At 73.2% G+C, this 115,343-nt stretch carries 82 protein-coding genes and 1 pseudogene (2 of these 83 cut by a window edge); 38 read left to right on the top strand and 45 right to left on the bottom strand.

Annotation, left to right across the window (positions count from 1 at the left end; all coding sequences use genetic code 11):
* Both BLS56_RS20580 and BLS56_RS20575 read right to left on the bottom strand, forming a co-directional pair.
* Window positions 1–151 carry the beginning of a hypothetical protein gene (locus tag BLS56_RS20580; RefSeq protein WP_091453457.1) on the bottom strand. 740 nt of this gene lie to the left of the window's left edge, so 151 of the gene's 891 nt are visible here — the first part of the coding sequence; the start codon lies at window positions 149–151; its stop codon lies beyond the left edge, outside the window.
* Window positions 141–1,196 carry an NBR1-Ig-like domain-containing protein gene (locus BLS56_RS20575; RefSeq protein ID WP_091453455.1) on the bottom strand — a complete coding sequence of 352 codons (1,056 nt, stop codon included), beginning with the start codon at window positions 1,194–1,196 and terminating at the stop codon, window positions 141–143. Before BLS56_RS20575 ends, BLS56_RS20580 begins: the two co-directional genes overlap by 11 nt.
* Window positions 1,197–1,222: 26 nt before the next feature.
* On the opposite strand from BLS56_RS20575, the gene BLS56_RS20570 reads away from it, so the two are divergent.
* From BLS56_RS20570 to BLS56_RS20560, 4 genes are all read left to right on the top strand, one after another.
* Window positions 1,223–1,738, top strand: coding sequence for a TIR domain-containing protein (locus tag BLS56_RS20570; RefSeq protein WP_139190856.1), 516 nt, complete (start codon window positions 1,223–1,225; stop codon window positions 1,736–1,738).
* Window positions 1,739–1,958: 220 nt separating this feature from the next.
* On the top strand, window positions 1,959–2,123 hold the full coding sequence (locus tag BLS56_RS31625; RefSeq protein WP_175482950.1) for a hypothetical protein: 165 nt from the start codon (window positions 1,959–1,961) through the stop codon (window positions 2,121–2,123).
* A 480-nt stretch (window positions 2,124–2,603) separates the two neighbouring features.
* Window positions 2,604–5,003 (top strand): ABC transporter substrate-binding protein, encoded by a 2,400-nt coding sequence (locus BLS56_RS20565; protein WP_091453450.1) that lies wholly within the window; start codon window positions 2,604–2,606, stop codon window positions 5,001–5,003.
* A 299-nt stretch (window positions 5,004–5,302) separates the two neighbouring features.
* A complete protein-coding gene (locus tag BLS56_RS20560) occupies window positions 5,303–6,775 on the top strand; it encodes a nitrilase-related carbon-nitrogen hydrolase (protein ID WP_139190854.1) in 1,473 nt (490 codons plus the stop codon).
* A gap of 75 nt (window positions 6,776–6,850) precedes the next feature.
* On the opposite strand, the gene BLS56_RS20555 is transcribed toward BLS56_RS20560, so the two are convergent.
* The 7 genes from BLS56_RS20555 to BLS56_RS20525 all read right to left on the bottom strand — a co-directional run bounded on the left by BLS56_RS20555 (window position 6,851) and on the right by BLS56_RS20525 (window position 40,578).
* On the bottom strand, window positions 6,851–7,672 hold the full coding sequence (locus tag BLS56_RS20555) for an alpha/beta fold hydrolase (RefSeq protein WP_091453445.1): 822 nt from the start codon (window positions 7,670–7,672) through the stop codon (window positions 6,851–6,853).
* 1 nt (window position 7,673) lies between these two features.
* Entirely contained in the window at window positions 7,674–7,886 is a 213-nt protein-coding gene (locus tag BLS56_RS20550; protein ID WP_091453440.1) for an MbtH family protein, read from the bottom strand.
* 15 nt (window positions 7,887–7,901) lie between these two features.
* Window positions 7,902–14,999: an amino acid adenylation domain-containing protein gene (locus tag BLS56_RS20545; protein WP_091453437.1), complete on the bottom strand. Its 7,098-nt coding sequence runs from the start codon at window positions 14,997–14,999 to the stop codon at window positions 7,902–7,904.
* Window positions 14,996–28,855, bottom strand: coding sequence for a non-ribosomal peptide synthetase (locus BLS56_RS20540; protein ID WP_175482949.1), 13,860 nt, complete (start codon window positions 28,853–28,855; stop codon window positions 14,996–14,998). Before BLS56_RS20540 ends, BLS56_RS20545 begins: the two co-directional genes overlap by 4 nt.
* Window positions 28,852–38,439: a non-ribosomal peptide synthetase gene (locus BLS56_RS20535; RefSeq protein WP_091453432.1), complete on the bottom strand. Its 9,588-nt coding sequence runs from the start codon at window positions 38,437–38,439 to the stop codon at window positions 28,852–28,854. Before BLS56_RS20535 ends, BLS56_RS20540 begins: the two co-directional genes overlap by 4 nt.
* A 37-nt stretch (window positions 38,440–38,476) precedes the next feature.
* Window positions 38,477–38,737: an acyl carrier protein gene (locus BLS56_RS20530; protein WP_091453430.1), complete on the bottom strand. Its 261-nt coding sequence runs from the start codon at window positions 38,735–38,737 to the stop codon at window positions 38,477–38,479.
* A 107-nt stretch (window positions 38,738–38,844) separates the two neighbouring features.
* Entirely contained in the window at window positions 38,845–40,578 is a 1,734-nt protein-coding gene (locus BLS56_RS20525; RefSeq protein ID WP_175482948.1) for a fatty acyl-AMP ligase, read from the bottom strand.
* 305 nt (window positions 40,579–40,883) lie between these two features.
* Here BLS56_RS20525 and BLS56_RS20520 point away from each other — a divergent pair, with 305 nt between their 5' ends.
* From BLS56_RS20520 to BLS56_RS20510, 3 genes are all read left to right on the top strand, one after another.
* Window positions 40,884–41,315, top strand: a complete 432-nt coding sequence (locus BLS56_RS20520; RefSeq protein WP_175482947.1) for a cobalamin-dependent protein — start codon at window positions 40,884–40,886, stop codon at window positions 41,313–41,315.
* Entirely contained in the window at window positions 41,308–42,681 is a 1,374-nt protein-coding gene (locus tag BLS56_RS20515; RefSeq protein WP_091453427.1) for a methylaspartate mutase, read from the top strand. The genes BLS56_RS20520 and BLS56_RS20515 overlap by 8 nt, the downstream gene beginning before the upstream one ends.
* Before the next feature lie 82 nt (window positions 42,682–42,763).
* Window positions 42,764–43,558: an ABC transporter permease gene (locus BLS56_RS20510; protein ID WP_091453425.1), complete on the top strand. Its 795-nt coding sequence runs from the start codon at window positions 42,764–42,766 to the stop codon at window positions 43,556–43,558.
* A gap of 6 nt (window positions 43,559–43,564) precedes the next feature.
* On the opposite strand, the gene BLS56_RS20505 is transcribed toward BLS56_RS20510, so the two are convergent.
* Complete coding sequence (locus BLS56_RS20505; RefSeq protein ID WP_091453422.1) at window positions 43,565–44,581, bottom strand: MupA/Atu3671 family FMN-dependent luciferase-like monooxygenase; 1,017 nt, start codon at window positions 44,579–44,581, stop codon at window positions 43,565–43,567.
* Between the two features lie 3 nt (window positions 44,582–44,584).
* Window positions 44,585–45,637, bottom strand: a complete 1,053-nt coding sequence (locus BLS56_RS20500) for an ornithine cyclodeaminase family protein (RefSeq protein WP_091453420.1) — start codon at window positions 45,635–45,637, stop codon at window positions 44,585–44,587.
* Between the two features lie 182 nt (window positions 45,638–45,819).
* On the opposite strand from BLS56_RS20500, the gene BLS56_RS20495 reads away from it, so the two are divergent.
* On the top strand, window positions 45,820–46,782 hold the full coding sequence (locus tag BLS56_RS20495; RefSeq protein ID WP_228771800.1) for a TauD/TfdA family dioxygenase: 963 nt from the start codon (window positions 45,820–45,822) through the stop codon (window positions 46,780–46,782).
* Here the strand turns inward: BLS56_RS20495 and BLS56_RS20490 are convergent.
* The 5 genes from BLS56_RS20490 to BLS56_RS20470 form a co-directional block, all read right to left on the bottom strand.
* Window positions 46,769–49,042 carry a pyridoxal-phosphate dependent enzyme gene (locus BLS56_RS20490; RefSeq protein ID WP_091453414.1) on the bottom strand — a complete coding sequence of 758 codons (2,274 nt, stop codon included), beginning with the start codon at window positions 49,040–49,042 and terminating at the stop codon, window positions 46,769–46,771. The genes BLS56_RS20495 and BLS56_RS20490 overlap by 14 nt on opposite strands.
* On the bottom strand, window positions 49,032–49,973 hold the full coding sequence (locus BLS56_RS20485; protein ID WP_228771799.1) for a GHMP family kinase ATP-binding protein: 942 nt from the start codon (window positions 49,971–49,973) through the stop codon (window positions 49,032–49,034). Before BLS56_RS20485 ends, BLS56_RS20490 begins: the two co-directional genes overlap by 11 nt.
* Before the next feature lie 128 nt (window positions 49,974–50,101).
* Window positions 50,102–51,619: an argininosuccinate lyase gene (locus tag BLS56_RS20480; protein WP_091453411.1), complete on the bottom strand. Its 1,518-nt coding sequence runs from the start codon at window positions 51,617–51,619 to the stop codon at window positions 50,102–50,104.
* Window positions 51,616–54,732, bottom strand: coding sequence for a non-ribosomal peptide synthetase family protein (locus BLS56_RS20475; protein ID WP_139190852.1), 3,117 nt, complete (start codon window positions 54,730–54,732; stop codon window positions 51,616–51,618). The genes BLS56_RS20480 and BLS56_RS20475 overlap by 4 nt, the downstream gene beginning before the upstream one ends.
* 543 nt (window positions 54,733–55,275) lie before the next feature.
* Window positions 55,276–55,971, bottom strand: a complete 696-nt coding sequence (locus tag BLS56_RS20470; protein WP_091453407.1) for a DedA family protein — start codon at window positions 55,969–55,971, stop codon at window positions 55,276–55,278.
* 174 nt (window positions 55,972–56,145) lie between these two features.
* On the opposite strand from BLS56_RS20470, the gene BLS56_RS20465 reads away from it, so the two are divergent.
* The 3 genes from BLS56_RS20465 (at window position 56,146) to BLS56_RS32395 (ending at window position 58,892) form a co-directional block, all read left to right on the top strand.
* Entirely contained in the window at window positions 56,146–57,381 is a 1,236-nt protein-coding gene (locus BLS56_RS20465) for a sensor histidine kinase (protein WP_228771798.1), read from the top strand.
* Window positions 57,372–58,016, top strand: coding sequence for a response regulator (locus BLS56_RS20460; protein ID WP_091453405.1), 645 nt, complete (start codon window positions 57,372–57,374; stop codon window positions 58,014–58,016). The genes BLS56_RS20465 and BLS56_RS20460 overlap by 10 nt, the downstream gene beginning before the upstream one ends.
* 162 nt (window positions 58,017–58,178) lie before the next feature.
* Window positions 58,179–58,892, top strand: coding sequence for a helix-turn-helix transcriptional regulator (locus BLS56_RS32395; RefSeq protein ID WP_228771797.1), 714 nt, complete (start codon window positions 58,179–58,181; stop codon window positions 58,890–58,892).
* A 67-nt stretch (window positions 58,893–58,959) separates the two neighbouring features.
* On the opposite strand, the gene BLS56_RS20450 is transcribed toward BLS56_RS32395, so the two are convergent.
* From BLS56_RS20450 to BLS56_RS30765, 4 genes are all read right to left on the bottom strand, one after another.
* Window positions 58,960–59,367, bottom strand: coding sequence for a lasso peptide biosynthesis B2 protein (locus tag BLS56_RS20450; protein ID WP_091453402.1), 408 nt, complete (start codon window positions 59,365–59,367; stop codon window positions 58,960–58,962).
* A 276-nt stretch (window positions 59,368–59,643) separates the two neighbouring features.
* Window positions 59,644–59,901: a lasso peptide biosynthesis PqqD family chaperone gene (locus tag BLS56_RS20445; protein ID WP_091453399.1), complete on the bottom strand. Its 258-nt coding sequence runs from the start codon at window positions 59,899–59,901 to the stop codon at window positions 59,644–59,646.
* A 25-nt stretch (window positions 59,902–59,926) separates the two neighbouring features.
* Window positions 59,927–61,747 (bottom strand): asparagine synthase-related protein, encoded by a 1,821-nt coding sequence (locus BLS56_RS20440; RefSeq protein WP_091453397.1) that lies wholly within the window; start codon window positions 61,745–61,747, stop codon window positions 59,927–59,929.
* 9 nt (window positions 61,748–61,756) lie between these two features.
* Window positions 61,757–61,870, bottom strand: coding sequence for a lasso RiPP family leader peptide-containing protein (locus tag BLS56_RS30765; RefSeq protein ID WP_139190848.1), 114 nt, complete (start codon window positions 61,868–61,870; stop codon window positions 61,757–61,759).
* A 304-nt stretch (window positions 61,871–62,174) separates the two neighbouring features.
* Between BLS56_RS30765 and BLS56_RS20435 the strand changes: the two genes are divergently transcribed.
* Window positions 62,175–63,134 (top strand): (2Fe-2S)-binding protein, encoded by a 960-nt coding sequence (locus tag BLS56_RS20435; protein ID WP_091453395.1) that lies wholly within the window; start codon window positions 62,175–62,177, stop codon window positions 63,132–63,134.
* 195 nt (window positions 63,135–63,329) lie between these two features.
* Here the strand turns inward: BLS56_RS20435 and BLS56_RS20430 are convergent, their stop codons facing one another.
* Both BLS56_RS20430 and BLS56_RS20425 read right to left on the bottom strand, forming a co-directional pair.
* Window positions 63,330–63,836: a DinB family protein gene (locus BLS56_RS20430; RefSeq protein WP_091453393.1), complete on the bottom strand. Its 507-nt coding sequence runs from the start codon at window positions 63,834–63,836 to the stop codon at window positions 63,330–63,332.
* A 33-nt stretch (window positions 63,837–63,869) separates the two neighbouring features.
* Window positions 63,870–64,739 carry a class I SAM-dependent methyltransferase gene (locus tag BLS56_RS20425; protein ID WP_228771796.1) on the bottom strand — a complete coding sequence of 290 codons (870 nt, stop codon included), beginning with the start codon at window positions 64,737–64,739 and terminating at the stop codon, window positions 63,870–63,872.
* Window positions 64,740–64,825: 86 nt separating this feature from the next.
* On the opposite strand from BLS56_RS20425, the gene BLS56_RS20420 reads away from it, so the two are divergent.
* Both BLS56_RS20420 and BLS56_RS20415 read left to right on the top strand, forming a co-directional pair.
* Window positions 64,826–65,539, top strand: coding sequence for a methyltransferase domain-containing protein (locus tag BLS56_RS20420; RefSeq protein ID WP_091453392.1), 714 nt, complete (start codon window positions 64,826–64,828; stop codon window positions 65,537–65,539).
* Between the two features lie 275 nt (window positions 65,540–65,814).
* Complete coding sequence (locus tag BLS56_RS20415) at window positions 65,815–66,576, top strand: multinuclear nonheme iron-dependent oxidase (RefSeq protein WP_091453390.1); 762 nt, start codon at window positions 65,815–65,817, stop codon at window positions 66,574–66,576.
* Window positions 66,577–66,750: 174 nt separating this feature from the next.
* On the opposite strand, the gene BLS56_RS20410 is transcribed toward BLS56_RS20415, so the two are convergent.
* From BLS56_RS20410 to BLS56_RS20385, 6 genes are all read right to left on the bottom strand, one after another.
* Window positions 66,751–67,434, bottom strand: coding sequence for a hypothetical protein (locus BLS56_RS20410; RefSeq protein ID WP_091453389.1), 684 nt, complete (start codon window positions 67,432–67,434; stop codon window positions 66,751–66,753).
* Window positions 67,435–67,512: 78 nt separating this feature from the next.
* Window positions 67,513–68,247, bottom strand: a complete 735-nt coding sequence (locus BLS56_RS20405) for a DJ-1/PfpI family protein (RefSeq protein WP_091453386.1) — start codon at window positions 68,245–68,247, stop codon at window positions 67,513–67,515.
* Between the two features lie 11 nt (window positions 68,248–68,258).
* Window positions 68,259–69,218: a GlxA family transcriptional regulator gene (locus BLS56_RS20400; protein ID WP_091453383.1), complete on the bottom strand. Its 960-nt coding sequence runs from the start codon at window positions 69,216–69,218 to the stop codon at window positions 68,259–68,261.
* Window positions 69,219–69,348: 130 nt separating this feature from the next.
* The gene (locus tag BLS56_RS20395; RefSeq protein WP_091453699.1) at window positions 69,349–70,548 is read right to left on the bottom strand and encodes a lipase family protein; all 1,200 of its coding nucleotides are present in this window, start codon (window positions 70,546–70,548) and stop codon (window positions 69,349–69,351) included.
* Window positions 70,549–71,225: 677 nt separating this feature from the next.
* The gene (locus BLS56_RS20390; RefSeq protein ID WP_091453380.1) at window positions 71,226–71,813 is read right to left on the bottom strand and encodes a TetR/AcrR family transcriptional regulator; all 588 of its coding nucleotides are present in this window, start codon (window positions 71,811–71,813) and stop codon (window positions 71,226–71,228) included.
* Between the two features lie 6 nt (window positions 71,814–71,819).
* Window positions 71,820–72,683, bottom strand: a complete 864-nt coding sequence (locus BLS56_RS20385; RefSeq protein ID WP_091453378.1) for an alpha/beta fold hydrolase — start codon at window positions 72,681–72,683, stop codon at window positions 71,820–71,822.
* Window positions 72,684–72,787: 104 nt separating this feature from the next.
* Here BLS56_RS20385 and BLS56_RS20380 point away from each other — a divergent pair, with 104 nt between their 5' ends.
* A complete protein-coding gene (locus BLS56_RS20380) occupies window positions 72,788–73,504 on the top strand; it encodes a Clp protease N-terminal domain-containing protein (protein ID WP_091453376.1) in 717 nt (238 codons plus the stop codon).
* 542 nt (window positions 73,505–74,046) lie between these two features.
* On the opposite strand, the gene BLS56_RS20375 is transcribed toward BLS56_RS20380, so the two are convergent.
* From BLS56_RS20375 to BLS56_RS20365, 3 genes are all read right to left on the bottom strand, one after another.
* Window positions 74,047–74,646 carry a DUF4232 domain-containing protein gene (locus tag BLS56_RS20375; protein WP_091453374.1) on the bottom strand — a complete coding sequence of 200 codons (600 nt, stop codon included), beginning with the start codon at window positions 74,644–74,646 and terminating at the stop codon, window positions 74,047–74,049.
* 38 nt (window positions 74,647–74,684) lie between these two features.
* Entirely contained in the window at window positions 74,685–75,269 is a 585-nt protein-coding gene (locus BLS56_RS20370) for a copper chaperone PCu(A)C (protein ID WP_091453372.1), read from the bottom strand.
* Between the two features lie 95 nt (window positions 75,270–75,364).
* Window positions 75,365–75,886 (bottom strand): SPW repeat protein, encoded by a 522-nt coding sequence (locus BLS56_RS20365; protein ID WP_175482946.1) that lies wholly within the window; start codon window positions 75,884–75,886, stop codon window positions 75,365–75,367.
* Window positions 75,887–76,073: 187 nt separating this feature from the next.
* Here BLS56_RS20365 and BLS56_RS20360 point away from each other — a divergent pair, with 187 nt between their 5' ends.
* Window positions 76,074–76,589, top strand: a complete 516-nt coding sequence (locus tag BLS56_RS20360; protein WP_091453368.1) for a hypothetical protein — start codon at window positions 76,074–76,076, stop codon at window positions 76,587–76,589.
* 54 nt (window positions 76,590–76,643) lie between these two features.
* On the opposite strand, the gene BLS56_RS20355 is transcribed toward BLS56_RS20360, so the two are convergent.
* Entirely contained in the window at window positions 76,644–77,612 is a 969-nt protein-coding gene (locus BLS56_RS20355; protein WP_091453365.1) for a class I SAM-dependent methyltransferase, read from the bottom strand.
* An 80-nt stretch (window positions 77,613–77,692) separates the two neighbouring features.
* On the opposite strand from BLS56_RS20355, the gene BLS56_RS20350 reads away from it, so the two are divergent.
* Window positions 77,693–79,657, top strand: a complete 1,965-nt coding sequence (locus BLS56_RS20350) for an NACHT domain-containing protein (protein WP_091453362.1) — start codon at window positions 77,693–77,695, stop codon at window positions 79,655–79,657.
* Here the strand turns inward: BLS56_RS20350 and BLS56_RS20345 are convergent.
* Genes BLS56_RS20345 through BLS56_RS20335 form a run of 3 tightly spaced genes read right to left on the bottom strand, consistent with a single transcriptional unit; the run spans window position 79,548 to window position 82,260 of the window.
* Window positions 79,548–80,285, bottom strand: coding sequence for a hypothetical protein (locus tag BLS56_RS20345; protein WP_139190846.1), 738 nt, complete (start codon window positions 80,283–80,285; stop codon window positions 79,548–79,550). The two genes, BLS56_RS20350 and BLS56_RS20345, sit on opposite strands and share 110 nt — an antisense overlap.
* Window positions 80,286–80,331: 46 nt before the next feature.
* A complete protein-coding gene (locus BLS56_RS20340; RefSeq protein ID WP_091453358.1) occupies window positions 80,332–81,300 on the bottom strand; it encodes a hypothetical protein in 969 nt (322 codons plus the stop codon).
* A gap of 6 nt (window positions 81,301–81,306) precedes the next feature.
* Window positions 81,307–82,260, bottom strand: coding sequence for a GlxA family transcriptional regulator (locus tag BLS56_RS20335; RefSeq protein WP_091453355.1), 954 nt, complete (start codon window positions 82,258–82,260; stop codon window positions 81,307–81,309).
* A gap of 124 nt (window positions 82,261–82,384) precedes the next feature.
* On the opposite strand from BLS56_RS20335, the gene BLS56_RS20330 reads away from it, so the two are divergent.
* Together BLS56_RS20330 and BLS56_RS20325 are read left to right on the top strand one after the other, a co-directional pair.
* Window positions 82,385–83,029, top strand: a complete 645-nt coding sequence (locus tag BLS56_RS20330) for a DJ-1/PfpI family protein (RefSeq protein ID WP_091453353.1) — start codon at window positions 82,385–82,387, stop codon at window positions 83,027–83,029.
* Window positions 83,026–83,457 (top strand): hypothetical protein, encoded by a 432-nt coding sequence (locus BLS56_RS20325; RefSeq protein ID WP_091453350.1) that lies wholly within the window; start codon window positions 83,026–83,028, stop codon window positions 83,455–83,457. Before BLS56_RS20330 ends, BLS56_RS20325 begins: the two co-directional genes overlap by 4 nt.
* 225 nt (window positions 83,458–83,682) lie before the next feature.
* Here the strand turns inward: BLS56_RS20325 and BLS56_RS30760 are convergent, their stop codons facing one another.
* Complete coding sequence (locus BLS56_RS30760) at window positions 83,683–83,868, bottom strand: hypothetical protein (RefSeq protein ID WP_139190844.1); 186 nt, start codon at window positions 83,866–83,868, stop codon at window positions 83,683–83,685.
* A gap of 425 nt (window positions 83,869–84,293) precedes the next feature.
* On the opposite strand from BLS56_RS30760, the gene BLS56_RS20320 reads away from it, so the two are divergent.
* Window positions 84,294–85,856, top strand: a complete 1,563-nt coding sequence (locus tag BLS56_RS20320; protein WP_175482945.1) for an extracellular solute-binding protein — start codon at window positions 84,294–84,296, stop codon at window positions 85,854–85,856.
* A 237-nt stretch (window positions 85,857–86,093) separates the two neighbouring features.
* A complete protein-coding gene (locus tag BLS56_RS20315; RefSeq protein WP_139190842.1) occupies window positions 86,094–86,810 on the top strand; it encodes a hypothetical protein in 717 nt (238 codons plus the stop codon).
* Between the two features lie 24 nt (window positions 86,811–86,834).
* On the opposite strand, the gene BLS56_RS31615 is transcribed toward BLS56_RS20315, so the two are convergent.
* Together BLS56_RS31615 and BLS56_RS20305 are read right to left on the bottom strand one after the other, a co-directional pair.
* Window positions 86,835–88,226: a hypothetical protein gene (locus BLS56_RS31615; protein WP_175482944.1), complete on the bottom strand. Its 1,392-nt coding sequence runs from the start codon at window positions 88,224–88,226 to the stop codon at window positions 86,835–86,837.
* A 50-nt stretch (window positions 88,227–88,276) separates the two neighbouring features.
* The gene (locus BLS56_RS20305) at window positions 88,277–89,323 is read right to left on the bottom strand and encodes a lytic polysaccharide monooxygenase auxiliary activity family 9 protein (protein ID WP_175482943.1); all 1,047 of its coding nucleotides are present in this window, start codon (window positions 89,321–89,323) and stop codon (window positions 88,277–88,279) included.
* Between the two features lie 188 nt (window positions 89,324–89,511).
* Between BLS56_RS20305 and BLS56_RS20300 the strand changes: the two genes are divergently transcribed.
* The 5 genes from BLS56_RS20300 (at window position 89,512) to BLS56_RS20280 (ending at window position 94,406) form a co-directional block, all read left to right on the top strand.
* The gene (locus tag BLS56_RS20300; protein ID WP_091453340.1) at window positions 89,512–90,483 is read left to right on the top strand and encodes a transporter substrate-binding domain-containing protein; all 972 of its coding nucleotides are present in this window, start codon (window positions 89,512–89,514) and stop codon (window positions 90,481–90,483) included.
* Window positions 90,426–91,421: a hypothetical protein gene (locus BLS56_RS20295; RefSeq protein WP_091453338.1), complete on the top strand. Its 996-nt coding sequence runs from the start codon at window positions 90,426–90,428 to the stop codon at window positions 91,419–91,421. The genes BLS56_RS20300 and BLS56_RS20295 overlap by 58 nt, the downstream gene beginning before the upstream one ends.
* A gap of 147 nt (window positions 91,422–91,568) precedes the next feature.
* Window positions 91,569–92,516, top strand: a complete 948-nt coding sequence (locus BLS56_RS20290; RefSeq protein ID WP_091453334.1) for a quinone oxidoreductase family protein — start codon at window positions 91,569–91,571, stop codon at window positions 92,514–92,516.
* Window positions 92,517–92,568: 52 nt separating this feature from the next.
* Window positions 92,569–93,498, top strand: a complete 930-nt coding sequence (locus BLS56_RS20285; RefSeq protein WP_091453332.1) for a DUF5996 family protein — start codon at window positions 92,569–92,571, stop codon at window positions 93,496–93,498.
* A gap of 170 nt (window positions 93,499–93,668) precedes the next feature.
* Entirely contained in the window at window positions 93,669–94,406 is a 738-nt protein-coding gene (locus BLS56_RS20280; RefSeq protein ID WP_091453330.1) for a class I SAM-dependent DNA methyltransferase, read from the top strand.
* Between the two features lie 23 nt (window positions 94,407–94,429).
* Here BLS56_RS20280 and BLS56_RS20275 read toward each other — a convergent pair whose 3' ends face one another.
* Window positions 94,430–95,329 (bottom strand): LysR family transcriptional regulator, encoded by a 900-nt coding sequence (locus tag BLS56_RS20275; protein ID WP_228771795.1) that lies wholly within the window; start codon window positions 95,327–95,329, stop codon window positions 94,430–94,432.
* A gap of 105 nt (window positions 95,330–95,434) precedes the next feature.
* Between BLS56_RS20275 and BLS56_RS20270 the strand changes: the two genes are divergently transcribed.
* Complete coding sequence (locus tag BLS56_RS20270) at window positions 95,435–95,635, top strand: hypothetical protein (RefSeq protein WP_091453323.1); 201 nt, start codon at window positions 95,435–95,437, stop codon at window positions 95,633–95,635.
* A gap of 166 nt (window positions 95,636–95,801) precedes the next feature.
* On the opposite strand, the gene BLS56_RS20265 is transcribed toward BLS56_RS20270, so the two are convergent.
* On the bottom strand, window positions 95,802–96,734 hold the full coding sequence (locus BLS56_RS20265) for an MBL fold metallo-hydrolase (protein ID WP_091453321.1): 933 nt from the start codon (window positions 96,732–96,734) through the stop codon (window positions 95,802–95,804).
* Between the two features lie 112 nt (window positions 96,735–96,846).
* Between BLS56_RS20265 and BLS56_RS20260 the strand changes: the two genes are divergently transcribed.
* The 5 genes and pseudogenes from BLS56_RS20260 to BLS56_RS20240 all read left to right on the top strand — a co-directional run bounded on the left by BLS56_RS20260 (window position 96,847) and on the right by BLS56_RS20240 (window position 99,842).
* Window positions 96,847–97,374, top strand: a complete 528-nt coding sequence (locus BLS56_RS20260) for a hypothetical protein (RefSeq protein WP_139190840.1) — start codon at window positions 96,847–96,849, stop codon at window positions 97,372–97,374.
* Window positions 97,326–98,357: pseudogene (locus BLS56_RS20255) on the top strand (zinc-binding dehydrogenase). The gene BLS56_RS20260 and the pseudogene BLS56_RS20255 overlap by 49 nt, the downstream one beginning before the upstream one ends.
* 56 nt (window positions 98,358–98,413) lie before the next feature.
* On the top strand, window positions 98,414–98,686 hold the full coding sequence (locus tag BLS56_RS20250; RefSeq protein ID WP_091453316.1) for a hypothetical protein: 273 nt from the start codon (window positions 98,414–98,416) through the stop codon (window positions 98,684–98,686).
* 293 nt (window positions 98,687–98,979) lie between these two features.
* On the top strand, window positions 98,980–99,564 hold the full coding sequence (locus BLS56_RS20245) for a GNAT family N-acetyltransferase (protein WP_091453314.1): 585 nt from the start codon (window positions 98,980–98,982) through the stop codon (window positions 99,562–99,564).
* Window positions 99,510–99,842, top strand: a complete 333-nt coding sequence (locus BLS56_RS20240) for a Rossmann-fold NAD(P)-binding domain-containing protein (RefSeq protein WP_091453311.1) — start codon at window positions 99,510–99,512, stop codon at window positions 99,840–99,842. Before BLS56_RS20245 ends, BLS56_RS20240 begins: the two co-directional genes overlap by 55 nt.
* A 46-nt stretch (window positions 99,843–99,888) precedes the next feature.
* Here BLS56_RS20240 and BLS56_RS20235 read toward each other — a convergent pair whose 3' ends face one another.
* The gene (locus BLS56_RS20235; RefSeq protein ID WP_091453309.1) at window positions 99,889–100,776 is read right to left on the bottom strand and encodes an alpha/beta fold hydrolase; all 888 of its coding nucleotides are present in this window, start codon (window positions 100,774–100,776) and stop codon (window positions 99,889–99,891) included.
* A 259-nt stretch (window positions 100,777–101,035) separates the two neighbouring features.
* On the opposite strand from BLS56_RS20235, the gene BLS56_RS20230 reads away from it, so the two are divergent.
* Window positions 101,036–103,570, top strand: coding sequence for a PEP/pyruvate-binding domain-containing protein (locus tag BLS56_RS20230; RefSeq protein ID WP_091453306.1), 2,535 nt, complete (start codon window positions 101,036–101,038; stop codon window positions 103,568–103,570).
* 4 nt (window positions 103,571–103,574) lie between these two features.
* On the opposite strand, the gene BLS56_RS20225 is transcribed toward BLS56_RS20230, so the two are convergent.
* Window positions 103,575–103,766: a hypothetical protein gene (locus tag BLS56_RS20225; protein WP_091453304.1), complete on the bottom strand. Its 192-nt coding sequence runs from the start codon at window positions 103,764–103,766 to the stop codon at window positions 103,575–103,577.
* Window positions 103,767–103,976: 210 nt separating this feature from the next.
* Between BLS56_RS20225 and BLS56_RS20220 the strand changes: the two genes are divergently transcribed.
* Complete coding sequence (locus tag BLS56_RS20220) at window positions 103,977–108,617, top strand: cation-translocating P-type ATPase (RefSeq protein ID WP_228771794.1); 4,641 nt, start codon at window positions 103,977–103,979, stop codon at window positions 108,615–108,617.
* Window positions 108,618–108,843: 226 nt separating this feature from the next.
* On the top strand, window positions 108,844–109,065 hold the full coding sequence (locus tag BLS56_RS20215) for a hypothetical protein (RefSeq protein ID WP_456049126.1): 222 nt from the start codon (window positions 108,844–108,846) through the stop codon (window positions 109,063–109,065).
* Window positions 109,066–109,116: 51 nt separating this feature from the next.
* Here BLS56_RS20215 and BLS56_RS20210 read toward each other — a convergent pair whose 3' ends face one another.
* The 3 genes from BLS56_RS20210 to BLS56_RS20200 all read right to left on the bottom strand — a co-directional run bounded on the left by BLS56_RS20210 (window position 109,117) and on the right by BLS56_RS20200 (window position 112,518).
* On the bottom strand, window positions 109,117–110,319 hold the full coding sequence (locus tag BLS56_RS20210; protein WP_091453299.1) for a macrolide family glycosyltransferase: 1,203 nt from the start codon (window positions 110,317–110,319) through the stop codon (window positions 109,117–109,119).
* Window positions 110,320–110,416: 97 nt separating this feature from the next.
* Window positions 110,417–111,259, bottom strand: coding sequence for a GNAT family N-acetyltransferase (locus tag BLS56_RS20205; protein WP_228771793.1), 843 nt, complete (start codon window positions 111,257–111,259; stop codon window positions 110,417–110,419).
* A 74-nt stretch (window positions 111,260–111,333) separates the two neighbouring features.
* Window positions 111,334–112,518, bottom strand: a complete 1,185-nt coding sequence (locus BLS56_RS20200) for an MFS transporter (RefSeq protein WP_091453296.1) — start codon at window positions 112,516–112,518, stop codon at window positions 111,334–111,336.
* A 114-nt stretch (window positions 112,519–112,632) separates the two neighbouring features.
* Here BLS56_RS20200 and BLS56_RS20195 point away from each other — a divergent pair, with 114 nt between their 5' ends.
* From BLS56_RS20195 to BLS56_RS20185, 3 genes are all read left to right on the top strand, one after another.
* Entirely contained in the window at window positions 112,633–112,941 is a 309-nt protein-coding gene (locus BLS56_RS20195; protein WP_091453294.1) for an ArsR/SmtB family transcription factor, read from the top strand.
* 87 nt (window positions 112,942–113,028) lie between these two features.
* The gene (locus BLS56_RS20190; protein ID WP_091453292.1) at window positions 113,029–113,790 is read left to right on the top strand and encodes a L,D-transpeptidase family protein; all 762 of its coding nucleotides are present in this window, start codon (window positions 113,029–113,031) and stop codon (window positions 113,788–113,790) included.
* A gap of 164 nt (window positions 113,791–113,954) precedes the next feature.
* Window positions 113,955–115,343, top strand: the 5' portion of a protein-coding gene (locus BLS56_RS20185; RefSeq protein ID WP_091453289.1) for a pyridoxal phosphate-dependent decarboxylase family protein. The gene runs 870 nt beyond the window's last position; 1,389 of the gene's 2,259 nt are visible here — the first part of the coding sequence; it begins with the start codon at window positions 113,955–113,957; its stop codon lies off the right edge, out of view.

Below are 115,343 nucleotides of genomic sequence, written 5' to 3'. Positions count from 1 at the left end.
GGAGCTGGGTTTCGCCCTTCTCCAGCCTGCTCAGCCGCTGCCTGCTCACCCTGTTCGCGGGCAGCCCGTGCTCGACCAGGCGGTCCAGGAACGCGGCCAGGGACAGCTCGCCGCGCAGGGCGCGCAGCGCGGCGACCCGCTCATCCGACATGGTCCGGCCACTCCCGGTAGGGGTCGATGATGTCCGCTGGCGGCACGACCAGGGTCGTGACCAGGCCGAGCAGGGTCGTGGGGAAGCAGTAGGTGCCGTCGGGCCAGCCCATCTTCACGCACACCCGGTAAGTCCCCGGGGTTGTGGGCGCGCGCAGGACGTAGCCGATCTCGGCGGTGTCCGCGCCCGGCTCGGTGTCGGGGACCGGCACCAGGGGCGGGCTGGCTATCCCGGTGGCGGTGTCGCCCACGCGGTAGAGCAGGCGGTCGCGCCACGGGACCGTCCCGGCGTTGCGCAGGACGAAGTGGGTGGTCACCAGGCTGCCGGGCGCGACCAGCATCCCCTCCGGCTCCTCCGCCTCGCCCGCGTTGAGCGAGGCGTCCTTGGCGAACGGCAGCCAGGACGCGCCCCCGGGCTGCCGGTCCCGCAGCGCCGCCAGCTCCCCGGCCTGCGCGCGCAGCAGGTCCCGGGCCTGCTCGTCCAGTTCGCCGAGGTCACGAACCAGGAACTCGTACTCGCCGCCCGGCGGCACGTGGCCGGGCAGGTCGCGCAGCCTGCGCGGGAGGTCGCGGAGCTGGTCGGCCTGCAACGCGACGCTCCAGGTGTGCATGTCCACGAGGAACCCGTCCGCGCCGAAAGCGACGTCGTAGGCGCGCACGAGCCACGCCGGGACCCGGCTGGCGTTGAGCCGGTTCTTCTCGACCTCGCTGCGCCGCGCCCACGCGGGGAGGGTGCCCAGGTCGAAGCGGCCGTGGTCGCCGCGCTCGACGCGGCGGACGTAGTCCCCGGTGACCCGGTGCGGCGTCGACGGGACCCGCCCGCCGGGGGTCGGCGCGTCGCGGACGTCGGCGTAGAGGTCGTCGATGGTCTCGTTGAGGATCGCGACCGTCTCGCCCAGGTTGATCCCGACCGCCATGCGCAGCTGGCGCATCGCCACGGACAGCTCGCGGTTGGCCAGGACGTGGACCGGCGCGGGCGCGGGCGGCCTGCCGCGCAGCACGGCGCGGGCGGCCCGGCCGGCGGCGGTGGTTAGGTTAGTGCGCATTATTGGTCCTGTTCCACTCTGGGGCCATGACCGAGAAGCCTTCCACTTCCTTCTTCATCAACTACCGCTCCTCAGACGAGCTGCTGGCCGCAGCGCTGCTGGACACCGCATTGTGCCTGGGTTTCGGACCCGAGCGGGTGTTCCTCGACGGCCGGTCCATGGCCGTGGGCACCCGCTTCGACAAAGCTCTACTGACCGCGGCGCGCAACTGTGACGTCCTGCTGGTCGTGATCGGCGAGCGGTGGCTCATGGCGCTGGACGAGCACGGGCGCAGGCTCATCGACCGGCGCGGCGACTGGGTCCGCCGGGAGATCGCCGAGGCGGGCCGCGCGGGCGCGCACGTGGTGCCCGTGCTCGTCGACGGCGCGCCCCGGCTGGCCGAGGCCGCGCTGCCGCCCAGCATCCGCTGGCTGGCACGCACCCAGTACGCCCGGCTGCGCCACGACCACTGCAGGCAGGACCTCGCGCACCTGATCACCCGGCTGCGCGCGCTCGCCCCGCGGCTCGCCGAGCGCACCGACGACGATTCGAGCGCGGCGTGAGCCGCGCGCGCCGAGACCCAAATGGACTGTCGGGGCGCTCCGCTATTGTCGCTGGCACCACCGGCCCGGGGCGGGCCGAAGCCGAACACGGGGGTTTGGCGAATGGACTTCACCGTCGACATCGGCGGGCTGCGCCAGCCCGGTTCCCTGCCGGAGATGGGCTTCGCCGACTACCCGGGGGCCAAGATCGGCGAACTCGCACCTGGTCCGCCAGGCGCAGGTGATCTTCGCCTGCCCGGACCGCGCGCACATCGCGCTGTTCACGGTGGCCAGCGAACAGCTCGCCGACTGGGCCGAGTACGTCGCCATCCTCGACGGCATCGCCCGCAGCGTGTCCTTCCGCAACCCCGGCGAGCGCTCCATCGCCGACCGGCTCGCGGAGTAGCGCGGTGGGTGCTGTCATCGGCAGTTCGCTGCTCGCGCTGGTCGCGCTGTGGGTGCTCGCCGGTCGGGTGCGGGCCCGGTTCCAGAACCTGGAGCAGGGCTCACCGCCGTCGCCACCATGGTCTGGCCGACCGCAGGCTCCCGCCGCGCCCGCCAGGACCGGCACCGCGCCGAGCTCACCGCTCTCCTGGCCCGGTCCGAGGGCACGCGCCTGGAGTTGGACTGGCTGCGCTACGGGGAATCCCCAAACCCGACCTGCTGGCCTTGGCCGAGAAGCACCACTGGCGCCCGCACGCCGAGGACATCGGCCCGGACGCGTGGCGGCTGCGCTTCACCCGCGCCGATTCCCCACCCTGACACCGGACGAAAACCGACACATCACCACGAACGGTGTCACGTTCGCCGCCTGAACCGGGATAGGTCGTAACAACCCGTTTGCCGTCGGGACTTCCGGCAGCGGCAAGCGCCCCCGGAGGTGGCGATGATCAAGCCGATCAGCGGTGTGCAGTCGGTTCTCCCCTTGATCGACCACATCGCCGAGACCCGACCGTATCTGCCGCCGCTGGTCATCGGCGTGCTCTCGGCGGACCCCGACGAGGCCCGCGCGTTCGTCGCGGGCTACCGCGACCGGTTGTTCGATATCGGCAATCGGGCCTTGGTACCCAGCGCGCACGCCGGAAAAGTGACCGCGGGCATCGCCAAGACCACGACGTCGCCGGACGTCGGTTTCCTGGACGAGATCGCCAAGCAACTGCGGTCGAGCGTGCCCGCGGGCGCGGGCAGGCGCTGGCGGACCAAGCAGTTCCGCCTCTGCCTGGACGTGATCCAGGCCGCGGGCATCATCGACACGACGACGGCGGAGGGCACCCGCCAGCAACTGCTGGCCTGGCTCTATTCCCGGTGGGAGAAGCGGAACAGGCTGCTCTCCTGGGTCAGGACTATGAGCACCGAGGACCTTCCGATCCAATTTCTCGGCACGGTCCTGGTTGCCCTGTTGAGCGGGCCGAGCCGCTGGTGGTTCGGCAGACGACTCAACAGCCGCAAACTCCGCTGGTTCGGCGAGCACCTGACCAACGCCACGGGACTGCACGGGGACTTCCTCGACCAGGCCGTGTATCTGTTGCCCGACAGCGGGTTGGAGGACGTCACGGCGCTGCGCAGGCGCGTGCTGTTCGACGCGCTGCTGCACGACATCGCGCTGTTCACCCGGCGGCGGCGGTTCCTGCCGCACCGCAGGCGGCGGCGGTGGACACCGGTGCTGCTGCTTGACGCCACCGACTCCCCCGACGCCAAGCCCGCCGCCGACCTGGTCGACATGTACGTCGAGCTGACCAGGACCGCGTCGACCATGCCGCTGCTGGTCGTGGCCGCGCTGAGTGACAACGCGACCCCGACCACGGCGACCGCGCCCGTCCTCGACATCGACAAGGCCGCGCCCGCCTTGCGTGCCCTGGTGAACAAGACGGAGGCGGACCCGCCGCGCCGATTAGCGCTGCGACTGCCGCCGGACCCGCCGGTGGACCCGATCGCCGAGACCTACTTGCGCACGCACCGCCGGGTGACGCCGAGGATTCCCGGACGCCTGTCGGCCTGGGCGCCGCTCGCCCTCACCGTGCTGCTGATCACGGCAGGCGGTGGGTTCGGCACCTACCGGCACCTCGTCAGCGGCTGCGCCGGCACGCGCGTGGACGCGCTGGGACAGCGGGTGGGCATCATCGAGAAGGATTGCAGCTTCGACCAGCCGCCGTCCGCGCCCGGTGTGCCGAACCTGTCCGACCTGGAACAGGCGGTGTTCGCCAACAACGCCGCCGTGGACCTGCTGCGGGACGAGAACAACCAGAAGCGCTACCACCGGGAGATCGTGTTCTTCGCGCCGCTGACCCGCCCGAACACCGCCGAGCGCACCGCGCCGCCGAACTCGATCTGGCAGTTGCGCGGCGCCGTCGAGGCCCAGCGCGAGCACAACGACGACGCGGCAGGCGACGTCAACCGGGTGCCGATCAAGCTCGTCCTGGCCAACAGCGGCGACCGGTTCGCCGACGGCGACTGGGTGGCCGCCAAGATCGCCGAACGGCCGCGGTCGGACAACGGCGGCCTGGCCGCGGTCATCGGCATCTCGCAGAGCAGGCCGATCGTCAGCAAGGCCATCCGGGACCACCTCAAGGACATTCCGGTGATCGGCAGCAGCATGTACGGCAGCCGGATGGCCGAGAACGACAACATGTTCCTCTCCGCCCCGCTCAACGCCGCGTTCGCGGACCGCATGACGGCCTGGCTCGCCGAGCGCGGGTACGGCTCGCGGGCCGCGGTCGTCTACGACCCCGGCGACGACTACTTCAGCCGGGAGTTGCGCGACCTGCTGCGCGCCAGGGGCGTCGGCTCGCCGGAGACCGACATCGAGATCGAGGAGGGCGACAGCGCCGACATCGCCGACCGCGACATCGCGGCGATGTGCGCGAACGCCGACAACCGCATCCCGGTGCTCACCAACCGCGCCGACCAGGTGCTGAAGTTCCTCGACCGCGCCAAGAACATCGATAGCTGCGTCCGCCGCCCGACTCCGCTGCCGATCCTGTCCGGCCCCGGCCTGATCGTCGAAGCGGCGACCGACACGCTCGCCGAGCGCTACCCGTGGGCGCGCCTGACCATGACCAGCCTCGCGCCCAGCGCGGTGGAAAGCGAGGAGTCCACCGGCCGCGACGCGTTCCGGATCGCCGCAGCGGCGATCAAGGAGGCGCAGATCTCGGCCAAGGGGGTGTGGAAACCGGCCTTGGCGCAGAGCATGTTGCACAAGACCGAGGTCTTCGAGACGCTCGGGCTGCCCAGGCTCAACGACGCCAGCCAGCCGAACCGAATCTGGCTGGTCGACCTCACGCCATGAGGATGCACTTCGCCACCAGGGATTACCCCGGCCAGGACTCTGGCACACCCGCGCCGGATCGCCGATTTCCGATGACCAGCATGATCACTCGGATGGCGTAGGGGTGATCCGCATAGGACCGGTGGGGTGTGGCGGCGCGGATCACGCGGTCAGCCTCATGGTGATCGTCTCGCCGACGTCCTACGTTGGCCGACATGCGCACTCCAGCCGAAGATGTGGACACACCCGGAATCCGTCCGATCGCGACTGACCGGTCGCGGGTTTGGCTTGGCGTGGGCGGGTTACTCTCCCTTTTCGCCGTGCATGGCAAGTGGGACATCCCGATCGCCGCGTGGGTGGCGGCGATTTTCCTGGTGCGGTATTGCCGTCGGCGCGGGGTCGCGCGCGGTTTCGCCGCGATGGCCGGGGTTCAGGTCGTCGCCGGTGTTTTCTGGCTCTACCAGGCCGAAAGCCTGCTGAACCCGGTGGCTCTCGCGGGGATCGCGGCGCTGTCCGTCGCGTTGGGACTGCCGTTCCTGGCCGATCGGCTCACCGAGTCCATTAGGGACAGACGCCCGGTCCTGGGCACGCTGGTGTTTCCTTGCGCCCGGGTCGCGGTCGAGTTCGGGATCGCGGCGCTGAGCCCGTTCGGGGCGGTCTACGGGTCGCTGGGCACCACGCAGCACGAGTTCGACACGCTCATCCAGATCTCGTCGGTGTTCGGCGCGTACGGGGTCAGTTTCCTGGTGGCCTGGACGGCTCCGGTGGCCGTCCTGGTGTGGGAGCGGCGGCCTGCGGCCAGGGCGGCGGTCGCGCTGGCGCTCTGCGCGCTCGCGGCGGCGGGCGTGTTCGGCACGATCCGGCTCGTGACGACCAGGACCGACGGGCAGACCGTGCGGGTGGCCGGGGTCAGTCCCACCACCGCCGAGGTCAAGGCGTGGACCAAGAGCCTGGCGGACCTGCCCGAACTGCGGGACTTCGTTACCGCGCCGCCGCAGCGGATGCGGGACGCGTTCGCCGTGGCCAACGCCCGGATGCTGGACCGCACCGAACGGGAGGCGCGGGCGGGCGCGCGGATCATCACCTGGTCGGAAAGCGCGGGGCAGACCATGGCCCGGGACAAGCAGGCGCTCGTCGACGCCGCGGCGGGCATCGCCCGGCGCCACGGCGTGCACATCAACCTCGCCCTGTCGGTCTACACCGACGAGGCGCCGCACCTGCGCAACCAGGCGATCCTGGTGACCCCGGGCGGCGGTGTCGCCTGGACCTACGACAAGGGCCACCCGGTGCCCGGCCTGGAGCCCGACACCCCCGCCGACACTCCGGTGCCGGTGGCGCGCACCCCGGTCGGCGTGCTCGCCGCGATGATCTGCTTCGACGCCGACTTCCCCGGCCTCACCCGGGACGCGGGGGCGCGCGGGGCAGGCCTGCTGCTGGTGCCCGCGAACAACTGGGCGGGGATCGCGCGCCTGCACGCGGAGAAGGCCCGGTTCCGCGCGGTCGAGGGCGGCTACTCCCTGGTGCACCAGGCCAGCCGGGGCATCGCCGAGGTGACCGACCCGCTGGGCCGGGTCGTGGCCGCGTCGGACTTCTTCGCCACCGACCGGCAGGTCGTGCGGGCCGAGGTGACCACGCGCAACCTCAACACGGTCTACGCCCGCGTCGGCGACGTGTTCGCCTGGGCCTGCGTGCTGCTCACCCTGGCGACCCTGGCCGCGGCCGCACGGCCGTCGCTCGCCAAGACGACCAGGATCTCGTGGACCGACCCCGGGACCGCGAGGCAGCCGACGTGAGGCGATGACGCCGACCGCGAGCCGCCGGGCGGCCCAGCCCGGGTGCGCCGCTCACCGCGGGGAGGCAGTGCTGCCTCAAGCCGAGGGTCCACCACTCACCGCCGCGAAGAAGTCGATTAGCACTTTGTTGACCGATTCGGGGTCCTCCAGGTAGCCGTAGTGGCCGCAGTCCGGGATCACGGTGGACTCCGCGCCGGGGATGGCGGCGGCCAGTTCGGCGCCCAGGCCGGGTGGGGCGATCACGTCGTCGGAGAACGACACGACCCGGACCGGGACGCGGATCGCCGCGTAGGCCGCCAGGCGGTCCGGCATGGGTTCCAGGCCCTGCTGGGCCGCCACGCCGGGGCCCTCGCCCGCCGAGAGTTCCAACAGGTCCAGCCAGTCCCGGGCCGCCGTGTCGTCGGACAGAGTGGTCCGGGACAGGAACTGCACCGCCCGCATGGCCGCGCGGTAGCGGGCGGGCAGATCGATCCCGGACTCCCGCAGGTCCCGCTCGGCCGCGGCCAGCGCGGTCCGCAGCACGTCGCTGCGGCCGCGGGCGGCGAGCAGGGCCGCCTGGCGCACCAGGTCCGGCCGGGCCAGGGCGAGTTCGGCGGCGATGTAGGCGCCCATCGACGTGCCGACCATCCGGCACGAGCCCAGGCCAAGCGCCTCGATGAGGCCCGCGGTGTCGGCGACCATGTCGTGCACGGTGAAGCCGTCCGCGCACTCGTCGGACGGCGGGATGCCGCGGTTGTCCACGGCGATCGGCCGGTATCCCGCCGCGACGAGCGCGGGGACCTGGTGCAGGTCCCATACCGAGCCGCTGCCGCCGGTGCCCATGAGCAGCAGCACCGGGTCGCCGCTACCGGTGTCCCGGTAGTGCAGGCGGATGCCGTTGACCCGGATCAGCGGCACGTCACTCCCCCATCGCGCGCACCAGGCTGAGCGGGCGCATGTCGGTCCAGTTCTCCTCGACGAAGGCCAGCGCGGACGCGCGGTCGGTCTCGGCCAGCGCCACGGTCCAGCCCGCGGGGACCTCGGCGAACGACGGCCACAGCGAGTGCTGTCCCTCGTCGTTGACCAGGACCAGGTAGCGGCCGTCGGCGTCTTCGAACGGGTTGGTGCTCATTGTTCTCTCCCTTGGTTATCCCCTGACACGGGTGGCCAGCACCCGCGCGATCTCGGTGACCGCGGCGTCGTCGGTCACCATGTCGCCGTGCTCGACGTCCACCGGGTGCACGGCGATGTCCCCGGTGACGTGCGCCCGCCACGCCAGCGGGTCCAGCCCGGAGCGCTCCGGGTCGTGCCGGGCGGACACGAACAGCAGGTCGGTGTCGACCACGGGCGGGACGTGCCTGCGCATGATCCGCACGTTGTTGACGAAGACCCGCTTGATCGCGAGCATGTCGGCGGCCTCCAGGTGCCCCATCGCGACGTTCTCCGCCCGCAGGTAGTCGCGGAACCGCGCGAACAGGGCGGCCTCGTCGTCGGCGAGTTCCGCCGGGTCGTAGGCGAAGCCGAAGTGCCGGAGGTTGGCCTCGATCAACTCCCGCTCGTCCAGCTCGCCGCCGCGCAGGTCTTCCTCCGACGGGTAGGCGTCGAGCAGGGCCAACAGGTCGACCCGGTGCCCCAGCCCCCGCAGCCGCGCGGCGACGGCGTGCGCCACGTTGCCGCCGAACGACCAACCGAGCAGCCGGTAAGGACCTTCGGGGCGCACGCGCAGGATCTGCTCGGCGTAGTCGGCCGCCATCTCGGTGACGCTGCCGGGCAGCGGCTCGTCCCGGTCGAGGCCGCGGGCCTGCAAGCCGTAGACGGGCACGGTCGGGTCGATGTGGCGCAGCAGCCGGGCGTAGCACCAGCTGAACCCGGCACCCGGGTGCACACAGAACAGGGGCGTCCCGGAGCCGCCGGGCCGCAGCGGCAGCAGCACGTCCTGGGCGTGTCCGGCGTCGGCGCCGCGGACCGCCTCGGCCAGCGCCGCCGGGGTCCTGGCCTCGAAGACCCGGCGCACGGGCACCTCGGCGCCCAAGGTGGCCGCGACCCGGCGGACCAGGTCCGCGGCCAGGAACGAATGCCCGCCGAGCTCGAAGAAGTCGTCCTCGACGCCGACTTCGGGCAGCCCTAGAACCTCGGCGAACAGCTCCCGCAGCACGTCCTCCCAGGGATCGCGGGCCGCGCGGCCGGGCTCGGCCGCGCCCCATTCGGGGGCGGGCAGCGCGCGCCGGTCGAGCTTGCCGTTGGCGGTCAGCGGGAGCGCGGGCAACGGCACGAACGCGGCCGGAACCATGTGCTCGGGCAGGGACTGGGCCATGTGCTTGCGCAAGGTCGCCGCGTCCGGAACCCCGCCTGCCACGGTGGCGGGGGCGGCCGGGACCACGCCTGCCGGAGAGAACACCCCTGCGGCGGCCGGGGTGTAGTAGGCGACAAGCCTGCCGTCGCGCGCCAGGACGCGGGCGGAGCCGATGTCGGGGTGACGGGTGAGGACGGCGGCGACCTCGGCAGGCTCGATGCGGAAGCCGCGGATCTTGACCTGGTCGTCGGCCCGGCCCAGGAACTCCAGCTCGCCCGCGCGGGTCCAGCGGGCGCGGTCGCCGGTGCGGTACATCCGCTGCCCGGTCCCGTGCGGGTCGGCGACGAACCGCTCCGCGGTGAGGGCTGGTTTGCCCAGGTAGCCGCGGGCGAGTCCGGCCCCGGCGAGGTACAGCTCGCCCGGCACGCCCGCGGGGACCGCGCGGAGCGCGGCGTCGAGGACGTGGGCGCGCAGGTTGGGCAGCGGCCTGCCGATCGGCGGTGTCCCGGGCCAGTCTTCGACGGCGGCGGGCGCGGTCCATGCGGTGGCCACGTGGGTCTCGGCGGGGCCGTAGTGGTTGTGCAGCCGCCACGTGGCGCGGGCGTGCCAGCGGCGCACCGGGCCGCTCAGGGTGAGCGCTTCGCCAGCCTGGGCCACGGTGGTCAGGTCGGGCAGGTCGAGGTCCGCGGCAAGGGCCGCCGCCGCGACGGCCTCGACCACCAGGTTCGGCGCGTACAGCTCGGTGATCCGCCGCTCGGCCAGCCACCGGACCAGGGCGGCCGGGTCGCGGCGGACGTCCTGCGGGCAGGACACCAGCGTCTTGCCGTGCAGCAGCGCGGAAAGGATCTCCTGCACGGACACGTCGAAGCTGACCGCGGTGAACTGCGCGACCCGCGCGCCCGGCCCCGGCAGCGCCGCGCCGTGCCAGTCGAGCAGGTTGAGCAGCGCGCCCGAGGGCATCTCGATCCCCTTGGGCGCGCCGGTCGACCCGGACGTGTAGATCACATACGCCGGGTGCTCGGGGCGGATGTCCACGGCGGGCGGCTCGATGGGGCCGTCGGGCTCGGTGTCGGCGGGAAGCCACTCGCCCAGGCGCAGGCGTTCGGCGGTCTCCCCGGTGGACAGCACGACCACCGGCGCGGACTCGGCCAGCATGAGGTCGACCCGCTCGGCCGGGTACTCCGGGTCGACCGGCACGTAGGCCGCCCCCGCCTTGAGCACGGCGAGCATCGCCACGGCCAGGTGCGCCGAGCGCGGCAGCGCCACCGCGACCCGCCGCTCCGGCCCGGCGCCCCGGGCGATGAGCGCGTGGGCGAGGTGGTCGGCGCGGGCGTCGAGCGCGGCGTAGGTCAGCGCGGTGTCGCCGTCGACCACGGCGATCCGGTCGGGAGTCGCGGCGGCCTGGCGGGCGAACGCGGCGGGCAGGGTCTGGCCGGAGGCCGCCCGCTCGATTCCCTGGACCGCGGCGGTGGCTCCGGGCAGGGTGAGCTGCCGGACCGGCTTGTCGGGCAGCCGCACGGCCTGGTCGAGCAGGCCGAGGAACCAGGCCACCAGGTCGCGCGCGGTGGCCGCGTCGAACAGGTCGGCGTCGAACTCCAGGCCAGCGCCCAGGCCCGCGGGCGCGCCCGCCGCGTCGAACCGCTCGGCGAAGGAGAACAGCAGGTCGAACTTGGCGGTGCCGGAGTCGGCCGTGGCCGGGGCGGCGGTCAGGCCGGGCAGGTCCACCTCGCGCGGCTCGGCGCGGTCGGCGGTGTTGTTGAAGGTGAGCATGACCTGGAACAGCGGGTGCCGGGCCAGCGAGCGCTGCGGGTCGACCAGCTCGACCAGCCGCTCGAACGGCACGTCCTGGTGGGCGTAGGCGGCCAGGTCGGTCTCCCGCACCCGGGCGACAAGCTCGCGCGCGGTCGGGTCGCCGGACAGGTCGGCCCGCAGGACCAGGGTGTTGACGAAGAAGCCGACCAGGCCGTCGAGCCGGTCGTCGGTGCGGCCCGCGACCGGCGTGCCCAGCGGGATGTCGTCTCCCGCGCCGAGCCGGGACAGCAGCGTGGCGACCACGGCCTGCACGACCATGAACGGGCTCGCCTGCGCCTGGCGGGCCAGCTCGACGATCTTGCGGTGGGTGTCCGCGCCGACCTCGTAGCGCACCCGGCCGCCCCGGTGCGCGGCGACCGCGGGCCGGGGCCGGTCGAACGGCAGGTCCAGCTCGGCGGGCAGGTCGGCGAGCGCCGCGCGCCAGTAGGCGAGCTGGCGGGCGAGCGGGCTCGCCGGGTCGGACTCGTCGCCCAGATAGCTCCGCTGCCAGAGGGTGTAGTCCGCGTACTGGACCGGCAGCGGCGCCCAATCCGGCACGGTCCCCGCCGACCGCGCGGCGTAGGCGGTGGCCAGGTCGCGGGCGAGCACCGGCACCGACCAGCCGTCGCCCGCGATGTGGTGGACCAGCACCAGCAGGGCGTGCTCGTCGGGGGCGAGCCGGAACAGCCAGACCCGCAGCGGCACGTCGGCGGCGAGGTCGAACTCGTGGGCCGCCGCCTCCGCCAGGGCGTCCGGCAGCGCTGCCGCGGTGACCGCGCGCGTCTCGAAGGGCGGTTCGGCGTCGAGCACGATCTGATACGGGCCGTCGGCGTCCTGTCCGAAGACCGTGCGCAGGGTCTCGTGCCTGGCCGCGACGTCGCTGACCGCGGCGCGCAGCGCGGGCGCGTCCAGCGGGCCGGACAGGCGCAGCGCGAGCGGGATGTTGTAGGTCGCGCCCACCGGCTCGAAGCGGTGCAGGAACCACAGCCGCCGCTGCGCGAAGGACGCCGGGACCCGCGCAGGCCGGGGGCGAGCGGCGACCAGCGGGGGCCGGGTGTCCCGGTCGGCGTCGAGGGTGGGGGCCAGCGCCGCGACCGTGGGGTGCTCGAACAGGGCGCGGATGGCGAGCCCGGCGCCGAGGGTGGCGCGGATGCGGCTGACCAGGCGGGTGGCGAGCAGCGAGTGCCCGCCCAGGGCGAAGAAGTCGTCGTCGATGCTGACCCTGGCGCGGTTGAGCACTTCGGCGAAGAGGCCGCACAGGATCTCTTCGCGCGGGTCGCGCGGCGCTCTTCCTGCGGCCGTCGTCTTGTCGGGCGCGGGTAGGGCCGCCTTGTCGATCTTGCCGTTGTCGGTCAGGGGAAGCGCGTCCAGCGGGACGAACGCGGACGGCACCAGGTAGCCGGGCAGGACGGCCGCCAGGCTGGTTCTCATAGTCGCGGGATCGGCGTCGCCGACCACGTAGGCCACCAGGGTGTCCTCTCGCGGGACCACCACGGCGTGCGTGACTCCGGGGACGGCGACCAGGGCGGCCTCGACCTCGCCGGGCTCGACCCGGAAGCCGCGCACCTTGACCTGCTGGTCGGCGCGCCCGAGGTAGTGCAAGACCCCGTGCGCGTCCCAGCGGGCGAGGTCGCCCGTGCGGTACATCCGCTCGCCGGGCGCGCCGAACGGGTTCGCCGGGAAGCGCTCCGCGGTGGCCCCCGGGCGGCCGAGGTAGCCGCGGGCGACGCCAGCGCCCGCCAGGTACAGCTCACCGGCGGTCCCGGGTTCGACCGGCCGCAGGCCCCGGTCGAGGACCAGGGCGCGCATGGCGTCCAGCGGCTTGCCGATGGGCAGCGCGGCGGGCACGTCGTCGGCGGGCGTGAGCCGGTGGGTCGTGGCGAACGTGGTGGTCTCGGTGGGGCCGTACCCGTTGACCACGGTCAGGTCAGGACAGACCGCCCGCACTCGCCGCACGGCGTCGACGGAGACCACGTCACCGCCGGTCCACACCTCTTGGACACCGGTAAGACACTCGGGAACCTCTTCGGCGACAAGACGGAAGAGGCCAGCGGTGAGCCACAACCCGGTTACCGCGTGCCCGGTGATCACCTCGGCGAGCGCTTCGACGTCCAACTCCCCGGGCGGGGCGACGACAAGAGTGCCGCCGGTAAGCAGCGGAACCCACATCTCGTAGGTGGACGCGTCGAACGCGTGCGGGGCGTGGAGCAGGACCCGCCGCTGGGCGGGCGGGCGAAACGCGCTGTCCTCGGCCAGCGCCACGATGTCGCCGTGGGTCACCGCGACCCCCTTGGGCGCGCCGGTCGACCCGGACGTGTGGATCACGTATGCCAGGTGCCCCGGATCAGGGACCGTCCCGGCTGCCGGGGGCTCGCCGAACTGATCACAGGTGGCCGCGTCGCCTGCGTCTGAATCGGCCGCCTGCGGGTGCTCGCCGGGGTCGTCGGCGCGCACGACCGGAATGCCCAGCTTCGCCGCCCGATCGGCGTTCGCCGCGTCGGTGACCACCAGGCGGGCGGCCGTGTCCTCGGCCAGGGAGCGCATCCGGTCGAGCGGATAGGTGTGGTGCATCGGCACGTACGCGCCGCCTGCCTTGAGCACGGCGAGGGTGGCCGCCACGAGGTCGGGGGCGCGGTCCATCAGGATCACGACCGGGGTTTCCGCGCGGACGCCTTGGGCGGCAAGGGATCGCGCTATCCGGTCCGAGCGCTCGTCCAGGTCGCGGTAGGTCCAGCGGGTGTTCGCGGACACGATGGCCTCGGCGTCCGGGGTCGCGTGGGCGCGCTCGCGGAACGCCCGCGGCACCGAACGGGCGGACACCGGGGCGCTGGACCCGCTGAACGCCAGCGCCTGCCGGACCGCCGCCGGGTCGGTGAGGTCCAGCGCGCCGACCGGGGTGTCCGGGGCGGCCACGACTGCCCGCAGCACGCGGGTGAACCGGTCGATGAGGGTGGCCGCGGTGGTCTCGGCGATCACGTCGGGGCGGTAGTCGAGTCGCAAGTGGACGTTGTGGCGGGCCACCGCGACCAGGGCCAGGGGGTAGTGGGTGGCGTCGGCGTTGCGGCTGCCGACGACGCGCAGGCCGCCGTCGTCCTCGGCGGCCGGTGCGGTGTCGAGGGGGTAGTTCTCGAACACCATGGACGTGTCGAACAGCTCGCCAACGCCCGCCAGCCGCTGGATCTCGGCCAGGCTAAGGTGCTGGTGGGCCAGCAGCGCGGCCTGCTCGGCTTGCAGCCGGGCGAGCATCGCCGTCAGGGGCTCCCGCGGCCGCAGGCGGGCGCGCAGCGGGAGGGTGTTGATGAACAGGCCCACCATGGTCTCCACGCCCGCCAGTTCCGGCGGCCTGCCGGAGACCGTCACACCGAACACCACGTCGTCGCGGCCGACCAGCCCGCTCAGCACCACCGCCCAGGCGCCCTGGACCAGGGTGTTCAGGGTGAGCCCGCGTTCGCGGGCGCGGTCGGCCAGCGCCGCGCTCTCCCGCGCGTCCAGCTCACGGGTGACCCGGCCCGGAGCGACCGCCGCGGCCCGCCCGGGAGCGACGCGGGTCGGTTCGACACCGGCGAGGGCGGCCCGCCACGCCTGCCCGGCCTGGTCGCGGTCCTGCGCGGCGAGCCAGGCGAGGTAGTCCTTGAACGGGCGCACGGGCGGCAGATTCGCGTCGGCGCCGCGCAGGTAGAGCCGGAACAGCTCGCGGACCAGGACCGGGCGCGACCAGCCGTCGAGCAGGATGTGGTGGTTGGTCAGGGCGAACCGGTGGCGGCGGTTCCCCAGGCGCAGCAGGGTGAACCGGACCAGCGGCGGCCGCGCCAGGTCGAACCGGGTGGCCCGGTCCTCGGCCAGCACCCGGTCGGCCGCGGCGTCGGGGTCGGCCTCGCCCGCCAGGTCGGCCACCCGCCAGGGCGGCTCGACGCGGTGCGGGATGACCTGCACCGGCTTGCTGAGCCCCTGGTAGCGGAAGGCGGCGCGCAGGTTGTCGTGCCGGTCGAGCAGCATCCCGGCGGCGGCCCGCAGCCGGTCTTCGTCCAGCGCGCCTTCCAGGGTGAACACCTGCTGCACCAGGTAGACGTCGGGGGCGGTCTCGTCGTAGACGCCGTGGAAGAGCAGCCCTTCCTGCAAGGGCGACAGCGGCAGGATGTCCCGCAAACCGGATCGGGTCATGTCAGGTCCTCCCAGTCGGCTTCCAGGCGGGCGATCTCGGCTTGGTCCAGGTCCGCCAGTGCGACGTCGGAGGGGGTGAGGCCGCCCGCGTCGGGGTTCTCCGCGTGCGCGGCCAGCGCGCGCAGCGCCCGGAACCATGCCTCGGCCAGCGCCTCGGCTCGCTCGTCGGGGACGAGACGGGTCGCCCAGGTCCAGGTGGCGGTCAGCACCGGGCCGTCCGGGGTGTCGGTGGTGCGGGCGTTGACCTCGACCACGTGGGCGAGCGCCTGCGCCGGGTCGACGCCGCCCGCGCCCGCCGCCGCGCCCAGGACGGTCCAGGCGGGCACGCTGTCCAGGCTCGCGTCGGCGTCGGCTCCCGCGACCCGGCCGAGGTAGTTGAAGCCGAGTTCGGGCTCGGCCGCCCCGGCGAAGGCCGCCGCGCTGTCCGGGTCGAGGTAGCGCAGCATCCCGTAGCCCATGCCGCGCTCGGGGATGGCGCGCACCTGCTCCTTGACGCGCTTGAGCAGCGCGCCCACCGACGGCCCGCCCGCCCACGCCTCGGCCAGGTCCAGGCCGCCCGTCGTGAGCCGGACCGGGTAGACGCTGGTGAACCAGCCGACCGTGCGGGACAGGTCAGCTCCGCCGACCACGTCCTCCTCGCGGCCGTGGCCTTCGAGGTCGAGCAGGACATCTTCCGCGTGGCCGGGCCGCCAGTCGACCGCCGCCAGGAGGAACGCGGTGAGCAGGACGTCGTTGATCTCGGCGTGGAAGGCGGCCGGGACGGTGGTGAGCAGCGTCTTGGTCACGGCCACGGGCAGCCGCAGCGTCAGGTGCCGGGCGGTGGCCTGGGTGTCCAGGGCCGGGTCCAACGCGCCGTCGGCGATCGGGTGGCCCGCGGCCAGGGTCTCGGTCCAGTGCGGAATCTGCGGTCGGCGGGCGGGGGCGGCCTCGGCCAGGCGGTGCGCCCAGCGGCGCAGCGACGTGCCGGTGGGCTGGAGGGCCGCCCGCTCACCCCGGGCGCGGGCCTGGCAGGCCTCGGCCAGGTCGGCGGTGAGGATGCGCCAGGAGACACCGTCCACGACGAAGTGGTGGATCATCAGCAGGAGCAGGCCGGGAGCCGCGCCCCGGTCGAACCAGACGGCGCGGGTCATCGTGCCCTCGGCCGGGTCGAGGTCTTCCCGCGCGGTCACGGTCCACCGGGTCACCAGCTCGCGCAAGCCGTCCTCATCGAGACCGACTCCATCCACTGTGGACAGAGTGGCGGTGGCGGACGGGAGGATGGTGAGGCCCGCGTCGTCCAGGCGGGCGCGGAGCGCGTCGTGATGGTCGATGAGGTCCTGGATCGCGCCGAGCACGTGCTCCGGGCGCGTACCGGCGGGCACCGTGATCAGGCGGGACTGGTTGTAACCGCGCAGCGGGCCGCCGCGGGCCATGGCCCAGCGCGTGACCGGGGTGAGCGGCAGCGAACCGAGCGCGTCGCCGGGGTCCTCGGCGGCGGCGGGGGTCGTGATCGCCGCCGCGGCGGCGATGCGGGCCACGGTGCGGTGCTCGAACACGTCGCGGACGGAGAGCGCCAGTCCGGCGCGGCGGGCGCGGCTGACCAGTTGGATGGACATGATGCTGTCGCCGCCGAGGTCGAAGAACCCGCTGTCGACGCCCACTTCCGGCAGGCCCAGCACCTCGGCGAACAGTCCAGCCAGCACGCGTTCGGCCGCGGTGCCCGCGCCGGTCGTGGCTGTGTCCGGGGTGAAGTCGGGCGCGGGCAGCGCGCCGCGGTCCAGCTTTCCGTTGCGGGTCACCGGAAGCGCGTCGAGCCAGACGAACGCCGACGGCACCATGAACGCGGGCAGCCGCTCGGCGAGGTGCGCGCGGGGGTCCGCGCCCCCGTCGCCGACCAGGTAGGCGACGAGGCGTTTGTCCCCCGGCCGGTCCTCGCGCAGGATCACCGCGGCCTCGGCCACCGCGCCGTGCGCGACCAGGGCCGCCTCGACCTCGCCCGGTTCCACCCGGAAGCCGCGCAGCTTGACCTGGTCGTCGACCCGGCCTGCGAACTCCAGCAGCCCGTCCGGCCGCAGCCGGGCGAGGTCGCCGGTGCGGTACATCCGGGAGCCGGGTCCGCCGTGCGGGTCGGCGACGAACCGCTCGGCGCTGCGCCCCGGCCGGTTCAGGTAGCCCCGGGCCAATCCCGCGCCGCCGATGTAAAGCTCGCCCAGCACACCGGGAGCCACCGGCCGCAGCGTGGAATCGAGCACGTACAGCCGGGTGTTCCACAGTGGACGTCCAATAGGGACGATACTCGGCACTGCGTCACCGGAGCGCATCCGGTTGACCGAGGAGAACACCGTGGTCTCGGTCGGCCCGTACTCGTTGGCCACCACGGTGTCCGGGCACCCGTCGAGCACGCGCCGCACCGCGACCGGGGACACCACGTCGCCGCCCGCCCACACCTCGCGGACCCCGGCGAAGCAGTCGGGCCGTTCCTCGGCCAGCACCCGGAACAGGCCCGCGCTGACGAACAACCCGGTGACCGCGCCGTCCGCGATCACCTCGGCCACCTCGTGCGCCGACAGCGGACCGACCGGGGCGATCACCACCTGCCCGCCGTTCAGCAGCGGCGCCCACAGCTCGAAGGTGGACGCGTCGAACGCGTACGGCGAGTGCATCAGCACGCGCTCGTGGTTGCCCGCCCGCCAGCGCTGGTTGACCGCGAGGTGGGCGACGTTGCGGTGGGTGTTGGCCACGCCCTTGGGCCGCCCGGTCGAACCCGAGGTGTACATGACGTACACGACCTGCTCGGCGTGCGTGCGCACGTCCGGCGCGTGGTCGGGTCCCTGCGCGACCGGGGCGACCACCGGCACGCCGTAGTCGGCCGCGCGGTCGGTCACCAGGGCGACGGCGGCGGTGTCGGCGAGGATGAACCGGGTTCGCTCGTCGGGCTGGTCCGGGTCGATCGGCACGTACGCCCCGCCCGCCTTGAGGATGGCCAGGGTGGCGGTCACCAGCTCGAAGGAGCGGTCCAGCAGGACGGCGACCTTGCTTTCCGGCCGCACACCCCGCCGGATCAGCTCGTGCGCGAGCCGGTTCGCCCGTGCGTCCAGTTCCGCGTACGCCACGGTCTCGCCGCCGAGGCGCAGCGCGGGGGCGTCCGGGACGCGCGCGGCCTGCTCGGCGAACAGCTCGTGCACGGCGCGGTCGGCCGGGAACGGCTCGTCGGTGGCGTTCCAGTCGCGGATGATCCAGTCGCGCTCGGCCGGGTCGAGGACGTCGATCGCGCCCACCGGCACGTCCGGTGCCGCGACGACCGCTTCCAGCACGCGGACGAGCCGCCGCGCCAGGGTCCGCGCGGTCTCGGCGTCGAACAGGTCCTCGGCGTACTCCAGTTCGACCGTCAGCGCGCCGGGGCGTTCGGTGAACTCGAAGGACAGGTCGAACTTGGCGTGCTCGACGGGCAGCGCGCGGCCGGTGACCGCCAGGCCCGCTGGCTCGGGCGCGGCAGGGGCGGCGGTCGCGATGTTGTTGTAGGTGAGCGCGACCTGGAACAGCGGGTGCCGGGCCAGCGAGCGCTCCGGGTTGAGCCGGTCGACCAGGCGCTCGAACGGGACGTCCTGGTTGGCGTAGGCGGCCAGGTCGGTCGCCCGCACCCGGGCCACCAGCTCGCGGAACGTCGGGTCGCCCGTCACGTCGGCGCGCAGCACCAGTGTGTTCACGAAAACCCCGACCAGGTCGTCCAAGGCGTCGTCGGTGCGGCCCGCGACCGGCGCGCCGAGCGGGATGTCCGCGCCCGCGCCCAGCCGGTGCAGCAGGGCCGCGATGGCGGCCTGCACGACCATGAACGGGCTCGCCCCGGCGTCCCGGGCCAGCGCGGCGATCCCGTCGAGCAGCGCGGGCGGCACGGCGATCGGGGTGCGGCGGCCGCGATAGGACGCCTGTGGCGGGCGCGGGCGGTCGGTGGGCAGCGCCAGTTCCTCGGGCAGGTCGGCCAGTTCCTCGGTCCAGTACGCGAGTTGGGCGGCCAACGGGCTTTCCGGGTCGTCGTCCGCGCCGAGGGCGTCGCGCTGCCAGAGGGCGTAGTCCGCGTACCGCACCGGAAGCGGCGCCCACTGCGGGCCCTCCCCCGCGCGGCGGGCGGTGTAGGCGGTGGTCAGGTCGCGACCGAGCGGCCCACGCGACCAGGCGTCGCCGACGATGTGGTGCAGCAGCAGGAGCAGCACGTGCTCGGTCTCGCCGCGCCGGAACAGCCAGGCCCGCACCGGCGGCCCGGCGGCGAGGTCGAAGGCGTGCCGCGCGGCGCGGGCCAGGTCGGCGTCCGGGTCGGCGGTGTCGACGACGGTCAGCTCAGGGGTCTGGTCGAGCACAGCCTGGTACGGGCCGTCCTCGTCCTGCCGGATCACCGTGCGCAGCGCCTCGTGCCGGTGGGCGACGTCGGCCAAGGCCTGGCGCAGCGCGTCCACGTCGAGCCTGCCGGACAGGGCGAGCGTCATCGGCATGTTGTAGGTCGCGCTCGGGCCTTCCAGCTCGTGCAGGAACCACAGCCGCCGCTGGGCGAACGACAGCGGCGCCCGCTCGGGCCGGGGCCGCACCGCGACCACCGGCCTGCGCGGGCCAGCCGCGCTGTCCAGCGCGGCGGACAGGCCCGCGACGGTCGGGGACTCGAAAAGCCGCCGGATAGCCAGTTCCACGCCCAGCACCGACCGGACGCGGCTGACCAGCCGGGTCGCCAGCAGCGAGTGCCCGCCCAGGTCGAAGAAGCTGTCGTCCACGCTCACCCGGTCCACGCCGAGCACGTCGGCGAATAGTCCACAAAGGATCTCTTCGCGCGGCGTGCGCGGCGCCCGGCCCGCGACGGCGCCACGGACACTCGGGGCGGGCAGGGCATTGCGGGCGACTTTTCCGTTCGGAGTCAACGGAACCGCGTCGAGCGGCACGAACACCGACGGCACCATGGCGGGCGGCAGGGTCTCGGCGAGGTGCTTGGCCCAGCCCGCGGTGTCCACATCGCCGGCAGGCACGACATAGGCGACCAGCCGGTCTTCCCACACGGCCGCGACGACTTGGGCGACGTCCGGTCGAGCGCCGAGGACCGCCTCGACCTCGCCCAGTTCGATCCGGTGGCCGCGCACCTTGACCTGGTGGTCCACCCGGCCCAGGTATTCCAGCTCACCCGCCGCGCTCCAGCGCGCCAGGTCGCCGGTCCGGTACATCCGCCCGCCGCCGAACGGGTCGGCGACGAACCGTTCCGCGGTCAGCGCCGGTTGGCCGTGGTAGCCGCGGGCAACGCCCGCGCCCCCGATATACAACTCGCCCACCACACCCGGCGGCACCAGTCGCAAACCGGCGTCGAGCACGCGCAGGCGGGTGTTCGCGATCGGCGAACCGATGCGGATCTCACCGTCCACATCAGACGAGGTGGACCAGATGGTCGTCTCGGTGGGGCCGTAGAGGTTGGTCACCGACGCGGCCGGGGCCAGCGCCGCCGCCAAATCGCGCGGCAGGGCCTCGCCGCCGACGAGCACCCGCAGCCCGGCCACCACCCCCGGATCGTCGGTGACGACCGCGCGCCACCACGACGGCGTCGCCTGCGCCACGGTCACGCCCGCGGACCGGATCAGCGCGCGGGCCGCGGCCGGGTCGCGCACCACATCGCGGTCAGCGACGACCACCGCCGCCCCGGAAACCAGCGGCACGAACAGTTCCAGCCCGTGGATGTCGAAGCCGATCGTGGTGACCGCCAGCAGCCGGTCCCGCCCGTCGAGCCGGAGCCGGTCGCGCAGGGCCCGCACGAAGTTGGCCAGCGCGGCCCGAGGCACCACCACGCCCTTGGGCCTGCCGGTCGAACCAGAGGTGTGGATCACGTACGCGGGCGCCTCCGGGTGGGCCGTGACGGCCTGGCCCGAGCAGCCGGTGAGATCGATGTCCTCCAGGTACGCGATTTCGGCCTCAGCAGGCGGAAGCTGGCCTGCCACCTCGGCGGCGGTGAGAACCAGGACCGGGCGGGCGTCGTCGAGGATGTGCGCCAGCCGGTCGGCCGGGTAGTCGGTGTCCAGCGGCAGGTAGCCCGCGCCGGACTTGAGCACGGCCAGCAGCGCGACCACCATGCCCGCGCGGCGCGGCAGGGCGACCGCGACCAGCCGCTCGGGCCCCGCGCCCCGCTCGGCCAGAAAGCGGGCCAGCCGGGAGGACCGGTCGTCCAGTTCCGCGTAGGTCAGGGACTCGTCGGCCAGCACGGCGAGCGCGTCCGGGGTGGCGGCGGCCTGGGCGGCGATCATCTCGACCACCGAGGCGTCCGGCGCAGGCGCGTCGGCGCGGCCCCAGTCGTCCAGCAGGAGCGTCCGCTCCGTGGCGGTGACCAGGTCGAGCGAGCCGACGCGGGCGTCCGGGGCGGCCAGCGCCGAGCGCAGCACCAGCAGGAACCGGTCGACCAGGGTCGCCGCGGTCGACTCGTCGTAGAGGTCGGCGCTGAACTCCAGGACCCCGTGCAGCGTGGCGGCGTGCTCGGCGAAGGAGAACGCCAGGTCGAACTTCGCCGCGCCGGTCTGGCCGCCCTCGCGGCGCACCTCGACGCCGGGCAGCGGGTCGACGGCGTCGACCAGGGTGTTGTTGAACGCCAGCAATACTTGGAACAGCGGGTGCCTGGCCAGCGAGCGGGGCGGGTTCAGCGTCTCGACCAGCCGCTCGAACGGCAGGTCCTGGTGCGCGTACGCGGCCAGGTCGGTTTCCCGCACCCGCGCGACCAGTTCGGCGAACGTGGGGTCGCCCGAGACGTCCGTGCGCAGCACCAGCGTGTTGAGGAAGACGCCGATCAGGTCGTCCAGGGCGTCGTCGGTGCGGCCCGCGACCGGGGTGCCCAGCGGGATGTCCGTGCCGCCGCTGAGCCGGGACAGCAGGACCGCCAGCGCGGCTTGGATGACCATGAACGGGCTCGCCTGGCGGCTCCGGCTGACTTCGGTGAGCCGCGCGCGCACATCGTCGGGGACGGTGAACTCCAGCCGCCCGCCCCGATAGGTCGCCTGGGCGGGGCGGGGGCGGTCGGCGGGCAGGCCCAGTTCCTCGGGCAGACCGGCGAGCCGGTCGGTCCAGTAGGCCGACTGGCGGGCGATGGGGCTGTCCGGGTCGTCCTCCGCGCCGAGAACCGAGCGCTGCCACAGGGTGTAGTCCGCGTACTGGACGGGCAGCGGCGCCCAGTCCGGCGCGCGCCCCTCGGCGCGGGCGGCGTAGGCGGTCGAGAGGTCTTTGGCCAGCGGGCCGCGCGACCAGCCGTCGCCCGCGATGTGGTGCATGAGCAGCAACAGGACATGCTCGGTCGGGCTGGTCTCGAACAGCCACGCCCGCACCGGGATCTCGGCGTCGAGGGCGAACGGGTGCCGGGCCGCGTCGGCGAGCAAGCGCGGCAGGTCGGCCTCGGTGACCCGCTCGTGAACCACCACGGGTCGGGCGGTGGCCAACACGACCTGGTGCGGGCCGTCGGCGTCCTCGGCGAAAACCGTGCGCAGGCTCTCGTGCCGGGCGACGAGATCGGCGACGGCGGCCAGCAGGGCGGGCACGTCCAGGTCGCCGGTCAGGCGCAGGGAGAGCGGGATGTTGTAGGTCGCGCTGGGGCCCTCGAACCGGTGCAGGAACCACAGGCGCCGCTGGGCGAACGACAGCGGAATCCGCTCGGGCCGTTGGCGTGCGGTGATTCCGGCCCGCGCTTGGCCCGCGTTGTCGAGGGCGGCGGCGAGGCCCGCGACGGTCGGGGTCTCGAAGAGCCGCCGGATGGCCAGTTCCACACCCAGCACCGACCGGACCCGGCTCACCAGTCGAGTGGCCAGCAGCGAGTGCCCGCCCAGGTCGAAGAACGAGTCATCGATCCCGACCTCGCTCACGCCCAGCACTTCGGCGAACAGTCCACAGAGGATTTCCTCGCGGGGAGACCGAGGCGCGCGGCGGCGGACTCCAGTCTCGTAATCGGGTGCGGGCAGGGCTTCGCGGTCCAGCTTGCCGTTCACGGTCAGCGGCAACGCGTCCAGGGCGACGAACGCCGAGGGGACCATGTACTCGGGCAGCCGCGCCACCAGCGCGTCTCGCAGACCGGCCACCGGACCAACCACATAGGACACCAGCCGCTGGTCCCCCGGCTGGTCCTCACGCACCACAACAGCGGCGTCAGCGATCCCCGGCTGCTCCAACAGAACCGAGCGAATCTCGCCGAGCTCGACGCGGAACCCCCGCAGCTTCACCTGATCATCAGCCCGGCCCACATAAACCAAGTCACCATCGGCGTTCCACCGCACCAGATCCCCGGTCCGGTACATCCGCTCACCCTCGACGAACGGGTCCGCCACAAACCGCTCAGCCGTCAACGCCGCCCGGTTCAAATACCCACGAGCGAGAACGTCACCCGCCACGTACAACTCCCCAACCACACCGGACGGAACCGGCTGCAAACCGGCATCCAACACATACGCCCGGGTATTCCAAAACGGCCGACCCACCGGAACCGCACCCGCAGGCGCCGGCTCCCCCGGCTCCAAGCGAAAGTCCAGACAATTCACCGTCGCCTCAGTCGGCCCATACGCGTTCACGACCACCGCGTCCGGGTGCCGCGCACGCCACCCCGCCAGGGCCTCACTGATCAGCGCCTCACCGCCGAGGATCAGCATGTCCGACGGCGACACCGAATCCGGCAGCGCGTCCAGCAGCGGCAGGTGCGAGGGCGTGACCTTCATGATCGACGCGCCTTCTGGGGCCGTCTCGTCCAACGCCGCGAGGTGGACGTGCCCGCCGGAGACCAGTGGGGTGAACAGCGTGGTCACAGTGAGGTCGAAGGCGAGCGACGTGTGCGCCAGCGACATGCCGGTCATCGGGTAGACCTCGCGGGCCCGCACCAGATACGCCCCGACAGACCGGTGCTCGACCACCACGCCCTTGGGCCTGCCCGTCGACCCGGAGGTGTAGATGACATAGGCGGGGTCGTGGGGGTGAGTCGGCGCGACTCCCACCGGCTCGCCGTCAAGCAGGTCGCGCGGCCGAAGCGCCGGAACCCCCGGCGCGCTCAGCCCTTCGGTGACCAGGAGGGCGGGCCGGGCGTCATCGAGGATGGACGCCACCCGCTCGGCGGGCTGGTCGACGTCGAGCGGCAAGTAGGCCGCCCCGGCGGTGAGGACGGCGAGCATGGCCGCCACGGCGTCCGGGGTCTTCTGCAGCGCGATCGCCACCAGCGCGCCCCGCCCGATCCCGCGCGCACGCAGCGCCCCGGCCATCCGGCTCACCCGCGAGCGGAGTTCGGCGTAGGTCAGCGACTCCCCGCCGCCGCTGAGGGCTATCGCATTCGGAGTGGCGGCGGCCTGCTCGGCGAACAGCGCGGGCAGGCTCGCCCGCCGCACCGCGCGGGTGGTGGCGTTGCGGGCAACCACCAAGTCGTGCCGTTCGGCCGGGTCCAGCACCGGGGCTTGGCGCAGCCGCAGGGTCGGGTCTTCTCCCATCGCGGCGAGCACCGCCACCAGACGCCGGGTCAGCGCCTCGGCGGTGGACCGGTCGAACAGGTCGGTGGCGAACTCCAGGGACCCGGACAGGCCCTCGGGGAGCCCGTCGCCGCCGTGGGACTCGGCGAAGCCGAAGGACAGGTCGAACTTGGCCGCCGCCGTCTCGGCCCGGATGGGCTCGACGTCGAGGCCGGGCAGCGTGCCGATCTCGGCGACCGCCGACTGCGGATCGGTGTTGTTGAACGTCAGCAGCACCTGGAACAGCGGATGCCGGGCCAGCGACCGGGCCGGGTTCAGCACCTCCACCAACCGCTCGAACGGCACATCCTGATTCGCGTACGCCGCCAACGCGGTCTCCCGCACCCGACCGACCAACTCCATAAAGGACGGATCGCCGGACACATCGGTGCGCAACACCAACGTGTTCACGAAAAACCCGATCAACTCGTCCACGGCCTCGTCCGTCCGGCCCGCGATCGGCGTCCCCAGCGGAATGTCCGTGCCCGCGCCCAAGCGGGACAGCAGCGCCGCCACACCGGCCTGCACCACCATGAACACCGTCGCCTGGCACTCGCGCGCCAGCTTTTCCAGCCCCCGATAGACCTCGGCGGGCACGGCGAACGCGACCCGATCGCCGCGGTACGACGCGGCGGCGGGGCGGGGCCGGTCGAACGGCAACGCCAGTTCCTCGGGGACGCCGCTCAGCGCGGCCGACCAGAACGCAAGCTGCCGCGACACCACGCTCGACGGGTCCGTCTCCGACCCCAGCAGGTCGCGCTGCCAGAGCGCGTAATCGGCGTACTGCACCGACAACGGCGTCCAGTCGGGCGCTTCGCCCGCCGCGCGGGCGGTGTAGGCGGCGGCGAGGTCGCGGGCCAGCGGCCCGCGCGACCAGGCGTCGCTGGCGATGTGGTGGGTCAGCAGCAGCAGCACATGCTCGTCGCCGTTCACGGCGAACAGCCACGCCTTGAGCGGAATGTCGACGGACAGGTCGAACCGGTGCGCGCAGCACTCGGCGATCCGCTCGGCGAGCCGTTCCTCGGCGATCTCCACGACCGGGAGAGCCACATCGGCCTGCTCCGGGGTGCGGATCACCTGCGTCGCCCCGTCGGCGAAGACCGTGCGCAGGCTCTCGTGCCGGGCCACGACGTCGCGCAGCGCCGCGGCCATGGCGTCCCGGTCGAGCGCGCCGGACAGCCGCAGCGCGACCGGGGAGTTGTAGGCCACGGCCTGCTCGTCGTCGAACTGGTTGAGGAACCACAACCGTTGCTGGGCATAGGAAGGCGGAATAAGGCTCGGCCTCGGGTCGACGGCGGTGATCGAGCGGCGGGCGCCTGCCGCCGCGTCGAGGGCGTCGGACAACCCGGCCGCGGTCGGCGTCTCGAACAGCGCGCGGATCGCCAGTTCGACCCGCAGCGCCGATCGGATGCGGCTCACCAGGCGGGTCGCCAGCAGCGAGTGCCCGCCGAGGTCGAAGAAGCTGTCGTCGATACGCACCCGTTCGACACCGAGCACGTCGGCGAACAGTCCACAAAGGATTTCCTCGCGCGCGGACCGGGGTGCGCGGCCCGCGGAGCCGGAGGCGTAGTCCGGCGCGGGCAGCGCCTTCCGGTCGAGCTTCCCATTTGCCGTCAACGGAAGCGCGGGGAGCGCGACCAGGGCGGCGGGCACCATGTAAGACGGCAGCTCGTCGGCGACGGCTGCCCGAACCGCGGCGGCGTCTGTGGCGTCGCTGTCCTCCGGCACCAGGTAGCCGACCAGGCGCCGGTCGCCCGGCTGGTCCTCGCGCACGACCACGGCCGCCTGCCGCACCGCCGGGAGCCGGGTCAGCGCGGCCTCGATCTCGCCCAGCTCCACCCGGTAGCCCTGGATCTTGACCTGCCCGTCGACCCGGCCCGCGAACTCCAACATCCCGTCGGCGTTCCAGCGGGCGAGGTCGCCGGTCCGGTACATCCGGGCACCCACATCGAACGGGTCGGCGACAAACCGCTGGGCGGTAAGGGAAAACCGGTTGTGGTATCCGCGCGCCAGACCCGTCCCCGCCAGATAGACCTCGCCCACCACACCGACCGGCACCGGCCGCAGCGCGGCGTCGAGCACGTGCACGCGGGTGTTCCAGAACGGCCGCCCGACCGGGAGCGGCCCGTCCGGCGTCGGCTCTCCGGGGCGGATCTCGTTCTGCGTGCTGTTGACCGTGGCCTCGGTGGCGCCGTAGACGTTGAACACCGTCGCGCCGGGATGGCGCGCGCGCCAGCGGTCCAGCGCCTCGCCGAGCAGCAGTTCGCCGCCGAGCATCAGCGCACCGGTCGGCGACACCTCGTCCGGCGCGGCGTCCAGCAGCGCCAGATGGCTGGGCGTGCCCTTGACGAAACTCGGCCGCGGCCCCGCCGCCGACTCCTCCGCCAGCGGCGCGAGCCGGGCCCGGCCGCCGCTGACCAGGGTCGTGTAGAGCGCGGTCACCGTGAGGTCGAAAGAGATCGGCGAGTGCACCAGCGCGGTCCCGGCCGTCATCGGGTACGCCGACCGCGCCCACAGCAGGTACGCGCCGAGCGAGCGGTGCTCGATCACGACGCCCTTGGGCCTGCCGGTGGAGCCGGAGGTGTAGATGACGTAGGCGGGGTTGTTCAGCCGCAGCGGCGCGGCCCGCTCGGCGTCGGTGAGGTCGTGCTCGGGCAGGCCAGCGGCGGGGTCGTCGTCGAGCAGCAGGACCGGCGCGTCGGTGTCGGGCAGCCGGGGCAGCAGGGCGTCGGTGGTGACGACCAGCGAGGGCGCGGTGTCGGCGAGCATGAACGCCAGCCGCTCGGCGGGGTAGTCCGGGTCGAGCGGCAGGTAGGCCGCGCCGGACTTGAGGATCGCCAGCAGGGCCACCACGAGCCGGTCCGTCGGCGGCAGCGCGACCGCGACGAACCGCTCCGGGCCAGCACCGCGCGCGACGAGCAGCCGGGCCAGCCGGTTGGCCGCCGCGTTCACCTCCGTGTAGGTGAGGCCGTCCGCGCCGGGAAGCTCGCTCAGCACGGCGGTCTTGTCGCCGTGCCGGTGGGCGGACTCCTCGAAGAGGTCTACGACACTGAGGTCCGGCACGTCGTGCCCGGTCGCGTTCCATGCGCCGACCGTCCGCGCGGTCTCGTCGTCGGAGAGCAGGGCGAGCCTGCCGACCAGCAGGTCCGGGTCGGTGGCGAACGCGTCGAGCACCCGGGCGACCCGGCCCACGATCGCGTGGGCGTCGGCGGCGGTGAACAGGTCGGACCGGTAGCCCAGCCGCAGGGTCACCCCGGCGCGGGCGGCGGCGATCAGCACCAGCGGGTAGTGCGCTGCGTCGCGGGCGCGGGTGTCGGCGACCGACACCCGCGACCGCGCGGTGGGCCGCACCGGATAGTTCTGGAACACCATCTGCGTGTCGAACAGCTCGCCGACCCCGGCGGCGCGCTGGATGTCCGCCAAACCGAGGTGGTGGTGGGCCAGCAGCCGCGCCTGCTCCCCCTGCACCCGGGTCAGCAGGTCGGCCAGCGTCTCGGCCGGGCGCACCCGCACCCGCACGGCCACGGTGTTGATCAGCGGGCCGACCAGGTCGGCGGCCCCGGGCAGCTCGGCGGGCCGGGCTGCGACGGTCATGCCGAACGCCACGTCGTCCCGGCCGCTCAGCTGGGCCACGACCAGCCCCCAGGCGGCCTGCATGAGGGTGTTCAGGGTGAGCCCGTGCGCCCTGGCGCGGGCGGTCAGCGCCGCGGTCCACGGCTCGGGCAGCTCCAGCTCCACGTCGTCGGACCTGGCCGCCGACCGGCCGGTGTCCGGGGCGACCAGGGTCGGCTCGGTCAGGCCGTCGAGCGCTTCGGCCCAGGCCTGGCGCGCGGCGTCGCGGTCCTGGCGGGCCAGCCAGGCGACGTGGTCGCGGTAGTTCGGGGCGGGCGGCAGCACGGCCGGGTCGCCGCCGTTGTCGTAGACGGCCAGGAGTTCGCGCACCAGCACCGGAACCGACCAGCCGTCGAGGACGGTGTGGTGGTTGGTCAGCACCAGGCGGTGCCGCTCGTCGGCCAGTCGCAGCAGGGCGAAGCGCACCAGCGGCGGCCTGCCCAGGTCGAACCCGCTGGCCCGCTCGGCGTCGGCAGACTCCCGGGCGACGGCCTCCGGGTCGGCCGTCTCACGCAGGTCGGTCTCCCGCCAGCCGAGCGGCACCTCGCGCAGCGCCACCTGCGCCCACTCGCCGGTCTTGCGCTGCCGGAAAGCCGAGCGCAGGCAGACGTGCCGCCGCACCAGCGCCGCCGCCGCCGTCTTGAGCGTCGCCGGGGCCAGCGGGCCGGTGATGTCGAACGCCATCTGCACCGTGTAGGCGTCCGGCGCGGCGGTGTCGTAGGCGCTGTGGAACAGCAGCCCCTCTTGCAGCGGCGAGAGCGGGAAGACGTCCTCGATGCGGCTCACGGCTGGCTCTCCCATTCCGATTCCATCTCCCGCGCGAAGTCCTCGAACTCGTCCAGCTCCACCTGGGTGATCGAGTGGAGCGAGACGTCGGCGGTGCTCATGCCGCCCGCGCCCGGGCGCCGGGCGTGCTCGGTCAACGCGGTCAGCAGCGCGAACCAGGTGTCGTTGAGGGCGCGCACCTCGTCCTCGGCGACCAGCCCGGCCGCCCAGGTCCAGGTCGCGACCAACTGCGGGCCGAAGACGCCGACCTCGGTGCGCGGGTTGAGCTCCAGCAGGTGCGCCAGCGGCATGTCGGGGTGCTCGCCGTCGACGGCCGCGGTGATCGTGCCCTCGGGGGTGAAGTCGGCGTCCGCGCCGCCGACCTCGAAGCGGCCCAGGTAGTTGAACGCCACCTGCGGGTGCCCGAGCCCGGCGAAGGCGGGCGCGCTGTCCGCGTCGAGGTAGCGCAGCATCCCGTAGCCCATGCCCTTGTCCGGCACGGCGCGCAACTGGTCCTTGACCCGTTTGAGGGCACGGCCCAGGTCCGCGCCGCCCGCGAACACCTCGGCCCGGTTCACCGGCCCGGGGCGCAGCCGGACCGGGTAGAGGTTGGTGAACCAGCCGACCGTGCGGGACAGGTCGGCGCCGCCCACGGTGCTGGATATGTCGGCTCCGCCGACGGTTTCCTCTTCGCGCCCGTGGCCTTCCAGGTGGATCAGCACCTCGTCGCCGATCCGACGGCGCCAGTCGCCGAGAGCCAGGGTGAACGCCGTCAGCAGGATGTCGTTGACCTCGGCGCGGAACACGGCGGCGACCGTGGTCAGCAGGTCCCGGGTCACGTCCACCGGCAGGCGGGCCTCCCACGCGCCCGCTGCGCCGTAGGTGTCGGTGGCCGGGTCGAGCGGGCGGACCGCGAGCGCCGGGTCGGGGGCGGTCAGCACCGACACCCAGTGGTCGAGCTCGCCGCGCCTGCGAGGGGCCGCTGCGGTGAGGCGCCGCGCCCAGCCGCGCAGGGACGTGCCCACCGGTTGCGGCTTCGGCGCGGTCCCGTCGGCGATCGCCCGCCACGACTCGGCGAGGTCGGCGACCAGCACGCGCAGCGAGACGCCGTCCACGAACAGGTGGTGCGCCAGCAGGGCCAAGCGACCCGGCTTGCCGCGGCCGCGGTCGAACCAGACCGCTTGCAGCGGCACGCCCGCCGGGTCGAGCCGTTCACGCGCGGCGCGGCCGTGCGCGGCGATCTCGGCGTCGAGCGCGTAGTCCGGCAGGCCCGCGACGTCGACTCGGCGCACCCAGCCCGTCGCGTCCGCCGACGGCCGGATCTCGTGCGTCCACGGCGACGCGGACAGGTCAAACACGCCGCGCAGCGCGTCGTGGTGGTCGACCAGGGCCTGGACGGCCGCGGTGAGGGATTCCTGGTCGACCGCGGCCGGGACCCGCAAGACCACGGACATGGTGAACTCGGCCAGCCAGCCGCCCCGGCCGCGCTCGGCCAGCCACCGGGTGATCGGCGTCAGCGGGACCGGCCCGACGCCCGCGCCGGGCTCCTCGGCCCGCTCGTCGGTCACCGGGGTCGCCACGGCGGCGAGCCCGGCGACGGTCCGCCGCTCGAACACGTCCCGCACGCTCACCGCGAAACCCGCCCGCCGGGCGGCGCTGACGACCTGGATCGACAGGATGCTGTCGCCGCCGAGGTCGAAGAACCCCTCGTCGGCTCCGGGCGGCTCGATGCCCAGGACCTCGGCGAACGCCCGCGCGAACACGGCCTCCGCCGCGCTGCCCGCCTGCCTGCCGGTGGCGGGCGCGGCCCGCTCCGGGGCGGGCAGCGCGGCGCGGTCGAGCTTGCCGTTGGCGGTCTTGGGCAGCGTGTCGAGCAGCACGAACGCCGAGGGCACCAGGTAATCGGGCAGCCGCCGCTGCAAGTACGCCTGGACCTCCCGCCAGTCGCTCACCCCGCCCGCGGACGGCACGAGATAGGCGACCAGCCGGGTGTCGCCTGCGTCCGCGCGCGGGACGACCGCGGCGGCGGCGAGACCGGGGTGACCGGTGAGCACGGCCTCGATCTCGCCCGGCTCGACCCGGAAGCCGCGCACCTTGACCTGGTCGTCAACACGGCCGTGGTAGTCCAGCTCACCCGTCGGCAGCCAGCGCACGAGGTCGCCGGTGCGGTACATCCGGGACCCGGGCGGGCCATACGGGTCGGCCACGAACCGCTCCGCGGTGCGGTCGGGCCGGTTCAGGTAGCCGCGGGCCAGTTGCGCGCCGCCGATGTAGAGTTCGCCGACCACCCCGGGCGGCACCGGCGTGAGCGCGGCGTCCAGCACGCACACCCGCACATTCCACAGAGGACGCCCGATGGGTGCGACGGCGGGCCAGGCCGAGACGTCTTCTGGCAGGGTCAGAGTGGTCGCCGCGTGGGTTTCGGCTGGCCCGTAGACGTTGTGCGCCCGCAGCCCGCGCGCGGCCTGCCCGCGCAACTCCGCGCTGAGCCGGAACGCCTCGCCGCCCTGGAAGACCTCCCGCAGCGAGGCCAGGCTCGCCCCGGCGCGTCCGGCGACCTCGATCAGCGAGTCGATCACCAGCGTGGGCGCGAACAACTCGGTCACCCGGTGCCGGTCCAGCCACCCGGCGAAGCGCTCCAGGTCGCGGCGGACGTCGTCTTCGGGCAGCACGAGCGCCTTGCCGGACACCAACGCCTGCCACACTTCCTGGACCACGAAGTCGAACGCCAGCGAGAGGAACTGCGCGGTCCGCCCGTCGCCGCCGAACCGCGCGCGGTGCCAGGACAGCAGGTTCACCAGACCCGCGACCGGCATGACCACGCCCTTGGGTGTCCCGGTGGACCCGGAGGTGTAGACGAGGTAAGCGGGGTTGCGCTGGTCGGGCCGCACGGCCACGGGCGCTGCGGACAGCGCGGCCAACCGGGTGACAACGGCGGGATCGTCCAGCGCGCGGGCCGGGAACCCACCGAGCCGGGGCGCGGTGGCCAGGTCGGTGACGGCCACGGCCGGGGCCGCGTCGGCGAGGATCGCCGCGACCCGCTCGGCCGGGGCCTCGGTGTCCACGGTCAGGAACGCGGCTCCCGCCTTCGCCGCCGCGAGCATGGCGACCGGCAGGTCGACCGAGCGGGGCAGGGCGATCGCGACGACCCGCTCCGGCCCCGCGCCGTCTTCGATGAGCAGCCGCGCCAGCCGGTTCGCCCGCCCATTCAAGTCCATATAGGACAGTTTTTGGTCTCCGAAGACCACGGCCGGGGCGTCCGGGGTGGCGCGGACCTGCTCGGCCACCATCTCGGCCGGGGTCAGCCCGGGAACCGGGTGCGGGTTGCCGTGCCAGGGCCCCAGCAGCACGGCCCGCTCACCGGCGGACAGTATGTCCACTGTGGCCACTGGGGTTTCCGGGTCGGCGACGACGGCGGTGAGGACCCGGACGAACCGCTCGGCGATCACCTCGGCGGTGCCCTCGTCGAACAGGTCGGCGCTGTACTCCAGCCCGCCGCGCATCCCGGCCGGGTCGCCGTGCTCGTCGTGCTCGGTGTCGAGGAAGAACGACAGGTCGAACTTCGAGCGCCCGCCGCGCACGTCCACCAGTTCGGCGCTCACCCCGGGCAGCCGCAGCAGCCGCAGGGCGGCCTGGTTGTCATCGATGCCCAGCAGCACCTGGAACAGCGGGTGCCGGGCCAGCGAGCGCACCGGCTCGACTTCCTCCACGACCCGCTCGAAGGGCAGGTCCTGGTTGGCGTACGCGGCGAGATTGGTCTCCCGCACCCGGCCCAGCAGCTCGGCGAACGTGGGCGCGCCGGACAAGTCATTGCGCAGCACCAGCGTGTTGACGAAGAAGCCCACCAGTCCGTCGAGAACGTCGTCGTCGCGGCCCGCCACCGGGGTGCCGATCGGGATGTCCGTGCCCGCGCCGAGCCGGGACAGCAGCGTCGCCACCGCGGCCTGCACCACCATGTGCGGCGTCACGTGGTTGGCCTTGGCAACCGAGATGATCCCGGCGTGCAGCTCACTGTCCACTGTGAACTGGACGCGCCCGCCGCGGTACGAGGCGACCGCGGGTCGCTGTCGGTCGACGGGCAGCCGCAGTTCCTCGGGCAGGCCCGCGAGTGCGGCGCGCCAGTGCTCCGCCTGCCGGGACAGAGCACTGTCCGGGTCGTCCTCGGCGCCGAGAACCGCGCGCTGCCAGAGCGTGTAGTCCGCGTACTGCACGGGCAACGGCGGCCATTCCGGGGCGCGGCCCGCGACCCGGGCGGTGTAGGCGGCGCTGAAGTCGGCCGCGAGCGGGCCCATCGACGCGCCGTCGCCCGCGATGTGGTGCAGCAGCAGGAAAAGCACGTGGTGGTCGTCGCCGAGCCGGTAGAGCCAGGCCCGCAGCGGCGGCTCGGCGGACAGGTCGAACTCGGTGTCCGCCGCGGCGTCCACCGCGGCCGGGAGGTCGACCTCGGCGATATCGGCCACGGCGAGCGGGACGGCGACCGAAGGCAGCACCACCTGGTGCGGGCCGTGGGTGTCCTGGACGAAGACCGTGCGCAGGCTCTCGTGCCGGTCGGCCACGTCGGCCAGAGCCGCGCGCAGGGCAGGCACGTCCACCGCGCCGCGCAGGCGGATGGTCGCCGGGATCGTGTAGGTGGCGTTGAGGCCGTCGAGGTGGCTGAGGAACCACAGCCGCTGCTGCGCTGGCGACACCGGCACCCGCGCGGGCCGCGGCGCCCTGGTCACCCTCGGCCGGGCGACCGCCCCATCAGCCCGCTCCAGCGCGGCGGCCAGCCCCGCCACCGTCGGCGCCTCGAACAGCCGCCGGATCGGCACCTGGACGCCCAACGCCGACCGCACCCGGCTCAGCAACCGCACCGCGGCCAGCGAATGCCCGCCCAGGGCGAAGAAGTCGTCGTCCACCCCGACCTCGCCCCGCCCCAGCACCTCGGCGAACATCCCCCGCAGGATCTCCATCCGCGGACTCCGTTCCCGCCGGGCGGCGAAGGGCGCGGTGTCGCGCTCCCCGGGACGAGCGGCCGCAGGGGCCGCGTCGGCACGCTCCCGTGCGAGGACACCGGTCCCGCTGCCGGACGCCTCGGGCGACGGCGTGTCCTCGGGCAGCGGAACAGCGCTCAGCGGCCGGTCCGGGTCAGCCACCGCCGCGCGCAGGAGCTGGTGGAAGCGGTCGGCGAGACGGCGGGCGGTGTCGTGGTCGAAGCGGTCGGCGCTGTACTCCAGTTCGGCGGTGAAGCCCAGTGGCTCCCGGTGCTCGCCGCGGCGTTCGAGGATTTCCCAGGACAGGTCGTACTTCGCGACCCGTTCCACCGGTGGTTCGACCACGACTCGCAGGCCGGGCACCGCCGCGAACGCCGCGACGGCGGTCGTGGGGTCCTCGCTCTGGTAAGACAGCATCACCTGGAACAGTGGGTGCTTGCCCGGCGCGCGCACCGGGTTCAGCCGCTCCACCAGCCGCTCGAACGGCAGGTCCTGGTGGGCGAACGCGGTCAGGTCCACGTCCCGGACCCGGTCCAGCAGCTCGCGGAACGTCGGGTCGCCGCCGATGTCCACGCGCAGCACCAGCGTGTTGACGAAGAAGCCGACCAGCTCGTCCAGCGCCGGGTCCGTGCGTCCGGCGACGACCGCGCCCACCGGGATGTCCGTGCCCGCCCCCAGCCGTGACAGCAGCGCGGCGATGGCGGCGTGCACGACCATGAACGCGCTGGCCCGGCCGGTCGCGGCGAGCTGGTCGACACGCTCGTGCAGGTCGGCCGGAATCTCGAAGCGCACCCGGGCGCCCGCGAACGACGCCGCCCGGGGCCGGTCGGCGGGCAGGGCCAACTCGTGCGGCATCCCGGCGAGCCGGGTGGTCCAGTGCGCGAGCTGGCGGCCGAGTTCGGCGCGCGGGTCGTCCGCGGCGCCCAGCGTCTCGGCCTGCCAGTGGGCGTAGTCGGTGTACCGCAGCGGCAGCGGCGCCCAGTCCGGCGCGGCGCCTCGGGTGCGGGCGGCGTAGGCGACACCGAGGTCGCGGACCAGCAGGGCGGCCGACACCGCGTCGGCCGCGACGTGGTGCACCAGCAGCAGCACGACGTGCTCGCGCGGGCCGAGCGAGCGCACCCGCAGCCGAACCGGGACCTCGGCTGCCAGGGCGAAGGCGTGCTCAGCCTCGGCTGCCAGGTCGTCGGACGGCCGCACCAGCGGCACGACGTCGGCGAGCGGCAGCACCACCTGGTGCGGGCCGTCGTCGTCCTCGGCCAGGAGCGTGCGCAGCGTCTCGTGCCTGCCGACCACGTCCCGGGCCGCCAGTTCCAGCGCGTCGGCGTCCAGCGGGCCGTGGAAGCGCAGCACGACCGGGACGTTGTAGGCGGCGCCCGCGTTCTCCATCCGCTCCAGCAGCCACAGCCGGGTCTGCGCCGCCGACAGCGGCACACGCGCGGGCCGCGGCGACACCCGGCGCGGCGCGGGCCGGGCGGGCGCGGCCTGGGCCACCCGCTCGGCCAGCCCGGCGGCGGTGGGCGCGTCGAACAGCACGCTGCCCGCCAGTTCGACGCCCAGCTCACCGCGCACCCGGCCCGCGAGCCGGGTGGCCAGCAGCGAGTCGCCGCCGAGCTCGAAGAAGTCGTCGTCGGCGCCGACCTCGGCCACGCCCAGCACCTCGGCGAACAGCGCGCACAGCACCCGTTCGGCCGGGGTCGCGGGCGCGCGGAACGGCGCGCCGCCGCGGTAGGCGGGGTCGGGCAGGGCGCGGGTGTCGAGTTTCCCGTTGGGGGTGAGCGGCAGCGCGGGCACCGTCACCACGGCCGAGGGCAGCATCGGCTCGGGCAACCGGGACGCCAGGTGCGCGCGCAGGTCGGCGCGGCCCAACTCCGCGTCGCCGGTGACGACGTAGGCGACGATCCTCGGCCTGCCCGCGCGGTCGGGGCGGGCGAGGACGGCGGCGGCGCGCACGTCCGGGTGGGCGCGGACCTGCGCCTCGACCTCGCCGGGTTCGACCCGGAAGCCGCGGATCTTGACCTGGTCGTCGGCGCGGCCCAGGCAGTGCAGCACGCCGTCGGCCCAGCGGGCGAGGTCGCCGGTGCGGTACATCCGGCCGCGGCCGAACGGGTCGGCCACGAACCGCTCCGCGGTGCGGCCGGACTGCCCGAGGTAGCCGCGGGCAAGCGGCGCGCCCGCGAGGTAGAGCTCGCCGACCTGCCCGGGCGGGACCAGGCGCAGCGCGGCGTCGAGCACGTAGGCGCGGGTGTTCCAGAACGGCGTGCCGATCGGCACGGCGCCTGCGGCGTCCGGGTCTCCCGGCTCGACGCGGTGCTCGACGCAGGCGATCGTGGCCTCGGTCGGGCCGTACTCGTTGACCACCACCACGTCCGGGTGCGCCCGCCGCCATGCCGCGAGCGCCGCGCCGGACAGGGTCTCGCCGCCCAGCATCAGCTCGGCGGTCGGGCCGCGCTCCAGCAGGTCCACGTGCGACGGTGTGCCCTTGAGGAAGGTGGGCGCGGCGTGGGCCGCGTCGGCGGAGTCGGCGAACCACACCGCGCCGCCGGTGACCAGCGGCCCGAACAGGGCGGTGAGGCCGAGGTCGAAGGCCACGGAAGTGTGCGCGACCGCCGACCCGGCCACCGCCGGATGTGTCGCGCCGAGGTGGGCCAAGTAGGCCGCGAGCGACCGGTGCTCGACCACGACGCCCTTGGGCGTGCCGGTGGAGCCGGAGGTGTAGATGACATAAGCGGCGTCGTCCGGCCTGATCTCAAGCGGAGCCGCAGCCGCCCGCAGGGCTGGGGCGACCTCAGGCGGACGCGCGGCCACCTCGGACCGGGCTGGGCCTGCCTCGGGCAGGCCTGCGGCGGGCGCGCCCAAACCCGGAGTCACCTCGGGCAGGGCGTCCAGGACGAGCGTGGGGGTGGCGTCAGCCAATATGGCCGCCCGGCGCGCGGGAGGCTGGGTGGCGTCGATCGGCAGGAAGGCCGCGCCCGCCCTGGCCACGGCCAGCGCCGCCACCAGGAAGTCGGCTCCGCGCGGCAGAGTCAGGGCCACGACTGAGCCGCGGCCGATTCCCTGGCCCGCGAGCGCGGCCGCCACGCCGTCGACTCGCTCGGCCAGGTCGGCGTAGGTGAGGGTCCGGCCGTGGTCCACCACAGCCGGGCTGGCCGGGGTGCGGGCGGCCTGCGCCGCCACGCGGTCGGGCAGTGCCGTGAAGGGCACATCCCGGGCGGTGTCGTTCCACTGCCGCACCACCAGGTCGCGCTCATCGGCGGTCGCGGTCTCGACCAGCCCCAGCGGACCGTCCACTTCGGCCAAACCCGCGAGGAAAACCAGGAACCGCCGGTGCAGCGCGACCACCTCGTCCTGGCTGTGCAGCGCGCCGTTGCCGTGGAACTCGACCCGGACGCCCTCCCCCGCCTCGGGGGCGCCGTGCAGGTTGACGACCAGGTTCTCCACCCGGCCCGGCGACACCAGCCGCAGCGCGCCCGCCGCGACGCCGAAGTCCAGCGGGCGGGTGAACGACACGACGTTGGCGACCAGGCCGTAGAGACCTTCCCGTGCCCGGCCCGAGTCACGCCGGACATCCTCGCCCCGGTAACGCTGATGCCGCAGCGCTTGCCCGATCGCCGAGGACGCGGCCGTCAGCGCCTCGCGAACGGTGATTCCCGAGTGGACGTTCAGGCTCAGGGGAACCTCGTTGGCGAGCATGGTCGGCGTCCGCAGCGCCGCCCGAGTCGCCCGAGCGGCGACCGGGAGCCCCACGGTCGCCGTGGCCGAACCGCCGACCCGGTGGGCGAAGGCCGCGCACGCGGTCACCGCGAGCACCGACCACGGCACGCCCGCCTCCCGGCACAGCCGCAGCAACCCGGCCACCGTGGCCGCGGGCAACTCGGCCCCGTGCCACACGGTGTCGGACACCTCGGTTCCCGCCGCGCCGAGAAGCCCCTGCCCATCGGCGTTTCCCGACGCGTCGGCCCAGAAGTCCCGATCCGCCAGGAAACGCGGCGACGCGCGGTAGGCCTCGTCCTCGGCTGCCACGTCGGCGACCGCGCCGAACCCGGCGGGCTCCGGCGTGCGGCCCGCGGCCAGCGCGGCGTACACCGCGGCGAGCCCGCTCAGGTACAGGTGAGCGCCGAAACCGTCCAAAACGATGTGGTGGTAACGGAAGTACAACCGCCACCGCGCGGGCCCGAGCCGGAACAGCACGTGCGCGCACAACGGCCCCCGCGCGAGGTCGAGCGGCACAGCCAGATCCCGACGCATCCACGTCTCCGCGGCTGCCCGCGGATCGGCCTCGCCGCTCAGGTCCACCACCGCAACCGCGGCCACCGCCGCCGGACCTGCCACACCGCGCACACCGGCCACCGGAACCGCAGCCGCCGGACCAACCTCGGCACGCACACCGGCCGTCGCCTCGGGCGCGATCTCCTGGACCGGCACGCCGTCGACTTCGCGGAACGTCGACCGCAGCGCCTCCGCCTCGGCCACCGCCGTGCGCGCCGCTGCGGCGAACACCTCGGCGTCGATCTCGCCGTCGAGGTCGGCGAAGACCCCGCAGTTGTACTGGGCGGTCCCCGGGTAAAGCCGTTCGCTCACCCAGATCCCGGTCTGCGCCGCCGACAGGGGCAGGCGCCGAAGCTGCGCTGGCATGGCTGACTGACTCGCCTTCCGGTCGGTCTTGTCGCTTTCAGCGGTTCTCGGCCAGCACGCGGATGCGCTCGCTCAGCGCGCGCACGGTCGGGTGGTCCCACAGGTCCGCCGGGTCCAACTCGATGCCGAACTCGTCCTCGGCCGCCGTCACCACGGTCAGCGCCGACACCGAGTCCAACCCGAACTGGGCGATCGGCAGGTCGATGTCCACCGCGTCCGCCGACCGCCCGGTCGACTCGGCGACCCGCGCGCACAACCAGGCCCGCACATCGGCACGGACCGCCTCTCCTGACGTCATCGCCTCTCCCCCTTCACACCCGGCCCGCCAAGGCGGTGCCTTCGCCCAGCCCGCGAGAGCTGTTTTCTCACTCAGCCCACGTTTCTCACTCAGCCCACGTTTCTCGCTCAGCCCGCGAGGGCGGTCGCCCCAGCGCGCACGGGCGCCAGCCCACCGGTCAGATAGGCTTGGCGCATCGCCACCCGCTGGACCTTCCCGCTGGTGGTGCGCAGCACCGTCCCCGGCCGGACGAACACGACATCGGCCACCGCCACCCCGAACTCCCTGGCCACGGTCTGCCGCATCTGGGCGGCCAGCGCGTCGTGCTCAGCGTCGGTGAACCGGCCCCGGATCTCGTGCACCACAGTTACAGCGGGTTCGGCGACACCCTCGTCCGCCACGGCGAACACCGCCCCGGTCAGCCCGGCCAGCGGCGCGTGCTGCGCGCGCAACTCCTGCTCGATGTCCTGCGGGTACAGGTTCCGGCCGTGCACGATCAGCATTTCCTTGAGCCGCCCGGTGATGTAGAGCTCGCCCTCGTGCAGCACGCCCAGGTCCCCGGTCCGCAGGAAACCGCCCTCACCGTCCGATGTGGACACATCGAACACTTCGGCGGTCGCGGCCGGGTTCTCCCAGTAGCCCTGCGCGATGCTCTGCCCGCGCAGCAGCACCTCCCCGATCTCGCCCGCGCCGAGCGGCCGCAGCGTCACGGGGTCGGCGATCCGCACGGTGAGCCCGCCGGTGACGCCGCAGCTGGCCAGCGGCTGGGCGTCCGGGCCGGACGCGGGGGTGAACTCGTTGCGGCGCAGCGCGTCCCGGTCGACCGAGCACACCGCGTACGCCCGGTCGCGGGTGCCGCTGACCAGCACGGTCGCCTCGGCGAGGCCGTAGCACGGGGTCATCGCGTGCGGCTGGAGGCCGAACGCGGCGAACCGCTCGGCGAAGGCCCGCATGGTCGGGATGTGCACCGGCTCGGAGCCGTTGCACGCCAGGTGCCAGCGGGACAGGTCGAGCCCGGCGATGTGCTCGTCGGCGATGCGGCGCACGCACAGCTCGTAGGCGAAGTTCGGCGCGGCCGACATGTACAGGTCGTGCCGGTCGATCAGGCGCAGCCACAGGTGCGGGCGCTTGAGGAACGCCATCGGGGCCATCAGCACGCAGGCGCCGCCGAGGAACAGCGGCGGCGTGACCTGCCCCATCAGGCCCATGTCGTGGTAGAGCGGGCTCCAGCCGCCGAGCCGGGCCCGGTCGGGCAGGCCGAGCACGTCGACCATGTCCTGCGCGTTGGCGAGCAGGTTGCCGTGCGTGACCAGCACGCCCTTCGGGTCCGAAGTGGACCCCGAGGTGTACTGGAGCAGCGCGGGCGCGGACCGGTCGACGTCCGGCTCGGCCCAGTCGTCCGCGCCGTCGGCGATGTCGTCGACGGCGAGCACGTCGAGGTCGGTCATTCCCTGGTCCGCCAGCAGTTCCGCGACCGAGGCGCGGCTGGCCGAGTCGGTCAGCACCACGCCGACCCGGGCGTCGCGGGCGATGACCCGCACCCGGGCGCGCTCGTGCCGGTAGCGGCCCCCGGCGGGGGCGAACACCGCGACCATGCCCGCGTAGAGGCAGCCCGCGAACGCGTGCACGGCCTCCCCGCCCTGCGGGAACAGCAGCAGCACCCGGGACCCCCGCGGCAGCCGGGCGCGCAGGGCGACGGCGATGGCCCTGGCGCGCTCGTCAAGCTCGCCGTAGGTCCAGCTTCTGCCGTCCGGTTCGGCCTCGGGATCGGCGACGAAGACCAGCGCCTGCGCCGCGGGCGTCGCCAGCGCGTGGGCGCGGAGCACCGCGCAGGCGTCGCGCCGATCCAGATCAGCGTGCATCTTCCACCATCCCGGTCGGTCCATTGCTGCGGGCACGGCGAAACAGGCGCCGCGCGCCGCGGCCGCCGAATTGCGATTCCCCCGTTGCCCGGTCTGGGCGTGAACTCCGCGCCATTTCCCCGGCGCCGATCCTGACGCTACCAGCGGTTCCCGCAGCCACCAACGGCTCGCGGCGGGACTAGTGAAAATCTCGGAACGCGCCTTTTCGCATGGAGTCGGGACGGGCCGGTTGTTACGTTCACGAAAGCCACGCGCGCGTCGGAGATCGCGCCGCACTTCCTTTTCCGTGAGCAGGGGGCACCCACATGGGCGACACCGCGTTCCGTTCCCGCCGCCGCCTGGTACTCGGCGTCGCCGCCAGTGACGCACATGCCGTGGCCAACCGGCTCATCCACCTGATGCTGGTCCAGCAGGGGTTCCGCCCGCATAACCTGGGGGTGTGCACGCCGCTGGCGGAGTTCGCCGACGCGGCGGCCGACCTCGACGCGGCGGCGGTGATCGTCGGCAGCGTCAACGGGCACGCGGTCGAAGACCTGCGCGGCCTGCCGGACCTGCGCCGGATGGGCAGGCTGCGCTGCCCGGTCGTGTTCGGCGGCCGTCCCTCGATCGACGCGGCCGGACACCCGGCCGCCCGCGCGCGGCTGCGCGACCTGGGGGTGGACCACGTGCTGGACCGCCCCGAGGAACTGCCCGCTGTGCTCGACTCGATCCTGTCCGCCGCCCTCACCCATGCGTGAGCTCATCGACCTCGACCGGGCGCAGCGGCGGCGGCTGCCGGACTGGTCGGAGATCGTCGACCGGCTGCGCTCGTCCACCCGGGACACCGCGGTGGCCGTGCTGCGCCGCGGCGGCGGGCGGCCCGCGCTGCAACCGAGGTGCGGGGTCGGCGGGCACCCGGAGATGCTGGCGCTGCTGCGCGCGCTGGACCGCGCGGGCGCCCCGGACCTGCTGTCGGTGACCATCGACTCGCACACCCGGCTGCGCCACTTCGCCACCGCCGACCGCGCCCGCCGCGAGAACCCCGGGCAGCTCAACGGGTATCCGCTCGTGGCGCACGGCTGGGAGCGCGGCCGGGCGCTGGTCGACGCGGTGGGCGTGCCGTTGCAGGTGCGGCACGGGTCGCCGGACGGGCGGGACCTGTTCGCGGTGTCCCTCGCCGCGGGCATCACCTCGTTCGAGGGCGGTGGCATCGGCTACAACATCCCGTACGCCAAGGACGTCCCGCTGGCCGAATCGCTGCGCGCGTGGCAGCAGGTGGACGCGGTCACCGCGGCACTGGCCGGGCACGGGGTGGTGCTGGAGCGGGAGCTGTTCGGCAGTCTCACCGCGGTGCTGGTGCCGCCGTCGCTGAGCCTGGCCATGACCCTGCTGGAGGCGCTGCTGGCCGCCGAGCAGGGGGTGCGGTGCGTGTCGGTGTCCTACCCCCAGTCGGGTGAGGTTCACCAGGACGTGGCGGCACTGCGGGCCATCCGGTCGGTCGCCGCCCGGTACCTGCCCGCGGACATGACGGTGTTCACCGTGCTGCACGAGTTCATGGGCGTCTTCCCCGCTGACCGCGGCTGGGCCGAGGCCCTGGTCCACTACGGCGGCCTGGTCGGCCGCATCGGCGCGGCGGACAAGGTGATCACCAAGACCCGCCAGGAGGCGCACGGCATCCCGACGGCCGCGGCCAACGCCGAGGGCCTGCGCCTGGCCCGCGCGGCCTGCTCCCCGCTGCTGGACTTCATCCGCCTGAACGAGGACCGGGTGACCGAGGAGCAGGCGTGGATCGAGACCGAGGTCGCCGCGCTGGTCGAGCCGGTCCTGAACCGCGCCCCGACCCTGGCCGCCGGAATCTGCGCGGCCTTCGCCGACGGCACCCTGGACATCCCGTTCAGCGCCAGCGTCCACGCGCACGCGGCCGTGGTCCCGCTGCGCGACCCCACCGGGGCGGTCCGCTACCACAGCCCCGGCGCCCTCCCCCTGCCGCGCGCCGCACTGGACCGCCAGCGCGGGCTGCTGAACCAGCGCACCGGCCGGATCACCGAGAAGATCCTGGCCGACATCAACTACTTCGCCGCCCGGGAGCCGTGGGCGGCGGAACCGGAAGAGGCCACCGCATGACCCTGTGTCGCGAATCCACCAAGCAAGCCGCCCCGCCGACCGCCGAAGGACGCCGCTGTCCAAGTGCGCGGGCGGTGGCCAGATGACCGCCGTCGACGCCCCGGCGCCGTCCCGGCCGCGACGGCCCGGGTTCGGGAAGCAGGTGGCCGCGTTGACCGGGCGGTCGCTGCGGGCCTTCGTCAGCGACCCGCGGGCGGTGGCGCTCGGAGCGGTGGGGCCGATTCTCACGCTGGTGATCCTCAGCCAGGTGTTCGGCAGCATCGCCGACGCGGCGCTGCTGCCCGACGGCGTGGGCTACCTGGACTACCTCACGCCCGCCATCCTCGTCACCACCGCGGTCAGCGCCGCCCAGGTTTCCGGGCAGGCGTTCCTGCGGGACATGGGCAACGGCGTGTTCGACCGGCTGCGCTCGCTGCCGGTGCGCCTGGCGGTCCTCCCGACGGCCAGGAGCCTGGCCGACGTGGTGCGCTACACCGCGCAGGCGGCGCTGGTCGTGGCCGCCGCGCTGGTCCTCGGGTTCACCGTGCGCCCGGGACTGGCCGCGGCGTTCGTCGTTGCGGTGGGGTTGGCGTGGGCGCTGGTCTGGGCTTTCCTCGCGCTGGCCGTGTGGGTGCGCAGCGCGGAGGTGCTGCAGAGCCTGGGCGTGCTGCTGTTCCCGGTCATGTTCACCTCCAGCGCCTTCGCCCCGGTCGAGCGGCTGCCTGCCTGGCTGGGCGCGGCGGCCACGGTCAATCCGCTCACCTACGCCATCGACGCCATCCGCGCCCTCGCGCTCGGCCGGCCCGCCGCACCCGCCACGGCGGTGGGCGTGATCGCCTTGCTGGGCGCGGTCAGCGCGGCCGTCACCATCCGCGCCTTCACCCGCGAACCCGCCTGACCGACCTCAACCGACGCGCCGCCGAAGTTCGTCCAAATGCGACAGAGCGGCCACGGTTTCCTCTGCGGGCACCCCGAAGTCGATGAGCGCGGCGACCTCGGTCACCCCGACTTCCCGTAGCTCGGCGACGAACTCGGCGCACCGGTCCACGGAACCGAACAGCGCCGCGGTGCGGAAGTACCGCTCGAACGCGTAGCCCAGCAGCCGGTCCTCCTTGATCGCGCCCAGCTCCGTCCACCGCGCCTTCCACAGGTCCACAGAGGACCGCAGGTACCGGATGAACGGCTCCCGCACTGTCGCGCGCACCGCGTCGTCGGAGTCGCCGACGAAGGTGTGGACCATCAGGGTCACCTTCCGGGCGGCGGGGTCGTGTCCGTGCGCGGTCAGCGCGGCGTGGTAGGCGGCCAGTTTCGGGGCCAGTTCCTCGACCCGCTGGAACAGCAGCGCGGTCAGCACGTTCGCGCCCAGGGCGCCCGCCAGCTCGAAGGTGCCCAGGCTGGCGCTGCACGTCAGCCACAGCTCGACCTCCTCCTGCGCGGGCCGCGGGTAGGTGGTGATCTCGACCTGGTCGCCCGCGCCGTTGCGGCGGGTGACCGCCTTGCCCGCCCAGATGTCGCGCAGCTGCCCGATCTGCTCTGGCAGCCGGGCGCGGCGGTCGGCGAAGCCGTCGGGGGCGATGACGAAGTCGTTGGGGTTCCAGCCGGTGGCGATGGCCAGGTCGACCCGGCCGCGGGAGAGGTTGTCCACGAAGGCCCAGTCCTCGACCACGGTCAGCGGGTCGTGCAGGGGCAGCACGACGCTGCCCGCGCGCAGCCGGACGCGGGATGTCACGGTGGCGAGCGCGGCCGCGGCCAGCGCGGGGTTGGGGTAGGCGCCGCCGAACGGGTGGAAGTGGCGTTCTGGCAGCCACAGCGCGGTGAAGCCGTGCTCGTCGGCGAAGCGCGCGGCGCGCAGCAGCAGGTCGTACTCGCGCGGGGGATCGTCGACCTCGCGGTTGGCGAAGTACAGCAGGCTGAAGTCCATGGCTCAGCTCCGGGTCCGCAGCAGTCGGGTCGAGTAGGGGTCCAGCGCGTTCTCCGGGTGGTGCTCGATCGCGAGCTTGGTGCCCAGCCCCAGTTCCTCCGCGACGGCGAGGAACACGTCCAGCGCGACGTGGTCCTCGAAGGCGAACCCGGTGGAGTCGAACACGGTCAGGCCCGAGCGGTGGCGCGCCGCCTCGGCCGGGTGCGCGCACAGGTGGCCCAGGGTCGGGCCGATCTCGTCGGGGGACAGCTGCTGCGACTCGCCCTCGCGTTCGGCCTGCCCGCGGTGGTCGACGCAGACGAACGCGCGGCGCAGCAGGGTGACCGGCAGCTCGGTCTTGCCCACCTCGTCCGAGCCGATCGAGTTGACGTGCAGGTGGCCGGGGTGCGGGCCGTCCTCGACCACCGGGCCGGTGCCGACCGGGACCGAGGTCGCGGTGCAGACGATGTCGCTCTCGGCGAGCACCCGCCGCGGCTGCGCCACCTCGACGCGCAGGCCGAGGAAGTCGATCCGCTCGGCGAAGCCCGCGGCTGCGGCCGGGTCGACGTCGGCGACCAGCACCGAGTCCAACGCGAAGACCTGGCTCAGCGCGTGCGCCTGGGTGACCGCCTGCGCCCCAGCGCCGATCAGCCCGAGCCGGGTCGACTCCGGCGCGGCCAGCAGCCTGCTGGCCACCGCGGAGGCCGCGCCCGTGCGGACGGCGGTGAGCAGCACGCCGTCGGCCAGCGCCACCAGCCTGCCGGTGGCCTCATCGATCCGCGAGATCGTGCCCACGATCGTGGGCAGGCCGAAGGAGCGGGGGTTGCGCGGGCTGTAGGAGATCGTCTTCACGGTCACCGACGAGCCCGCTTCCCGGTGCGGCATCAGCTCGATGACCCCGGGAGCGTCCCCGGCCCGGGTGAACCCGCTGCGCGCGGGGGTCTCGGCCCGGCCGCCGCGGCCGAGTTCGGCGAGTTCGGCGCCGAGCCGGTCGATCATCCTGCGCATGAGTTCGTCCCGCCCGATCACCTGGAGAATGCGCCCCAGGTCATCTTGGCCCAGCAGCCAAGTCTCCATGCCCCCACCTCGAATTCGCGACAAAACCCACGGTCGATCCCAGCCTACGATCAACGCACGCCCGGTCACAGCATCCCGGGAAAGAACTGGTGACACCATTAGATCCGGCTCAGCGCGAAGAGTGGGCACACCCGGCGCGTCGGATACTGGGACCACGAATGACCAGGATGGAGAAAAGTGCCGTGACCGCTTCGCAGACCACGCATCAGCCCCTGGAACCGGTGTCGGAGCCGGGCCGTCCGCCGGTGCTCACCGTGCCGGGCGGCGACTGGCTCGACCGGAACGCCGAGACGGCCCGCCACCTGCTCGCCAGGCACGGAAGCCTCCTCATCCGTGGGCTTGGCCTGCGGAAACACGACGATTTCCGGACCGCGGGCACGGCCCTGCTTGGCACGCTCTCGGTCGAACGCGAGGGCTTCGCGCCCCGCGACGACCTCGGCGGCGGCCTCTATTCGGCCACGAAATGGCCAGCCGACCAGCCGATGTGTATGCACCACGAGCTGAGCTATTCAACCGCCTTCCCGGAAACACTCCTGCTCGGCTGCGTCCGCGCCCCCTCCAGCGGCGGGGAAACCGCGCTCGCGGACGCCGCCGATGTCTTCGACGCCCTTCCGGACGACATTCGGGAACCATTTTCCGAGCACGGCTGGATTCTCGTCCGCAACTACGGCGAGCTGCTTGGGGTCGATTGGCGCGAAGCGTTCGGAACCGTCGACCGGGCCGAGGTCGAGCGGCGGTGCGCGGCGGGCGGCGTCGAATGGGAATGGTCGGCGGACGGCTCGCTGCGCACGACGCGGCGGATGCCCGCGGTGCGCGTGCACCCCGGCACCGGCCGCGCGTGCTGGTTCAACCAGGTCGCGTTCCTCAACGAGTGGACCATGGAACCGGCGGTGCGCGATTACCTCGTCGCCGAGTTCGGCCGCGAGCGCGGCCTGCCGTTCACCACCTACCTCGGCGACGGCAGCCCGCTCGACACCGCGACCGTGGACCGGATCAACGCCGTCTACGACGCCCACACCGTCGCCACCCCCTGGCGGGACGGCGATCTGCTGCTCGTGGACAACACGCGCACCGCGCACAGCCGCCTGCCCTACACCGGCGACCGCGAGATCGTCGCCATGCTCGGCCCTCTCACGACCCGCTGACCCAGGACGCGCCCGCGGACCCGGCCGCGGCGACCCGGAACCGCACCAGCGCCACCGCCCGGTCCAGCGCCCGGTCGAGTTCCGCCCGCGACGGGGCGTGCGCGATGACGTATCCGAGCCGCCCGTAGGCGTCCGTGGGCGGCCCGACGACCGCGCCCGGGGACACGGTGACGGTCACCTGACGCACGAACGGCTCCGCCTCGGCCTCGGCCACCCCGTCGACCGCGGTGAGCGTGCCGCGCACGTCGGCCCGCAGGAACCGGATGCCCGCGTGCCCGTCGAACGGTGCCGGTTCGGCCACCGGCAGCCCGCCGAGGTGGCGCACCTGCTGCTCGAGCAGGTCGACGCCGGTCCCGACCCGGACCAGTTCGGGGATCATCCCGCCCGCCAGGCGCGGGTTCACCTCGATCACCACCGGCCCCGCCGCGGTGAGCCGCACCTCGGTGTGCGTGGCCCCGTGCGTCATCCCCAGCGCCAGCAACGCCTTGCGCACGGTGTCGGCAATCGCCTGCGCGGTGTCGGCGGCCAGGTCGGCGGGCACGACGTGCCCGGCCTCCACGAACTGCACATCGTCCACAAGGGACTTTTCGACGATCGCGTAGAGCCGGGGCTCGCCGTCCACGCCGATCATCTCGACGCTGTACTCCGGCCCGACCGCGTAGGACTCGACCAGCGCGCCGGGCGCCCGGCGCTGCCCGCGCCCGTTGACGGTCACCGCGGTGATCGCCCGCACCTGCGCCGCGGCCTCGCGCGCCGTGGTGCACCGCAGCACCCCGGTCGACCCCGACTCGTCCACGGGCTTGACCACGCACGGCACCGGAACCGCACCGATTTCCTCGGCGTCGGCGACGAAGGCGAACTCCGGTTGCGGCACACCGGCCGCGGCGAGCGTCGCCCGCAACTCGGCCTTGTTGCGGCAGCGCGCGACGGCGGCGGGCGCCGCGGCCGGAAGTCCCAGCCGCGCGGCCAGTTCCGCCGCGGCGAGCAGGTAGAACTCGCTGGTGGTGCCGACCGCGGAAACCTGCTCCAGCGGCAGCAAGCCTGCCAACGCGTCGGTCATCGCCGCCAGGTCGCCCGTGTCGCACACGACCGTCTCGGCGGGCGCGTCGGCCAGCCCCAGGTAGCGCTCGGGCCGGTCGGTGAGGAACACCGGCCGGTAGCCCAGCCGCCGCGCGGTGGCAGGCGCGCGCATCCCGGTGCCGGTGGTGTTGGACTCCACGAAGACGAACGCGGGCCGGTTCTCGTCCGGCCGCACCGAATACGCCCACTCGCGCACCACCGCGTCCGGCGGCACCAGCCGGGGGCTGGTGCGCAGCGGCAGCGCGGTCAGGTTCCGGTCTGCCCAGAACTTCTCGCTGTGCACGGTGTCGACGTAGCGGTCGCCGCGGTCGGGGAAGATGCCCACGATCGTCGCGCCGGGCTCGGCGCGCTCGGCGAGCCAGGTCAGCACCCGGTACGCCGAGCCGGAGGTGTTGCCCGCGAACAGGAACTGCTCGCGGGCCAGGTCCCGGGTCGCGGCGAAGGCCTCCCGGTCGTTGAGCCAGTGCACCTCGTCGATGACCGTGCGGTCCAGGTTCGGCGGGTGCATACTGTTGCCCAGCCCGCTCTGCAGCCGCTGCGGCCAGTCCGGCTGTCCGAACAGGACACTGCCGACGCAGTCCACGCCCACCGCGCGCAGCTCGGGCAGCGTCTCGCGCAGCGCCCGCGTTGTCCCGCACAGCGAACCGCCGCTGCCCACCGGGCCGACAATGGTGTCGATGTGGTCCAGCTCGGCCAGCAGCTCGTCGGCGAGCGTGCGGTACGCGGCCGGGTTGTCCGGGTTCTCGTACTGCCGGGGCCAGAACGCGCCCGGGTTCTCGGCCATGATCCGGCCCAGCATCGCCAGCCGGGCGCCCTGCCAGCCGCGTTCGTCCATATGGGACACGACATGCACCGCGCAGCCCAGCGCGTCCAGCTTCGCCAGGGTGATCGCGTCGATGCGCGGGTCGGTGACGATGTGCACCGGGTGCCCGAGCGCGCGGCCGACCAGGGCGACGCCCAGCGCCATGGTGCCCGACGAGCTCTCCACCAGCGGCGCGCCCTCGGCCAGCTCGCCGGACGCGCGGGCGCGCAGGATGATGTTGCGCGCCACCCGGTCCTTCATCGCGAACAGGTTGCCCATCTCCAGCTTGGCGTAGGCGCGCACGTCCGGCCTGCCCGGCAGGCCCAGCCGGACCAGGGGCGTGTCGCCGATCGCGTCGATCAGCCGCTCACCGCGCACGGTGATCCTCCACAAGAGATGGTCGACCCTCGAAGCTCAGCGAGCGGTAGACGGTCACGTTTCCCGCCAGGCCAAGGCATCGCTTGGCCGCCTCGGCCACCCGCTCGCGGCTGTCCGGCTCCCGGGTGTCGATCAGGACGCCCAGCGTCGTGCCGCTGTGCGCGTTGACCACGCCCAGCCCGCCGACCTCGGCGCAGATCCGGCGCAGCGCGGCCAGCGTGCGCTTGGGCCGCAGCACCTGGTTCATCTCGGCGCTGCGGGTGGCGACCTCGCCGACCGCGCGCAGGTCGCCCGCGCGCACCGCCGCGGTCATCCGGTCGAGCATCCCGGCGTACTCGCGCCGGTCGGCCGCGGTGAACGGCTTCGGGATGCGGTTGAACGCCACCGTGTCGACCATGCCGCCCTCATCGATGCCGACCACGGCCATCGGCGGCAGCGAGCCGAGCACAGAGCGCAGCCGCACTCTGCGGTGGTAGAAGGCGACAATGCTTTGGTAGAGCACACCGTCGGTCGGCTCGATGCGGCCGAGCAGGTCTTCCACCCGGCGCGCGGGCATGGCCAGCCCGAGCGCGTTGCCGACCGCCCGCGCGGTGGCCACCAGGTCGGCCGACGAGCTCGCCAGGCCCTTGCCCTCCGGGATGCCGCTGTCGATGGTGAGCAGCCCGCCGCAGGTCTCCCCCGCCTCGTCCAGGATCATCCTGGCCAGCCGCAGCGCCTTGCGCTTGCCCTCTGGCCGCACCCGCACCGTCGGCGACTCGGGGTCGGTCCGGAACGTGGCGATGCTCCACCGCGCGATCGGCAGTGTGACCAGGAAATCCCCGTCCGCCTCCGGCAGCGCGCCCTGCAGCAGTTCGCCGAACGTGCCGAACGCCGTGCTCACACCAGTCGCGCCGCGGTAAGACCGCGGCTCCAGGATTGTCGATGCCCGCACTCCAGGTCCTGTCTCGTAGTACCGGTGCGTGTCAGTTGTGGCCGTGCCGTCAGGGGCCGCACCCGGCGCGGCTGGTGCGTGCCGGTGCTTCGAGGCAGGGTCTAGGCCCCCTCGCCGGATGGTCACCCTCATCTGCGTCCCCCTTCATCGCACGACAGCAGATCCGCCAGCAGTCGGTCGGCCCGCCTGCGCCCGCCGTCGACCTCGGCACGCTGCCCGGCCCACCACTTCTCGGCCTGGGCCAGCTCCGCGCGCTGCCGGTCGAGCAGGCTGCGCACCGGCCCCGGCCCGGTCGACCCGGCCGTCCGCTTGGCGGCGAGCGCCCGGTCGAGGTCGAAGGCCTCCGCCAGCAGCTCGTGGCCGTCCGCCAGCGGAAAACCCGCGTCGCGGACGATGTCCTCCAGCAGCGCGCCGTCCGGTTCTCCCGGCGGCAGACCGCGCGCCATGGCGGCGACGATGTAGCGGCCCGCCACCACCTGCGCCTGCCGCCAGGGCACGCCCGCGCCCAGGCACAATCCGTTCGCCAGGCCGAAACCGCCCAGGTACTCCGCGGCGCAGGCCGCCCGCAGCCGGTCGGCGCGCAGCACCAGGCTGTCCAGCACCGCCCGCAGCAGCCGCAGCACCGAACCCGCGTCGTCGAAGGTAGCAGGCACGCCCGCACTGGCCTCTTTGGACACTTCGACCGAGTTGGCGAACGGCGTGCCGCGCTGGGCCATGGCGACCTCCACGAAGCCGCCCGCGAGCCGGGCCGTCCGGGCGCGCAGCCGTTCCAGCACGGGGAAGTTCTTCTTCTGCGGCATCGCCGAGGAAATCCCGCTCAGCTCGTCGGGCAGGTCGAGAAAGCCGTAGCCCGCGCCCGCCCAGGTCATGACGTCGGTGACGAACCGGCTCAGCGGCACGCCCAGCAGGCACAGCTCCGCGGTCGCCTCCAGCGGCCAGTCCCGGGCGGCGACCGCGCGCAGCGCGTTGCCGGACCCGCCGCGAAAGCCCAGCAGCGCGGCCATCCGGTCGCGGTCCCAGCCCAGGTCGCCGCCAGTCATCGCGCCTGCGCCCATCGGGCACTCCGCGAAAACCCCCAACAGCGCGGCGAACCGGTCCAGGGAGTGCAGCAACTGCTCGGACAGCGCGGTGAAGTAGAAGCCCGCGGTCATCACCTGCGCGGGCTGGGCGTGGGTGTAGCCGGGCATGACCGTGGCGATCTCCCGCTCGGCGAGCCGGTGCACGGCCCGCACGAGGTCGACCAGCTCGGCCACCACCGCGAAAACCCGGTCGCGGCCGTACATCTTCTGCGCGGTGGCCTGCAGATCGTTGCGGCTGCGGTCGACGTGCCACGCTGGCGGGACCTCGCCCAGCCAGGCGTGCACCGCGCCCTCGACGCCGAAGGCGATGTCGGCCATGCCCTGCGCGGCGGCGTCGACCGTCACCTTGTCCACTGTGGACAAGGCGTGGGCGACGGCTGCCGCGTCCGCGTCGGTCAGCACGCCCATCCGGTGGTACTCCAGCACCAGCACCCGTTCGATGGCGAGGTAGTGCGGCAGCAGGTTGTCCAGCTCGAACCGCAGCTGCGGCAACAGCACCTCGGCGCGCAGCAGCGCGCTGGGCCCGGCCGCGATCCGCCCGGTGAGCGCGGCGACCTCCGCGGTCATCGCGCCGCCGCCACGGTCTCCAGCGCCGACAGCACCCGCGCGGCGACCGCGTCGGGCACCGTGCGGACGAAGTAATGCCCGCCCTGGGGCAGCACGCGGGCGTCCACCCGGGCGGCCAGCTCCGGCCACCGGCCCGCCGACGCGCTCGGGTGGCGGGGGTCGTCCGCGGCGTTGACCACGTGCAACTCCCCCGCCAGCCGGTGCGCCGCCGGGTCGGCCAGCGCGCCCAGCAGGTAGGCGTTGGTGCTCACGACGTCGTGCCGGTAGGCGGCGCCGACGAGGTCCGTGCGCTCGGACTTGAGCTCGTCCAGCTCGACATAGGAGCTGTCCTCCCGCAGCGCGGCGGTGATCTCCTGGTTGGCCATCGCGACGACCTCGGCGACCTCGGCGCGCAGCGGCTCCGGACCGTCCAGCGGCGCGGCCCCGACGAACACCGCGGCCGCGGCGGCCCCGTCGGCTTCCAGCAGCCGGGCCAGTTCCAGGGCGTGCGCCGCGCCGGCGCAGTGCCCCCAGACGGCCACCGGGCCGGTCAGGTCGGCGGCGATCTCGGCGCGCACGGCCGCGGCCACCGCGCCGACGTCGGCGAACGCCTCGCCGGACCGGGCCAGGTCGTGGCCGGGCAGCTCGACGCCGAACACCGCCACCCCGTGGTCGGCGAGTTCGGCCGCCAGGCCGCGGAAGTTGACCGCGTTGCCGCCCGCGTACGGGAAGCAGACCAGGTTCACGCCGCGCACGCCGTCCGGGCTGAGCCGGTGCAGCAGCGACGGTGTTCCGTTCGCTCTGTTCTCCGCGCGCAGGCGCAGCGCCAGCTCGCCCAGCGCCGGGTCCCGCGCCAGGTCGCGCAGGCTCAGCCTGCGGTCGAGCCGCACCACCAGCCGCACCGCGGCGAGCGAGGTGCCGCCGAGCTGGAAAAACCGGTCCTCCCGGCTGATCCGCTCCACCGGCACGTTGAGCACCTCGGCCCACGCGGTGGCCAGCGCGTTCTCCTCCGGCGTGCTCGGCGCGGCGTACCCGGCGGCGGCGTGCCCGAGGGTGGCGGCCAGCTCGGCCAGCACCTTGCGGTCCACCTTGCCGTTCTCGGTCAGCGGCAGGGCGTCCATCCGGTGGCACGCGCCGGGCACCATGTAGTCGGGCAGCGCGGCGGCCAGGTGCGCGCGCACGTCGGCCTCGGCCAGCTCCGGCGGCCCGGCGTAGAAGCCGACCAGCTTGCGCGCCTCGCCGTCGCCGTCGACCACCACCGCGCAGCCGCGCACCCCGGGCAGCTCCAGCAGCCTGCCCTCGATCTCGCCGATCTCGATGCGGAACCCGCGGATCTTCACCTGCTGGTCGCGGCGGCCCAGGAACTCGATCCGCCCCTCGGGCAGCCACCGGCCGAAGTCGCCGGTGCGGTAGAGCCGCTCGCCGGGCACGTGCGGGTCCGGGGCGAACGCCTGCCGGGTGCGCTCTTCGTCGTTGATGTAGCCGCGCCCCACGCACACGCCCGCGAACGCGATCTCCCCCGGGCTGCCCAGCGGAACCAGCCGCAGGTCGGCGTCGACGATGTAGGTCCGCACGTTGCGCAGCGACCGGCCCACGGTGACGAACGGGCGGTCGGGCTCGCCGGTCAGCACCTCGTGCATGGTGTCGTCACCGACCTCGGTGGCCCCGTAGGCGTTCACCAGGGCGATCCCGGGATGGCGGGCGAACCAGCGGCGCACCAGGTCCAGCTTCAGCGCCTCGCCGGTGACCGAGACCGCGCGCAGCGCGCCGAGGTCGCGCGGGCGCCGCTCCAACTCGGTGACCAGCACCTCGAAGTAGGACGGCACGAGCTGCGCCACGCCGATGTCGTGCGCGGCCAGCTCGTCGAGGAAAGCCGGGACGTCGAGCTGGGTCTCGGTGTCCACGATCCGCACCCGCCCGCCGACCAGCAGCGGCGCGACCAGCTGCCACAGCGAGATGTCGAAGCACTGCGACGCGGTCTGCGCCACCGCCGTCCCCGCGTCGAGGTCGAGGTCGTCAACCTTGGCGAGCAGGTGGTTGACCAGGGTCGCGTGCTCGCACATGGCGCCCTTGGGCAGCCCGGTGGAGCCCGAGGTGAAGTAGATGTAGGCGAGCTGCCCCGGCGCCACCGACTCGGCGGGAGCGGCGGCGGCGGGCAGGTCCTCGATGAGCAGCCGCGGGCAGGGCTCGCCGAGCGCGGCCAAGGCCACGTCCAGGGAGTCGTGGCTTCCGGCCTCCGACAGGACGAATCGCACGGCGGCGACCTCAAGCTGGGTGCGGATGCGGTCGGCGGGGAACCTCGGCCGGATGGGCAGGTACACCCCGCCCGCCTTGAGCACGCCCAGAGTGGCCGCGGCCCAGCCCAGGGTGCGCTCGGTGACGACCCCGACCACGTCCTCGGCCACCAGCCCGGCGGCAAGCAGCGCGCCCGCCACCCGGTCGGACCGCTCGTCCAGCTCGCGGTAAGTCCACGACCGGCCGCCGTGGCTCACCGCGGGCGCTTCGGGATGCGCCCGGACCCGCCGCGCGAACAGCTCGGGGAACATCGCCGCGCCCACCGGCCGCGCCGGGCCCGCCAGCCCGTGGACCTGGTGGCGCGTCTCGTCCTCGGCAGGCAGGGTGAGGTCCTGGTGCCCGGCGTCCGGCTCGGTGAGCACGGACCGCAGGGCCCGCAGCAGGTACCCGCCCAGTCTGCGCGCGTGCTCGGCGTCGAACAGGTCGTCCCGGTGCCGCAGCCGGATCTCCCCGCCGCGCACCGAGATCACCAGCCCCACCGCGATCACCAGCCCCACCGCCCCGGCCGCCGCCTCGGTCGTGCCTGCGTCGAGGTCGAGCAGGATCTCGTATCCGCCCGCGCCCGGCGCGGCGTCGGCGCGGGCCTGGGCCACCGCCGCGAGAAGGGACCGCCAATCGCCGTCGGCGACCGTGATGGCGAGTCTGCTCTCCTGGCCGCCGGAGCGGATTCCGACGACGAGGTCTCGTTCCCCCACCACCCTCCGCAGAACCGCGACGGCGGCGGCCGTCACCACATTCCCCTGATCTCCCGCGGGCAGAACAAGATCCTCGGAAAGCGGGGTGGAATGATCGCGGAACACGGCGCGGACCGGGGCGCCCGGTCGAATCCACCGCGGCATCCTGGTGACGATGCCGTCGGCTTCCCCGGCGGTGGTTCCGGATTTCCCGAACCCGGAAGCCGGATCGCGCGAACTGTGCTCGCGCCAAGTGTGATCGCCTGAAGTCGGTGACGTAGCGGTGCGCACTGGATTGGATGCCCTTCGCCCGAGCACCGCGTGGGCGTGCGAACGACGGCCGTTTCGCGTCCGTTGTGGACGCGTTCCCCCGAGTGTGGCGCCCTGCGGTGAAATCCCCATTGCCCGACTGAGTCGGAGCCTGATCGGCATGGGCAGCATGTCCCGCGCGTTCGGCCAGGTCAAGATGCCCCGGAGGCGCGTCGGCGGCATCGGCCAACCCGGAGAATCCGGACAGATTGGCTGGTGGGAATCACTTTTCCCGGTGCGCGAAAGCCGGTTGCCGAGCCCCGACTGGGCTCGGCAACCTCTAGTGACTTCGTTAGCAAATCACCGACCGTGGTCACACATCCCCCGACACAGCAGTGGACAGCGACGCCGGGGGGAGCGCCGCTGTCCACTTCGCTGGTCCCTCCAGGGACCCGGATCTCAGGGCCTGCGGTGGGCCGGGATGACCTGGGTGGCCTCCGGGTCCACACCGCGCCGCCCTCGGTTGCGCAGCCGGACCACCACGAACAGCGCCACGGCGACGGCGACCGCCACGATGACGATCTTCTGGAAGATGTCGGCGTAATCGCTGACCAGGTGCCAGTTGGCCCCGAGCGCGTACCCGGCGGAGACGAAGATGGTGTTCCAGATCAGGCTGCCCAGCGTGGTCAGCAGCAGGAACTTGCCGACGTGCATCCGCTCGACGCCCGCGGGCAGGGAGATGACGCTGCGGAACAGCGGCACCATCCGGCCCAGGAACACCGCCTTGGTGCCGTACTTGGCGAACCAGGCCTCGGAGCGGTCGAAGTCGGACACCTTCATCAGTGGGATTCTGGCGATCAGCGCCCGGGTCCGCTCGCGCCCGAGCCACGCGCCGAGCAGGTAGACGATGATCGCGCCGACCACCGAGCCCGCCGTCGTCCAGGCCAGCGCCTCGACGATGCTGAAAGTCCCGCGGCTGGCCGAGAATCCCGCCAGCGGCAGCACCAGTTCACTCGGAATGGGCGGGAAGAGATTGTCGGCGCCGACCACGATGGCCGCGCCGGGCCCGCCGAGCGAATCCATCACCTCGACCGCCCAGCCCGCCAGTCCCCCCACTGGCTCGGCGGTGCCTTCGGCTAGCAGAAAATGTGTCATTCTTTGGTACCCCTTGGCAACTTTCGGACTGTGGATCAGCGGTTGTCCCAAACCTATGAACCGCCGGGACCGCGGACAATGAGGGCAGCCACCCAGCCCGTGGCGTCAAACCACTAGGGGGATATTGCGGTAAACCTCAGTACCGTCGCCTGCGCGTTCGGCTACCTTGGCGATGTGGACCACAATGCCGCCTGGGCGCCCCCGGCGCTGCAGTTGCCGCTGCCCGAGGAGTTGAACGCACGCGCGATGGCCGCGCGCTGGCTGCGGGCCGTGGCGAGCATCCTGGCCGGGGCGGCGACCGGGCTGGTCGAGTTCGGCTACCTGATGTGGACGGTGTTCGCCGCCGCGCTGCAGGCGGTCCCCGGGCCGCACCGCAAGCGGATCGCGCACGCGGTGGACGAGCAGGCCATCCGGCTCACCGGGATGGAGCTGCGCCGGGTCACCCGGTTCCACGGGCCGGTGCACACCGACGTGCTCACCCCCAAGCGCTGCCGCCGCTACCTCTCGCTGCGCTGGATGGTCGGCGGCCTGGGGCTGGGCGTGCTGCTGATGCTCCTGCTGTGCTTCATCGTGGCGGGCTCGATGCTCTCGGCGTGGATCTTCGACGGCGGCTGGGGGTTCATCGAGAACAGCGACAACCGGGTCGACACCTGGCTGGTGGTGCTCGCGGCGCTGCCGGGCACCATGCTCACCTTCGTCAGCGCGGCGGGCATCCTCGGCGTCGGCACGCTCGACCGCTGGCTGGCCACCGAGGCGCTGGGCACCAGCCCCCAGGCGCTGCTGCAGCAGCGGGTGGTCGAGCTGACCAACACCCGCGCCGAGGTCATCGAGGCGATCAACGACGAGCGCAGGCGCATCGAGCGCGACCTGCACGACGGAGTGCAGCAGCGGCTGGTCGCGCTGGGGATGCTGGTCGGGCGCGCGCGTCGGGCCGCGGCGGGCGCCGACCCGCTGCGCGACCTGCTGGAGCAGGCGCAGGTCGCCGCCCAGGAGGCGATCAGCGAGTTGCGCGAGGTGGCCAGCCGGGTGTATCCGGTGGGGCTGGACGACGCGGGCCTGCACGCGGCGCTTGAGTCGCTGGCCGAGCGCTCCAGCGTGGCCATCCGGCTCGATTTCCAGCTGACCGAGCGGCTGCGCTCGACCCTGGAGACAGCCGTCTACTTCGTGGTGTCCGAGGCGGTGACCAACGCGGCCAAGCACGCGAACGCGAGCCTGGTGGAGGTGTCGGTGGCCCGCCGCGACGACCGGGTGCACGTGGTGATCAGGGACGACGGCGTGGGCGGGGCCGACCCGACCGGCACGGGCCTGTCCGGCCTGGCCCGCCGGGTCGCCGCCGTCGACGGGCTGTTCTCGGTGCGCAGCCCGCGTGGCGGCCCCACCGAGGTGGAGGCGAGCCTGCCGTGCGCGTGATCCTGGCCGAGGACTCGACGCTGCTGCGCGAGGGCCTGATCCGGCTGCTGACCGAGGAGGGCTACGACGTGCTCGCCGCCGTCGACAACGCCCCCGACCTGCTGCGCGCCACCGAGGAGCACCGGCCCGACCTGGTAGTCACCGATGTGCGGATGCCGCCGACGCACAAGGACGACGGACTCAAGGCCGCGCTGCACATCCGCCGCGAGTGGCCCGACATCGGCGTGCTGGTGCTCTCCCAGTACGTGGAGAACCGCTACGCCACCGAGCTGATCACCAGCGCCGCGGGCCGGGTCGGCTACCTGCTCAAGGACCGGGTCGCCCAGGTGGACGAGTTCCTGGAGGCGCTGAGCCGGGTCGGCGCCGGCGGCACCGCGTTCGACCCGGAGGTCGTGCGCCAGCTGCTGACCCGCACCACGCACGTCGACCCGCTGGAACGGCTCACCCCGCGCGAGAAGCAGGTGCTCGCGCTCATGGCGCAAGGGCTCACCAACGCCCGCATCTCCGAGGTGCTGCACGTGTCGCAGAGCGCGTCGGAGAAGCACATCAACGCGATCTTCGACAAGCTCGGCTTGGCCCGCTCGACCGGGCTGAGCAGGCGGGTCGTAGCGGTAGTGAAGTACCTCGGCAGCTAGGGCCACCCGAAAGGAGGTAGACCGATCGCGTGACACTCATCAGCGGCCAATATCGCCATTGACCGCTCAGGGTGGGCTGACAATTCAGGAATATCGGAAAAGAGCGCCGCCGGTTCCGGCGCGCTCGGGGGTTTCCCGTATCCACCTGGGGGTTGTTGTTTCATGACCGATACCATGGGGGCCAGATCAGCAGCGGTAAGCGTGGTTCTCAACGCGGCCGGACGCGCGGGCGAAAGCCCGAGCTATTTATCAGTCCGGCAACTGGACATCATCGCCAACTCGATGTTCCTCTCTCCCGCCGACCTGTGCATCCTCACCCTGGACGAGCGGCTGCGCGTGGTCGACGCCAACAGCGGCGCCTGCCACATGATGGGCGGGGTGCCGCCCGCCCGGATCAGAGGCAACCGGGTCACCGACTGGTTCCACGCCGAGGACCGCAAGGACCTGGCGGGCAGACTGGACGCGCTGGTCCGCGGTTCCGCGCCGAGGGTCAGCATCGAGGCCCGGCTGGCGGGCCCGCCCAGGGTCAAGTCGGCCGTGCGCATCATGGCGTTCCCCAACGAGGTCCCCGGCGACGAGGTCAGCCGGGTGGTCGCGGTGCTGCGGCCGTATGTCAGCACCGACACCAGAAGCCGCAAGAACCAGACCCTCGTGCTCAGCGAGATCGACATGCGGATCATCGAGGGAATCGCGGCGGGGGTCTCGACCAAGGAGCTCTCCACCGAGCTGTACCTGAGCAAGCAGGGCGTCGAGTACCACGTCAGCAGTATGCTCAAGAAACTGGACGTCCCCAACCGGGCGGCGCTGGTCTCCAAGGCGTACGTGCTCGGCATCCTCAACGCCCGCCACTGGCCACCCCGCCTGGTGGCCAGCTAGGACCCGGCCCGCGACGGTCGGGGCGCGACCCAGTCAGCCTTCGGCGCCCCGACCGTCGCCGTACGGCCTATCCGACCCGGATCAGGGCGTGGTGGTAGCCAGCCGGGTAGGGCTCGTCCACCGGCGCGCCGTCCACCTCGACCCAGGCGTGGGCGAGGAACGGCTGCACCCGCACCCCGCAGCACCACGTCGGCCACGTGCCGCGCAGGCGGCACAGCAGCGCCGTGGCGATCGAGCGCGGCAAGCACCCTTCACCCGCGCAGCGCGCGCTCGCCGCGACCACCCGCTCCCGCGCCCACCGCGCCTGCTCGACCGTGGCGGGCCGCGCGCCCGCGCTCACCCGGGTCAGCACCCGCCGAATCCGCGCGGGCGACCACCGGGCGACGATCACGGCCACCCGCACCACGAGCCACGGCACCACCAACCGCCTCAGGCCGACGCCACCGCGTCCCCGGAGAACAACCGGCGCGCTCATCAGGCCACCTCACAAGATCGGTGGCCTCGCGCGCCTACGCACTGTGCTAATTGTTCACTCACAAGCTCGCTCACCAGGCCACCTCACAAGATCGGTGGCCTCGCGCGCCTACGCACTGTGCTAATTGTTCACTCACAAGCTCGCTCATCACAGCATTACCTCACTCCAACCCTGGCGCGCCAACAGGTCTCCAGGCGCGACCACAGCCCGGCGCACGCGGGCACTCAGGTCTGTCACGGCTCGCCGACCCCCGTCCGGCGGCCCGCGTCAACGCGGTCATCGGGTGATCAGGCCGCTGGAAAGCAGGTGGGCCACCAGGTCTTCCGCGTCCGCGGCCACCGTGTCCGGGTCGGCCCGGTAAACGGAGGTCACCGCGGCGACCACGTCCGGCAGTGTTCCGCCCGCCAGCAGGGTTTCCAGGACCTGCTTGCCGGATCTGTTGAGCTGCCAGTACTTCCCGGTGCGCTCGTCCAGCAGGACCGCGCCCAGCGCCGAGGTCGCCATCGACACCTCGGCGCGCAATGAGACCGACATGGCACACCTTTCCCCGAGCGCCGCTTCACGCCACCCGGTTCGCTCCGGCGGGCCGAACCACCGTCGCGCGGAGCCAGTTCTCCACCGACATGGCCGTGTCCAGGGCCGCCATCGGCAGCCCGATCGGGTAAGCCGACAGCGCCGCGCGGCGCAGCCGGTCGGGCTCCACCAGGCCGAGCCGGGCCAGCATCGGGTCGTCGAACAGGGCGGCCACCTGGTCGCGGTGCCGGTGCAGGCCGCGCTGGAGGTCGTCGGAGAACTCGCCCTTGGTGCCGCGGCTCAGCGACTCCGGGGGCATCCGGTCGCGCATGGCCTCGGCTGTCAACGGCTTGTAGCGCCACGGGTTTCCGCGCTCTTCCGGCCGCACGGCGAGGCAGGCCTCGATCACCCGGTCGTCCAGGTAGGGCGCGTGCGGTGGGACGCCCGTGGCCGCGGTGACCTGCCCGGCCTGCCGCACGGCCGCGCCGACCTGGCGGGCCAGCGTGAGGGCCAGGTGGGTGGACCGGTCGGCGCCCAGCGGCTCGGCCCGCGCCGCCGCCTCCCGCAGCCGGGCTGCGACGGCGGCCGTGGCCTCGGGCGCGGCCCAGGGCGGCATCCGCAGCGGGTACTCCCAGCCGAACATCGGGGTGGCCGGGGCGGGGAAGGCGTCGGTGAGCCGGTCGGCCTCGCGCAGCAGCCAGCGGCGGTACGGGGCGCGGTCGCCGAGTTCGCGCAGGCCCGCGGTGAGCGACCACCGCTTGCCCGCGCGCAGCGCGGTGAACCGCCGCGCGACCAGCGCGGGCCTGCGGACGGACAGGTCGTGCAGGTAGTTCGGTTTGGGGACCAAGATCTCGTCGCCGCCGTGGCCGGTGAGGTGCGCGCCCGCGCCCCGCTCGGCCAGCCACCCGGCCGTGAACCGCAGCCGCGCGACGGACCGGATCCACCGCACCGGTTCGTCCACCCCGCTGACCGGCTCGCCGACTTCGGCGAACATCCCCGGCATGTCCGCGCCGCCGAACACGTGGTGGTTCCCGGGCAGCGACCGTGCGGCGCGCGCGGCCCAGACGTGGTCGTCGTGCGCGCGGTCGGCCACCGCGACCCGCACGGTGGTGAGGCCGCCGCCCGCCACGGCGTCGGCGGCGAGGAAGCACAGCGGCGTGGAGTCCAAGCCGCCGGAAAGGTCCGCGCCGGCGTGCCCGCCGGGGCCGACGCGGGCGCGCACGGCCTGGTCGAGGGCGTGCCGCAGCCGCGCCGCGCCCTCGGCGAGGCCCAGTCGCGGCTCGGGCGGCGACCACCACCGCACGACCCGCTCGTGGCCGGCCCGGTCGAGTTCGAGCCAGGAGTCCGTGGCGAGCAGGCGCACGCCCCGCCACACCGACCCGGTGAGCGCGGCCGAGGAGATCGGGAGCAGGCAGGCCGCCAGCCCCACCTCGTCCACGCCCGCGCCGGTCAGCGCCGCGAGCGGGTCGGCCCGGTCGGCGGCGACGGTGATGCCGTCGATCCGCGCGTAGGCGACCGCGCGCACCCCGGACACACTGCCCTGGACGCGGACCCGTCCGCCGATCGAGGCCAGCAGGTGGACGCTGCCGTGCAGCCGCGCGGCCACCTCGTCCACATCGGACAGCGAGTTCACCCGGCCCGCCCACGCGCGCAGCCACTCCGCCGTCGCGGTCGTGGCTCCGACGACCACCAGGGTGACGTCCCCGGCGGTCGCGGCCACCACCCGGTCGACGCCGCCGCGGGTCAGGTCGCCGACCAGCCACGGCCTGCCGGACGGGTGGTCGACCACGGCATCGGGAATCCCGGGCAGCCGCGCGGCTGCGGCGCGGTCGGGCAGCGCCAGCCAGCCCCCGGCAGCCGTCCCCATCACGCCCGCTCAGTCGAAGTGGATGAAGAAGTCGACAAGCGGAAAGCCGACACCCCGGGTCAGCTCGCCGTACTCGCCCAACTCGGTCAGCCGCGGCGGCTCGTAAACAAGCTTGTTCTCCATCGGACCCTCCAGTGGCTCGGCGCCGGTGTGCCGCACCGCCACTGAACCAGAGCGGGCGACGGTTTCCCCAGTGGTGGCGCAGCTCTTCAGGGAAAACACCAGTTTTCCGCCCCGGAACCGTCCACAGGGGACCCAGTGGTCACAATGTTCTTTACTTGACTTCCAGGAGAGTGGGCGCGGTTCGCGCAAGCAGTGAATCCACTCGAAAGAAACCGCGGCTCACGGGAACTCGAAGAGCATTCACCACGACTACCGCGATTATGGGCAATCCCCCGCTTGAGCCGGGCCGAGAAAGCGAGTCCCGATGAGCCCGCGCCTGACCAGCCAGCCGCGCCCCGCCGTCGCCGACCTGACCGCCGGGGCGGGCAGATCCGGCGGAACCTTCCGGCTCGGGCCTGGCTGTTCGGGGCTCGGGCCGGTGCTGGTCCGGGGCGGCTGGTCGTGCGCGGGCTCCGGGGACGCCGACATCGAGGTCCGCCGGGGCGCCCAGGGCTATCTCGGTCTCGCCGACGGGCGGGCGGCGCCGCTGCCCGACGTGGCGGCCGTGTCCGCGTGGGCCGCGGCCGTTTCCCGGTCGGGCCGGGTGGCGCGCCGGGCCGATGCGGCGCGGGTCGAGGCTGCGCTTGCCGACGCGGCGGTAGTCAGCGCTTACGTGACCGCGGACAACGCTGACGGCGTGCCTCTGCGCGCGCTCTATGGCGACCGCGCCGCGTTGGGCGAGGCGGTGGCGCGGGTCGGCAGGAGGTTGGGCGTCGCCGAGGCGCGGGTGGCGGCGTCGGCGCTGCACTTCGGGATCGTGACCCGGGTGTGGTCGGTCGCGATCGGCGCGCTGGCCGCCGGTGGGGTGGTGCCCGACGTGGACCGGGTGCGGTTTCGGCTGACCGGCGACGCGTTCGTGCGGCTGTCGCTGCCGGAGCCGGGCGGGTGGACCGCGCCCGCCGACCCGGCGCCGCTGCTGTCGCGCCTGGTCGTCGACGAGCACCTGCGGCCGCTGCACCGGGCGCTGCGGGCCGCGACCCGGGTGGCCGAGGGGCTGCTGTGGGGAAACGCGGCCGCCGCCCTGCGGATGGCCGCCGAGACCGGCGGCGACCCCGCCCGGCGGCTGTTCGGCACCCCGGAACTCGCGGCGGCGCTGTCCCCGGACGGCACACGCCGCAGCTGCTGCCTCTACTACCGCGCGCACGCGGGCGCCGTCTGCGGCGACTGCCCGCTCGACGGCGCCGCCGTCACGGCGTGCCGGGGGAAGCCGCAGGCCACCCCGTGACGATCCCGATGGCGCCCAGGGACGACCGGCCCCCACGGCGAACAGGACAAGCCCGAGAGCCGCAGGACGTCGCCCTCGTCGTCGAGTCCGACGGCGGGCGGCGTCGCGGCGGTGTCGTCTGCCATCGCGCACCGGACCTTCCGCTGTCCCACGATGGTGCGGCGGCACCCACGCAGGAGCCGCCACCGGTGCCGCTCAGACGCCGGTCGCGCCGTCGATGCGCTCGCGGATGAGGTCGGCGTGGCCGACGTGGCGGGCGTACTCGGCGACCATGTGGGTGTAGATCCACCGCAAGGTGACCGCGCCGCCCGGGAAGGGGCTGGTCCGCGCCAGATCGCGGTCAGCGCAGTTGGCCCGGGCGCGGGCGATCTCGGTTTCCCAGGCGGACCGGGCTGCCTCGAACGTGACGTCTGCGGAGACGGCGAACCCGCCGTCGTGGCCGCTGGGGTCGGTGGCGGGGCCGTAGACGGGCGGCGCGTCCTCGCCGACCAGCACGCGGCGGAACCAGGTGCGCTCGACCTCGGTCAGGTGCTGGACAAGGCCGAGCAGGGTCAGCGGCGACGGCGGCGCCGACGCGGTCCGCAACTGCTCCTCGGTGAGGCCTGCGCACTTCTCGGCCAGGGTGGCCCGGTAGAAGTCGAGCCAGCCCGCCAGGGTCGCGCGCTCGTCGGCGTCGCGCGGCGGCATCGGTCGGGTAGTCATGGCCCAAGAGTGCCCCAGCGGGCCGACAAGAAGTCAGGCGCGGATCGCGCTGATCAGGCCGCCGCCGCCCGGCTCGCGGCCGAGGCCGTCCAACAGGCCGGGCCTGCCGTAGGCGGCTGCCCGCTCGGCCGGGTCGAACACGGTGGCCCGCCAGCCGTGCTCGGCCAGCCACGCCACCGGGTCCTCCGGCGCGCCCGAGCGCCACATCCGCACGACGTCCGCGCCGAGGGTGTCGCCCTGCTCAAGGCTGCTCTTGGACTTGTCCAGCCGGTTCTGGCTCACCACGGTCAGCGCCAGCCTGCTGCCCGGCGCGGACAGCGCGCCGATCCGGCCGAGCAGTTCCTCGTTCTGCGCCGCGGTGAAGTACATGAGCAGGCCCTCGGCGATCCACGCCGTCGGGACGGCGGTGTCCAGTCCGGCGGCGGCGAGCGCGGCTGGCCAGTCGGCGACCAGGTCTGCCGGGACGGCGATCCGCTCGCACCGGGGCGTCGCGCCCGCGTCGGCGAGCACGTCCCGCTTGAAGTCCAGCATCACCGGCAGGTCAAGCTCGAACACCCGAGTGCCGGGCGGCCAGTCCAGCCGGAACGCCCGGGTGTCCAAGCCCGCGCCGAGCAGGACGACCTGGCGGCAGCCCGCGGCGGCGGCTGTGTGGGCGAACTCGTCCAGGAAGCGGGTGCGGACCGGGACCGAGCGCATCAGCAGCAGCCAGTTCGGCGGCGCCTGCCGCTCGGCCTCCGCGATGTCCGACGGCGGCTGCGGCCACCCGGCGGCGGTCAGGAACCGGGCCGCCAGCGGGTCGTCGAACCAGCGGTCCGGGCGCGCGCTCTCCTGGGCGCGCAGGGCGGCCACCCCGATCGCGGTCATCCCCACCCCGTCCGGCACGGCCGCCGTCTTGTCGCTCACCTGATCAAAGATACGGCCGCGCGTTCACTTTCCGGCCCGCCGGGTAACCGCGACTCGGACTATCCCGCCCGCGGAAAGGACCGCCCGTGCTCCACGCCCCGCTCGGCGACACCCGCCTGCAGCACCTGGACCGCTACCTCGACACCGCCGCCCACGAGTTGTTCGACCACGACCGGCGCCTGCGCGGCCTCGACCTCAAAGCCGAGTTCCGCGGCGGGGTCGCGCACCTGACCGGCGCCGTGGCCGAGCCAGGGCACCTGCGCCTGGCCAGGGACCTGCTCGGCAGGCTGGCGGGCGTGCTCGCGGTCTGGGACCGGGTGCTGGTCGCGGGCCGGACGCCGGTGATCCTCGACATCGGCTGCGGCGACACCAAGCAGTACCCGGACAGCATCGGCGTCGACCTGCGCGCGGCCCGGGACGTGGACGTGGTGGCCGACCTGCGCGACGGCCTGCCGTTCCCGGACGCGAGCGCGGACCGGGTCTTCGCCGTGCACGTCCTGGAACACCTGGTCGACTTCCTGCCGCTGGTGGACGAGTGCCACCGCGTCCTGCGCCCCGGCGGCATCCTGCACGTGCTGTCTCCCTGGTGGCGGTATGTGAACGCGGTGGCCGACCCGACCCACGTCCGCCTGCTCGACGTGCAGACGATGAAGGGGATCTGCGACCGCGTCGACACCGGCCTGCGCTGGCACCCGCTGCACGCGGGCTGCGACGGCGCCAGCGTCTTCGCGGACCTGATGAAGGTCGACGCCGACGCGCCCGCGCCCGCCCGCGAGCACCTGGCGCGGTTCTTCGACTGACCGGCCGCATCGTGGATTGTCGGCTGGCGGCGGCAGGTGGGTCCACCCGTTCTCTGCTTCCGGCGTCACGACCAGCGTCGTGCCGGTGAAACCCGGTCGGACCTGCTCTTACCTACGGGTCGACCGACAGCCGTGTGCGTCTCTCGACACAGTTCGGGGATAGCCGTGTCGACTTCCCCATTCCCCAATCCACTCTGGCGGGTGACACCCGAGTGGGTCGTTTGCCGCCCTCGGCCCGGGGTAGGCGAACCCGGTCGACGAAGGCGGGGTCGGGTATGGGTTCGCTTGGCGAGTTGCCGATGCTGGGGTCCGGGCTTGGACACCGGGCCGAGTGGGAACCCGGGCTGCGCCAAGGGGTTCTCGGCGCGCAGTGGGTGGAGTTCATCGTGGAGCGGTGGGCGGAGGTGCCCGCCGGGGTGCGGGCGGGGCTGCGGGAACTCGCCGTCCCCGTGGCGCCGCACGGCGTGGGCCGGGCCGTCGACGTGCCCGGGGAACCGGACGGCGCGGAACTGGCCGCGTGCGCCGCGCTGGTGGCCGACCTGGACGCGCCCTGGTTCAGCGGGCACCTCTGGTTCGCCCAGCGCAAAGCCGCCCGCGACCTGGGCCGCGCCGCCCAACGGCTGCGGGACAGCGTCGGGGCGCCGTTCCTGCTGGAGAACACCGAACACGCCGCGCCAGACGCGCCGGAGTTCATCACCGAGGTGCTGGAGCACTGCGAGTGCGGCCTGGTGCTGAACCTGGCCCGGCTGGCCAGGGACTGCCCAGACCCGGCGGGTTTCCTGGACCGGATACCCATCGAGCGGGTGGTGGAGGCGCACCTCACCGCGGGCGCCGCACCGGCCGCGACCACCGTCGAGACCCACCGCGACCCGGTGCCGCCCCCGGTCTGGGACCTGCTGGCGACCCTGGTCACCCGGGCTCCGCTACGCGGCTCGGTGGTGGAACGCGACGGCGGCGGACCGACCGACGTCGCGGAGGTGATCGCCGACCTCACCAAGGCACGCGCGTTGCTATCGGACCGACGACAACGCCCCTGACCCGTTCCTCATGCGGTCACCGGTCGTCCCATCGACCGGTTCACCGCCTCGTGCGACCCCGTGCCCCCCAGCCCGCGGCCGCGACCGCCTACTCACGCCGGTCCGTCCGCGTGGGGTCAGCCACCAGTTGAAACCCGGGCGCGGCCGGGCCCCCACCGGCAACGGGCAGCACCGTCACAGGCCGACGCGGTAATTGATCACTACGTGGTCCTCGGGCGGGCCTGGCTGGAGGTCGACGGAGTTGATGTTGAACCAGCCGTAGGCGCCCCGGGAGGTGCGGAAGCAGTACTGCGAGCCGATGGCGGAGGGGGTGAGCGGTCCGGTAGTCGACCGCCCCTCCTTCACCGTCTTGGGGCAGTCGGTCTTCGCGTCGGACTCGGTGCCGTAGTAGTAGAACAGGGCGGCTCGGCTGGCCGTGACGGTCAAGTCGTCGCTGAAGTGCAGGTCGATGTCGCCGTCGGGGCCGGACACCTCCTCCGCATTGGCTTCCGGCGCGTCGAGGTCGACCCCGTACCCCGGTTCGAGTCGGATCTGCGAGGACACGTCGTCGTCCGCTGCCCGGGGGGCGGCCGAACGGGCCGAAGGGACGCTGGACCGCGAAGCGCTCGACGGCGCGGCGCCCCTGGACGAGGTGGCCGGGGGCGAACCGGGGTCAGGCGAGACGGTGACGCTCTCGGTCACGGTGGTGGCAGCGGCCGCGGCGGCGCCTTGCTTGCGGCCCGCCGCGTACGCTCCGACGATGGCGACGGTCAGGGCGAGGGCCGCGATCACCACGATGACGGCGACGCGGCGACGGCCGGAACGCGCTGTCCGGGCCGCCGGGGTCAGTGGGTCGTTGGCCTGATTGGCATTTCGCACACGTGCTCCCGAGGACAAGTGCTGTAATCCCCGACCACGGTGATCAAACCATGCCCGCCCTGGGCCGTCGCGGCCGGATCAGGAACTCGGGGCGCGGCGCCGCCCGCGGGCGCGGAACCGGTCGAGTGCTTCCCGCCAGGCGACCTGAGGGATGGCGATGGCGGTGCGGGCGTTGGCGCCCGCGCGCACCAGTTCCGCGCGGGCCTGGCGCAGCACCCGGGGGCTCGCCTTGTCCGGGTGGCCCATGTCGAACGGCGGCCGCGGGTCGTACTCGATCAGCAGCTGGATGGTCTCCGCGCGTTCACGGCCGTGGATCTCGCCGACCAGCCACAGCGCGAGGTCCAGCCCCGCCGACACACCGGCCGCGGTGGCGATGTCGCCCGAGCGCACGATCCGCTCGCTGGGGCACGAGATGGCCCCGAACGCGGCCAGCCCGGACTGCGCCAGCCAGTGCGTCGTCGCCCGCTTGCCGCGCAGCAGACCGGCCGCGGCGAGGATGAGGGCCCCGGAGCACACCGACGTCGTCCAGCGGGCCGTCGGGTGCACCGCGCGCAGCCAGTCGAGCAGCGCGCGGTCGGCCATCGCGGTCGCGGTCGCGGCGGACGAGCCGGGCACCAGCACCAGGTCGGGCGCGGGGGTCTCGGCGTAGGTGTGAGTGACGCCGAGGAACAGCACGCCGCTGTCGGCGGCGACCGGTCCCGGCCGCGCGCCGACGAACCGGATCTCGGTGTCCGGCATCAGGTTGAGCACCTCGTACGGGCCCAGCGCGTCGAGCGCGGTGAGGCCGGGGTAGAGCACGATGGCGACCTGCATCGGGTTTCTCCTCATGTGGTGCGGAATCGGGCGCGGTAATCGGCGGGCGGCACACCCAGCACGCGCAGGAAGGCCCGGCGCATCGTCTCGTCGCTGCCGAAGCCGCTGCGCCGGGAGACCGCCTCGACCGACAGGGTGGAGCGTTCGAGCAGGTCGCGGGCGGCCTCGACGCGCACCCGCTCGACGAACCGGGCGGGTGTGGTCCCGGTCTGCGCGCAGAAGAGCCTGCCGAGGTGCCGCTCGGACATCCCGGCCCGCCGGGCGAGCCGGGCCGCGCGGTGGTCGGCGGCAGGCTCCGCGGCGATCGCGTCGAGCACCGGCCGCAGCGGTGACTCGGCGGCCACGCCGTGGTCGAGCCGCGCGGAGAACTGCGACTGCCCGCCCGGCCGCTGCAGGAACACCACCAGGCCGCGGGCGACCGCGCGGGCGACGTCCGCGCCGTGGTCGGCCTCCACCAGCGCGAGCGCGAGGTCGATGCCCGCGGTCACCCCCGCGGAGGTGTAGACCGCGCCCGCGCGCACGAAGATCCGGTCGGGCTCCACCCGGACGTCGGGGTAGCGGCGCGCCAACTCCGCGCACACCAGCCAGTGCGTCGTCGCGGGCCGCCCCGCCAGCAGGCCCGCCTCGGCGAGCAGGAACGCCCCGCTGCACACCGAGCACACCCGCCGCGACCGCCCGGCGACCCGCCGGATCTCGGCGACGAAGTCGGGCGCCGACGCCGCGTCCACCCCGAACCCGCCCGCCACGACGAGGGTGTCGACGTTCTCGGCGAGATCGGCGAGCGCACGGTCGGCGGCCATCGTCAGCCCGGAGTCCGCCCGCACGGCCGCCCCGTCGGGCGAGGCGACGACAAGCCGGTACCCCTGGTCGCCCAGCACCCGGTTCGCCACGGCGAACACCTCGGCTGGGCCGACGGCGTCGAGCATCTGGATGCCCGGGTACACCACGAGCGCGACGAGACGTTCGGCCATGACTCCAGCCTCGGCGGCGGCCCCGATGTCCGCAAGGACGGGTGCCCCTCGGATTCGGACATGGACCCGGGAAAGCGAACGGCCCGCCGGTGACAGTCATCGGCGGGCCGTTAGCTGACGTGCTGGGAACTCAGCAGTTGGAGGTGGCGGGCTTGCCCGCGACCCGGTCCTGCAGGAAGGCGAACGCCTCGGCGTTGCCGATGTAGATCGGGGTGATGTGGTCCTGGTCGGGGATGACCTTCCAGGTCAGGTTCACTCCGGCGCCGCAGTAGGTCTTGTGCAGCGTGTCGGCCTGGCCGAAGGCGACGATGTTGTCGGCCGAACCGTGGTACTGGTACACCGGGACCTTGATCGGGGTGGCGCCGAGCTTGTTCTCGGCCAGCCGCGCCGCCCACGCCGGGGTCACGAACACCGACTGGGTGAAGTAGTCCGAGATCTTCTTGTTCGCGTACTTGGTGAGCAGCTCGAACGTGCAGGAGTCCTTGCTCATGTCGTCGTACGCGGCCTTGCCCGCCGGGGTGAGCGCGCTGTAGAGGTCGAGCTCGGGGTAGGCGTTGGCGAGGCCGAGCAGGGCGTAGAGGAAGAAGCCCGAACCCCACTTGGCGTCCAGCGGCAGGCCGACCATGACCAGGTCGGCGGGCACGCCGCCCGCGGCGACGCCGACCAGGTTCAGCTCGGGGGCGTAGGTCGGGTGCAGCTGCCCCGCCCACATCGCGGCGCCGCCGCCCTGCGAGTAGCCCTTGAGCACGACCTTCGCGCCCGCGGCGACCTTCGTCTCGGAGAACTTCTGCGCCGCGCGGACCGCGTCGAGCGTGGTGCGGCCCATGGACTGGCCGGTCATGTAGGTGGTCTTCGGGTCCGGCTTGTAGCCCTCGTAGTCGGGCAGCGCGATCGCGTAGCCCGCCTTGATGAAGTCATCGATCGCGGGCTGCTCGTAGTGCGAGCCGGTCTGCTCCATGATCGAGGGGGCGCAGAGGAACGCGGGCCCCTGGGTGCCGGAGGTGACGGCGGCGATGGGCGCGGTGGCCGGGTTCGCGCTCTTCGGCATGATGATCGTGCCGGTCACCGCGATGGGCTTGCCCAGCGCGCTGTTCGACAGGTACATGATCTGCCAGGAGTTGGCGATCGCCCCGCGCGGGCCCGGCCGCGCGGGCCGCCAGCGGATGACGTCGCCCGGCTGCCCTTGGGGCAGCGGTGACGGCGGGGTGTAGAAGCTGTCGTCGGCGGGCCCGGTGCCGCCGGGCAGCGGCGGATTCCCACTGACGGGAGCCGCGCTGGACGGGGTCACGCCGAGCGCCACGACCGCGGAACCGGCCACAACGGTCGCCATGGCGGCCGAGAACACCCGCCCGAGGCGCGCGGCACGCGCGGACGACTTCGGGCGGCGACTCTGCCGCGAGCGAGCGAACATACTCAGCACCGCATGTACCTCCGAGCGACGACGGAGTCACGAGGCCGCAGCGCCGCCCTGCCCGGTTTGCGCGGTGGGCACAAAGTTCGGGATGGGCATGTGTGGCATCGTGACTAATTCAACCAGTATTTACTCTTGCTGGAATGAGCGTAGCATCCGAGGAATCACTCCACTAAGCGAAGTTTTTTATCAGATCCGATTGCTTCCGGGCGCGCTTATTTATCCACGCACTACGGATCGGACGGCCGAATCCCCATGTCGGCACAGGTGATGCCCCCTGCGGCAGCCCGCTCGGACAGATCGGGCCCGCCGGGAATCCCCGCGTCCCGCGATACCTCTCGGGTGGACGGTAAATCACTGCCCACGAACGCGGCACACGCCCGCCTACCGGCAATAATGACATCGTACGACGAACGGTGTTTCCGGCGATCCCCATTCCGCGGCAGCGACTGGGACCGGGGCAAGCGGATCGGGCGCCTGCCGGTGTTGCCTGCCGTCGGCTGGCCGCGCCCGGCGGTTGGCTTGGGCGGGTTGGCTCGATGGGGTGGGTTTGCTCCTTCGCTCCACCCACCGAGCACTGGGCACTGCCGGGTGACCTAGCCGATCAGACCGGCGATCCAGGTGCCCAATGCCTGCTCGGCTTGCGCCCTGATCTGGGCCGGGTCGTCCGCGTCTGCGATGAGGAGGGCGGCTTCGGTGAGGGCGCTGAGGATGAGGCGGGACAGCACGCCGACCGGTTGGGGGCGGACCAGGCCCGCGTCGGTGGCCAGGGTGAACGCCTCGATCAGCAGGGCAAGGCCGAACTCGGCCTCGATGGCGCGCCAGTCGCTCCAGCCCAGCACCCGGGGGGCGTCGAGCAGGGACACCTGCCGGACCTCGGGGCGCGCGCAGGCATCGAGGAAGGCGGTCAGCGCGGCGGCGATGCCGGTGGGGAGGTCTGGGGCGCTGGTCATGGCGGTCCGGATCTCGGCGGTGATCTCGGCTTCCAAGCCGACCACGACGTCGCGGAAGAGGGCTTTCTTGTCCGCGTAGTGGTGGTAGAGCGCGCCCCGGGTGACGCCCGCTGCGCGCACGATCTCGTCGGCGGGCACCGCGTCGTACCCGCGGGCGGCGAACAGCGCGCGGGCCGCGGCCGTCAGGGCGGCCTTCGTGCCGCGGGAGCGGTCCTGCTGACTACGGCGCATGGCCAGTCAGTGTGCCAATCCGAACACCTTCTCCCGCGCGAACCCGACGATCAGCTCGCCCAGGGCGGCGGGCTGGTCCTCGGGCACGAAGGTGTGGCTGTCCGGGATCTCCGCGATCCGGGCGTCCGGCAGGACCTCGGCGAGCCGGTGGGCCAGCGACATCGGGAAGAGCCGGTCCTCTGCCGCCCAGGCCAGCAGGACCGGCCGCCGGAAGTCCGCCAGTTTCCGCGCGGCGGCGAGGGTGTGCCGCCGGTGCACGCCGCGCAGGAACCGGCCCAGGTCCGCGCGGACACCGCGGTCCCGCCACACCGGGTCGACGTAGGAGTGGATCGCCGCGCCGGGGATGGGCCGCTTGGCGATCCAGCCGTAGCCGAACGGGAGCCCGCGCACGAACCGGCTGCGCAGCGCCGCCGCGGTCAGCCACATCGCCCCCGGCACCCGCGCCAGCGGCGGCAGCGGCGCGAACATCGGCGGGAAGAAGCGCTCGAAGGCGTCGGACGGGGTCAGCACCACGCCCGCGATCCGGTCGGGGTGCTCGGCCATCAGGATCTGGGTGAGCGCGCCGCCGGTGTCGTTTGCCACGAGCAGGACATCGCGCAGGTCCAACTCGGCGAGGAAGTCCGCGATGAGCCGGGCCAGGCCGGGCGGGCTCAGGTCGGCGCCGGGGGCCATCGGCCGCCGGTGCGAGCCCAGCGGCCAGTCCGGGGCGAGGCAGCGGTAGCCCGCCCCGGCGACCAGCGGCAGGACGTCGCGCCACAGGTCCGCGTTGACCAGCAGCCCGTGCACGAACACCACCGGGCGGCCCTCGCCCATCTCCACATAGTCCAGCACCCCTTGGTCGAGCCGGGCCTGGCATGTCCGTTCCAGCATTCCGTCCTCCCCCGCGTCAGTTACATACATACCGTATGTATGTAAGACTTGGTTGACCATACCCCCATGTAGGGTTATAACAGGGGGTATCGAAGGGGGCGGACATGCCGAAGATCAACGTGTACCTGCCGGACGACCTGGCCGAGGCGGTCAAGGCGACCGGGGTGCCGGTGTCGGCGATCTGCCAGCGGGCGCTGGAGCAGTCGGTGAAGCGGGTGGCCGCGATCCGGGCGACCGTGCTGGGCGATCTCGACGCCGACGATCCGACGGCGCGGCTGTCGCAGTTCACCGAGCGGACGCGGGCCGTGCTCAGGCTGGCGATCGAGCGGGCGCGGGCGGACGGCTCGGCCGCCGTCGGCACCGAGCACCTGCTGCACGGCATCCTCGCCGAGGGCGGGAACCTCGCCCTGCAAGTGCTGCGCGTCCTGGAGATCGACCCCGGCCAGGTGGCCCGCGCGCTGGCCGACGCCGGGTCCGGGCGGGCCGGGGACGCGACGAGGTTCAGCGGGCCCGCCGCCAACGCGGTGGAACTGGCCGTGACCGAGGCGATTTCGCTGGGGCACAACTATGTCGGCTGCGAGCACCTGCTGCTCGGCCTCGTCGGCGAGCCAGAGGGGACCGCCGGGAGCGTCCTGCGGAGCCTGGGCGTCGACCTGCGCTCCACCCGGCGGACGGTCGAGGCCGCGCTCAGCGGCTACACGCACCTGCGCGCGCAGTCCGGCGGCGGCTCCGACGCGGCCGCCGCGATCGCCGCCGTGGTCCAGCGGGAACTGCGGCCGGTGCTCGACCGGCTCGACCGGTTGGAACAGCGGGGAGTCTGAGTGTCCTGTTCGGACTCACCGATCCGCGTGGCGCTGCGGCGGGTCCTCCGGCAGGCCGCGATCACCGTGGCGCTGCTGTCAATCATGATGGGAGTGGTGTGATGGCACGGGTTCCGCTCGTGGCCACCGGCGACACGGTCGCCTACCGGCGGCATTCCGGCCCGCCCTCGGTCGCCTCGGGCGCGCGGCGTCGTGCTGGAGGGCACCGGGGCCGGGCACGCGCCCGTCGACCTGCTCACCGCCATCGGCGAGTGGACCAAGTGGGACATCCCGCTGGCACGACGCGACCGGCCTGGCGACCAGGGCCGGGCCATCAGCGCCCGCGCGGCCTGGCCCCTGGACACACGCGGACCACCTGATGGTCGCCCTCGGCGCGGGCGGCGTCTCCGCGGTCCGCGACTGGTTCGACGGGCTTCGGTGCCGATCAGGACCACGGCGCCGCGCCGGGCTCCCGTGTCGCCTGCCCGGCGGCGTCGGCCGCCCCGGCACGGCATGGCGTGTCCCGGTTCCCGGCCCAGGCCCCGGGCGTTCGACGGTTCCCGTCAGCGGGCGTGGTAGGCGCTGCCTTCGATGCGGCCGTGCCCGCACACCGGGCCGAAGGACCAGGCCACCGGGACCGGCTCCGTCCCGTCCGGCGGGATCACTTCGAGCCGCTCCGGTGTGGCCTGGCACGGCCCGGTCACGGGTTCCCCCGGGCCGGGCACGACGCCCCAGTGCAGGTCCTTCTCCGCGGCGGCGCCGGGGGCGAGGACCACGAGCTCCGGCGCCGGATCGGGCACGCGCACCGCGTCCGTCGGCAGTGGCTCGCCTCCCGGCCCGATCAGCCGCAGGGCCCCGTACCCGTAGAGGGTGCACGGCTGCTCGCCGCCGTTGACCACCGTGAGGGTCGCGTACCGGTTGCCCGCGGCCGCGCCCACCTCACCGATCTCCCCCCGCAGCATCGAGGCCGTGCAGCGCGTGGTCCCGCCGGGCGCGGCCACGTCCTCGGGCTGCTCGGGGACGGCGGCTGGCGAGGTGGGAACCGTGGTGGCGCCGCCCGTCGCCGCTCGTCCCGTCGTGTCCGGGCCGGAAGGCGCCTGCCCGCAGGCGGCCAGCGCCAGGAGCGTTCCTGTCGCCGCGACGAGTCGCGGTCCGATCGTCATGGGTCTTCCCCTCCGAAGGTCGTCGCGGTGGTGGTCCTTCACCCGCCCGCCGGTCCTGTCGTCGGCGCGGCCGGTTCGGTGGTCCCCTGGCAGGCCAGTGGCGCGGGCACGTCCGCGGTGCCCTGCGGCTGTACCAGCACGTCCACCGTGACGTTCCCCGCGCGGGTGAAGGTGAACGTCACCGGGATGGTGGTGCCGGGGCGCACGGTCTGGGTCACCTGATCGAGGGCCAGGTAGTACGGCAGGTGCCCGGTCTCGCCCGTGCCCGGTGTCCCCGGCACCGTCCCCTCGGCGAGGACGGTGATCGCCTCCACCCGCTCGGCGTCGCCGTCGCACTCCTTGTCCCATCGGGGGACCACCGCGCGGGCGACGGGGCTGGTGACGCCGACGAGCGCGTCGTCCTCCCGCGCCTTGTTGAACAACGACAGCCGGATGGTCGCGCTGTCGCCTGGTTCGTATCCCCCGTCCTCCGGGCGCTGGACGTAGACGTTGCGCAGCAGCACCTGGCCCACTTCGGCGTTGGTGCCCATCGTGGAGAGCGCGTCGTTCTCACGAACCTCACCGCCGCACCCGGCCGCCGCGGTCACCAGGACGGCGACGAGACCGATTCGCTTCCGCGTCATGCCCACCGCCTACCCGCTGTCGTGGCGTATTCACCGGCGCCGGGTAACAATCGGAACTCGAGTGTGGAAAGGCGCCGGTGGCGGGGCGGGCGCGGTCAGCGCGCGGGCGCCTCGCCCCGGGCGCGGTCCGCGCGGGCAGCGAAGGTGAGCAGTGCGCTTGTCCCGGACAGCACGACGATCAGGACGCCCACGACCACGTCGTTGCCCACCGACGCGGGTGCGGTGTCCGGGTGGCCCAGCGCGAACGGCGCGGCGATGAGCCAGAAGCCCAGCGCGGCGTTGACCAGGCTGAGCCAGGCCACCGAGCGCGGCAGCGCGACGCGGACCAGCGCCAGCGCGGCGACCACGCCGCCGACGACGATGTCGTTCCAGAAGGGGCTGCCCGTGGGGTAGCCGAGCGCGAACGGCGCGATGATCAGCCAGACCCCGGCCAGCAGGACCAGCCCGCTGGGCAGGGTGGCGGCGAACCCGTCCCGGGCACGCGCGCCGGTCATCGTCCGGTCGACCGCGGGCTCGGCCGTCGACGCCCGCGGGCCGGTCTTGGGCTGCGCACCCAGCGCGGGGTCGACGGGGTGACCGGCGCGGTCGTTCGCCGGGGTGCCACCGGGTGTCGTCATCAGCGAACTCCTCCACGTGATACGGCGTGTCATGTCGATGAGGTAGTCCCCGTGCCGGGCGGCGGCAATCCCGATGGCGGCCGACCGAGACATCTCCGTGATGTCGGGCGATCGGGTGACAGCGCGCATCACCACGGCGGCGGTGGGTAGCCCTGTCCCACCTCGACACCCGCACCGAAAGGCGATCATGATCGACCACCGCTCCCGCCGCTCGCTCCGCCTGCTCGCCACCACCATCGCGCTCGGCGTGGCCCCGCTGTTGGCCGCCTGCGGCGACGACGACACCCCCGACCCCGGAGCGGACGTCCCCGGTGTGCCCACCACGACCACGGTCCAGCCCGGTCAGTCCGACGGCGACGACGGGCAGGACGCGGGCGCGGGCTACTTCGCCGATGACAAGCACGTGGGCAGGCAGGTCACCGTCACCGCCCCCGTCAAGCAGGACCTCACCGACGAGTCCGTCGTCCTCGACGCGAGTGACCAGGGCGACGACACACTGCTCGTGCTCTTCAAGGGCGAGCAGGCCGACTTCGGCGAGGGCACGACGGTCACGGTCACCGGCACCGTGCAGCGGTTCGCCTACGACAAGTACAGCGGCGAGTACGGCCTCGCCGAGGCCGCCCTGTTCGAGACCTACGCCGACGAGGAATTCCTGCTCGCCGACACCATCACCCGCCCAGGGGCCGCCACACCCACCAGTTGACCCGCCTCGGCCCGGCCTCCGGGCGGCTCGCACCGGAGCCGGGCCGAGTCCTCCCTACCCGCGGGCGGCCGTCTGGAAGTGCCAGATGATCGCGGCGGGCGTGCCCGCCGCGGCGGCTTGGGCCGCTTCTGGAACCAGGGTGGCCAGGGACCACGGCCACAGGTCCCACGGTCCCAACCCCGGCGGGGTGTCGTTGACGGGCTGCGTGTCGTTGACGGGCTGCCGCCCAGCGGGTTCCGGCGCCGACGAAGGCCGCGCGGTGGGATTCGGCGCCGGATCGTCTTGCGGTGCGGGCAAACCGGGTTCCTCGCAGCGCAGCGGGCGCATACCCGCCGCGAGGGCGGCGCGCAGGAAGTCGCCGACCCGGTGCGGATGCGCGACCAGCCTGCCGGGCCTGCCGTCCGGGCCGCGCACGGTGGGGACCGAGCCGCGGGCGACGCTTTCCGGGTGGATGTCGGAGATCACCAGGTGTCCGCCTGGCCGCAGGACCCGGGCGAACTCCGCCAGCACCGGGTTGAGGTCGGGCACGTGGGTCAGCGCGAGCGAGCAGACCACCAGGTCCGCCTCGGCGTCGGAAACCGGCAGCCGACGCAGGTCGCCGAGCCGGAACTCGGCTTCGGGGACCCGCTCGCGCGCCAGCGCGAGCATGTCGGGTGAGCTGTCGACGCCGATCACGCTGTGCCCGTGCGCGGCGAGCGCCCGCGCCATCCGGCCGGTGCCGCAGGCCGCGTCCAGGGCGCGGCCCGAGGGCAGCGCGCCGACGATCTCCTCGACCACGGGGCCGTCGACGTCGAAAGCGGTGTTGGCGTTGTCGTAGGTCGGCGACCACAGCCGGTAGCCCGTGACCGTGTCGACCCGCTCGACCTGCACAGCCGCGTCCGCCAGCGACTCGTCGTCGAGCAACCGGCGGATCTCGGCGATCCGCGCGGCCACGAAGTCGCTGTCGTGCTCGCCGCGGAAAGCGCGCAGCAACGCGATTCCTTCGACACCAAGCAGATACGCCAGTGGGTGCTCGTAGATCATGGACGGAGGCTAGCCACGCGCCTGCCCCGCCTGCCACCGAGTTACTGGCGTCAGCCACCCGGGTTGGGTTAACTGTCCAGGTGTCCCGACGTGTCGCGCTCACCCAGGTCGCCGTGTGGGGGTTGCTGGTTCTCGGGTTGACGCTGATGTGGGCGCGCAAGGACGCGGGCGCGGCTGCGACGCTGCTGACGATCCTGTCCGGCGCGGCCGCGGTGACCCAGTTCCTGTCCGCCACCAAGTGGAAACCGGCCGCGCGAGCCAGTTCCGCCGAGCAGGTGGACGCGGCGGCCGACGCGCTGGCCGCCGAGGTGCGCAAGCAGTGGGAGGCGGAGGCGCGCAGGCGGTCGCTGGACCGGTCGCGCCGATTACCCGTGCGCTGCCGCATCCCGCGCGGCTCCCACGAGATCGACCTCGACCAGTTCGTCGCCGACTTCGCCGACGATCCCCGGCGCACCGTTGTCGTCGGGGAACCGGGCTCGGGCAAGACCGGGCTGTGCCTGCTGCTGACGCTGGAACTGCTGCGGCGGCCGGAGGCGCGCCGGGTGCCGGTGCTGCTGCAGATCTCCGCGTGGAATCCCGCCGAGAACCTTGACTCCTGGCTGTTGTCCAGCCTGCTCGACATTTACCCGTTCCTCGCCAACGAGTCGCGGTATGGCCCTACCGCCGCCCGGGAACTGCTGAACCAGGACCGGATCCTGCTGGTGCTCGACGGGCTTGACGAACTGGCCGAGGACCAGCGGCCCGCCGCGCTGCGGGCGCTGGACGCCGATCTCGGCAGCGCCCGCCCGTCCGTGCTCACCTGCCGCGCCGCCGAGTTCGCCGCGGCCAACGCCGGGGGCGTGATCAGCGACTCGCACGTGGTCGAGTTGCTGCCGCTGCCCGACGAGGCGATCGCGGGCTATCTGCGCGAGTCGACCCCGCAGGCGAGCGTCGAGCGCTGGGCGCCGGTCCTGGCCGACCTCACCGAGCGGACCGGCACCCCGCTCGGGCACGCGCTGCGCACGCCGCTGATGCTGTCGCTGGCGCGCGCCGTGTACGCCGATCCGCGCAAGGACCCGGCCGCCCTGCTGCGGGTGCCGGACGCCGAGCAGGTCGAAGCCACCCTGCTGGACGAGTTCACCCGCCAGGCGTTCACCACCCGGCCGCCGTCGCCGCTGCAGAACCCCGCGCACGAGCCGCCGCGCTGGAACCCGGAGCAGGCCGAGCGCTGGTTGTCCTATCTGGCGCGGGAGTTCCGGGACCTGTCGTGGTGGCGGCTGTGGCGCGCGGTCCCGACGACGGTGTTCGTCATGCGCGGCGTGCTGGTGGGCGGGCCGCTCGCCGCGCTGCTGGGCTGGCTGCTGCTCGGCCTGTTCGGCCAGCCGGGCCTTGGCCTGCTGCTCGGCGCGGCCATCGGCGTCAGCGGCGGGACCGGGCTGGGCCTGCTCCCGGCCGAGGCCCCGCGCCGGTTCGTCCCCCGGGTGCTGCGCCGCGGCGAACTCGGCCGGGACCTGCTGTTCGGCGCCGTCGGCGCGGTCGCGGGCGGGGTGGCGGTCGGTGTCCTCTGGGGCGGTCTCTACGGCGTGGCGATCGGCCTGGTCTTCGGCGTCGCCTACGGGATGGTGCGCCGCTTCACCGAGCCGACCGAGCCGACCGAGGCGGTCACCCCCGAATCCTTGCACCGCGACGACAAGCGCGCGGTGCTGTTCGCCGCCGGTCTCGGCGCTGTGCTCGGCGGCCTGGCGGGCGGGTTCCTCGGCGGCGTCGTCGGGGTGTCCGGCCTGGGACTGGTGGTGCCGGTGGCCCACCCGGTGCTCGTCGGCCTGCTCGGCGCCGCGGTGGGCGTGCTGCTCGGGGCGGGCGGGCTCGGCCTGGCGATCTACGCGACCAGCGCGTCCAGCCGGTTCAACACCGCCCGGCTGTGGCTGGCGCTGCGCGGGCGGACCCCGGTGCGGCTCATGGCATTTCTGCGGGACGCCCACCGACTGGGCGTGCTGCGCCTGGTCGGGCCGACCTACCAGTTCCGGCACGAGTTGCTGCGCGACCGGCTGGCGCGGCGATCGTGACCACCACACTCGCGCCGAGCCGCCAGAACGTCTTGCGGCCGCTGGCTTGGAGGCCGTAGCGGGCGTCGGGGAACCGCGCCCGGGGCGGGGCCTCGGCGCGGATCGGGCGGAACCGGATGTCGCCGAATCTGCTGCTGGCACGTTCGATGGCGGCGGGCGGGTAGGTGAAGTCGATCTCGACGCGGGTGTCGGCGTCCGCCGACGCCAGCAGCCGGGCGGCCTGCTCGCCGTCGGACAGGTCGTAGACCCGGTCGCCGACGACACAGCGGACCACCTCGAACTCGCTGTCCCGCAAGGTTTCCGACCGCCGCGCCAGCCAGTCCGGCTCGAAGGCGCGCTGTCGCCGCTCCAGCGCCAGCAGATACACCTCGCGCGCGAGGGCGTAGAGGACCAGCACAACGGCGGCCGCGATGACCGGCGCCCGCGCGGAGTCCACGACCAGCGTCTGGGCCGCCAGCATCAGCGCGCCCGAGGACAGGGCGATGACCAGCGTCTGGTGGCGCGCCATGGTGAAGTCGGGTTCGCGGGGCGCGGCCATGGCCCGGGACAGGACCGTCGGGCGGGCGGCGAGGGGCACGGCCAGGTCAGGGCGGGGTGTTTCCCAGTCGCTCCACGTCTCACCGGCCATGGTCACACCTTCCCTTCTCGTCCCAGTCTGCCCGCGCGTGACGGGGCTAGCGCGTCTTTCCGTCCGCCAGGCTCCCCGCGCGCCGCAGCAGGACCGCCAGCGGCGTGCGGAATCCGCGCAGGACCCGGCCCAGGTTCGGGCACCGCCTGCGCGCGAACGACATCCACAGGGTCGCGTGCAGGACCGCGTAGAGTGGCCGCTCGCTGCCGTAGTGGGCGCGCAGCCGGGGCGCGAGGCCGCGCAGCGCGGCGCGGATGTCGTCCAGGGTCGCCTCCCCCCGCGTCGCGGCCGTGGCCACCCCGGTCGCCGCGTCCGGCTCGGCGTCCTGGTAGTCGTCGAGCCGTTGCAGGATCGCGCCGAGTTCGTAGACCAGGTCCGCCTCGACCCTGCTCATCGGCGGCGTGGCCAACGACAGCAGCACGACCATGCCGTGGCCGCCCTTGCCCTCGGTGATCCGCGCGATCTCCGCTGACCCGATCTCCGGGTCGGCCTGCCCGCGCGACCAGGCCTGGTGCTCGTGCACCGCGGCCAGCGCGGCGAAGACCACATCATGTGGGGCATCGGGGCTCCGATCGAGCCGCCGCTCGACTTCACGGTACAGACCGAGGAAAAGCCGCTCCATGTCACCGCGCGGCTCGAACGCCCCACCACGAAACAACTCCGCCAGCCGGTCGTCGAGTTCCGGTCCGCCGAAGTGGTCGAACAGGTCGTCGTACACCCGGGTGATCGCGCCGGTCAGGACCAGCAGGTCCGGCCGCACCGGCACCCGCGCCATCGCGGCGTACCCGGCGACGAGGAAGCCCAGTTTCACGCTCGTCGCCCGCAGCACCGCCGCCGCCCGCGCCCGGTCCCCCGGCTCCGGCACAGCCGCCGCGACGATCGGCGCGACCACCCGGTCGAACCCCGCCAGATACCCCGCGGCGCGCCGCCGCACCCCCGGGACCCGCCCGGCGAACGGCAGCGACCGCAGCAGGGCGCACAGGTCCCGCCAGAACCCGTCGTCGCGGCGGCCCACGCCTTCTCAGCCCGCGGTGGGGCGGCGGAAGGCGGCGCGGTAGGCGTTGGGGCTGGTGCCGACGACGCGTTTGAAGCGGTCGCGGAAGGTGGTCGGGGACGTGAAGCCGACCTCGGTGGCGATGCGGTCCACCGGGTGGGTGGTGGCCTCCAGGAGGTGTTGGGCGCGGCGCACGCGGGCCCGGTGGAGCCACTGCAGGGGCGTGGTGCCGGTCTGCTCGCGGAAGCGGCGGTTGAGGGTGCGGGCGCTCATGCCCGCGTGGGCGGCGATGTCGTCGAGGGCCAAGTCCTTGGCCGCGTTTTCCTCCAGCCATTGCAGGAGGGGTTCCAGCGTGGAACCTCGGGGCGTCGGCGGCTGGTCGTGGACGATGAACTGCGCTTGTCCGCCTTCGCGTTCCAGGGGCATGACCGACAGGCGGGCGGCGTCCGCGGCCACCGCGGAGCCGTGGTCGCGGCGGATCAGGTGCAGGCACAGGTCGAGCCCGGCGGCGGCGCCCGCCGAGGTGAGGAACTGGCCGTTGTCGACGTAGAGGACGTGCGGGTCGACGTCGATCTCCGGGTGGCGGGCGGCGAGCGCGGCCGCGGCGAGCCAGTGCGTGGTGGCGCGGCGGCCGTCGAGCAGGCCGGTGGCGGCGAGGACGAACGCGCCGACGCAGATCGAGGCGATGCGCGCGCCCGCGGCCGCGGCATGGCGGAGCGCGGCGATGGCTTCGGGCGGGACCGGTGCGGTCGGGTCGGTGAGGCCGGGGACGATGACCGTGTCCGCCTCGGCCAGGGCGGTCAGGTCGTGCGGCGGCTGGAAAGTGAACGCGGCGGTGGTGACGGTCGGTGTGGCGCCGCAGACGCGGACCTGGTAGGCGGGGCCGCCGTCGGGCAGCCGGGTGCGGGTGAAGACCTCGATCGGGGTGGCGAGGTCGAACGGGATGACCTGGTCCAGAGCCAGCACGGCGACGGTGCGCATGACCGGAACCTACTGGCCCGACCCGGCCGATGGCGAGAATCCGTTGGAACCTGGCAATCCGGCCACTTCTCCGGATCGCTCGCTGTCCCTAGCGTTTTCCCCACCCGAGACAAGGAGAGCGCGGATGCTTGCCCAGGTCGTGTTGTTCGACGGCTTCGACCCACTGGACGTCGTGGCCCCCTACGAGGTGCTGGCCGCGGGCGGGCCCATCGCCGATGGTGCGCTGACCGTCGAACTCGTCTCGGCCGAGGGGGCGCGCGAGGTGCCCAGCGGAATCAGCCCGCTGTCGTTGCGGGCGACGGCCCGACTGGAGCCCGCGCGCGCCGACCTGGTCGTCGTGCCGGGCGCGTCGGGGCGGCTGCCAGATGGCGACCAGGACACCCGGGAAGACAGCATTCCGGCGATCCTGGCCCGCGCGCTCGGCACCGGTTTGCCCGCGCTGCTCAAAGAATCCCTCGACCGGCCGGGGCTGACCGTGGCCACGGTGTGCGGCGGCTCGCTGCTGCTCGCGATGGCGGGCCTGATCACCGGCAGGCCCGCGACCACGCATCACCTGGGGCGCGACGCCCTGGCCGCCGCCGGGGCGGTCGCCATCGACGCGCGGGTGGTCGACGACGGCGACCTGGTGACCGGCGCCGCGGTGACCTCCGGCCTCGATGTGGCGCTGTACCTACTGGAACGCGAGGTGAGCCCGCGCGTCGCCCACGAGGTCGAAACCCTCATCGCGCACGAGCGCCGCGGCACGGTCTGGTCGGCGGGCGCGGCGTGACCAAGATCCTGCTCATCCTGCACGTGCTGGCCGCGATCGTGGCGATCGGCCCGGTGACGGTCGCGGCGAGCATGTTCCCCGCCGCCGCCCGCCGCGCGGGCAACAGCGACCAACTCGGTGTCCTGCACCGAATCTGCCGGGTCTACGCGGCGGTCGGGATCGCGGTCCCGGTGTTCGGCTTCGCCACCGCGGGCGCCATGCGGGTGATGGGCGACCCGTGGGTGATCGTCTCGATTCTGCTGACCGCCGCCGCGGCAGGCGTGCTGGCGCTGCTGATTCTCCCCCGCCAGAACCAGATCCTCGCCGCGGGCACGCCCGTTCCCGCCCTGAGCGCGCGGTTGGCCATGCACACCGGTGTGTTCAACCTGCTGTGGGCCACGGTCACCGTCCTGATGATCGTGCGCCCCGGCTCCACCACCGGGGCGTGACGATCAACTGAAGACGACCAGGCAAGTGAGCACCAGGCCGAGGATGTAGGCCGGATAGCCGATCCGGGCGGCCGTGGTCAGCTTGGCGTTCCAGGTCGTTGCGGCCGACGGTGGCCAGGCGTTTTCGGAGCATGGCGATCAGGACGCAGATCGCGGCCAGCCGGATGAAGGCGTAGTAGCCCCATTCCAGGGCGGCGGTGTAGCTGACCGACGGGAGTTGGGACGTCACGTTGTTGAGCAGCACCAGCGGAAGCAGGTTCTCTCATCGCCGGCCCGGCCCGCCTCGGTGTCCTCGAACACGATGGCGGCCGTCGCCGAGCCAAGGACCCGGGCGGCGTAGCCTGCGAGGAAGGCGCTTTCCGTGCGGGTGCCGAATATGCCGCGGAAGTACCAGTCGCTGTCCTCGGTCACCCGCGGCGCGCCCGCGGACGGGGTGACGGCGGGGATTCTCGCCCGCGCGGTTCACCTCGTCCAGGTGTTGTCGACCAGTTCGGCGAGCCAGCGCCACGCGGGCTCGTAGTCCTCGTCCTTGGCCAGCGCGACCGAGCGACTCCCGCTCCCGCGCCGGGTCGGACTCGCTCACCGCGATGGCCTGGTGGGTGAGGACGACAGCGGTGTCCGGCTTCTCCTGCGCCATCGCGGCCTCCGTTCGATATCGAGAAGGCCAAGGTAAACCGTTCCCGAACACCACGATCGAGAAATTTTTCCTTGCCCCCGAACGGGTTTGTCCGTTGACCGTCCGGGGATCGCCGGTCGCTGATTCGTTTTATCGGTGGATTGACAGCGTCGCCCGGTTGGTGTTCCGTAGTTTGCCCGATCACGGGAAAGGTGGGGACATGCCCGATTCCGGGGGACGCTGGAGTCCCCGCTATCGCGTCTTCGTGGTCACGCTGGTCCTGGTCGTGGTCATCGCCATCACCTCGACGTCCGTGCTGCTGACCTCGCTGCTGCTGGCGGCGGAGACGGACCACCGGTGGAGCGCGGGCTCGGTCCTGCGCCTGCTGGCGGTCGGGGTGGTGGTGATCCTTTCCGGCGTCTCGGTCAACTTCCTGCCCAAGGCGATCCGGACGGTCTGGCACAACCCCGAGCGGGCCAACATCGGGTTCGTGGACCTGGCGGGCAGGCTCGGCCGGGCGCTGCGGCGGCCGTTGAAGCAGGTCGGGATCGGGCTCACGGTGGTCGCCATCGTGGCCGCCGGGGTGGCCTTCCGCCCCGCGTCGACCGGTTTGGAGCCCGGGCCGCTGGTCCTGATGACCGGGTTCAGCGAGAGCGCGAGCGACCCGAGGTCGATGCTGGTGAACCAGTGGAACCAGCTCAATCCCGACAACCCCGTCGTCTTCAACGTCTCGCCGGGCGAGCCGGACCAGCAGAACGCCCGGATGGTCAACGACGCCAAGCCCGACGGCGAGCACGAGGCCGACGTCTACGTCCTCGACGTGGTGTGGATGGCCCAGTTCGCCGACCGCGGCTACATCCGCCCGCTGGACCAGGCCCGGCTCTCCGCGCAGGACACCGGCGACTTCGTGCCCAAGGTGCTCGACACCTGCAAGCGCGGCGGGACGCTGTGGGCGCTGCCGTTCAACACCGACGTCGGGCTGCTGTTCCACCGCACCGACATTCCCGGCGTCGTCAGCCCGAAGACCTGGGACGACTACTACGGTTCCGCCGCCAAGGCAGCGGCTGCCCGCACGCCCGGCGTCGCGGCGGCGAACGCCGCGCAGCTGGCCAACGAGGAAGTGCTGACCGTCACCGCGTTCGAGGCGATCTGGGCGGCGGGCGGCGAGGTGGTCGACAAGACCGGGCAGGTCCTGCACAACCCGGACAAGAGCGAGGTCTACTTCGGACAGGCCGACCTGAAGGGGATCGCGAACCTGGCGGCGGCCTCTCGGGACCCCGACATCGTGCTGACCGAGGACGACGAGGCCAGGAAGACCGCGGAGACCGCGGCGTCAGACGCGTTCCGGGAGGGCCGGACGCTGTACATGCGCAACTGGCCGGTCGCCGTGGACCGGGTGGGCGAGAGCGTGCCGTTCGGTGTCGCCGTCCCGCCCAGCCCGAGCGTGCTCGGCGGCCAGAACCTCGCGATCTCGGCGTCGACGGACAAGCCCCGGGCGGCGCAGGCGCTCATCGAGTTCCTCACCAGCGCGCAGAGCCAACTGCTCCTGTCCGAGATCGGCGGATTCGCCCCGACCCGGCAGTCCGCGTTCAGCAACGCGAAACGGCCCGACCGGCAGGCGGTGCGCACCGCGCTCGACGGGGCGCGCCTGCGTCCGGTCACCCGGAACTACCCGGAGTTCAGCCGCGTGTTCCGGCAGGGCATCCTGCGCGCCCTCAACGACAACGGGAAGCTGGAGGACGGTTTCGCCGAGGAACTGGCGGCCATCTTGCGGCGCCCGTGAGGCTTGCCTTGACGTGGACGGGCGAAGTTTGTTGTGAGGCGGCGAAAAGAAGCATGTGCGGCCGAAGGCTTCCCACCCTCTTTCACACGGGCGATCTTCCTTCGTAGGGGCCCCGAAGACCCCGCAAGCGGCAAGCAACCGGCGCGCGCCCGAAGGCCAAGCCGCCTGCGGAACTGGACGCCGCCCTGTCGCGATAAATCGCTCGGGCGGACCGCGGTGCTGGGAGATGATCGGGCGATGGGCAAAAACCATTCGGGTCGCGTCGACCAGCTCCGACTGGAGGTGGCTGAGGCGAATACTCCTACTCACGCCGGTTTCGAGGTGCGGGTGCGGGTCAACGGGGAGGTGTTGACCGCGGCGGGCGGGGGGCTGGGCATGGACCCGTACAAGGTCCTCGTCCCGGACAACCGCCTGGTGGCCACCGACGAGCCGCGGACAGTGCCGATCGGGCGCTGCTCGTGCGGCGACTACGGCTGCGGGCCGACCGACGTCGTCATTGTCCGGGAAGACGATCGGGTGCACTGGGAATGGCTGCCCCGGGCGGCCGAGAACCGCGCTTTCGTCTTCGCGGCGGCGACGTACGGCGCGGAGATCGCCCGGGCGTCCGCCGACCACTCGTGGGAGACCCCGGAGCGGACCGCCGGGCGGCTTGTCCTGGCGAACGTGGACCGGGAACGGCTGCGCGGCCTCGGCCTCGAGCCCCGGTCCGTCGGGAACGACTACCGTGATCCGGAGCTGTTCCAGGTGGGTCTCTGGATGGCGGACGACTACCAGGTTTTCGTGACCGTGCCGTGGCGGGGCCGCGGCCCCGAGAGCCTGGCGCGCGCGGTGTGCGCGAACCTCGCCGGTCCGGTGGACAACTGGGACGCGACCTGGCACGCCGTCAAGCCCAGCGTGACCAGGCCGCCCGCGATCGGGCCGTCCTGGCGGCGCTTCCGGCGCACCTTCGGCTGATCACGTGCCGAGGATCACTCCTGGTCACCGGTCCGATGTCGGGTAACCAAGGTGATCAGGCGGTGTGGGCTGCCCTGGGGGAGGCGGCGGACCCCACTGGTGGGGCTGGGGAGCCTGGCCGTACGGCTGCGCGGGCGGGTGCCCCGGCTGGGGTGCGACCGGCGGACCGGACTGCTGGTACGGCTGCTGACCGGCTGGATAGCCCTGTTGGTGACCGGCCGGGTAGCCCTGCTGCTGAGCGGGTGGCGGGTAACCCGGTTGGCGCGGGGGCGGGTAACCGGGTTGTGGGGGCGGATAGCCCCACTGCTGACCGGGTGGCGGATAGCCCGGCCACTGCGGCGGCGGACCCGGTTGAGCGGACGGGACCTGCCTCGGGGCATGGTCCGGCTGGTGGGCGGGCGGACCAGGGTGGCGCGGCGGATGGTCCGGCCGCGGACCGGACACCTGAGCGGACTGCTGCGGATACCCCTGCTCCGGCCACGGCGCACCGGCCTGCGGCTGCCGCGGCGGGAAACCCGCCCGCGGATCGGCCGCCGGAACGAACACGTACCCGGACTGCGGCGGGCCGGTCGACGGCTGCTGGGGCGGGAAACCCCCGGACGAATCAGCCGCCGGAACAAACACATACCCCGACTCCGGCGGGCCAGCCGGAAGCTGCTGGGGCGGGAAACCCCCCGACGAATCAGCCGCCGGAACAAACACATACCCCGACTCCGGCGGGCCAGCCGGAAGCTGCTGGGGCGGGTAGGCAACCGGGGGCTGACCGCCGCCGAGGTGGAAGGGAAGGCAGGAGATCAGGGCGGCGAGCTTGGCCAGGGTCTCCAGCACCTTCGCCGGGGAGGTCATGCCCAGCATGGTGTTCTCCGCGTACACCAGCTCCGACCCCAGCAGCGACCAGGTGCCCAGGCGCGCTTCCAGGGACAGGGCCACGATCTGCGGGGTGAGCACCTGCGCCGCCAACGACGGGTCGGTATCCACCAGTCGGTAGCGGCGGTTGAACTTGCGGTCGGCTGTGGTCGGGCGTGGGCTGCTGGGCAGGTCGAAGTACACCTGGTCGCGGGACGTGATCTGGAAGTACGGCATCGGCGCGGGCAGGCGCACCACCCAGACCGAGTCCGTGCTGAACCGGTGCTGCTTGTTGACCGTCATGCCCATGGCCTTCGTGGCGATCACGGTCGGCCTGCGGATGAACTCGAACACGGTGAACGCCAAGCCGTCGTTGGTCCCGCTCAGCGCCCCGTACGCCAGCCGCATGTCGCCGCGGTCGGTGAACGGCAGGACCGGCCACCGCTGCAGCAGAGCGGGCGCTTCCTCGGCGAACTCCCAGCCGCGCTCGTGGGCCATCGCGGCCCTGGCCTTGTTGATTTTGTTGATCGCGGGCACCTGCGGCCACGCGACTCTGCGGTCGAACTCCACCTGTCCCCCACCTCCCCTGGCTCAGGATAGGCGGAGGACGGCGGGGCCTGTCAGTCGAACTCGACGTCCGAGCAGGACATGAAGAACTCGCCCACCAAGTTGCCGTGCTGGTCCCTCGGGCCGCCGTGGCCGCCCCAGACGTTGACGATGACGTGCTTGCCGGTCTTCGCGGGGAGCGTCTCGGTGGTGTAACTGGTGACGGCGGGGTCGCCGTGGGTCTCGGTCATGAACGGCACGGGTTCCAGGGCGTCCCAGGTCACCCCGCCCTGGCGGTCCCAGCCGTCCTTGGTGACGAACCACTGGTGGGTCCAGGTGTGGTCGACGTGGTGGGCCGTGTAGGCGTAGCTGAACGTGTGCGTGGTCTCCCCGCCCGCCAGGTAGGTGACCGGCCAGTCGCCGACCAGGTCGAGCCCGGCGAAGGCGGCGTTGCCCGCGGAGGCGACGTCCGGGCCGTGGAAGAACTTGCGGTACTCCAGGTAGGAGCCGTTCCACGGCGGGTCGGCGAGCATCGCGTCGGCGGGCGGCACGACCTCCTGCCAGGTGCTGCTGGTGTTCAGCTCGCGGGCACGGCGGCAGATCTCGGCCGGGTCGTTGTCGCGGATGACCCGGACCGCGCGGCTCACCGGGTGGTCGACGCTGCCGTGCCGAGGGCTCGCGGACACGGTGGTCTCCTGCCTGGCCGGGAGCGCGGCGTAGGGCTGGGTGTCCGCGGTGGCGACGGTGACCTCGTCGGTGAACTCGCTCCACGCGCCGCCGTCCAGCTTGGCGCGGATCTTGACCCGGTATTCGGAGGCGGGCTCGGCGCCCAGGCACACCCAGTGCGCGCGGGCCCACTGCCAGCCCGGGGACCAGGTGGGCCAGTACAGCCCGGCGGTCTGCTTGATCTCGCCGCCGTTCAGCCACACCTCGTAGACATGGGGGTAGGGCGGGTTGACCCCGTCGTTCCAGTCGGCGGGCGGCGGCCAGTCATCGCCGCTGTTCGCGCCGACGGTCCACGCCAACTGGATGCCGTGCAGCGTGAGATCGCCGTCGGTGCGGTGGGCGGCGGTGGCGGCGAGCGAACGAGGGGGTGCGGTCTGCTGGATGTCGGCGGTCATCGGTGGCCATCCTCGGAAGTCGCGAGTCGTCCTCCGCATGGTCTTCCGCCGCGCGCGCCTACCGACCGGTCTTCACCCGAACTGAGCGCCCCCACTGGCCCCTCACCGGCACCACCAGCACCAACGGGGACCCGGCGAATGTCCCGAATCCTTGGTCGCGCACTAGTTGATCGTGAAAGGATCCGCCCATGGCGGATGGGGACCAGAGGCCGAAGTGGGTGCGGTTCGCGGCCTTGATCGCCGCGGCGCTGGTCGCGGCGGGGATCGCGGTCGCGGTGTGGTGGGAACAGGTGCCCACCGAGGACGAGCTCAAGGAGCAGGCCGGGCTCAAGGGGAAGTCCGAGCTGGTCATCGGCGTGAAGACGGACATGCCCGGCATCGGCTTCCTCGACCCGGACACCGGGGTGCTCTCCGGGTTCGACATCGACATCGCCTACCTGATCGCAGCCGACCTCGGGTTCGAGCCGAGCAAGGTGCGGCTGGTCGAGATCGAGAACGAGGACCGCTCCAAGATGCGCGGCGCCGACGGCAGGCGCGTCGACCTGGTGGTGGCGACCTACAGCGACACCCCGGAGCGCGCGGCGGTCGGCGGGGTCAGTTTCTCGTTCCCCTACCTGGAGACCGAGCAGTCGGTGCTGACCCGCAAGGACCACCGGCCGGTGCTGGCGCTCACCGAGCTCGCGGGCGAGTCGGTGTGCACGCTCACCACCTCCACGTCCGTGCGGGCCGCTGAGACGGCGGGCGCGAAGATCGTCTACGACCTGACGATCGCGGGCTGCGTCGACCTGCTGCGCGCGGGCAAGGTCGGCTCGGTCACCACGGACGCGGCGATCCTCGCGGGCTTCGCCCAGCGCTACCCCGACGAGCTGCGCCACCACGACATCGCGCTGGAGGCCAAGGAGCTGTGGGCGGTCAACACCGGGGGCAACGAGCCGCTGCGGACCCTGGTGAACCTGGCGCTGTACCGGTCGCAGAACGACCCGGCCGACAAACGGTGGGAGGACGCGTACAACCGGCACCTGCGGCCGATGGCCAGGCACAGTCCCGAGCAGCTCATCCCACTGGACCAGCAACGGGGCGCGGTGGAGGTGGAGGTTCGGCAATGGCCATGGGAGAGGCTGGCGGGTCTGATGAGGTTCGCGGTTTCCAGTGGACCCTGACCCTGCTCCCGGCGTTCCCGATCGTCCTGCTGGTGCTGCGGCTGTGGCAGCTCAGCGGCCAGGACCTCAACACGATGCTGCTGCTGGTGCAGCACGTGCACGCGCTGGAACTGGCCAGCTCGCTGGTGATCAGCCTGCTGGCGGTGCCGCCCGCGATCCTGCTGACCGCGCACCTGCTCGGCCTGCTGTCGCTGGTGAGCCGCGCCCCCGGCCGCGAGTCCCGGCTGGAGCGCACGGTCGAGCGGACCCCGAACTGGCTGGTGATCGGGTCGGTGGTGTGGGCGCTGCTGGTGTGGCAGCTGCGGTTCATCCCGACCCTGCTGCTGCTGGCGTGCGCGATCGCCGGGCTGACCACGCGCAGACGCGGCCGCGACGACCTGGTGTTCCCGGTGTGCGTGCTGCTGCCGATCGCGGTCGCGGCGCTGGAGTACCTGTGGTTCGGCGGCGCGATCGCGGCGGCGTTCAGCCGGGGTGAGGCGCCGCTGGCCCTGCTGCTGCTCCTGCCGCCGCTGTTCGGCCCGCTGCTGACCGGTCCCCTGCCCGAGCGGGTCGCCAAGACGGCCACGCACGCGATCGCGTCGGTCGGCGGGCTGGTCGCCCCGTTCGCCCTGATCGCGATGTTCCTGCGCGTCCCCGTGCTGCCCGCGGTGGCGGTGGAGCTGCGCGCCACCGACGACCGCCCCGCCACCGTCGTCCTGGGCAACGTCGTCACCGTCGACGACACCATGACCACCCTGCTCGACGCCCACGGCGACATCCGGTTCGTGCCCAACAGCCTGATCAAGGCCAAGTCCCTGTGCCAGGGCCCGGAGCAGATCCCCTACAGCGCGGTCACCGCGGGCGGCTGGCTGGTCGAGGACGCCGCCATGGACTGGCTGCTGCCGGTCAAAGTCCCCCAGGGCGCCACCGACCCCCGCTGCGAGGGCCGTCTCCCCTGAACCTCGGCGCCGTGTTGCCCGGTCGCCGGTTTCCGGTTCTACTGGCTCCAGGCGTCGGCGCCCCGGCCGGTGTCCCAGGTGGACTCGCCGAGTCCGCCACCGCACCTGGGACGGAATAGACGCCAGCGCGGAAGGGTTTGGCGGACCATGGCTGTGATTGTGGTGGCCACCGGATTCGGTGGACCGGAAATGCTGTCCGTGCGCGAGGAACCGGTGCCCGCGCCCGGTCCCGGCGAGGCGACCGTGCTGGTGCGCGCGGCCGGGGTGAACCCGATCGACCACAAGCGCTACAGCGGCGCGTTCGGCGACGATCCCGGCACGCTGCCGATGCGGCTGGGCCTCGAACTGTCCGGCGTGGTGACCGCGGTGGGGCCGGACGCCGTCGGCCCGGCCGGGCCGGTGCGGGCAGGCGACGAAGTGGTGGGGTTCCCGGTGTCCGGCGCTTACGCCAGCGAGGTCACCACACCGGCCGCGACGCTGCTGCCCAAACCCGCGGGCCTGGGCTGGGAGGTGGCCGCTGGGCTGCTCGCCACGGGCGCCACCGCGCTGCACACCCTGGCCGCCACCGGGGTCGCGTCCGGGGACACCGTGCTGCTGCACGGCGCGTCGGGCGGAGTGGGCTATCTCGCCGCGCAACTGGCTGTGGGGCGGGGCGCGCGGGTGATCGGCACGGCCGCCGAGTCCCACCACGAGCGGCTGCGCGCGCACGGCGTCGAGCCCGTAACCTACGGCGCGGGGCTCGCCGACCGGGTCCGCGCGCTCGTCCCCGAGAAGACCGACGTCGCCATCGACACGGTCGGCACAGACGAGGCGGTCGATGTCTCCCTCGAACTGGTGGCCGACCGGTCCAGGATCGCCACCATCGCCGCTTTCCAGCGCGGCGCCGCGGCCGGGATCCGGCTGCTCGGCGGCGCTCCCGGCGCCGACCCCGGAACGGAGATCCGCGCCGACGCGTGGCGAGAGCTGTTCCCGCTGGCGGTCGACGGCAAGCTGGACGTGGTCATCGCCCGCACCTTCCCGCTCGCCGACACCGCGGCGGCCCACGAGTTCGTCGCGGGCGGCCACGCGGGCGGCAAGGTCATCCTCCTGCCATGACCGCGCGGGCGCTGTCGGGCGTGCGGGCGAGCACGAAGGGAGAACCGTTTCCATGGAACTGTTTCCGGCGCTGCCACTGACCGAGTGGCAGGACACCAAGACGACGGTGCACCTGTTCTGCCAAGTGGTGGGCAAGATCCGGCTGGCCGCGAGCCCGCGCCGCAACCACTGGTGGAACGTTCCCTTCCACGCCACCGGGCGCGGTGTCACCACCCGCCCCATGGGGCAGGTCGACGGCAACCCGATCTTCACCATCGACTTCGACTTCGTCGGCCACCGGCTAGTGGTGTCCACTGTGGACGGGCGGTCGGTGTCGTTCCCGTTGGCAGGCCAGTCGGTGGCCTCGTTCTACCGCGGCGTTCTCGACGCTTTGGCGGCACTCGGCGTCACGGTGGAGATCGCCGACCCGTCGCCGTTCGGGCTGCCGGAGGAGTACCCCCCGTTCGCCGAGGACACCGAGCACGGCGCCTACGACCCGGTCTGGATGACCCGCGCCTGGCAAGTGCTGTCGCAGGTCAACCTGGTGCTGGAGGAATTCGCATCGGGCTTCTCCGGCAAGGCCAGCCCGGTGCACCTGTTCTGGCACAGCTTCGACCTGGCCTACACCCGCTTTTCCGACCGCCGCGTGGACCAGTCCGCCGCGGACCCGGTCACCCGCGAGGCCTACTCTCGGGAAGTGATCAGCTTCGGCTTCTGGTTCGGCGACCCGGCCACCGGCGAGCCCGCGTTCTATTCCTACACCGCCCCGGAGCCCACCGGCCTCGCCGACGAACCGCTGCCCCTCAAGGCGGCCGAATGGGTGGCCAACGGCGACGGCCACCTGGCCCTGCTGCGCTACGACGACGCGCGCGCCGAATCCGACCCGAAAGCCGCCGTGCTCGCGTTCCTCGACAGCGCTTACCATGCGGGCGCGCGCCGGGCGGGCTGGGACGTGGACCACTTGGCCTGCCCCGGCGGTGTCACCGCGGCCCAGCCTGCCTGACCGCGCGGTCACTACGAAAAACACTGGAAAACAACCGGCGCCCTGGACAGGTCCAGCGGCTACCGGAAACCTGATGGCAGGCCAGAACGCGAGCGCCGCGACATTTCACCGAGCGTTCCGGGAAAAGCGCCGACGCGGGTGAATCGCCTCCAGCGACAAGGAAAGCCATCATGGAAAACTTCGATCCGAAGCTCTATGGCACCCGGTGGGCCGCCAATTACGACGAGTGGCACGCGGGAATGCTGGACGACGATGGCGCCGTCGCCAGGCTGAGCGAGTTCGCCGGGGATGGCTCGCTGCTGGAGTTCGGGGTCGGCACCGGGCGGTTGGCGCTGCCGTTGGCCGCGCGCGGGCATGACGTGGTCGGGGTGGACGTCAGTGAGGACATGCTCGCGCGGCTACACGCCAAGCCCGATTCCGCGAAGGTCACCACGGTGGTCGGCGACATGGCCACGGTCGAGTTGGACCGGGTGTTCAGCGTGGTCTACGTCGGCTCCAGTTCGATTTTCGTCCTGCCCACCCAGGCGGATCAGGTTCAGCTTTTCCGCAACGCCGCCGCGCATCTGCGGCCCGGCGGCCGGTTCGTGCTGGAGACCGGGGCGCTGCTCAAAAGCCGCGACAGCGGCAATTCCCGGCTGGGCGTCGTCCGGGTGGAAACCGACCAACTGGTGCTGGGCGCAGGCTTCGTCGACCCGGTCACCGGTCTCTCCCGGGGCGCCTGGGTGATCATCGAGCCGGACGGGGCGTCGTTCTACCCGCTGCACGGCCGCAACTGCACCCACCACGAGATGGACCTGATGGCCACCATCGCGGGCCTGGAACTGGAACACCGCTGGGGCGACTGGGAACGCGGCCCGTTCACCGCCCAGTCCGCCCTGCACGTGTCGGTCTACCGCAAGCCCGCCTAGCACGGCGTCGACTCCCGAGGGCGTCAACTCCCGAGAAGGGTGGTGTGGAAGGCGCGGGCGGTCGGGTTGAGCGGGCGGTCGAGCGGGGAGCCGATGGCGATGTCGTAGCGCGGGATGTGGCGGCGGAACGGGATGTAGCGCAGTTCCGGCGCCTGCCGGGACAGGGATTCGGGGACGCAGGCGACGCCGAGGCCGTGGCGGACGAGTTCGAGGATGGTGGCGATGTCGTTCATCTCGAACGAGGTGGCGCGGTCGGGGAAGCCCGCGGCGGTGAAGGCGCGGTCGACGGCGTTGCGGACTCCCCAGCCGCGGGGGAAATCGATGAGGTCGTGACCCGGCAGGTCAGTCAGGGCGAGCGTGTCGTGGGCGGCGAGGGGGTGGTCCGGGGCGCAGGCGAGGACCACGGTCTCGGTGGTCAGCGGGTCCAGCCGCAGGCCGGGGACGGCGCCGGTGCTCGTCAGCACCGCCAGGTCGAGGTCGCCGTCGCGCAGGGCCTCGGCGTGCGAGGTGGAGCCGCGCGCCCCCGGGTTGATGAGGCGGAGTTCGACCTCGGGATGGCGGGCGCGGAACTCGGCGAGCGCGGTGAGCACCCGGGTCGGCGTGAGGCCGAACAGGATGCCCAACTCCAGCGTGCCGCGCAGACCGGTGCGAACCTCGTCCACGACCTGCTGGGCCGCGCGCAGGGCGTGCAGGATTCGGCGGGCCTCCGGCAGGAAGGCCGCGCCCGCGGGGGTGAGGTCGACATGCTGTGTGGTCCGCTCGAACAGCGGGGCGCCGAGTTCCTTTTCCAGCACGCGGACTGACGCGGAGATCCCGGACTGCACGATGTGCAGGCGCGCCGCGGCGCGGGTGAAGCTGCGCTCCTCCGCGACGGCGAGGAAGTGCCGCAGCCTGCGGGTCTCCATGCGCTTATCTCCAGTCATGCTAGACCTAGCCAAGATTCATGTTGGACAATGCTAACCCCCGCAGCACCGTTTCGACATGCAGGCGATTCTCGATGTCGAGAACCCGCTCCGCACGACGGTCTGGTGGCGACCGGTCGCGACCTACGGCGCGCCGATGGCGCGGCAGGCGCGCTGCCCACCCCGCTCTACGTGCTCTACCAGCGGCGCGAGGGCTTCGGCACCGGGATGCTGACCGTCGCGTTCGCGATCTACGTCCTCGGCGTGGTGGTGACGCTGCTGGGCATGGGCCGTGTGTCCGCCGTCCTGCGCCCCTTGGCCCGGTGACGGCAAGGCTCACCAAGGCATCGGGCTATCGCACCTGACCGGGCAGCCGGGGCCGTTGAGCGCCATCCGGATTCGGCTGCGGGAACCGGGCCGCTTGCCGATCACGGCCAGAGCACCCGGTAACCACACGGCCGGCCCGGGGCGCTCGGAACGGTCAGTGGGAAAGTCAGGCGTAGCAGCCGATCGGGCCGCCGTTGAAGGCGACCATGTCCGGCCAGATGACCGTCAGCGGGAGCTTTGCCCCCAGCGGGTCGCCGTTCAGTTCGGAGTAGGCGCGGTGCAGGTTGCCGACCAGGCGCTCGTTTTCCTGCCAGGACGCGAAGGGGTTGTCCCGGGCCGCGAACGCCGCCGCCAGCGGGGTCCGGCCCGCTTCGTGGCCCGCGCGGGCGGTCTCGGCCACGAAGTCGGCGTAGGCGCCGAGGTCGTCGAGCAGGCGGGCCACCTCGGCGCCGCGGCGGACGGGGCCGTGGCCGGGGACCAGGACGTCCGGGGCGAGGTCGCGGATGCGGGCCAGGGCCTTGAGGTACCCGGCGACGCTGCCCTCGGCCAGGAAGGGCTGGCCGCCGGTGAACGCGAGGTCGCCCGCGAACAGCACGCCCTCGTCGGGCAGCCAGGCCAGGACGTCGCCGCGGGTGTGGGCGGGGCCGACGTGGATCAGCTCCACCCGGCGCTCGCCCAGGTGCAGGGTCATCCGGTCGGTGAAGGTCAGGTCGGGCGCGCGGACTTCTTGGTGGCCGTAGTCGGGTCCGGGCAGCACCTCGGCGGCGATCAACCCGGCGGCCAGGACGTCCTCGCGGCAGGCCACGTGCCCGATGACGGGCGTCCCGGCGGGCAGCAGCCAGTTGCCGAAGGTGTGGTCGCCGTGGTGGTGGGTGTTCACCAGCGCCCGCGGCGCGTCCGGGCTGATCTTCGCCACCGCGCTCAGCAGCGCCCGGTTGCGCGCCTCGGTGGAGGTGGTGTCGACCATCACGTGCTCACCGCCGCGGCCGGTGACGACCCCGGTGTTGTTCACCATCCAACTCCCGTCGGGCTGGACGTAGGCGAACACCCCCGAGGCGACCTCGACCATCTCCGGGGGCGGCAGCGTTCGTGTGCTCATGCCCCGATGATCCTCCCGCCAACCCGCCGCCCGCTGTCGACGCGCGGGCGCCGGTGGTCCCACATCCCGCGACCGCCTCGGCGCGGGATGGCGGGGCAGTAGATTTCGTGCGGTGACCGCTTCCGTTTCCGTGCTGGACAATCCGGTCTGGGCCGCGTTGACCGGGCCGCACTCGCATCTCGCCGAGTGGCAGGGGCAGGTGGTGCGGTATCCGGGGGATGTCGCGCCGTTCTTCGGGTTGGCCGCCGCGCCCGTGGGGGCGGGGTGGCAGGTGGTGGCGGAGTTCGCCGGGCATGGGGAAGTGGCGCAGATAGGCGGGCCCGACTTCGCGCCGCCGCGGGGGTGGGGGGTCGAACTGCGGCTGCCGGGGGTGCAACTGGTCGGCACGGAGGCGCGGGGCGCGGTCGATCCCGAGTGCGTGCGGCTTGGGCCCGAGGACGTGCCGGAGATGCTGGACTTGGTGGCCCGCACCGACCCGGGGCCGTTTCGCGACCGCACCATCGCGCTGGGGGCCTACTACGGATTCGGCGCGGCGGGGTCCTGGTCGCGCGGGCTCCGGTGGCGAAGCGGGCCTGCTGAGGGGGGTGGCCGGTGCGGGCGGTGGTGTACGCCGAGTTCGGCGGTGAGCCGCGGGTCATGACGGTGGCCGACCCGGCGCCGACCGAGCACGGCGCGGTGATCCGGGTCGAGGCGACCGGGCTGTGCCGCAGCGACTGGCACGGCTGGGCCGGGCACGAGCCGGACATCCGGCTGCCGCACGTGCCGGGGCACGAGTTCGCGGGCACGGTGGCCGCGGTCGGATCACGCGTGCGCGGCCGGTGAGTGGGCGACCGGGTGACGGCGCCGTTCGTCTGCGCCTGCGGGCGGTGCGCGGCGTGCGCGGCCGGGGACCAGCAGGTGTGCGAGCGGCAGACCCAGCCGGGGTTCACCCATTGGGGCTCGTTCGCCGAATACGTGACCGTCGAGCACGCCGAGGTCAACCTGGTCAGGCTGCCCGAGGAGACCACGTTCGCCGCCGGGGCCGGGCTGGGGTGCCGGGTCGCGACGGCGTTTCGGGCGGTGACCGCGCAGGGCCGGGTCGCGCCAGGCGAGTGGGTCGCGGTGCACGGGTGCGGCGGGGTCGGGCTCGCCGCGGTCGCCGTCGCAGCCGTGGCGGGGGCGCGGGTCGTCGCGGTGGACGTCTCCCCCACCGCCCTCGATCTGGCCGCGGAACTGGGCGCGGCGGTGTGTGTGGACGCCTCGGCCGTCGACCCGGTCACGGCCGTCGTCGAGGCGACCGGCGGCGGGGCGCACGTGTCCCTCGACACGCTGGGCAGCCCGGCGACCTGCGCCGCTTCGGTCCGCTGCCTGCGCAGACGCGGCAGGCACGTCCAGGTCGGCCTGCTGCCGAGCGACCCGCCGGTGCCGATGGGCCGGGTCGTCGCCTACGAGCTCGCCCTGCTCGGCAGCCATGGGATGCCCGCGCACGCCTACCCGGAGCTGATCGCCCTGGTGGCCGCCGGGGTGCTGCGGCCGGAGCTGGCGATCACCGCGACGATCGGCCTGGACGCGGTCCCCGCCGCGCTCACCGCGATGGGAGCCGCACCCGGTTCAGGCGTCACCATCATCACCCCTTCTGGGTGACGGCTCACACACGGTGGGTGCGCGATCGCCCCGGGACGGATGGCAAGATCGGGCCCGTGACGACCAGCTCCCCCGCCACCGCGCCCGATGCCCTCGCCACCGATGCCTTCGCCACCGCGGACCGCCCCACGGTCCAATTCCCCGCCATCCAGGACTCCCCGCCGCCCGGCCCCCCTGCCCAGCAGGCGGCCCAGCCCGCCGTCCGGACCCCCACGCCGCAGACCCCCGCGCCGCAGGCCGCCGCGGCCCGCCCGCGCCCGCGCAAGTCGCTGCCGCGCCGCATCGCCCGCAAGATCCTGGGCCCCGGCCTCGCCACCAAACGCGACTGACCGCCGCAGGCCCCACGCGCGGGGCCCGCTCACCACGAGCGGGCCCCGCGCGTGCGAAATCCGCAACATATCCGGGCGTTATCGCGACTGATAAGCCGCGATAACGAAAAGTGTGAATCTGATTTCAGCTGCGTTAAGACCTGCCGCGATCCGGTAAACGTAGCGAGCCATGCCGGGTCTATCGGCACGCCTGCCCGTCGCTCGATCAGGGCGAGTGTGGTGCCGGATTCGGCCTGTCGGTGGAAGATTGGGCAGCCTGCCTGGCCTCGACCTGGAACAGCGAAGGTGCCCTGATGAGTGTCCGCCTGCGGGCATTGGAACGCGACGACCTGCGGTTTGCGCACAGCCTGTCCAACGACTCGCGGGTCATGTCCTACTGGTTCAACGAGCCGTTCGATTCGCTCGCGGAGTTGCACGAGATCTACGACCGCCACATTCACGACCTGCGGGAACGGCGGTTCGTCATCGAGGCCCGCGAGCCTGAGGCGACCGGCGGCGACGGGATCGCGGAGTCCGGGCCCAGACCGGAGCGGGTCGGCGTGGTCGAACTCGTGGAGATCGACTACATCCACCGCTGCGCCGAGTTCCAGATCATGATCGCTCCCAGCAGGCAGGGGGAGGGACACGCCACCACCGCCACCCGCCTGGCCCTCGACTACGCGTTCGCGGTGCTCAACCTGCACAAGGTCTACCTGATCGTGAGCACTGAGAACCACGGCGCGATCCACATCTACCGGAAGGCCGGATTCACCGTCGAGGGGACGCTGCGGGAGGAGTTCTTCACCGACGGCCGCTATCGAGACGCCTTGCGGACATCGCCGAGGTGGCCGCCGACCTGCTCACCCGGGACCCGCACCGCGCCCGAATCCAGGTGCTGACCGGCCCGGCGTCGCTGCGGCTGCGCGATCTCGTCGCCGTCGTCGCCGATGTGCTCGGCAGGCCCATCGCGATCGACCCGCTGACCCCGGAACAGGCCGTGCTGCGGCGTCCGGCGTGGCTGCCCGAGCCGGTCCTGCGCACGCTGCTGGCCGCCGAGGCCGCCGCCGTCGGGGTGCCCGCGCCGGTCAACAACACCGTCGAACGCGCCACCGGCCGCCCGCCCCGCGCGTTCCGGGACTGGGTCGCGGCCAACCGCGCCGACTTCGCGGCCGCATGAAGGACCGACGCGGCCTTCCGGAGAAGACCGCGCCGGTCCACTGTGGTCAGACGGCGGCCTGCGCGGCCGCGGCCTTCTTGGCGTTGGCGTCGATCGCGGTGACGATCTCCGCGCGCAGCGGGCTGGGCATGTCATGGCCCATGGTGTCGAGTTCGAGGTAGGTGGAGTGCTGGATGGCCTTGTGCGTGGCCCGGCCGCCGCTGACGGTGATCAGGGCGTCCTCGCCGCCGTGGACGACGAGGACGGGCATGGTCAGCTTCTCCAGGTCGGCGGTGCGGTTGCCCGCGTGGGCGATCGCGGCGACCTGCCGCCGGGCACCCGCGGGATAGTTCATCCGCTCGTAGGAAGCCCGCGCCAGCTGACGGCGGCGTTCCGACTCGGTTTCCCGGTGGGTGCGCGAGCCGATGACGTCGTACACCTTGGCGATGTGCTCGATGGCCGCCTCGGGCTCGGTCGGAACGGGCGCGAGCAGCGCCAGGGCGGCCGCGAAGGTCGGCAGGCCGACCAGCGGCGCGCCGGTGGTGCTCATGATCGAGCAGAGGCTGCGCACCCGGTCGGCGTGGTTGACGGCGACCAGCTGGGCGATCATCCCGCCCATCGACGCGCCGACCACGTGCGCCTGGTCGATGTCGAGGTAGTCGAGCAGGCCGACGGCGTCGTCGGCCATGTCCCTGAGGTAGTAGGCGGGGGCGAGCGGCTCGGCGTCCGCCGCGGTCGACTCGATCTTGTCCGACAGGCCGCTGTCGCGGTTGTCGAAGCGGATCACCCGGTAGCCGCGGTCGCCGAGGGCGGCGACGAAGTCGTCCGGCCAGGCGATCAGCTGGGAGTTCAGGCCCATGATCAGCAGCAGCGGCTCGCCGTCCGGGTCGCCCTCGTCGCGATACCACAGGCGAATGCCGTTGGCGGTGGCGTAGGCGCCAGGTTCTTCGGGCATGAGTGTCCTGTCTCTCGTCGTCAGGATCAGAAAGCGCGCGAGCGAAACCCCGCGCGGGCCGTGTCACGGCTCGTGTGCGCGCGCACACTGAAAGTAGCACCGGGTGTTCGTTGCCCGCAGCCATCGCACGGGGGTCCCACGACCGAGTGAGAATCATGATCCAGACATCGGCACAGGGGTCTGTTCCCCCTGCCGCCCCCCCATTAGCGGCAACGTCAAAGCCCATACGGGCGGCGGTCGAATGCGGAACACTGGTTCCATGAACGACACCGCACTGGTGCTCCCGCTCGACGCCGACGCCGAGATCGCCGCGGTCGGCGGCAAAGGGGCGTCGCTGGCGCGGCTGGCCCGCGCCGGGCTGCCGGTCCCGCCCGGGTTCCACGTCACCACCCGCGCCTACCGCGCCTTCGTCTCCGCTGGCCTGGACCAGGAGATCGCCGCCGCGCTGCGGGAAACCGACGAAGACGGCGCGGCGGCGGCGATCGCCGAGGGGTTCGCCCGCCGGGACCTGCCGTCCGACACCGCCGAGGCCGTGCTGGCCGCCTACACGGCGCTGGGCGGCGGCGTGGTCGCGGTGCGCTCGTCGGCGACCACGGAGGACCTGCCGGACCTGTCGTTCGCCGGGCAGCACGACACGTTCCTCGGCGTCACCGGCGCGGATGCCCTGCTGGCCGCGGTGAAGCGGTGCTGGGCGTCGCTGTGGACGGCGCGGGCGATCGGCTACCGGTCCCGCAACGGCATCGCGCCCGAGGACGTGGCGCTGGCCGTGGTGGTGCAGCGGCTGGTGCCCGCCGACGCGGCCGGGGTCCTGTTCACCGCGAACCCGCTCACCGGGGCCCGCGGCGAGTCCGTGATCAACGCGGCCTGGGGGCTCGGCGAGGCCGTCGTGGGCGGGGAGGTCACCCCCGACACCTACGTCCTGGCCCACGGCAGCCGGACGGAGAAGCGCCGCGAGGTCAGCGACAAGGCGGTCATGACCGTGCGCACCCCCGAGGGCACCGCCACCGAGGCGACCCCCGAGCGGCTGCGCCGGGCGCCGGTGCTCGACCAGGCGCGGGCCGCGGAGCTGGCGGGACTCGGAGAGCGAATCCACGACCTCTACAGCGGGCCGATGGACGTCGAGTGGACCCTGAGCGGGGACGAGTTCGCCATCGTGCAGGCGCGGCCCATCACGAACCTGTCGGACGAGGACACCGCCGAGGTGTGGAACGACAGCCTCGCCGGGGACTACCTGTGGACGTGCGCGAACCTCGGCGAGGCCATCCCGAGCGTGATGACGCCCGCCACCTGGTCCGTCGCGCGGGCCCTGGCGATGCCCGCGGTGGGCGGGCACCCGGTCTCGGGCAACATCGGCGGCCGGTTCTACCTCAACCTGAGCGTGTCCTTCGGGGTGGCGAACGCGCTCGGCCTGGGCGGGTTCGCGCGGCGCCAGGGCGAGCAGCTTCTCGGCCGCATCCCCGACAGCGTGGCTGTTCCGCCGCTGCCGATGTCGCGGCCCGCGCTGCTGCGCTCGGCGGTGTCGCTGGCCGGGCTCGCGCTGCGGCAGACGGTGACCTACCGGCGGCGGCTGCCCGCGCTGCTCGCCGAGACTCCGGGCCGGTGCCAGGAACTGCGCGAGCGCATCGGGGCGGCCGAGTCGCCGGAAGCCCTGGCCGCGCTGTGGCGGTCGGATGTGGCCGACCTGCTGCGGGTGACCTGTCGGATTCTGGAGTCGGGCGCGCGGCAGGGCGGGCCGGAGCGGGTGCGGGCCGCCCTGGTGAAGGCGGCCGGGGAAGCCGACGCGACCACGCTCATGACCGGCCTGCACGAGGAGTCCGGAGCGGCGCTGGAAAGCCTGGGCCCGGTCATCGGGCTCGCCCGGCTGCGGCGCGGCGAGATCGACCGGGACGCCTACGCGCGCGCCTGGGGGCACCGCTGCGCCGACGAGTTCGAGCTGTCCGTGCCCCGGCCAGGCGAAGACCCGGCCTGGCTCGACCGGCAGCCGCACGCCCCGGGGCCGGACCCGGAGGACCTGCTGCGCAAGCAGGCCGCCGTCCGGGCGGAAGCGTGGCGGCGGCTGCGGCAGGCCCACCCGCGCGCGGCGCGACGGCTGCGCCGCCGCGTCGACCGGGCCGCCGTCGCCGCCCGCCGCCGGGAGCTGGCCCGCTCGGAGATGGTCCGCACGTTCTGGGTGCTGCGGGCGTTCGCGGTGCGCGCGGGCGAGCTGACCGGGCACGGCGCGGACGTGTTCTTCCTGGATGTGGACGAGATCGTGGCCGTCCTCGACGGCGACACCGCCCCGCTGGCCGCGGTCCCCGCCCGGCGCGCGGCCTACCGGCGCTACAGCGCGCTGCCCGCGTACCCGACGCTGATCCGCGGCCGGTTCGACCCGGAAACCTGGGCGGCGAACCCGGACCGGCGCACCGACCTTTACGACGAGACCGGTGCGCACAAGCCGCTGGAAAGCGACAGCGCTGACAGCGCCGACATCACCGGGTCGCCGGGGGCCGCTGGCGTGGTCGAGGGCGCCGCCCGCGTGGTGTCGACCGCGGCCGAGGGCGCGGCGCTGCTGCCTGGGGAGATCCTGGTGACCGCGGTGACCAACATCGGCTGGACCCCGCTGTTCCCCCGCGCCGCCGCCGTGGTCACCGACATCGGCGCCCCGCTCTCGCACGCCGCCATCGTCGCCCGCGAGCTGGGCATTCCCGCCGTGGTGGGCTGCGGCGACGCCACCACCCGGCTCGCCACCGGCGACCGGGTGCGGGTCGACGGCACCCTCGGCAGGGTCACGCTCCTGGACTCCGCCCAGGAGTAGCGCCTCAGGCCCGGATGCTCCAGAACAGGATCTTGACCGCGACCTGCGCCGGAATCGACCCGCCGACCGCGGCGGACAGCACCGGCTCGGCGTGGCGCAGAACCGGGACCAGCAGCCGCAGCAGGGGCTGGGTGTGCACAAGGAGCACCGGGCGCGTCCCGCCGTGACCGGTCTGCTCGCGGATCAACTCGAACATGGTCCTGCTCTCACAGCGGAGTGGGCCATTCGGGCAAGCCGAGGATCACCCGGCGCCGCTGCGATGACAACGGACGGCGGGTTAACTGTGAGTGCCCTCTAGGCCTCCTTTGAGTGAATCGACATGCGGTCCGGGAGACCCGGGCCTGGACTGGGTATGACCCGCCCTCAAAGGGCGTTGGCCGGTTCGGACATATGAAAGGTCCACATGGTGCTCAAAGGCGTTACAGGACTGCCGTTGCTCGGACTGGCGTTGGCGGCCCCCGCCCGCGCCCTGCGGGCGGCCGGGGAGGCGACGAGCACCGCGCTCAGCGTCGCCGACGAGGCCGTCGGACTGGGGCGGCGGGTCGCCGTCACCGGGAGCAGAGCGGGCCGGGAAGCCGCGGCGGTCACCGGACGCCTGGTGCGCGACGCCCTGACCCGGCGCGACCGGCGGTGGCAGACGGGCAGCCTGGTGCACGTGCCGCTGAGCCTGCCCGGCGAGCCGCCGGAGCGGGCGCGGGAGCCGATCGCGCGGGCCGTCGCCGCCGTGCTCGACCACCCGGACGTCCTCAGCGCCTACTGGGACGGCGGGCTCGCCCGGCTGGTCGTGCGGGTCGCGGAGGACGCCGCGGGCGACCGGGTGGCCGACGAGGTGTCCGAACTGGCCCAGCGGCACGGGCTGGCGGTCGCCGACCCCGAGCCGCGCGCCCACCCCGGCGACCTCGCCGAGATCAGGACGTCGGCCATCGCCCTCGCGCTGGCCACGGCGGGCCTGACCGCCGCGCTGACCGGCCGGATGTTCTGGCTGCGCCGCCCGCCGCGGCCCGCGGCCGCCGCGCTGACGGTCGCGCGGGAAGACCCCCGGCTGCGGGCGCTGCTGTGCGACAAACTCGGCGCGGGCAACACCGAGGTCGTCCTGGCCGCGGCGAGCGCGGCGGTGAACGGGTTCGGCCAGTCGCCGACGGACGTGCTGCTCGACACCTCGCTGCGGGCGGGCCAACTGTTCGACGCGGTGGCCAGGGTGCACGCGTTCGAGCGGGCGCACGACACGCTGTGCGTGCCGGAGCGGGAAAGCGTCGAGCGCCGCGCGGTCCCCCGGCCCGCGCCGTCCGACCCGGTGACCGACTACGCGGCCAAGGCGTCCGCGGGCGGCGTGGTGGGCGCGATCGCCACCGGGGTCGTCAACCGGAGCGTGACCGAGGCGGCCAACGCGGTCCTGGCCGGGTCGCCGCGCCCCGCCCGCTTCGGCTGGACCGCCTTCGCCTCCGTCCTGGGGCAGGTCCTGGCCCGCGACGGCGTGCTGGTGCGCTCCCCCGACCGGCTGCGGACGCTGCAGACCGTGGACACGCTCCTGGTGCACGCGGGCGCGCTGCACCTGGACCGGCGCATGGTGTGCGAGGCCAACCCGCACGAGCCGGAGTGGGCCGACGGCAGGCTGTGGCAGGCGGCCGAGGCCGCCCTGGCCGGGCGCGCCGACGCGGGCGTCGAGTTGCGCCCGGTGGCCGACAACGCCGAGCAGACGACCGGGCTGATGATCGCCTCGGCCGAGGGGCGCGAGGTCGGCACGGTCCTGGTCGGCCACGAGCCCGACCCGGTCGCCGACGCGGTCCTCGACGCGGCAGGCCAGGCCGGGCTGCGGGTCGTGGTCATGGAGAACGGGGTCGCCGGAGCGTGCGTCGGGGCCGCCGACGAGACGATCGGCGCGGACCGGTCCATGGTCGAGGTCCTCGACGCGCTGCGCGCGGACGGCCACGTCGTGCTCACCCTCGCCCGGCCGGGCGGCATCCAGAACGGCAACGGCTCCAGGGCCAGGTGGGACGGCGAAAGCGCGGCCGACCACGGGACGGCGGGCGAGACACCAGCCGATCACGCGGCGGCCGAGGACGCGGGCACTGGACAAGGGACTGATCACCACGCGCTCGATGAGGACGTGCTGGACGGGGTGCTGGGGGGCGACCTCTCGGTGTGCCTGGCCGACCAGGACAGCGCCGTGCTCTGGTCGGCCGACCTGCTGTGCGCGGACGGGCTCGTCGGGGTGTGGCGGCTGCTGCGCGCGATTCCGGCGGCGCGGGCCGCTGGTGAGCACGCGGTCACCCTGGCCAAGGCCGGGGCCGCGCTGTCGGGCCTGCTGGTCGTCACCAACCAGCAGCGGCGGTGGGGTAGGCTGTTCTCGCCGCTGTCCATGGTCAGCCCGGTCGACCTAGCCGCCGGTGTCGCGCTGCTGTCGGGGTGGGGGCTGGCCGCGAGCACCGGCGCGGAGACCGCGCCGATCCCCCGGCCCCGGGTGCCCTGGCACGCGCTGGCCGCGGACGAGGTGCTGACCCGGGTGCGCGAGCAGGCCTGGCGGCACCGGCAGGCCGCGACCGGGCTGGCCGCGCAGGGCCGCCACCTCGGCGCGCGGCTGGCGCGGCTGCCCGGGGCCAAGCCGGTGACCGTGACGCTGCGGCTGGCCGACGCGGTGCGCACCGAGCTCAGCGACCCGCTCACCCCGGTGCTCGCCGTCGGCGCGGCCGCCTCGGCCGTCCTCGGGTCCACTGTGGACGCGATACTCGTGATCGGGGTCATGGGGGTCAACGCGTTCGTCGGCGGCGCGCAGCGGCTGCGGGCCGAGCACGCGCTCGCCGCGCTCGCCGCGGGCCAGCGGCAGCAGGCGCGCTTGGTGCGCCGCCCCGGGAGCGACGGCGGGACCGGCGCGAACGAGACCGTCGAGGTGATCGACGCCGACGACCTCGTCCCGGGACAGGTGATCGACCTCCGCGGCGGCGACGTCGTCCCGGCCGACGCCCGGCTGCTGGCGCTGCACGACCTCGAGGTGGACGAGTCCGCGCTGACCGGGGAGTCGCTGCCGGTGACCAAGGAACTCGCCGCGACCTCGGCGGCTGCCATCGCCGACCGGCACAACATGGTGTTCGAGGGCACCACCGTGGTCGCCGGGAACGCGCGGGCCGTGGTCGTGGACACCGGGAAGGACACCGAGACCGGGCGCGCGGTCGCGCTGGCCTCGCGGACCCCGCCCTCGGCCGGGGTGCAGGCGCGGCTGGGCGAGCTGACCAAGAAGGCGCTGCCGCTGACCATCATCGGCGGCGCCGCGGTGACCGGGCTGGCGCTGCTGCACGGGCGGCCGATCCGGGAGGCCATCGGCGGCGGGGTCGCGGTCACCGTCGCCGCGGTGCCCGAGGGGCTGCCGCTGGTGGCCACCGTCGCGCAGATGGCAGCGGCGCGGCGGCTGAGCAGGCACGGCATCCTGGTGCGCACGGCGCGGACGCTGGAGGCGCTGGGCCGGGTCGACACGATGTGCTTCGACAAGACCGGCACGCTCACCGAGAACAAGCTCACCGTGATCCGCGCGGTCACCGCCGAGGGCGAGGTCTTCGCCGCCGACCGGTCCGAGGCGGCAGGCGTCCTCACCCTCGCGGCCCGCGCCTGCCCGCAGCAGCCGACCGACGCGGGCAAGCACGCGCACGCCACCGACGAGGCCACCCTGCGCGCCGCGCCAGCCGACCCGGACTGGACGCTGGTCGCGGGCCTGCCGTTCGAGGCCAGCCGCGGCTACGCCGCCGCCGCCGGGTTCGTCGGCGACGCCGCGCTGCTCGCGGTCAAGGGCGCGCCGGAGGTCGTGCTCCCGGCCTGCGCCGACGCGCCCGCCGACATCGCCGACCTGGTCGCGATCCTGGCCTCGGACGGCCTGCGGGTGCTGGCCGTCGCGCGCCGCCGCATCGATCGGGAAAACGCTGCTGACGCGGTGGACGAGCCGCTGGGCGGACTGGAGTACCAGGGCCTGATCGCCCTCGCCGACACCGCCCGACCCAGCGCAGCGCCCCTGGTGCGGCGGCTGCGCGCGGCCGGGGTCAACCCGGTCGTGCTCACCGGCGACCACCCGGAGACCGCGCGGGCCATCGCCATCGGCCTCGGCTGGCCAGAAGACACCCTCGTCGTCACCGGCGACGAACTCGCCTCCCTCGACCGCGAGGGCGGCGCGCGGCTGCTGCACGACGCTGGGGTCGTGGCCAGGGTCGCCCCGGAGCAGAAACTCCAGGTGGTCGAGGCGCTGCGGGCCTCGGGGCGGGTGGTCGCCATGGTCGGCGACGGCGCGAACGACGCGGCCGCCATCCGGGCGGCGGACGTGGGCATCGGCATCGCGGCCCGTGGATCGGCTGCGGCGCGCAACGCCGCCGACGTTGTGTTGACCGATGAAGACCTCACGGCGCTGGTCGGCGCGGTCGAGGAAGGCCGGGCGCTGTGGCGCAGCGTCGCCGACGCCATCAGCATCCTGATCGGCGGCAACGCGGGCGAGGTCGGGTTCACCGTGCTGGGCACGCTGCTGGCGGGCGCCTCCCCGTTCTCGACACGGCAGCTGCTGCTGGTCAACCTGCTCACCGACATGTTCCCGGCGATGGCGGTCGCGGTCACGCCCGCTTCAGCCACCAACGGCGACGAGCACACCCCGGTCGGCACAACCGTGCTCGACGGGCCGCTCACCCGGCAGATCCGCCAACGCGGCATCACCACCGGCCTCGGCGCGAGCACGGCGTGGCTGATCGGCACCAGCACACCGGGGACCGCGCGGCGGACCAGCACGATGGCGCTGTGCGGACTGGTCGGGTCGCAGTTGGTGCAGACGCTGATGGGGCGGCAGCGGAGCCCGCTGGTGCTGGTGACGACGGTGGGGTCGGCGGCGGCGCTGTTCGCCGTGGTGCAGACGCCTGGGCTGAGCCAGTTCTTCGGGTGCACGCCGTTGGGGCCGGTGGCCTGGGCGGGAGTGGGAGCCGCGATGGGGACGGCTGTGGTGGGGCCGTTGGTGGTGCCGCCGCTGGAGTCCGCTGTGTCTCGGGTGGCCAGTCGGTTGCCTGCTGTCCGGTTCGTTCGCTGACTCGTTCTGGCTCGTTCGGCGCCGGCTCTCGTGGGTCGGCTCGATGGGTGCGGTTGGCAGGAAGGCGAGTTCGCTGCTCTACCCCATCGAGCACCTGGCAGGCGCTGGTTCGGTTTGGCAGGTGGGCAGGTGTGCGTTCCGGGCGAGCGTTGGGAACTTTTTCGGGGTGGGGGGCGACCACTGTCCAGATGATCCGATTGACACCTTCTCACCTGGGACGGTCACTGTGATTGACACCAACGGTATGCGGCATATCGCGACGTTCTGTGGGCAGTGCGACTGTGGTTGCCCTGAGTTGTGGATCGACCCGGACGCGCCTGAGGAGAAGCGCGTTGTCATCACTGATGACTTTGGGCAGCGCATCCAGATGAGCCTGGGGCAGCTCTCCGACCTCATCGGTGATGTGAAGGGTGGCGTGTTGGACACGCTGTTGACGCCGAGCGCCTGAGGTTGTCTGCCCTGGCGTCATCACTGGGTGGTGACGCCAGGGCGCGGGTGGTCACTCGTCGGGTGGGGTGGTCGCCAGGTAGGTCTCCAGGGCGTCGGCTCCGGCGGTGGGGCCGCCCGCCGCGTGCAGGTGCTTGGCCATGGCTGCCAGGGCTGCGCGGATGTTCTGGTCCTCGGCGACTTCCTCCACCGCCGCGCGGAGTGCGTCGGGGGTGAGGGCTTCGGTGTCGATGAGTCTGCCCAGGCCCAGTTCCTCGACGCGGCGGGCGTTGGCGGTTTGTTCCGGGGTTTGGGGGACGGCGGCCAAGGGGACCTGGTTGAGCAGGGCCTCCATGGTGGAGTTCATGCCCGTGTGGGACAGGAACGCGGTGGCGTGGTCGAGCACGGCCGGTTGGGGGAAGCGGGGACGGACATCGAAGTTCGGTGGGATCTCGCCGAGTGCCGATGGGTCCACTCGGTCGCCGACGGCCATCGCGACGTGCCAACGGGTTCCTGCGAAAGCCTTGGCGCACAGGGTGAAGAAGTCGGCTCGGTCGTTGAACACCGTGCCCAGCGAGACGAACAGCACCGGGGAGCCGTCAGCGGGTGGACGCCACTGCGATCCGGTCGCGCGGGAGCCGACCGAGGGGCCGATGAAGCGGAAGCGGTCATCGAAGGTGTCCCCCCGGATCTGGAACTCGCGGGGGATGAAGACCAGGTTCAGCGGGGCGACCATGCCCCCGGTGATCCGCTCCTCACCGAAGGACAGGCCGTAGTCGGCCATGATCTTGGCGATCTCGGCCAGGTACTCGGCGAACTTCGGGTGAGTGGGGTCGAAGTCCGGCGGGGTCAGCAGGGAACCCAGGTCGAACGACTCGTTGCCCGCGAAGTTGGCCACCGTGGCCACTTCCGGCACCCCGTACCTGGTGGCGAGCAGCCTGCCGGGCAACGTCATCATGTCGTAGCAGATGGCGTCCGGGATGTCCTCGGCCACCCAGCGGTCCAGGTCGGGCAGGACGCGCTTGACGCCGGTGAGGAACCCCATCAGCATCTCGGCCAGCTGCTCGGTGGTCCGCCCCGCGTCCGCGGTGACCGGTGGCAGCCGCCAGTCCACAACGAACGGCTCGGCGCCCGCTGCCTCGACCGCGTCGGCGAAATGCTCGTTGACGGCGTAGGTGACCCGGTGTCCCCGGCCGCGCAACTCTTCGACGAGCGGCAGCGTCGGGTTGATGTGGCCTGCCGCGGGCAGCGCGATGAACGCGAAGTGTTTCTTCATTTCCCCAGACCCCCTGGTTTCCGGGGTCCATCTTCCGCGCTCAGGCAGGGCTGGTCGAGCGGTTTTCGGCATCCCGCACGGCGCCTCGACCAGCCTTCTAGCCGAGTTCGAGGCTGGTCACGGCGAAGATGTGCGGCAGGTCCACCTCCGGGTCCGCTCCGGTGTACATCCGGGCGGCCTCGAACGACGGCGCCAGCCCGAGCCGCTCCATCAGGCGCACCGAGGGCTTGTTGACGTCGGGCACGTCGACCGCGATCGGCGCGCCCGGGACGGTCTCGGCCAGGGCGGTCACCAGCGCCGCCGCGACCTCGTCGGACGCGGCGTAGAGCGGGCCGACGCGCGCGGCGACGCTGGCGGCCCGCAGGACGCCGAGGCCAAGGAGTTCGCCGTCGGCCACGGCGGCCAGGGCCGTGCGGCCGGGCAGGCCGAGCCAGGCGGCCAGGAAGGCGTCGCGCGGGGCGGGGAAGAACCGGCGGTCGTAGGCGGCGAGCACGTCGAACGGGAGGGTCCGAGCATCCACCAGGGTCACGCCGTCCGGAACGTCCACAACGGACGGCACGCCCTGGTAGCGGACGTTGTTCCACGCCTTGCGGAAGCCGGACTTGCGGTAGTTGTCCTGCTGGTCGACCACGCCGTCGAGGCCCACGTTGCGTCCGGCGAGGCGGGCCATGCCCGCGCGCCACAGCTGAATCCCGTATCCCTGCCCGCGCACCTCGGGCCGCGCCAGGTAGAACCCGATGAACCCGAAGTCGGCCCCGTAGCGCACCGCGGAGATCGACGCCACCGGCACGCCGTCGAGGACGCCGAACAGGAAACCGCCCGGGTCGGCCGGGTGGAACGCCTGCGGGTCGGCCGTCCCGGGGTTCCAGTCCTCGTCGTCGGCCCACTCGATCAGGCGAGCCATGTCCGCCACGCTCGCGGTCACGATCTCGAACGCCAACTCCGACCTCCCCGGACTCCCGCGGCCACCACCGTCGGTGACCGCATGGCGACTCTATCGGCAGGGGCCGACAACTATCCCTTGGCCGCGAGCGCCGCCGCGGGCTCGGCCGCCGGGGCCTGCTCCGGCGGCCTGCCGGAGGTCACCAGCATCGCCAGGGCGACCGCGCCGACCGCGGCCGCGACCGGGGCCAGCGCCAGGATGCCCCAGAGGCTGATCACCAGGCCGCCGAAGACGCCGGAGAGCCCGACGCCGAGGTAGATCGCCGAGGCGTTGAGGGACAGGAGCAGGTTGCTGTTGGCCGGGGCGATGTCGATCAGCCACTTCTGGATCGGCGGGTTGACCGACCAGGTGAGCAGCCCCCAGGCGAACAGCGCGACGGCCGCGCCGCCCACGGTGCCCATCGTCAGCGGCAGCGTCGCCAGGACCACGACGCACATGCTGAAGGTGACCAGCATCGGCGTCCGGCTGCCGTACCGGTCGGTGGCCCGGCCGCCGACCGAGTTGCCGACCGCGCCGCCGACGCCGTAGACGAGCAGCAGCAGGCTCAGGGTCGTGCCGTCCACGGACGCGGTGGCCGACAGCAGCGGGGCGATGTAGGTGAACACGCTGAACGCGGCGAGCACGCCCAGCACGGTCATCCCGAGCACCAGCCGCACCTGTCGGTCGGCCAGGACCGCGACCCGCTCGCGCACGGTGGCAGCCGGGGGCGCGGCCACGGTCGGCACGCCCGCCCACACAGCCGCCGCCGCCACCGCGGACAGGGCCGCTACCAGCGCGAACACACCCTGATAGCCGATCTTGCCGCCGAGCAGGTTGCCCGCGGGGACACCGAGGATCAGCGCGACGGTGAGGCCGCCGAAGACCACCGCGACCGCCCGGCCGCGCCGCTCCGGCGGGCTGAGCAGCGCGGCCACCCCGGTCGCCACCGGGGTGAACACCGCAGCGCCCAGCGCGCTGAGCACCCGGGCGGCCAGCAGCAGCTCGTAGGTCGGGGCCACCGCGGCCAGCGCGTTGCCCAGGGCGCTGACCAGCAGCGCCGCCACGAGCAGCCGCCTGCGCTCCCACCGCCCGGTGGCCGCTGCCAGCAGCGGGGACGCGATCGCGTAGGCGATGGCGAACGCGGTGACCAGCTGGCCCGCGGTCGCGGTCGAGACGCTCAGCTCCTGGCTCACCGCGGGCAGCACGCCCGAGATGATGTAACCGCTGGTGCCCACCGTGAACGCGCCCGCGGCGAGCAGGTAGGTGCGTGATGACATGCCGTCCCCCTCAGACAGTTGGCATGATCGACAAGCCGGTACGACGCCGACCGTAGTACGACGTTGACCGTACTACGGTGTTCGTCGAACCAGTCAAGCTCCTACTATGTGACGATGGGCCAAGACCTCCCGCATCCGGAGCGCGCGGAAATCCGCATCGAGGCGGTGCTGGCCGCCCTCGCCGACCCGATGCGGCTGCACATGGTCCGCGAGCTGGCCCGGCTCGACACCGGCGTGGCCTGCGGCTCCATCGACCTGCCGATCAGCAAGTCCACCCGCACCCACCACCTGCGCATCCTGCGGGAGGCGGGCGTGGTCCGCATCCGCCCGGAAGGCACCAGCCGGATCACCACGCTGCGCCGCGACGACCTCAACGCCCTGTTCCCGGGTCTGCTCGACGGCGTCCTCGCCGCGCCCCGGTGACGCCGACCAGCCGAGACCGCCGGTAAACTGGTGGTTCGCCAGGGACGACAGGCTCATCGGGAACGGGACTTGAGGGTGCGCGGGGGAATGCGGAGCAGACGCGCGGTCATCGCCGGACTCAGCGCGGTCGCGGTCGGCGCGAGCGGCGCGACGGCGTGGGCGCGGCTGCGCCCACCGGCCGACGCGCCGGTTCCGGGCGCCATGGCGGCCGCCGCCCTGGTCCAGGCCCCTCCGACCGCTGACCAGCCGACCGCTCACCTGCCGCTGGAGCCCGCGGCCGCGACGCCGCTGCGGGCCGGGGCCACCGGGGTGCGGGTCGTGGCGCTGCAGGCTGCCCTGCGCGGGCTCGGCTACCAGATCGGCACACCCGGCGCCTACGACGACGAGACCGCGCACGGCGTCATCGCGTTCCAGAAGGTGCACGGCCTGCCCCGCACCGGCGTCGCCGACGCGGCCACCCTGGCCGCGCTGCGCGCTCCCAGCCCCCCGACCGCCCGCACCGCCGCGCCCGGTTTCCACGTCGAGGTCGACCTCGCCCGCCAGGTCGCGTACTTCGTCCATGACGGCGTCGTCGGCCGGGTCTACGACGTCTCCACCGGCCGCGACGCCCCCGGCAAGCACACCCCGACCGGCGAGTTCACCGTCACCCGCAAGATCGACGGCTGGCGGCACGCGCCGCTGGGGCCGATGTGGCGGCCGTCCTACCTCGGCTACGACGGCATCGCCTTCCACGGCGGCGAGCCGGTGCGCGCGTTCCCGGACAGCAACGGCTGCGTGCGGATGACCGACCGCAGCGTCGACGAGACCTACGGCCAGCTCACCGTCGGCACCCGGGTCTCGATCTACTGACCGGGCCGGGGCTCCTGGCGCCGGAAAGTCCACCCTTCACCGCGCGGACCACCCGATGGTGCGGTAGCGCGGCCGTGCCCTGGTCACCGCGAGCGGCCCGCTGTTACGTTCGCCGAACGAGGTCGCCGCGCACGCTTTCTACCCTTTTTCCGAGGAGAAACGCGATGATGGACGAGATCACCGGCAGGGCGGACGAGAGCAGCAGCAAAGCCCCCGAATACCGCGACCGGCTCGTCGACCTCTACGGCGACTTCGACCTGGAGACCGCCGAGGGCAGCGACACACTCGGCGCCTGGTTCCTCGGGCCGCTCGCGGAGAACCAGGAGCTGTTCGGGCAACTACTGAACCGGGCGCTGGAATCGCACTGCAAGGACCGGAAGTCCTTTTATCCCGGCGATCCCGCCTACGTCACCCCGGAGATCAAGAACTCGCAGGAATACAAGAACAGCGTCGAAGTGCTCTCCGAGGAAACCGAGAAGCTGCTGAACGCGCTGCGCGGCTCGGTTCCCTTCTTCAGCTACCGCTACCAGTCCCACATGAACTGGGACGTGACGCTGCCCGCGATCGTCGGCTACTTCGCCGGGATGCTCTACAACCCCAACAACGTCGCCGCCGAGGCCTCCCCGGTGACGACCCTGCTGGAGAAGGCCGTCGGCGACGACCTGTGCCGGATGCTCGGCTACGACATCCTCGCCGAGACCACGCCACGGCCGTGGGGGCACATCACCTGCGACGGCTCGGTCGCCAACATCGAGGCGCTGTGGTCGGCGCGCAACCTCAAGTACTACCCGATCGCCGTGGCCGCCGCGCTGGAGCACGAACCCGCGCTGGCGAAAGCCCGCAACCTCACCGTCACCCTCGCCGACGGCGTCACCAGCAAGCGGATTTCGCGGTTGACACCGTGGGAGTTGCTGAACCTGACGGTGGACGACGCGCTCGCGCTGCCCTCGCGCATAGTGGAGGATTACGGCGTCCCGGTCGAGGCGCTGGCGGCCATCAACGAGCACTCGCTGCAAAAACTGGGCTACGAGAAGTTCGCCCGCGAGCACCTGGGCGGCGACATCGGCGAGCCAGCGGTGTTCGCGCCGATCACCATGCACTACTCGTGGCCCAAAGCCGCCGCGCTGCTGGGGATCGGCCAGCACAACCTCATCCCGATCGAGGTCGACCTCGACGCCAGGGCCAAGGCCAGCCACCTGCGGTCCTGGTTGGACACCTGCGAAACCGAGCAGCGGCCGGTGCTGATGGCCGTGGCGGTCCTGGGAAACACCGAGCAGAGTTCGGTCGACCCGCTGGCGAAGATGATCGCGATGCGCAGGGAGTACCAGCGCCGCAACTTCTCCTACGTCATCCACGCCGACGCCGCCTGGGGCGGCTACTTCGCTTCCATCAAACGGGAAAGCGCCATTCCCGCCGCGGCCGGGCAGATCCGGTTCACCCCGGACCTGTCGATGAGCCCGTACGTCAACGAGCAGTACAACGCGTTGGGAGAGACCGACTCCATCACGATCGACCCGCACAAGGCAGGCTACATCCCTTACCCCGCGGGCGGT

It is taken from the genome of Actinokineospora iranica, from assembly GCF_900101685.1.
GTDB lineage: Bacteria > Actinomycetota > Actinomycetes > Mycobacteriales > Pseudonocardiaceae > Actinokineospora > Actinokineospora iranica.
This window is presented reverse-complemented; position numbering and strand designations above follow the sequence as displayed.

Excerpts from the sequence above, each read along its gene's own strand:
- BLS56_RS20575 (WP_091453455.1), bottom strand. The coding sequence starts at position 1,196 with ATGCGCACTAACCTAACCACCGCCGCCGGCCGGGCCGCCCGCGCCGTG.
- BLS56_RS20570 (WP_139190856.1), top strand. The coding sequence starts at position 1,223 with ATGACCGAGAAGCCTTCCACTTCCTTCTTCATCAACTACCGCTCCTCA.
- BLS56_RS20565 (WP_091453450.1), top strand. The coding sequence starts at position 2,604 with ATGATCAAGCCGATCAGCGGTGTGCAGTCGGTTCTCCCCTTGATCGAC.
- BLS56_RS20550 (WP_091453440.1), bottom strand. The coding sequence starts at position 7,886 with ATGAGCACCAACCCGTTCGAAGACGCCGACGGCCGCTACCTGGTCCTG.
- BLS56_RS20545 (WP_091453437.1), bottom strand. The coding sequence starts at position 14,999 with ATGACCCGATCCGGTTTGCGGGACATCCTGCCGCTGTCGCCCTTGCAG.
- BLS56_RS20535 (WP_091453432.1), bottom strand. The coding sequence starts at position 38,439 with ATGCCAGCGCAGCTTCGGCGCCTGCCCCTGTCGGCGGCGCAGACCGGG.
- BLS56_RS20530 (WP_091453430.1), bottom strand. The coding sequence starts at position 38,737 with ATGACGTCAGGAGAGGCGGTCCGTGCCGATGTGCGGGCCTGGTTGTGC.
- BLS56_RS20525 (WP_175482948.1), bottom strand. The coding sequence starts at position 40,578 with ATGCACGCTGATCTGGATCGGCGCGACGCCTGCGCGGTGCTCCGCGCC.
- BLS56_RS20520 (WP_175482947.1), top strand. The coding sequence starts at position 40,884 with ATGGGCGACACCGCGTTCCGTTCCCGCCGCCGCCTGGTACTCGGCGTC.
- BLS56_RS20515 (WP_091453427.1), top strand. The coding sequence starts at position 41,308 with ATGCGTGAGCTCATCGACCTCGACCGGGCGCAGCGGCGGCGGCTGCCG.
- BLS56_RS20510 (WP_091453425.1), top strand. The coding sequence starts at position 42,764 with ATGACCGCCGTCGACGCCCCGGCGCCGTCCCGGCCGCGACGGCCCGGG.
- BLS56_RS20505 (WP_091453422.1), bottom strand. The coding sequence starts at position 44,581 with ATGGACTTCAGCCTGCTGTACTTCGCCAACCGCGAGGTCGACGATCCC.
- BLS56_RS20500 (WP_091453420.1), bottom strand. The coding sequence starts at position 45,637 with ATGGAGACTTGGCTGCTGGGCCAAGATGACCTGGGGCGCATTCTCCAG.
- BLS56_RS20480 (WP_091453411.1), bottom strand. The coding sequence starts at position 51,619 with ATGACCGCGGAGGTCGCCGCGCTCACCGGGCGGATCGCGGCCGGGCCC.
- BLS56_RS20475 (WP_139190852.1), bottom strand. The coding sequence starts at position 54,732 with ATGCCGCGGTGGATTCGACCGGGCGCCCCGGTCCGCGCCGTGTTCCGC.
- BLS56_RS20470 (WP_091453407.1), bottom strand. The coding sequence starts at position 55,971 with ATGACACATTTTCTGCTAGCCGAAGGCACCGCCGAGCCAGTGGGGGGA.
- BLS56_RS32395 (WP_228771797.1), top strand. The coding sequence starts at position 58,179 with ATGACCGATACCATGGGGGCCAGATCAGCAGCGGTAAGCGTGGTTCTC.
- BLS56_RS20450 (WP_091453402.1), bottom strand. The coding sequence starts at position 59,367 with ATGAGCGCGCCGGTTGTTCTCCGGGGACGCGGTGGCGTCGGCCTGAGG.
- BLS56_RS20445 (WP_091453399.1), bottom strand. The coding sequence starts at position 59,901 with ATGTCGGTCTCATTGCGCGCCGAGGTGTCGATGGCGACCTCGGCGCTG.
- BLS56_RS20440 (WP_091453397.1), bottom strand. The coding sequence starts at position 61,747 with ATGGGGACGGCTGCCGGGGGCTGGCTGGCGCTGCCCGACCGCGCCGCA.
- BLS56_RS30765 (WP_139190848.1), bottom strand. The coding sequence starts at position 61,870 with ATGGAGAACAAGCTTGTTTACGAGCCGCCGCGGCTGACCGAGTTGGGC.
- BLS56_RS20435 (WP_091453395.1), top strand. The coding sequence starts at position 62,175 with ATGAGCCCGCGCCTGACCAGCCAGCCGCGCCCCGCCGTCGCCGACCTG.
- BLS56_RS20430 (WP_091453393.1), bottom strand. The coding sequence starts at position 63,836 with ATGACTACCCGACCGATGCCGCCGCGCGACGCCGACGAGCGCGCGACC.
- BLS56_RS20415 (WP_091453390.1), top strand. The coding sequence starts at position 65,815 with ATGGGTTCGCTTGGCGAGTTGCCGATGCTGGGGTCCGGGCTTGGACAC.
- BLS56_RS20405 (WP_091453386.1), bottom strand. The coding sequence starts at position 68,247 with ATGCAGGTCGCCATCGTGCTCTACCCCGGCCTCACCGCGCTCGACGCG.
- BLS56_RS20400 (WP_091453383.1), bottom strand. The coding sequence starts at position 69,218 with ATGGCCGAACGTCTCGTCGCGCTCGTGGTGTACCCGGGCATCCAGATG.
- BLS56_RS20395 (WP_091453699.1), bottom strand. The coding sequence starts at position 70,548 with ATGGCGACCGTTGTGGCCGGTTCCGCGGTCGTGGCGCTCGGCGTGACC.
- BLS56_RS20390 (WP_091453380.1), bottom strand. The coding sequence starts at position 71,813 with ATGCGCCGTAGTCAGCAGGACCGCTCCCGCGGCACGAAGGCCGCCCTG.
- BLS56_RS20385 (WP_091453378.1), bottom strand. The coding sequence starts at position 72,683 with ATGCTGGAACGGACATGCCAGGCCCGGCTCGACCAAGGGGTGCTGGAC.
- BLS56_RS20380 (WP_091453376.1), top strand. The coding sequence starts at position 72,788 with ATGCCGAAGATCAACGTGTACCTGCCGGACGACCTGGCCGAGGCGGTC.
- BLS56_RS20375 (WP_091453374.1), bottom strand. The coding sequence starts at position 74,646 with ATGACGATCGGACCGCGACTCGTCGCGGCGACAGGAACGCTCCTGGCG.
- BLS56_RS20370 (WP_091453372.1), bottom strand. The coding sequence starts at position 75,269 with ATGACGCGGAAGCGAATCGGTCTCGTCGCCGTCCTGGTGACCGCGGCG.
- BLS56_RS20365 (WP_175482946.1), bottom strand. The coding sequence starts at position 75,886 with ATGACGACACCCGGTGGCACCCCGGCGAACGACCGCGCCGGTCACCCC.
- BLS56_RS20360 (WP_091453368.1), top strand. The coding sequence starts at position 76,074 with ATGATCGACCACCGCTCCCGCCGCTCGCTCCGCCTGCTCGCCACCACC.
- BLS56_RS20355 (WP_091453365.1), bottom strand. The coding sequence starts at position 77,612 with ATGATCTACGAGCACCCACTGGCGTATCTGCTTGGTGTCGAAGGAATC.
- BLS56_RS20345 (WP_139190846.1), bottom strand. The coding sequence starts at position 80,285 with ATGGCCGGTGAGACGTGGAGCGACTGGGAAACACCCCGCCCTGACCTG.
- BLS56_RS20335 (WP_091453355.1), bottom strand. The coding sequence starts at position 82,260 with ATGCGCACCGTCGCCGTGCTGGCTCTGGACCAGGTCATCCCGTTCGAC.
- BLS56_RS20330 (WP_091453353.1), top strand. The coding sequence starts at position 82,385 with ATGCTTGCCCAGGTCGTGTTGTTCGACGGCTTCGACCCACTGGACGTC.
- BLS56_RS20320 (WP_175482945.1), top strand. The coding sequence starts at position 84,294 with ATGCCCGATTCCGGGGGACGCTGGAGTCCCCGCTATCGCGTCTTCGTG.
- BLS56_RS20315 (WP_139190842.1), top strand. The coding sequence starts at position 86,094 with ATGGGCAAAAACCATTCGGGTCGCGTCGACCAGCTCCGACTGGAGGTG.
- BLS56_RS20305 (WP_175482943.1), bottom strand. The coding sequence starts at position 89,323 with ATGACCGCCGACATCCAGCAGACCGCACCCCCTCGTTCGCTCGCCGCC.
- BLS56_RS20300 (WP_091453340.1), top strand. The coding sequence starts at position 89,512 with ATGGCGGATGGGGACCAGAGGCCGAAGTGGGTGCGGTTCGCGGCCTTG.
- BLS56_RS20295 (WP_091453338.1), top strand. The coding sequence starts at position 90,426 with ATGGCCATGGGAGAGGCTGGCGGGTCTGATGAGGTTCGCGGTTTCCAG.
- BLS56_RS20290 (WP_091453334.1), top strand. The coding sequence starts at position 91,569 with ATGGCTGTGATTGTGGTGGCCACCGGATTCGGTGGACCGGAAATGCTG.
- BLS56_RS20285 (WP_091453332.1), top strand. The coding sequence starts at position 92,569 with ATGGAACTGTTTCCGGCGCTGCCACTGACCGAGTGGCAGGACACCAAG.
- BLS56_RS20280 (WP_091453330.1), top strand. The coding sequence starts at position 93,669 with ATGGAAAACTTCGATCCGAAGCTCTATGGCACCCGGTGGGCCGCCAAT.
- BLS56_RS20275 (WP_228771795.1), bottom strand. The coding sequence starts at position 95,329 with ATGACTGGAGATAAGCGCATGGAGACCCGCAGGCTGCGGCACTTCCTC.
- BLS56_RS20265 (WP_091453321.1), bottom strand. The coding sequence starts at position 96,734 with ATGAGCACACGAACGCTGCCGCCCCCGGAGATGGTCGAGGTCGCCTCG.
- BLS56_RS20245 (WP_091453314.1), top strand. The coding sequence starts at position 98,980 with ATGAGTGTCCGCCTGCGGGCATTGGAACGCGACGACCTGCGGTTTGCG.
- BLS56_RS20235 (WP_091453309.1), bottom strand. The coding sequence starts at position 100,776 with ATGCCCGAAGAACCTGGCGCCTACGCCACCGCCAACGGCATTCGCCTG.
- BLS56_RS20230 (WP_091453306.1), top strand. The coding sequence starts at position 101,036 with ATGAACGACACCGCACTGGTGCTCCCGCTCGACGCCGACGCCGAGATC.
- BLS56_RS20225 (WP_091453304.1), bottom strand. The coding sequence starts at position 103,766 with ATGTTCGAGTTGATCCGCGAGCAGACCGGTCACGGCGGGACGCGCCCG.
- BLS56_RS20210 (WP_091453299.1), bottom strand. The coding sequence starts at position 110,319 with ATGAAGAAACACTTCGCGTTCATCGCGCTGCCCGCGGCAGGCCACATC.
- BLS56_RS20200 (WP_091453296.1), bottom strand. The coding sequence starts at position 112,518 with ATGTCATCACGCACCTACCTGCTCGCCGCGGGCGCGTTCACGGTGGGC.
- BLS56_RS20195 (WP_091453294.1), top strand. The coding sequence starts at position 112,633 with ATGGGCCAAGACCTCCCGCATCCGGAGCGCGCGGAAATCCGCATCGAG.
- BLS56_RS20190 (WP_091453292.1), top strand. The coding sequence starts at position 113,029 with ATGCGGAGCAGACGCGCGGTCATCGCCGGACTCAGCGCGGTCGCGGTC.